A 111,393-nucleotide genomic window follows, 5' to 3' on the forward strand; every position below is an offset into this window, starting at 1 on the left:
GTCGTAGGTGTAGGTGGTGGCGCGGCCCTTGGTGTCGGTGGCCTTGGTGACCCTGCCGTCGGCGTCGTAGTCGACGGTCTCGTACTGCCCGGTGGGGTCGGTGGCCCTGATGGGCCGGCCGAGGGCGTCGTATTCGTACCGCCAGGTGAACTGGGCCGGATCCGCCCCGGCAGCGTTGCCCCGGGGGCTGGTCACGGCCGTGACCCGGCCAGCGGCGTCGTAGGCCATCGACTGGGCAGAGCCCAGCGGCGAGGTGGCCCGGGTCAGGTCCCCCTCGGCGCTGTACGCGAAGCCGGTGACGTTGCCGAGCGGGTCCGTGGCCGAGGTGACGTTCCCGGCCGCGTCATAGGCATAGGACTGGCTGAGGGTGCCGCCGGCGGGGTTGGGGCGGGTGAGCTGGGTGAGGTTGTCCGCCGCGTCGTAGCCGCGGGTGCTGGTGTAGCCGCGGGCGTTGACCGTGGTGGTGGGCAGGTGCGCGGTGTTGTACTCGCTGCGCACGGTCCCGGTGCTGCCCTGGAAGGTCTTCAGGTCCCCGGCCGGGCTGTAGGCCAGGGCGGTACGGGTGCCGTCGGCGGCGTAGGTGGCGGACAGGCGCAGCTGCGGGTCGTACTCGTAGCCCGTCGAGGCCCCGGTGGGGTCGACCCGGCGCAGCAGGACGTTGCCGACGTAGACGTCCTTCCACACCCCGCCCCTCGGGTCGGTCATCGTCGCCGTCGAGGTGGCCGGGTCCCAGCCGAAGACGGAGCGGTTGCCCAGACCGTCCCACTGCTCGCTCACCCGACCGGTGGCCGGGTCGTACGCCGTGCGCACCACCGTCCGCCCCGAAGGGGACGTGACCTCCGACAGCCTCCCACCGCCGTCGTAGGCGTAGACAGTCGTGCCCCCCGCGGCGTTCGTGGCCCCCGTCAGGAGACCCGCGGTGTAGGAGTAGGTGGTGGCCTGCCCGGCGGAGGTCTGCGCCCGGGTGATCCTCCCCGCGGCGGTGTCCCAGGTGAACGTGATCGACCTGCCCCCGTCGGTGACCGTGGTCAGCCGGCCCCCGGCGTCGTAGGCATAGGCGGGGCCGCGGCCCGAGGAGTCCGTGAGGGCGGTGAGCTTCCCGGAGGAGTCGAACACGTGGGTCAGGCCGGAGCGGGTCACGGCGGTGAAGGTCCCGTCCTGGTTCCGCACCAGCGATGCCGTGCCGCCGGGCGGGCCGGTGTAGCTGCCGTCGGCGTTCTCGGTGAAGAGCACGCGCTGGCCGGTGCCGGCCTTGAGCACGGCATCGTCCTCGCCCACGGTGAGGCGGATGTCGTACCCGAGGCTCCAGCCGCGCCCGAACGGCCCCTCGGCCGTGTCGGCCGAGGTGTAGAACCGGTTCACGGACAGGTTCCCGGTCACCGAGGCCATGCCCAGGTCCGTCTCGGTGTGGGTCAGGGCGCCGGTGGCGGTGTTGACCGGGTCGGCCATCGACCCGCTCGGCGCCACCGCGAACTCGGACCCTCCGTCGGGCCCATACAGCTGCCCCTCCGGTACCAGGCCGGCGTAGGTCCCGGTCCCGTTGATCCCGGCGGAGGGCATGGGCGGCGCCTCCGTCAGCGCCGGCAGGACCTTCGTGAAGTACCCCGTGATGCTCTGGTCATACTCGGCGTAGCACGCGCTGCCTGGGATCGAGGCGTGGGTCACATCGGGGATATACGTCGCGGTGTAGTCCCAGCAGCCCGAGGGCTCCGGGTCCACCACATGGCCCCACCAGTTCTCGGCCAGATCCTTTGGGTCCTGGGTTGTCCCCGAGTAGTTATAGACCCCCTGGTTCAGGGTGTTGCCTCTCAGGTCGAGCTGCTCCCGGGTTGCCCCTCCTGTGGCGTAGACGGGCTTTTCGACGTAGTTGTCGTAGAACTTCACCGATTTGGGCTGCATGAACTTGGCCGAGAAGGACGAGAGCGACGACTCGAAAACGTTCTCGGTGAAGGTCCCCGCGTCACCATTGAGTGCGCACTTGCTCTCGGAGAACCTGTTGTTGGCGACGCGGACCGTCCCGGTCCCCGGGGCAGTGCTCAGGCTCGAGTTCATCGCGTGCTTGAGGTCGCTGTTGGTCAGGGACAGCGACGCCGGACCTGTGACATTGACTGCCGCGGAGGCGTGGCAGACGCCCGAGACTCCTCCTCCGCCATACTGGACGATCGCCCGGTCGATGACCGACTGGGTCGTTGCTTTGTCGCTGAAGTAGATCTGGTACCAGTCACCGCGGGCCGGGGTCGTCGCCCCGCCGTCGCCGTTGGTGTCCCCGGCGATCGAGTCGTCCCGGTGGGAGGTGAAGACGACCGGCGCAGCAGGGGTCCCCAGGGCAGCCAACTGCCCATCCACGGTGATGCTCCCGTAGGAGTTGGAGGGGTTGCCGATCTTCACCACCACGCCGGGCTCGATCGTCAGCCTGACCCCGGCACCGACCTTGAGCGTGTCCTGGACCCAGTACGGCGATCCTGCCGTGGTCCAGGTGGTGTTCGCCGTGAGCGTCTGGCTCGTGATCACCGTCCCGGACGTTGCCTGCGCCACCGGGAGCGGACCCGCCAGGCCGATCAGGGCCACAGGCCCCACGCACGCTGCGACAACCGCCGTCAGAGCAACTCTGGCGGCCTTCCACACACGACGAAGACTCGGCTTCACGGTTCCCCCCAATGAACAGGCCAAGAAAGTTGGACGGAGCCTACGGTCGAAGTCCACGGGAAACCAGAGGTGGATTGAGCGGATGACTACTTGAATTTGGAAATCATGTACTCGATTTCAGACGTCACAGTTCATGAACATCGCGCCCAGATCCATTGATGCCACACTCTTTCGAGCCAAACCACGAACCCGGTCTCCGGCCCGACCATCGGGACCCGGCGGCAAGTGGGGTGATTGCGTGGCGGACGAGGCACACCTTGACCCACCAGCGACATGAGATGTCTGACCAGCCACCCGAACTCGGGTTCGTCGGATGGCGCTTTGCCGATGGCCGGGCCCACTCGGTTCTTCGATGGAGGCCACCTTGGAGGCGCCTGACCGTTCCGGACTAGATGAACCCCATGGGGTTCACCGTCTGGCCCCCGAGGAGTACCTCGAAGTGCAGGTGGCAGCCGGTGGAGGCCCCGGTGCTGCCCACCCCGGCGACCCGCTGCCCTATGGCCACGGCCTGACCGATGCTGACGCCGATGCTGGCCAGGTGGTTGTAGGTGGTCTTCAGGCCGTTCCCGTGGTCGATGACGATCCGGTTGCCCCCGCCGTAGGGATGCCAGCCGGCCTCGCTGACGGTCCCGGCGCCTGCGGCTAGGACCGGTGTGGAGCATCCGGCGCCGAAGTCGGCTCCGGTGTGCATCTCCGCCGCTCCCCCGAACGGGCTGGCCCGCGGGCCGAAGGGGGACGTCAGGCGCAGCTGGGCCAGCGGGGCGGCGAGGGCCTTTGCCGGCGGCGCGGGGGCTGAGGCCTTTCCGGCGGGCTCCACCGGTGCCGGCGCTGCGGCCGGGGCGGCCTCGCTGCCCACGCCGGAGCGCGGGAAGGTCAGCTCCTCCGAGCCTGCGACCACTGGGGCGGTCTGTGCGGCAGGGGCGGCGGCGGCCAGCTGGCCCTCATGAGGTTCGGCGGCCTGGCCGGCGCCGACCGCCGAGCCGAGGGCGACGACTCCCGCCGCGAGGGCCAACGACCCGGCGCGGGTGGGCATCTGGAACAGGCGGGAGAGTGGACGTGGGGCATCAGCGCGGCGACGGCCGCGCGGGCGTGCAGAAAGCATGAGTGGGCCTCTCGCGCCTGCGGAGTTAGCTGACGGGTTCGGCAGAGAGCTTGCCGGCGGCCATCCCTCGGTAGGGACGGGTCGCTTAACCCCTGCGCTCCGGCAGTCGAAGCGCGCTGGTTCCCCCGCCCCTGCCAGGACAACGCGATGAGCGGACCCGGCGGCAGGGCTCGGCGGACGGGACGCTGTGCGCCCCGGACTGGGCGACCCTTCCAGCGTAGGGGCCCCGATCCTTCGTTACAAATTCGTTACAGTCGTGCCCGGTGCCGACGGGCCCGGGCGGAATGTCCAGGATGTCCCGGCCGTTGGTGCTCTGGGGAGAGAGGGGCTCGACCTCCTCCGGCTCCGGAGCCCTGCCGAGCGCCCCATCTGAAGTGCACGGCCTCCACCACCACCGCCACGCCAAGGCCGTGGCGGTGGTCTCCCAAGGGGCTGCCGAGGCCTGCGACAACCTGCCAGACTGCCCCAGCACCAGGCCGGCGCCTCCTGCATCCCCGGGGCGCCTGCCCCGGCCGCCGGACCGGCGGCACTGCCCTACTCCACCCCGCCCGGTGCTGCGGCCGGAGCCATCCCGGAGGCCGCGCTGTACCGGGGCCCTCCGGCCGCCGCTCCTTCTCTGCACCAGCTCTCGATCAGCCGCACGTAGGCACGGGACCGCCCCCGGGCGGCCTCCCACGCCATGCGAAGAATCCGCGCGCGGCACTGCCGCGCGCTGAAAGAGAGCCCACACCACCATGAACCGCAAGCACGCACTCGCAGCCCTGGCCCTCTCCGCGGGGCTCGCCCTCGCTGGCTGCTCCTCCCCGGGCAGCATGCAGGGGATGGACCACGGCACCGCCTCAGGCACCCCCGCCACCGCCGCCGCTTCGGACTCGGCGTTCAACGACGCCGACGTGATGTTCGCGCAGATGATGATCCCGCACCATGAGCAGGCCGTGGAGATGTCCGACGCTCCTGGGCAAGACCGGCGTGGACGAACGCGTCACCGCGCTGGCGCAGAAGATCAAGGACGCCCAGCAGCCGGAGATCGAAACGCTCCGGTCCTGGCTGAGCGCCTGGGGCCAGCCGGCCGCCGCCCCCGCCGGGCACAGCATGGAGGGGATGATGAGCCAGGACGACATGGACAAGCTGCACTCCCTCGACGGCTCGGCAGCAGCCCAGCTGTTCCTGACCCAGATGATCGCCCACCACGAGGGTGCCATCTCGATGGCAGAGACCGAGGCCGGGCAGGGGAAGAACCCCGAGGCCGTCGCACTGGCCAAGAGCATCGCAGACTCCCAGTCGGCCGAGATCACCGAGATGAAGTCCCTCCTGTCCGCACTCTGACCAGCCCGGGAGCGGCCCTACACCCTGGGCCGCTCCCGGCATCCAAGCGGCAGGATGCGTGGCACCCTGTACACAAGAGCTCGGATCGTCGGGCGACGTGCAGTCAGGAGACACGATGGACAGCAGCCCCACTGGGCCTGGACCCACAGCGGCTGAAGGGCCCAACGCCGGCCCGGGACCGTACCGGCGACCGCCCGTGCCCCGATGGGTGAAGGTCTTCGCCGCGGTGTTCATCGCCGTCGTCGTGCTGCTGGTGGCCGTGGCCATCCTCAGCGGCGGCCAGCACGGCCCGGGGAGGCACATGTCGGCACCGGCATCCCCCAGCGTCTCAGCGGCGTTGGAGGCATGACTTGGTGCTGCCCCCTCTCTGGCGCAAGGCGACGCTGACGGTGCACGTGGCCTCCTCCGTCGGCTGGATCGGCGCGGTCGGTGCGTTCCTGGCCGTTGCCCTCGCCGCCGGCCCGAGCGGCGGGACGTTCGCGGCGCTGGAGGCCATCGGCCGGTTCGCCCTGGTACCGCTGAGCGTCGCAGCCCTGCTGACGGGCATCGTCCAGGCCCTGGGCACGGTCTGGGGCCTCGTGCGCCACTACTGGGTGCTGGCCAAGCTCGCGATCACCCTTCTGGCGGCCGCGGTGCTCATGATCTACATGCCCACCCTCACCGAACTGCGCCGGATGGCCGAGTCTCCGGCCGCCCAAGACGTGTCCGCGGCCTCCCCCATCCTGCACGCCTCGGCCGCCCTGGCTGTTCTCCTTATCGCCCTGGGGCTCTCCGTCTTCAAACCCAAGGGGCCGACAGGCCTCGGAGCCAGACGCCCCTAGCCACCGTCCGTGAACCGGCTCGGCCTCCGACCGCCCGGTTCTCTTCGAAGATCTGGAGCAAGATTGCCACGCATCCCTGCCTTCGCCCGCGCTGCCGCCGCCCCGGTGCTCGTCCTCGCGCTCGCCGGCTGCGGCGCCCCCTCCGGCGGCACAGTCGGCACTCAGAGCGCGGCGGCCCCGCTGACGGCCCATGCCCACGGCGTCTACGCCGCGCCCGACGGCAGCACCGTGCTCGTGGCCACCCACAACGGGCTCTACGACTACACCCGGGACGCCCCGACCCTGATCGGCGAGGCCAACGACTACATGGGCTTCACCGGTGACGCCTCGGCCCTCTATGCCTCCGGCCACCCCGGCCCCGGCTCATCCCTGCCCAACCCCCTCGGCCTGATGCGCTCCACCGATGGGGGAAGGACCTGGGAACGGCTCTCCAACCAAGGACTCTCGGACTTCCACGCCCTAGCAGTCACCCAGACAGGAGTGGTCGGATACGACGGGCAGCTCAAGGCCAGCACCGACCTGAAGGCCTGGACCCCCATCGGCGACGGGCTGGAACCCGCCGTCCTCACAGGCCGGGCCGACACCCCCACCGTCCTGGCCACCACGGTAGAGGGCATCCAGCGCTCCGATGATGCCGGAAGGACCTGGGCGCTCGTCTCCGGATCCCCCGTGATCCAGTTCGCGGCCCTCGCGTCACCCACAATGGCGGCAGGCATCGCCCCGGATGGAACCGTGTACACCAGTGCCGACGCCGGGACCACGTGGAAACGGGCGGGGAAGGTCGACGGCCGCGTCCAGGCCATGACCGCCACCGCCGACGCCTCGGGCGGGATCACGGTCTGGGCCGCCACCGCCCAGGGACTGCTCGTCTCCTCTGACGGAGGGAAATCCTTCGAGCCCTACGCGCCCCGGGGCTGACTCGGGCACGCCGACCGGCGATGGCCTCCCCGGCGGCGCCGGCGCGGCGATAGGGTGAGCGCATGTCAACGACGACGAACAGCACCCACGACCTCGACGTCCTCATCGTGGGGGGCGGCATCGCGGGCCTCTCGCTCGCGGCCGAGCTCGCCGGGCGGTGCCGCGTAGCGCTCGTCGAGGCCGAGCCCACGCTCGCGTATCACACGTCCTCGCGCTCGGCCCAGCAGCTCATCCCCAGCTTCGGTCCGGCGCCGGTGCAGGAGCTCACGCGGCGCACCCTGGCGCGGCTCGTCGCGGAGGGGGGCTACGTGGCGGACGCCGGGGGCCCGAGGCTCGCGTGGCCCAGCCGATTCATGCTCGTGGGCACCCCCGAGGACGTCGACTGCGAGTCGCACGGCGGCATGCAGGCCCTGAGCCCGGGCCAAGCGCGCGCCCTCGTGCCGCAGCTGCGGCCGGGCGCGTTCGAGGCGGCCGCCCTCGACACCGAGTCCGTCCGGACCGACGCGCCCGCCCTCCTGGCCCACCACGAGTCCCGGGCCCGGGCCGCCGGCGCCATGATCTCCCTCGGCAGCCCCGTGCACACGGCCCAGCGAGTGGGCGGCGGCTGGCTCGTCGGGGCCGGCGCGGAGGGCTTCCACGCGACGAATGTCGTCAACGCGGCGGGGGCGTGGGCGGACGACGTCGCGGTGCTCTTCGGCGTCGAGCGCCTCGGCCTGCAGCCCTACCGGCGCACGGCCGCGCTCGTGAGCCTCGCCGAGCCGCTCGACCCCGACACCCCGATGGTCGCCGCCGCGGACGGCACGTGGTACTTCCGCCCCGACGAGGCCGGCGCCCTCGTGTCCCCGTCCGAGGCCGAGCCCAGCCGCGCCGAGGACGCGTCGCCGAGGCCTGGGGACGTCGAGCGCACGCTCGAGCGCATCGCGCGGGTCGTGGACCTGCCCGTGACGGGGATCGTGCGCGCGTGGACCGGACTGCGGACCTCCTGCGCGGACGGCCTCCCGGTGGTCGGCTTCGACCCCGAGGCGCCCGGCTTCTTCTGGCTCGCGGGGCAGGGCGGCTACGGCTTCCAGACCTCCTCCGCCCTTGCCGAGGACGCCGCAGGGCAGCTCCTCGCGGGGCCCGAGGCCCTCCGCAGCGGCAGCTATCCGGTATCCAAGACAGATCGGGCCCTCGACCCGCACCGGCTCTCCGTGCGGAGCCAGAGGATCGGAGGGTGAGCACCTCAACCCTCCTCATCGACAACATCTCGGAGCTGTCCACCCAGCACCTCACGGGCGAGGCGAGCCCCGCTGGCCCTGCCCCCGGCGGGGATCTCGCGGGCGTGCTGCGGGAGGCCGCCGTCGTCCTCGAGGGCGAGAGGATCGCGTGGGTGGGCCCGTCGGCCTCCGCCCCCGCCGCCGACGACCGGTTCGACGCCGCCGGCCGCGCCGCGCTGCCCGGCTGGGTCGACTCGCACTCCCACCTCGTCTTCGCGGGCGACCGCACGGCCGAGTTCGAGGCCCGCATGGCCGGCCAGGCGTATGCCGCTGGCGGGATCGGGGTCACGACGGCGGCGACGCGGTCCGCGTCCGACGGCGAGCTCCGGCGCCTGCTCGCCGCGCGCGTCGCGGAGGCGGCCACCGGGGGGACGACGTACCTCGAGACGAAGACGGGGTACGGGCTCGACGTCGAGCACGAGCGGCGCAGTGCCGCCCTCGCCGCCGAGTTCGCCGACGAGGCCACGTACCTCGGCGCGCACCTCGTCCCGGCCGGCGTGGACGCCGAGGAGTACACGGACCTCGTGTGCGGGCCGATGCTCGAGGCAGTGCTTCCGCACGTGCGCTGGGCCGACGTGTTCTGCGAGACCGGCGCCTTCACCGAGGAGCAATCCCGCCGGGTCCTGCTTGCGTGCCGGGAGGCCGGGCTGGGTCTGCGCGTGCACGGCAACCAGCTCGGGCCCGGCCCGGGGGTGCGGCTCGCCGTCGAGGTCGGGGCCGCTAGCGTGGACCACGTGAACTTCCTCGACGACGGCGACGTCGAAGCGCTCGCGGACAGCTGGGCTGGGTGGGGCGGCCCGTCGTCGTCCGAGGGCGCGGGCACCGTGGCGACCGTCCTGCCCGCGTGCGACCTCTCGACGCGCGCCCCGCTCGCCCCCGCCCGGCGCCTGCTCGACGCGGGCGTGCAGATCGCGATCGCCTCGAACTGCAACCCCGGCACGAGCTACACGAGCTCGGTCGCGTTCTGCGTCACGACCGCCGTCCTGCAGATGGGCCTCTCCGTCCAGGAGGCCGTGCGGGCCGCGACGTTCGGCGGGGCGCTCGCCCTGCGCCGGCACGTCGGCGAGGACTCGGACGGGCGGCGCGCGGTGGGCTCGATCGCCGTCGGCCACCGCGCCGACCTCCAGCTCCTCGACGCGCCCTCGGCCACGCACCTGGCCTACCGGCCGGGCATGCCGCTCACGCACGCCGTGTGGAGGGCGGGGCAGCGGGTCCGCTAGCCCCTTCACGACCCGGGGTCACGTCCCTGCGATGCGGGGTCATGTCCCTGCGATGCGGGGTCAGTGTCGCGGCGCCGCCGTGAGCACCGTGTCCTCCGGGGTGCGCTCGAGCCATTGGGTGAACGGCGGGTCCAGCACATAGTGCCCGTCGGGCTCGCGCACGAGCGTGTGGACGCCCGCGTTGTGGGGGTTGTTGAGCGACTCGAAGTACTCCACGGTCCAGTGGAACCAGCGCATGCACAGCAGGCGCATCGTCAGGCCATGGGTCAGTAGGATGGTGTTGGGCGCGTAGTCGGGCTTCTCCCAGTGCCGATACAGGGTCTCCATGAAGCTCGAGACCCGGTCGTAGACGTCCGAACCCGACTCGCCCTCGCGGAAGCGGTAGAAGAAGTGCCCGTACGAGTCCCTGAGCCTGCGCTGCTCCTCGATCTCCTCGGGCGCCTGGAAGTTCGCCCAGTCCTGCTCGCGCAGCCGCGGCTCCTCGATGATGCGCTCCGCCAGGTCTCCGATGCCGAGGGCCTCGAGGGTCTGGTGCGCCCGGAGGTAGGGGGAGACGTAGACGCACGCCCGCTCGCCCGCGAGCTGCTCGCGGACGTGCCTCCCGGCCTCGCGCGCCTGGGCTCTGCCGAGCTCGGTCAGCGGGATCCGGTAGTCGGGCACGCGCTCGTAGATGCTCGTGTCAACATTCGCGGCCGACTGGCCGTGCCGCACCATGATGATCTGCCGGGGCGCGCTCATGGAACCCCAGCGTAGGGCAGGCTCCCAGCGCGGGAGGGGAGAATGGGCGCATGCCCGAAGCACCCGCCGTCGTCCGCTCCACCGCCCGCACGCGCTGGCGCGCCCAGCTCCTGATCGTCCTGGGCCTCTCGCTCGGCCAGTCCGCCGTGTACTCCATGGTCCAGCTGCTCGACAAGGCCACGCGCGCGCCGCTCGCGCAGGGCACGTCCACGCTCAACCGGTCGCTCAACGAGCGCGAGTACTTCGACCTCACCTACCAGCTGCTCGACATCGCCTTCGCGCTCGTGCCGGTCGCCCTCGTGCTGTACCTCGTGTGGGACGAGGCGTCGCGCCGGGCGGCCGCCCCGCTGCGCTGGACAGCGCCGTTCGGCCGGCTCGGGCTCGACGGCGCGCAGCCGGGCCGCGATTGGATGTGGGGAGCGGGGCTCTTCCTCGCGATCGGGCTCCCATCGCTCGGGCTCTACTGGGCCGGGCGGGCCCTCGGGATCACGACGGCGATCATCCCGAGCGGCCTCGACGCGCACTGGTGGACCGTGCCGGTGCTGATCCTCTCGGCGCTGCGGCATGCGGTGCTGGAGGAGGTCGTCGTCGTGGCGTTCCTGCTCGGCTGGCTGCGGCGGCTCGGCTGGAGCACGACGGCGGCGATCGCCGCGAGCGCGCTGCTGCGCGGCAGCTACCACCTCTACCAGGGCATCGGCCCGTTCGTGGGCAACGCCCTCATGGGGCTCGTGTTCTGCTGGGCCTACCGGCGGTACGGGCGGGTCATGCCGCTCGTGATCGCCCACGCGCTCCTCGACATCGTGGCGTTCGTGGGCTTCAGCGTCGCAGGCCAGGCCATGGGCCTGGGGTGAGATCTGGCCGCTCAACGAGAGTGACGTGACCCCTCAACGGGAAGGCCCCGTTGAGGGGTCATGTCCCCTCGCTTGAGTGGTCAGATCGTGACCGGGCCGTCCGCCGTCTCGAAGGTGACGCTCATGATGCCGGGCGTGCCCTTCGGGGCGACCCACTCGACGTCGACGTCCTCGAGCGGCTTCTCGACCGGCTCGCCGAGCCACTCCGTCACGCGCTCGGCCGAGCCGGCGATCGTGAGCTTGCTGACCTTGACGGTGGCCGGGTAGGCGTTCGACGGGTGGAGCGTCGGGTCGCCCTCCCACTTGAGCATGTACGGGACCTGAGGGTCGGCGATGAGCCCCAGGATGCCGATCTGCTTCCACACGAGCTCGCGCCCGTCCGGGAACTTGCGGTTCCCGGGGACGGCCTCGCGTCCGAGGCGCTCCTCGAACGGCGCGAGGTCCTGGACCTCGACGCACCATCCCATCCAGCCGCCGCCGGCTGCCGAGCGGGCGCGGACAGCCTGGCCGAACGGCGCCTTGTCCGACGCCGGGTGGTCCAGGACCTCGACGACCTCGAGGTAGTGGTGGTCCGTGAGGGGGATGATCATGTTGCGGGTACCGAAACGCGGGTGGACCCCGCCCTTGACGGCCTCGACTCCGAGGGCGTTGGCGATCCGCTCCGTGGTGGCCAGCAGACCGTCCGCTTCGCAGGCATAAGAAACATGGTCCATACGCATATCGTCATGGTGCCACTTTGTGACCAGTGCCTCAGCTTAGGGTGGGCTAACTTCTGCGGCGGGGCAGAGCGCCTCCCACCGGCACCGGCACGAACGTGCCGCTGACGGGAGCGGACAGTGGCTTGACTCACGTCGTCCCCGCCCTCAGGCTGGAAACCGGAATGAACGTGCCGATCCCCCCAAAGCCCGCGCCGGCTCCGGGCGGCGACCCAGACGCCGGGCGCGCCCTCGCCGCCGAGGTGCGCGAGCGGCGTCGTGCGCTCGGGCTGAGCCAGCGCGACCTCGCCGAGCTCGCGGGGGTGAGCGAGCGGTTCGTGCGCTTCGTCGAGCAGGCCAAGCCGACCATCCAGCTCGACACGCTCCTCGCGGTGCTCGACGCGCTGGGCCTCGGGCTCGCCGTCCGGCGCAGGGAGCCCCGGTGACCCGCCGCCGCATCGCCGACGTCTACAAGGCCGGCGTCCTCGCCGCCCGGCTCGAGCGGCACGAGGGCGGCACGCGCTTCACCTACCTGCCCGCCTACCTCGCCGCGGGCGGCCCGCCCGTCGCGACGACCCTCCCGCTCAGCCCCGGCCCGGTCGACACGGGCGCGGGCGCCGTCCCCGCGTTCTTCACCGGCCTCCTGCCCGAGGGCCGCCGCCTCGCCTCCTTGCGGCGCGCCGTCAAGACGAGCGCCGACGACGAGCTCGGCCTCCTCATGGCCGCCGGCTCGGACCCGGTCGGCGACGTGCAGATCGTCCCGCACGGCGAGCCTCTCAGGGCCGACGGCGCCGCGACCGGCCCCGAGCACGCCGTCGAGCTCGACCCGCGCCGTCCCCCCGATTTCGCCGCCCTCATCGACGACCCCACCCTCGTGGACCCCAAGGCCCTCGCCGGGATCCAGGACAAGGTCAGCGCGGGCATGATCTCGCTGCCCGCGGCCCAGGCGGGGCGCCGCTACATCCTCAAGCTCAACGCGCCCGAGTTCCCGCATGTCGTCGAGAACGAGCACCTCATGTACCGCTTCGCCGCCCGCCTGCGCGTGCCGGTGAGCCCGGTCCTGCTCGTCCACGACGTCGCGGGCCGGGCGGGCCTGCTCGTCGAGCGCTTCGACAGGCCCCCGCTGCAGGGCGCCGCGGGCACCGTGCGGCTCGCGGTCGAGGACGGCTCCCAGCTGCTGGGGCTGTACCCGGCGGACAAGTACAACGTCTCCTACGAGGAGCTGTGCCGCGCCGTCGCCGACCGATGCGGGGCGCCCCTGCCGGCCCTGCGCAACCTCGCCCTCCAGGGCGCGTTCGCGTGGCTCACGGGCAACGGCGACCTGCATGCGAAGAACGTCTCGCTCGTGCGCGCCGCGCCAGAGGCCCTCGGCGAGCCGCCGGGGGAGTGGCGCGTCGCCCCCGTCTACGACATTCCCTCGACGGTCCCCTACGGCGACAAGTCGCTCGCCCTCCCGCTCGGCGGCAAGCGCACGGGCATCTCGCGGCGGCACTTCCTCGCGTGGGCCGTCGGGCTCGGCCTCCCGGCGCGGGCGGCCGACGGCGTGCTCGCCGCGGCGCTGCGGGCTGCGGGGCCGCTCGTGGCGGCCCTGGAGGCGGCCGACGGCGGGCCCTCGCCGTTCGCGGCGGCGCAGACGCGCGCGTGGGTCAAGGAGCTGCGCCACCGGCGCCGGCTCATGGAGGGGTAGGGAGCGCAGTGGGGCCCCAGGGTTCACAGACTGTCACACAGTTGCCCGGCCGCTCGAGCCCGCCCGTACACTCGCCAGTAGGTCATGAGTGCCAGCACGAAGCCCCGGCTTGCTGGCCGGCAACCCTCCTGATGCGGTGGGGTGCCCCGGGTGAGGACCTGGGCCGGCGAGAGCCGCCGGCCAAGCGCAGCACGAAGGAGACTGCTTTGTCAGCCACCCCCGTACGGTCCTCCGGAACCCGCCAGATCCACGCGGAGCCTGCAGAGGGGCTCGCCGCATGACGATCGTCGACCGCCAGCAGATCCAGGATGACAGCATTCGCGAGGGCCTGCTCGAGGGTGTGCTCCGGACCGTGGCCGTGGGCGCCCTCCAGCTCGAGGCCGGCGGTGCCCTGCCCGAGGTCGAGCTCGCGTACGAGACGTGGGGCACGCTCAATGCGGACGCCTCCAACGCCGTCCTCATCCAGCACGCCCTCACCGGCGACACGCACGTGGCCCGGGGGCAGGGCGACGAGCCGGGCTGGTGGGACGCCCTCGTGGGACCCGGCAAGCCCGTCGACACGGACAAGTACTTCGTGGTCTCGGCCAACATGCTGGGAGGCTGCTACGGCTCGACGGGGCCGGCGAGCCCCGACCCGCAGGGGACCCCGTGGGGCTCCCGCTTCCCGTTCGTCACGATCCGCGACTCCGTGCGGGCCGAGGCACGCCTCGCGGACAGGCTCGGCATCCGCCGCTGGCACGCCGTGGTCGGGGGCTCGATGGGCGGCGCCCGCGCGCTCGAATGGGCCGCGACGTACCCCGACCGCGTGGCGCACTGCGTCGTCGTCGCGATCGGCGCCTACTCGACGGCGGAGCAGATCGCCCTCGCCCAGGCCCAGCTCCTCGCCATCCGGCAGGACCCGGCCTACCGCGATGGCGACTACTACGGCGGCCCGGCGCCCGAGGCCGGTCTCGGCCTCGCGCGGCGCATCGCCCACATCTCGTACCGCTCGGAGGCCGAGCTCAACTTCCGCTTCGGCCGCCGTGGCCAGGGCGCCGAGAACCCGCTCGAGGCCCCGCGCGGCGCGGCCGCACGCGGCCGCTACCAGGTCGAGAGCTACCTCGACCACCAGGCCGCAAAGCTCGTGCGCCGCTTCGACGCGAACAGCTACGTGGCCCTGACCGAGGCGCTCATGAGCCACGACGTAGGCCGGGGCCGCGGCGGGGTGGCCCGGGCCCTCGCGGCGTCCAAGGCCGAATTCTTCCTCGCGTCCGTGAACTCGGACAGGCTCTACTTCCCCGCGCAGAGCGACGAGCTCGCCCGCGCCCTGCCGGGCGAGGTGCCCGTGCACGCGATCGACGCGCAGATCGGCCACGACGGCTTCCTGACCGAGATCGGCCAGCTCGGCGGCGAGCTGCGCCGGCGGGTCTTCACGCTCTAGGCCGCCGGGGCCGCGTCTTCGCCGGGTACGGTCTCGTCGACGGTCGCGCCCGTGCCGAGCGGGGCACCCGCGCCGAAGACCGGCTCCGCCGTCGGGCGCTTCGCGGAGATCCCGTCCCCGCTCGACTGGTGCCGCAGCCGCCGGATGACCCAGGGGACGAAGTACTCGCGCGCCCACACGAGGTCCTCGGTGCGCGCCTCCCGCCAGCTGCGCGTGGGCACCGGCTTGGGCTCCATGGGCTGGAGGCTGTGCTTCACGTTGAGGGCGTCGAGCGCCATGATCGCGATCGTGTGGTGGCCGAGGGGCGAGAAGTGCAGCCTGTCGCTGTCCCACATGCGCGGGTCCGAGAGCTGTCGCAGCGCCCACATGTCGGCGACGATCGCATCGTGCCGGGCCGCCACGACCCGCAGGTTCTCGTTGTAGATCGCGACCTTGCCGCGGAGCGCGGCGAGCACGGGCGTCGAGCCGATGTCCGGCCCGTTGAACAGCAGGACGGTCGCCCCGGCGTCGGCGATGCGGCCGACGGCGTCGTCGAGCCTGAGCGCGAGGGCGTCAGGATCGCTGCCCGGCCGGAGCAGGTCGTTGCCCCCGGCCGAGACGGAGACGAGGTCGGGGCGCAGCTCCAGGGCGGGCTCGAGTTGCTCGTCGATGATCCGGGCGAGCAGCCGCCCCCGGACGGCGAGGTTCGCGTAGGCGAAGTCGTCCACGCCGTGGGCGAGCTCCTCGGCCAGGCGGTCCGCCCAGCCCCGGTGCTGGCCGGGGTGCTCGGGATCGGGGTCCCCGATGCCCTCCGTGAACGAGTCGCCGAGCGCGACGTAGCGGTGCCACGGATGGCGGAGCCCGTCCGTGGAGGCGTCGAACCCGGGGCTGCCCGCGTCAGAAATGCTACTCACGGGTTCATTGTGCGACGGCGGGGGGTCCTCGGCAATCGGGCTGGATCGGCCATGGTTGAAGCTTCAAGTGCGTGCAAGAATGGAACGCATGACTGACGCCACCGCCGCCGACGCCCGTCCCCAGTCCCTCCCCTCGGAGTCCTCGCCCTCCCCTGTCCCGGTGCACCACGCCGTGTGGAGCCGTCCGGAGGAGGAGCGCGCGGGCACGCCGCTCCTCGTGCTCCTGCACGGCTACGGCGCCAACGAGGCGGACCTCATGGGCCTCGCGGGCTACCTCCCGGACGAGTTCGCGGTGGCCTCGCTCCGCGCCCCGCAGGTCCTCGCCCCCGGCGCCTACCAGTGGTTCCCGCTCATGGCCGCCAACGACTTCTCGCTCGGCGCCGTCGAGGCCGCAACCGACTACGTCCTCGATTGGCTCGACAAGGTCAAGGCCCAGCACACCTCCGTGACGCTCCTGGGGTTCTCGATGGGCATGGCCATGGCAACATCCCTCGTCCGCCGCCGCCCGGGCGAGTTCGCCGCCGTCGTGGGCCTCTCGGGCTTCGCCATCGACCCTGCATCCGCCGGGGCCGGGAGCGACTACGGCTACTTCCGCGACGGCGAGCTCGACGGCTCGCTGCCGATGTTCTGGGGCCGCGATCAGGCCGACCCGATCATCACGGCCGACAAGATCGAGTACACGATGGGCTGGGTGCGGGGGCACGTGAACCTGACCAAGGTCACCTACCCGGGAATCGCGCACAGCATCAGCGGCCCCGAGATCGCCCACGTGAAGGAGTTCCTCGAGATGACCGTGCTCGCGGGCCGGGCGCGCTGACCCACCTCCAACGCCGCATCGCAACACGCTGCTCTCCGTCCCGGATAGCAGCGTGTTGCGATGCGGCGTTGTGTGGGGGGAGGGCTGGCAGGTCCGGACGGGGCTTCAGCCGCGGGGGACGAGCCGCACGCTGCGCCCGCCCACCTCGACGACGTCTCCGACGGCGAGCTGGCGCCCGCGGCGCTCCTCGATCTGACCGTTGACCTTGACGAGCCCGTGGCGGATCAGGTCCGCCGCCTCAACGCCGTCCTCGACGAGCGAGGCGAGCTTGAGCACCTGGCCGAGGCGGATGGTGCCCTCGCGGATCTCGACCTCGTCGATCCCATCGCCCCCGCCGCCCGGCCCGGGGACGTCGGAGGGGCTGCTGGGTCGGGATTCGCGAGGGGCCATGGTGCAACTCTAGGCTAGGCGGGTGACCCCGACGCGCCGCCTCCCCGCACCCGCGGGACTCGTGGCCGCCGTCGTCGCCGGCGTCGCGATCCCGGCCCAGGGCCGCATCAACGGTGCCCTCGGCCTCCGCCTCGACGACGGCATCGCCGCCGCCCTGACGAGCTTCGCGACCGGCCTCGTCGTCCTCCTCGTGCTCGCGGCCCTCCTGCCCTCCGGCCGGGCGGGCGCGCGGAGGATCGCCCCCGCCGTGCGCGAGGGCGGCATCCCCTGGTGGTACCTCGGGGCCGGCCTGTGCGGCGCCCTGTTCGTCATCGGCCAGTCCGTCACCGTCGGCGTGCTCGGGATCGCCGTCTTCACGATCGCGGCCGTGACCGGCCAGACCGTGAGCGGGCTCCTCGTGGACCGGGCCGGGTTCGCCCAGGGCCGGCAGCGCCCCCTCACGGGCATGCGGCTCGCGGCGACCCTCCTGACCCTCGCCTCCGTCGCGTACGCCGTGACGCCCAAGCTCAGCGCGATCGACGTCGGCGCCCTCCTCGCGCTCGTGCTCCTGCCCTTCGCCGGCGGCTTCTCGCAGAGCTTCCAGTCGGCCATGAACGGCGCCAGCGCCATGGCCTACAGGAGTCCGCTCACGGCCACGCTCATGAACTTCGCCTCGGGCACGGCGGGCCTGGCCCTCGCATGGGGTGTCAAGGCGCTCGCCGCCGGAACGGGCCGCCCCCTGCCCGCCGAGTCCGCCGACTGGTGGTACTATCTGGGCGGCCCGCTCGGGATCGTCTTCATCGCCGCGGCCGCCGTGCTCGTGCGCCACATCGGCGTCCTGCTCACCGGCCTGGGCATGATCGCGGGCCAGCTGCTCGGCTCCCTCGCGCTCGACGTCGTCGTCCCGGCGCCGGGTTCCGTCGTCGCCCCTGCCACGGTGATCGGCACCGTGGCGACGCTCGCGGCGATGGTCTTGGCCACACTCCCCTGGAACCGGCGGTGGCTCCGGCCCAGCTGAGTCCCGGGCGCCGGTACTCTTAACACGCACACGAGGCGGACCGCATCCAGCGGCCCCGAAAAGTACGGAGGACACCCCTTGGCACCCAAGACCCCACTGGACTCGATCGTCTCCCTGGCCAAGCGCCGCGGATTCGTCTTCCAGGCTGGTGAGATCTACGGAGGCTCCCGCTCCGCCTGGGACTACGGCCCCCTCGGCGTCGAGCTCAAGGAGAACATCAAGGAGCAGTGGTGGCAGACCTTCGTCCGCGGCCGCGAGGACATGGTGGGCCTCGACTCCTCGGTGATCCTTCCCAAGCAGGTGTGGGAGGCCTCGGGCCACGTCGCGACGTTCACCGACCCGCTCGTCGAGTGCCTGTCCTGCCACAAGCGCCAGCGCCAGGACCACTTGATCGGGGCCTACGTGCACAAGAAGGGCCGCCAGCCCGAGAAGGGCATGGAGTCCCTCCCGTGCCCGGACTGCGGGACGGTGGGCCAGTGGACCGAGCCGCAGATGTTCTCCGGCCTGCTCAAGACCTTCCTCGGCCCCGTGGACAACGCCGAGGGCCTGCACTACATGCGCCCCGAGACGGCGCAGGGCATCTTCGTGAACTTCAACAACGTCGTGACAACGTCGCGCAAGAAGCCGCCGTTCGGCATCGGCCAGATCGGCAAGGCGTTCCGCAACGAGATCACGCCGGGCAACTTCATCTTCCGCACGCGCGAGTTCGAGCAGATGGAGATCGAGTACTTCACCGCCCCGTCCGACGCCGACGAGTGGTTCACGCACTGGGTCGAGGAGTGCTGGAACTGGTTCGTCGACCTGGGCATCGACCCGGACAACATGCGCCGCTTCGACGTCCCCAAGGACGAGCGCGCGCACTACTCTGCCGGCACGATCGACATCGAATACCGCTTCGGCTTCCAGGGCTCCGAGTGGGGCGAGCTCATGGGCATCGCCAACCGCACCGACTTCGACCTCGGGAGCCACTCGAAGGCCTCGGGCCACGAGCTCAACTACTTCAACCAGGCCACGAACGAGCGCTACATCCCATACGTGATCGAGCCGTCCTTCGGCCTCACGCGCTCGATGATGGCCTTCCTCGTCGACGCCTACACCGAGGACGAGGCGCCCAACACCAAGGGCGGCGTCGACAAGCGCACCGTGCTGCGCCTCGACCCGCGCCTCGCCCCCGTCAAGGCCGCGGTGCTGCCGCTGAGCCGCAACGAGGATCTCTCGCCGAAGGCCCGCGACCTCGCCGCGGAGCTGCGCCGCCAGTGGAACATCGAGTTCGACGACGCGGGCGCGATCGGCCGCCGCTACCGCCGCCAGGACGAGATCGGGACGCCGTTCTGCATCACGGTGGACTTCGACACGCTCGAGGACCAGGCCGTGACCATCCGCGAGCGGGACACCATGTCCCAGGAGCGCGTCTCCCTGGACAAGGTCGCCGGCTACCTCGCCACGCGCCTCATCGGGGCCTGAGGCGGCCCATGGCGGAGCTGAGCTACCGGCCCTGGCGCCAGGGCGACGACCAACTGCTCATCCAGCTCTGGGGTGACCCCGAGGGCCCGGCCGCGGCGCAGTTCCGCGGCGCGCTCGCCCCGGACGCTGACCCCGTCGCGCACGACGGCGGCCGGCACGACGGCGGCCGGCCCGACGGCGGTCGGCCCGACGGCGTCGGCGGGCACGCCCCGGCCAGCGGGGTCTGGCGCCGCTGCGTTGTGGCCGAGGACGAGGGGATTCCCGTCGCCGCGGGCGTCGTGTTCTCCTCGGCCCTGCACCCCGAGCGGCTCTGGGCCTACGTCGAGGTCGCGCGGGACCACCGCCGGCGGGGCGTGGGCACCGAGATCCTGCGGCGTCTGCGGGAGGCGGCGGCAGCAGCGCCGTCGTCCGGCACGGCTGGCGACGGGACTGCTAGCAACGGCACTGCCGGCAACGGCACTGCCGGCGGCGCCCGGCTGCGCTCGAAGGTGCCGGCCGGCAGCGCGGGCGAGGCGTTCGCCGCGGCGCGCGGCTTCGGCGTGCTCCAGCGCTCCCGCCAGGTCGTCGTCTCCCCGGGCGCGCTGCGCCTGCCGGTGCTCGGCGACGGGACCGACGCGGGGGACACCAAGCCCCTCGTCGAGGACCTCGCGACCGGCTCGGTCGAGCTTTCCGACGCCGTCGGGCGGTACTACACCGCCGTTCACGCGTGGGACCCGCCGGCCCCGCTGAGCGTCGGCCGGGCCCAGCAGCTCTTCCTCTCCGATGCCGCTGGCGCCCACGGGGCGGTCGTTCTGCGCGAGCCCGCTGCGAGCGCCTTCGGCACCGGCGTGTTCCCCTCGAAGAAGGGGCGTCTGCGGGCCTTCGCCGTGAGCTACGCCGGGCCGTCCGCCGCGGCGGGCGAGGAGCCCTCCGAGGTCATGCTCGGCCACGAGGTGCGGCTCGGCGGAGGCGAGGCCGAGGACGCCGTGCGCGGCCTGCTCGCGCTCATCGCCTACCAGCACCCCGTGCGGCTCGAGGTGGACGACTCCATGGCGGCGCTCGCCGCCGTCGTCGCCCCTCTGCTAGCCGACGGCCGCGCCTGGCAGGCCGGTCCCGAGACCCTCGTCGTCGGGGACTGACGTGGGCGCAGGCCACAGCCACGGGGACGTCGACATCCTCAACCACGGGCATGGGCACAGCCACGGGGGCGGGCCCGCTGCGACCCCCGCCGCGGCGGCCGCGCGCCGTCGGGCCACCTGGATCCTCGCCGCGGTCCTCGTGCCGCTCGGCCTCGCGACGCTCGTGGCCATGATCGCCCTGTGGCCCTCGGGAGACCGATCGGGCCTGCAACTGTCCAATCCCTACGCCGTCGCGCAGGGCGTCTCGATGGACACCGGGACGGTGCGCGCGGTGAGCGCCGGGTCCTGCTCGGGCGCGCCGTCGTCCTCGCCGTCCGGCACGCCCGCCCCGTCGGGTTCCCAGTGCAGCTTCGCCTCGACCCAGCCGGATGCCGGCGGGCCCGAGGTGAGCGTCGCGCTCAACCCGGACGTCGTGGCATCCCGCGGGGTCAACCCAGGGGACCGAATCCGGTACCTCAACCTCACCGGCATCCAGAGCCAGCAGGGCGCGGGGCAGAACGGGTCGCCGGCGTACGTCTTCACGGACTTCGTCCGCACCGTCCCGATCCTGCTCCTCGCCGGGCTGTACGCCGTCGTCGTCGTCGCCGTGGCGCGCTGGCGCGGCCTGCGCGCCCTCCTGGGCCTCGGCGGGGCCTACGCCGTGCTCGTCGGCTTCGTCCTGCCCGGGCTGGTCGAGGGCAAGCCGCCCCTGGCGCTGGCGCTCGTCGGCTCGACCGTGATCATGATGGGCGTCCTGTACTTCGCCCACGGGCTCTCCGCCCGGACGTCCACGGCGCTCCTCGGCACGATCTTCGGGCTCGTCGTCACGGCCCTGCTCTCGGCGTGGGCAACCGATGCCGCGGCCCTGACCGGGACCGGAGGGCACGACGCGGCGAGCCTCGTGAACATGGGCGGGAACATCTCGATCTCGGGGATCATCCTCGCGGGGCTCATCATCTCGGGCCTCGGCGCGCTCAACGACGTCACGATCACCCAGTCCTCCGCCGTGTGGGAGCTCTACGAGCTCGCCCCGCACACGCCGGCCCGCAAGCTCTTCTCGTCGGCGCTGCGGATCGGGCGCGACCATATCGCCTCGACCGTGTACACCATCGCGTTCGCCTACGCCGGCGCTGCCCTGCCGCTGCTGATCATCGTCATGCTCTACGACCGCCCGTTCCTCGAGGCCATCACGAGCACAGAGCTGGCCGAGGAGGTCGTGCGCACGCTCGTGGGCTCGGTCGGGCTCGTGCTCGCCATCCCGATGACGACGGCGGTCGCGGTCGCCGTCGTCAAGGCCACCGGGGCGGCGCGCATCGCCGGCCTCCCCGGCGGGGCGCCCTCGGAGGCCGCGCGGCTCGCCGCCGTGGAGCGGGCTGGAGCCGACGACGATCGGTGGACAGACGGCACGTCCGAGGGCAGGACCTCCGGTGCCGCCGTCCCCGCGGAGGCGCATGCCGGTGCCGGAGAGCCGCTGCCGACGCGCCGGGGCCGCCGGCGCGCCGACGGCTGAGCCAAGGCGTCAGAGCGCGGAGTCCGCGAGTCGCGGAGTCCGAGAGTGGGGTCAGAGCGTCCCGCCGGCGGCGGAGGGGGCGCCGGAGTCGCGCCGCCCGCCGTCGCCCACGCGCTCGCGGGCCACGTAGTTCTCAAGGTCGAACAGGTTGTCCCCGGCCCGCTCGGCCACGTTGAGGAGCGTGGTCATGGCGGCGACCTCCTCGACCTGTTCCTTGAGGAACCAGAGGATGAACTGCTCGCCGAGGGCGTCGCCCTCCTCGCGGGCCGCCCGGAACAGGGCCTCGATCTGATCGGTGACCTCCTTCTCCTGCGCCAGGGCCAGGGCAAGGGGCTCCGTGGCGGCGGAGAAGTCGTTCCGGACGTGATCGACGCCGGGGATCGTGATCGGCTGGTTCCGGTCGATGAGGTACTGGACCATCATCATGGCGTGGTTGCGCTCCTCGAGCGACTGCCGGTAGAAGTGTCGGGCCAGCTGGGGGAGGTCCTGGGACGCGAACCACACGGCCACGGCGATGTACTGCTGGGACGCGGCGAATTCGTGCTTGATCTGGGAGGACAGGAGGTCCGTGAAGGTGCTCATGCCCCAAGGCTAGGCCCGGCTGCTCCCCGCAGGCGATACCTCGTCACGCCCTGGTGACGGCCCACTCTCCCTCCACAGGCCGACCCCCGTCCCGCGGATCTGCGCGGTTCCGGCGGAGGTCTGTCCACAGACGACGGCGGGCGCCTTCCGGCCGTCGGCGGCCCTGCGTAGCGTCAACGCCACGGGCCGGCACGGGGCCGGCCCGTCGTTCACGAGGGGGAGCACGATGGGCAAGGCAGCACGGCTCAGGGCGGTCCGGCCGGACGGCGCGGGGAGCGTCCCGCGAGGCGCGGGGCGGGGGAGCGTTCGTGACCCGCGGGAGCTCTCGGAGGCAGACCTGGCGGCCCTGAGGGAGCATTGCGCCGACGCGGTCCGGGCGCTCGGCTTCCGGTCGGCCGACCGAGGGGACCACCTCCAGGTCACGGGCGGTCCCTTCCGCGGCTCGGGCGCACAGCTGGGGACGGCCTCGCTCGAGCGCCTCGCTGCCCTTGCGCCCGAGGACGAGTGGGCCCAGCTCGCGAAGGACTACGTCGGGGAGCTCATCGGCGCCGCCCTGAGCGCGGGGGAGCAGGGAGCCAGCCTGGGCTACGCGGGCCAGGCGCTGCGGGACCGGCTGTTCCCCCGCTTCACCGCGCGCATCACCGAGGACCGCCTCGCCGAGGACTACACCTATGCGCGCCGCATCGGCGGCCTCCCGCTCGTGCTCGCCCTTCGGCATGGCCAGACGTCCAAGCTCGTGGCGGACATCCACCTGGCCAAGGCCGGGGGTCCCGAGGCCGCGTGGGCGGCTGCCGAGAAGAACCTGTTCGCCGCCGGTATCGGCAGGCCCACGGCCTATGCGAAGGACGGCGCCGCCGTCGTCCTGCTGGAGTCGGAGCATCCCCGCCAGGCCTCGTGGCTGGCCTACCCCGACCGGCTCATGGAGGCCATCGGGATCGAGCCCGGACCGCTCGGCATCCTCTTCGGCGTGCCCGCCCTGCGGCAGATCACGTTCCAGACGGTGACCGAGGAGACGACCATGGCGCACCTCGGCTCCATGATAGAGCTCCACGGGATCCTCGCCCTGGACGAGGCCGCGCCGCTCAGCACGCACCTCTACCACTGGCGCCCCGGGGAGCCGGTGTCCGCCGCGACGTCCACCGGGGAGGAGGGGCCGGTCCTCACGCTCCCCCAGAGCGTCATGGAGGCGATCGCGGGGCCGGGCAGCGAGGCGTGGGAAGTCCAACGGCCCGTCGCGTGAGCGGATTTGACCGCGGTTGACACAATGGACGGGTGACTGCTGTGCCAACGTCCCCCATCGACGCCGCCCCGGCCGCGGCCGTGCCCGGGCCGGACGCCCCTGCCCGGCTCGAGCTGCCGCCGCTCACGCTCGGACGGCACACGATCGAGACCCCGGTCGTCCTCGCGCCCATGGCCGGCATCACGAACACGGCCTTCCGGCGCCTGTGCCGCGAGTTCGGCGGCGGTCTCTACGTCGCCGAGATGGTGACCTCGCGCGCGCTCGTCGAGCGGCATCCCGAGTCCCTGCGCATCATCGGGCACGACGACGACGAGAGGATCCGCTCCGTCCAGCTGTACGGCGTCGACCCCGTCACGGTCGGCAGGGCGGTGCGCATGCTCGTCGAGGAGGACCGGGCCGACCACATCGACCTCAACTTCGGCTGCCCCGTGCCCAAGGTCACCAAGCGCGGGGGCGGGTCGGCGCTCCCGTGGAAGACGGACCTCTTCACCCAGATCGTCACGACGGCCGTGCGCGAGGCGGACCGCGGCGGGCTCCCGCTCACCGTCAAGATGCGCAAGGGCATCGACGACGACCACCTCACATACCTCGACGCCGGCCGGATCGCCCGCGACGCGGGCGTCGCCGCCGTCGCGCTCCACGGCCGCACGTGCGCGCAGTTCTACTCGGGCACAGCGGACTGGGACTCGATCGCACGCCTGCGCGAGGCGCTCCCGGACATCCCCGTGCTCGGCAACGGGGACATCTGGAGCGCCGAGGATGCCGTCCGCATGGTCCGGCACACGGGGGTCGACGGCGTCGTCATCGGGCGCGGCTGCCAGGGCCGCCCGTGGCTCTTCGGCGACCTCCAGGCGGCATTCGAGGGCCGCCCCGAGCGGATCCGCCCCGCTCTCGGCGAGGTCGGCGAGGCGTTCTACCGCCATGCCCAGCTGCTCGTCGAGTACTACGAGGAGGAGGGCAAAGCGCTGCGGGACATCCGCAAGCACGTCGCGTGGTACTTCAAGGGCTACGCCGTCGGCGGCGAGCTCCGCGCGCGGCTGGCACAGGTGAACACCCTCGAGGAGCTGCGAGCCCTCCTGGACACGCTCGAGGCCGACGCCCCCTACCCGGGCGAGGACGCCGAGGGCCCGCGCGGCCGTGCCGGTTCGCCCAAGCGCCCAGCACTCCCGCACCGGTGGCTCGAGAGCCGCTCGATGGATGCGGCGCAGACCCGGGACATCGCCGCAGCGGAACTGGACGTCTCCGGTGGCTGAGGCACTCGCGGAGGGCACGCGCGGGTACTCGGCCCAGGACACCCTCCGCTGGGTCGAGGAGCCGCCCAAGAAGGGCTACCGCAGCGATTTCGAGCGCGACCGCGCCCGCGTGCTGCACTCCTCGGCGCTGCGCCGGCTCGGCGCCAAGACCCAGGTCGTCGCGCCGGACACGGACGACTTCGTCCGCACGCGCCTCACACACTCGCTCGAGGTCGCCCAGGTGGGCCGGGAGCTCGGCCGCGTCCTCGGCTGCGACCCCGACGTGGTCGACACGGCCTGCCTGAGCCACGACCTCGGCCACCCGCCGTTCGGCCACAACGGCGAGTCCGCGCTCAACGACATCGCCCACGCGATCGGCGGCTTCGAGGGCAACGCCCAGACGCTGCGCCTTCTGACCCGGCTGGAGCCCAAGGTCATAGGCCCGGACGGGGCCCCCGCCGGGCTCAACCTGACCCGGGCGAGCCTTGACGCGGCCTGCAAGTATCCCTGGGCCGCGGTCGACGCGCCCCTCGTCCACGGCCACCGCACGAGCAAGTTCGGCGCCTACGAGGACGACCTGCCGATCTTCGGGTGGATCCGCGAGGGCGCCCCCGCGGGGCGCAGCTGCATCGAGGCCCAGGTGATGGACCTCTCGGACGACATCGCCTATTCGGTGCATGACGTCGAGGACGCCATCGTCGCGGGCAAGTTCCAGCTGCGCTGGATGGAGAACCCGGACCACCGCGCCCGGGTGATCGGCTACACCCAGCAGTGGTACCTCCCGCACAGCGATCCCGCCGAGATCGACGCCGCCCTCGCGCGGCTCGAGGAGACCCCCGTGTGGGTCCGCGAGGCCGACGGCTCCCGCCGGGCCATGGCGGCCCTCAAGAACATGACGAGTCAGCTCATCGGCCGGTTCTGCGACTCCGCCCTGTCCCTCACGCGCGCCGCGTACGGGGACGCGCCGCTCACGCGGTACGGGGGCCAGGTCATGGTGCCCCAGGAGACGGTCATGGAGATCGCCGTCATGAAGGGCCTCGCCACGACCTTCGTCATGACCACCGACCACCGGCAGCCCATCTATGAGCGCCAGCGCGAGGTCCTGCACGCCCTCGTCACCGCGCTCAGCTCGACGGGCGAGAGGCACCTCGAGCCGAGCTTCGCCGCGGACTGGCGCGCCGCGGACGACGACGACGCCCGGCTTCGCGTCATCGTCGACCAGGTGGCCTCGCTCACCGACGCCTCCGCCCTGGCTTGGTACGAGCGGCTCGTGGGCAGCCTGCCGAGCCTCTGGTGAGGCGCCAGTGACGACTAAGGAGGATCCGTGGCTGGCCTGATCAAACCCGACGACATCGCCGAGGTCCGCGCGCGGACCGACATCCGCGAGGTCGTCGAGGGGTACGTCACGCTCAGGGGCGCGGGCATCGGCTCGTGGAAGGGCCTGTGCCCGTTCCATGACGAGCGCACCCCGTCCTTCCACGTGCGCCCCCAGGTCGGGACCTACCACTGCTTCGGCTGCGGCGAGAGCGGCGACGTGATCAGCTTCGTCATGAAGATGGACCACACCGGCTTCGCCGAGACCGTCGAGAAGCTCGCGGCCCGGATCGGCTACGAGCTGCACTACGAGGAGGGCGCAGGCCCCCGCCGCGAGGAGGTCGGGCGCCGGCAGCGGCTCCTCGACGCGCACAAGGTCGCGGCCGAGTTCTTCCAGTCCCAGCTGCTCACCCCCGGCGCGGCAGCCGCCCGGCAGTTCCTCTTCGAGCGCGGCTTCGAGCGCAGCGTCGCCGAGACCTTCGGCGTGGGCTTCGCCCCGCAGGGCTGGGATGGGCTCCTGAACCACCTGCGCGGGAAGGGCTTCAACGCCGAGGAGCTCAGGCTCACGGGCATGTTCTCCGAGGGGAACCGGGGCCTGTACGACCGCTTCCGCGGGCGCCTCGTCTGGCCCATCAAGGACATCGCGGGGGACGTGATCGGCTTCGGCGCCCGCCGCCTGTTCGACGACGACCAGGGCCCCAAGTACCTCAACACCCCCGAGACCGCGATCTACAAGAAGTCGCAGGTGCTCTACGGCATCGACATGGCCAAGCGGCACATCGCCAAGAAGCGCCAGCTCGTGGTCGTCGAGGGCTACACCGACGTCATGGCCTGCCACCTCGCGGGCGTCGACACCGCCGTGGCTTCCTGCGGCACGGCGTTCGGGGCCGAGCACATCAAGATCGCCCGGCGGCTCCTCTCTGACGACGGCACCGGCGGGGAGGTCGTCTTCACGTTCGACGGCGACGCAGCAGGCCAGAAGGCGGCGCTCAAGGCCTTCGAGGAGGACCAGCGCTTCGTCGCCCAGACCTACGTCGCCGTCGAGAAGAGCGGGATGGACCCGTGCGAGCTGCGCCAGAACCGGGGGGACGCCGCCGTGCAGCAGCTCATCGAGACGCGCCGTCCCCTGTTCGAGTTCGCGATCCAGGCGAGCCTGCGCAAGCACAACCTCGACTCGGTCGAGGGCCGGATCTCCGCCCTGCGCGAGGCGGCGCCCGTCGTCGCGCAGATCCGCGACTCTGCGATCCGCCCGGCCTACACGCGCGAGCTCGCCAAGTGGCTCGGGATGCCCCTCGAGGACGTCTCCCGCGCCGTGGGCTCGGCGTCCCGCCGGCCCGCGCCCCAGGGCGGCGCGGCCGGTCAGGGCCCAGGGCGGGCACCCCAGCAGGCGGCGGGCGGCGCGACCGCGGAGGAGACGCCGTCGCCCGTCGCGTGGCGGCCGGACCCGCGCGATCCCGCCGCGACAATGGAGCGGCAGGCCCTGGAGGTCGTCCTGCAGCAGCCGCGCATGCTCGACGACGCCGCGTGGGCCGAGTTCTCCGCCGCCCGGTTCGTCGCGCCCGCGCATCTCGCCGTCCACACGGCCATCGGCGCCGCGGGCCGCCCCGGGGCGTCGGAGCCGCCCGCGGCCTGGATCGAGCGCGTGCGGCACGAGCTGCCCGAGGGGCTGCGCCCGCTGCTCGCCGAGCTCGCCGTCACCCCGCTCCCGGCAACCACCGAGGCCTCGCTCGAACGCTACTGCCGCGATATCCTCGCCGGCCTCGCGGAGCTGCAGATCACGGCGCAGAAGGCCGACCGGATGGGCCAGCTCCAGCGCCTCGACCCCGCCGCCTCGCCCGAGGAGTACCAGCGGCTCAACCGCGAGCTCATGGAGCTCGAGCTACGCCGCCGCGCCCTGCGCGCCCGTGACTGAACCGAGGTGGGCCTGCGGCCCCAGGTGGACCTGCGGCCGATTTCTCGTCGGGCCGCCTGCCCTGCTAGGGTAGATCCCGCTGCAATCCCCCGTAGCTCAATTGGCAGAGCATTCGACTGTTAATCGAAGGGTTACTGGTTCGAGTCCAGTCGGGGGAGCCATGGCAGGATTCGGCGCCGCGTGCCCGCTTCTGCTAAGGTCAGTGTGCCGCATTCCCCCGTAGCTCAATTGGCAGAGCATTCGACTGTTAATCGAAGGGTTACTGGTTCGAGTCCAGTCGGGGGAGCTTCCTTCCGCTCGGTCTTCCGGGCGGACTGCAGGGCCCCGATCCGTCGGGGCCCTTGCGCGTTCCCGGGGAGCGGTGACGGGGCCTAGGGTGCCGCGGGAGGCCGGAATATCATGAGTCCATGGCCGATGCCTCATGGCCCCTCCCTCCTGGCTGGACCCGTTACGAGGGCCCGCTGCTGACGCTCTGGCGGGTGCGGTACGAGGCTGCCCACGGCGAGGGATCGGCGAACACTTTCGCCGACGGCATGCTCGTGCGCGACCACCGGCGCCCCATCGCGCAGTGGGTCAACTTCAGCCTGCGCTCGGCGGTCCTCGTGGCACCCGAGACGCCCGGCGGCTGGCCCGTCCAGCGTTTCGCCATCTACTATGCGCCCCCGCGCGAGGGCTTCGAGACCGTCGTCACCGCCCGGCACGAATGGCAGCCGCGGGGTCCGCGCGGATCGACGACCGACGCCGACGCCTTCACCGCCGCGGTCGAGGCAGCCGAGCAGTTCCTCGCCGCCGAGTCCGCCTTCGGCGCGCTGGGCCAGCCCTGATCCCTCAAGCCCTGATCCCATCGGCCTTGGAGCCCTCCCCGCGGCCCGCCCACGGAGCCGCCCGCCCCAACCCCCACAGAGCCCCCCGCTCCAACCCCCACGGCGCGCGGCACGCCTCGGATCGCCACGCAGTGTCGATGGTAGTTTGGTCACGGATTGCGCCTCAGGCGCGCCGGACTGATCGGAAGGGGCCCAACGCAGATGAGTGGACGCCACAGCATGCCCGCCGAGCGACGGCCCAGGCTGGCCGCGCTCCCGGACCTCGTGGGGCTCGCGCTGCGCCTTGCGCCGCGACAGGTCAATGACGAGATCGCACTCGCGAGGATCGAGCTCAAGACCAGAGGCGTCCACGCGGGCATCGGCGCGGCGCTCTTCGGCGTCGCGCTCGTCTTCCTCGGGCTCCTCGTGATCGCGCTCGTCGTCGCGGCGATCCTCGGCCTCGCCACCGTGATGCCGGGCTGGCTTGCGGCCCTCCTCGTGGGCGCGGCCTCCCTCCTCATCCTCCTCATCGCCGCCCTCCTGGGACTCGGCCGGGTCAAGAAGGCCATGCCGCTCCTGCCCGAGGACGCGATCCGCGGCCTCCGGCACGATCTCGGCGTCGTCACGGAGGGCCGCCTCTTCGATCCCCGGCTGCTGGACAAGAGCACGATCCAGTACAAGCGCGCGCAGGCCACGAAGGAGGCCGAGGCGGCCCGGGCCAGGGCCGAGAAGGAGGCCCAGGACAGGGTCCACGGCAAGGTCAACCTCCCGCCGCCGAGCGAGAAGGAGCTGCGCGAGCGGCTCGACCGCCGCCGCGACCACCTGCTGGACGTCCGCGAGGATCTCCTCAAGGAGTTCGACGTCAAGCGCCAGGCCGGGAACCTCGCCGACGACATGCGCGACAGGTTCGCCGCGGCGGCGTCGTCCGGATGGACGACGCCGAAGGGGAGCCTGGGTGCGCGCGGAATCCCTACGAAGGGCACGGCGTCGGAGGCCGGCCGCGGCGAGGCCATCAGGGGGCGCTGGGCACCGCTGACCGTCTTCGCGGTCTCGGCCACGGCCTTTGTCGTCCTGCTGCGGAAGCTGGTGAAGAGCTGAGCGCCCCGGCGCCCCCAGATGCTCACAGACGGACACGAGTGCCGCGGCCCGCAGGGAAGGCGCACGTGGGGCGATGAGGTTCTCCAGATCGGGCCGCCAAGCCGGGAGCGAGCACGTTGACCGCGACAGGGTCCTGACGGTTCCCAACGCCCTCACGGTGCTGCGGTTCCTCGGCGTGCCGCTGTTCATGTGGCTCGTCCTCGCCGAGGGGGAATACGGCTGGGCAGTCTTCGTCCTCGCGGTCATGGGCGGCACCGACTGGGTGGACGGCTACGTCGCCCGGCGCTTCAACCAGACCTCGAGGCTGGGTCGGATCATGGACCCCGCGGCCGACAGGCTCGCACTCCTCGCCGTCGCCCTGACCCTCGTGCTCGCGGGCGTCGTGCAGTGGTGGTACCTCGCCGCGCTCCTCGTCCCAGACCTCGTCCTCGGGACGGCCTCGGTCTTCTACTTCCGCAGCCACCCAGACCTCCCCGTGTCGAGAATCGGCAAGCTGCGCACGGCGTTCCTCCTCGCGGGCACGCCGCTGCTCGTGCTGTCACTGCTGCCCATCCCCGGCGCCGGGCTGTACGCCGGCGCCGCGTGGGTTCTGCTCGGGCTGGGCCTCGTCGGGCACTGGCTCGCGGCCGCCGGCTACCTGCGTGCGATCGTGCGCAAGGGCCGGCCGGTCCGCGAGGGCCGGCTCGACGACCGGCGGGGCAGTGCCGAGGGCGGGGAGGGGCGCTGATGGTCTGGGTCGCCGTCGTCCTCGCCGTGCTCGGAGCGTTCTTCCTGGCACTCGGCGCCCAGCGGCAGGGCAGCGCGGTCAAGGCAGACACGGGCGGGCTCGCGCTGAGCTCCAACGGCCTGCTCCGGCTCGTGCGGAACCCGCGGTGGGTGTTCGGACTGCTCCTGCTCGGTGCGGGCATGATGTGCAACATGGTCGCCCTCGTCTCGGCGCCCCTGACGGTCGTGCAGCCCATCGGGGCGATCGCGCTCGTCATCACGACCATCGTGAACTCGAAGGACCAAGGAATCACGATCAACCGGCCCACCGTCGTCGCCATCACGGCCTGCGTCACGGGCTCGGCCCTGTTCGTCCTCCTCGCCGTCAACGCGACCCTCGAGAACCACGACGTCGCGGTGGACCAGGAGCTCGCGATCGTCCTCCTGCTGGCCCTCGCAGTGGGCGTGTTCGGCTCCCTCGCGGCGCTGTTCCGGCACCGGATGAGCGCCTTCGTGTACATCCTCGGCGCCGGCGTGCTCTTCGGCTTCGTCGCGGTCCTGACCCGCATCATCGGCCGTGACCTCGTCGACCCCAACGGCCTCTTCCTGCTCAACGTGCAGTGGTACTCGCTCGTCGCCATCGCGGCTGCCGGCGGACTCGGCTCGTGGTTCGTCCAGAGCGCCTACTCGGCGGGCCCGCCCGACCTGGTCATCGCCGGCCTGACCGTCGTCGACCCCATCGTGGGCATCGGCATCGGAATCACGATCCTCGGGGAGCTGCGCCCCGACGTCCCCGCAGTGCTGGCCGTCGCCATGGTCGTGGCCGCCGTGATTGCTATCGTGGGGGTCATCGCCCTGTCCAGGCACCACCCCGAAGTCGCGAAGCGGCGCAAGGAGGCCGCGCGCGAAGTGCGCGGCGGGCCCGGGCCGGGCGGAGCACCGCACACCGGCCGCTGACCGCCATAGCGCGAGGCCGCCGGAACAGCGGGCCGGATCCGCCTGCCCGCCCGACGAGGAGACCATCGTGACGATGCCTGCCCCCGAGCCGGAGACGACCCAGCGGCCGCTGACGATCCTCGTCGGCGCCGATACCTACCCGCCCCACGTGAACGGTGCCGCGCAGTTCGGCTACCGCCTCGCGAGGGGCATGACCGCCCGGGGCCACAGCGTCCACATCGTGGCGGGCCGCTCCGAGAAGGGCAGGAGCTACACCGAGACCCGGCCCGAGGCGGTCGTGCACCGGCTCCGGTCCCACTCGGTGCCGACACACGAGTACTTCCGGATCGTCTTCCCCTGGGAGGTCAAGAAGGAGATCGCCCTCCTGTTCGACCACGTGCAGCCTGATGTGGTGCACATCCAGAGCCACTACATGATCGGCGAGCACGTCCTCTACGAGGCCGTCCGGCGGGGCATCCGCGTCGTGGCCACGAACCACTTCATGCCGGAGAACCTCAACCCGTTCCTGCCGTTCCCGCAGTGGTTCAAGGACATCATCGGGCGGATCTCGTGGAAGGACATGGGCAAGGTCATGGGCCAGGCCGATGTCGTCACGACGCCGACCCCGCTCGCCGCCAAGGCCATGCACGAGCACGCGTTCCTGCGCGAGGTCATCCCGCTCTCGAACGGGATCGACGTCGCAGCGTACGAGCAGCGACCCGGCGAGGAGATCCGGCGCAACCCGTACCCGACCGTGCTGTTCGCCGGCCGGCTCGCCGAGGAGAAGCACGTCGACGTGCTCATCGAGGCCATCGCGAAGACCCCCGTCGAGCTCGACGTGCACCTCGAGATCGTCGGCGGGGGAGAGGTCCGCCCCGCCCTCGAGACGCTCGTCGACCGCCTCGGCCTGCGGCAGAGGGTCCGCTTCCTCGGCCTCGCACCGGACGAGGAGCTGCGCTCCGCCTACCTGCGGGCCGACCTGTTCTGCATGCCCGGCACCGCCGAACTGCAGTCCCTCGTCACGCTCGAGGCCATGAGCGCCTCGACGCCCGTCGTGCTCGCCGATGCGATGGCCCTGCCGCACCTCGTCCGCGAGGGCGAGAACGGCTACCTCTTCCGCCCCAACGACGCCGCCGACCTCGCCGAGAAGATCACCGCCGTCCTGGGGCAGCCCGCCGACGAGCGCCGGCGCATGGGAGCCGAGAGCCACCGCATGGTGCAGAAGCACGGCATCAAGGCCACCCTCGACACGTTCGAGTCGCTCTACCGCGGCGTCGAGCCTGCGCCGGAGGCACTCTGAGGCCACTAGGATGGGTGGAGCCCCGCGGATGCGGGGCGGGGGGCGTTAGCTCAGCCGGTTAGAGCAGGGGACTCATAATCCCTTGGTCGTGGGTTCAAGTCCCACACGCCCTACACCCGAGAGGCTCGGGATCCGCGAGGATCCCGGGCTTCTTTCGTATCCGGCGCCGCGAAGGCGTTGTGCGACGGCGAACGTGGCGGTAAGTTACCAAGGAGTAACTTCTACCGCCCGACCGCGCACCGGTGCCGAGGGCGCCCGATCCAGGAGGCTTCCATGCGCCCGTCCGTCCCCGCGTCCGCCGACCTCCCCAGCGCCGAGAGCGACCTGCTCGCCTTCGAGGAGCTCCTCGGCGAGAAGGAGCGCAGCCGCCTCGAGGAGGTCCGCGAGTGGCTCGCCCGCGAGGTGCTGCCGATCGCCGTCGGCTGCTGGGACCGCGCGGAGTTCCCGCACGAGCTCATCCCGCGGCTCGCGGAGCTCGACGTCGTCAGCCCGGTCCGCCGCCAGGGGCACTCCCACCTCCTCGCGGGACTCATCCACGCCGAGTTCACCCGCGCTGACGCGTCGATCGGCACCTTCCTGGGCGTCCACGACGGGCTCTTCACCGGCTCGATCGAGCTCCTCGCCTCGGACGAGCAGAAGGCCGCGTGGCTGCCCGGCGCCTACTCGCTCGAGGCCATCGGCGCCTTCGGCCTCACCGAGCCGCTCGGTGGCTCCGACGTCGCCGGCGGCCTTCGCACGACAGCCCGCCGGGAGGGCGGTTCGTGGGTGCTCGACGGCGCCAAGCGCTGGATCGGCAACGCGACGTTCTCAGACTGGGTCCTCGTCTTCGCGCGCGATGAGGCTGACGGCGGCGTCAAGGGCTTCCTCGTCGACTCCACGCTGCCAGGCTTCCGCACGGCGAAGATCGAGAACAAGATCGCCCTGCGCGCCGTCCAGAACGCCGACATCACTCTCGAGGGCGTCCGTGTCCCCGACGAGTTCCGGCTCGCGCACGCGAACAGCTTCAAGGACGTCAACCGGGTGCTCAGGAGCACCCGCATCGGCGTGGCCTGGCAGGCCGTGGGCCAACAGCTCGCGGCCTTCGACGTCGCCCGGTGCTACGTGCTCGCGCGGGAGCAGTTCGGCCGGCCGCTCGCATCCTTCCAGCTCGTCCAGGACCAGCTCGTCACGATGCTCGGCAACGCCGTGAGCTCGATGGGCATGATGGTCCGGCTCGCGCAGCTCGAGGACGCCGGGCAGGACCGGGATGAGCAGTCCGCGCTCGCCAAGGCCTTCACGGCCGCCCGGATGCGTGAGACCGTCGCGATCGGCCGCGGGCTCCTTGGCGGCAATGGGATCGTGACCGACTATCGCATGGCCAAGATCTTCGCGGACGCCGAGGCCATCTACACCTACGAGGGCACGCACGAGGTCAACACCCTCATCGCCGGCCGGGCCATCACGGGCGTCTCCGCGATCGTCTGACGCGGGCGCCGGACCGGACCCAACCGGCCCCGTTCAGCCGCTCGGTCCAGGGTCCCAGGGGAGCAGGACCGAGGGCCTGCGGTCCTCGACGAACTGCAGCGGGTCGACGTAGTCGTCCCCTCGCCGCACGCCCCAGTGAAGGCACTCGGCGGGCGAGCAGTGGCCCGCGCCGGGAGCCTCGAGCGTGCCAACGGGTTGGCCGCGGACCACTGCCGTCCCGACGGCCAGGGCCGTCGCCACGGGCTCGAAGCTGCTGCGCAGCCCGCTGCCGTGGTCGATCGTGAGGACGGGCCGGTCCACGACCCAGCCCGCGAACACGACCGTCCCGTCCGCCGGGGCGAGGACGGGCGAACCGCGGCCGGCGCCGAGGTCCACGCCGCGGTGGCCGCTGAGCCAGGGCTTCTCGGGCGGGTCGAAGGCGCGCACGACGGCGGGCCTCGGCTCGAGCGGCCACACCCACCCGGGCGGCGGCGCTGGTGTCGCCGGGACAGGGGCCGCCGCCGCAGCGCCCGCCAGGAGCAGCGCGGCGACGCCCACCCCGGCCAGGAGGCGGACGAGGAGCAACACGGGGAGCGGGATGAACGGGCGTGACAGAGGGGCCATGCCCCGATCCTGCGCCGCCTTCGAGGACGCCCGGGAGGGCACTGGGCGGCCATGTGGACAACACGCCGGGCAGTGCCCTGTGGAGGATGAACGGGCGGCTGGGCTGGCCGGGGGCGGCGGGGGCGCTGTAGTACACTGGGTACCGCGGCTCTCCGGCCCGCTTTTGCTGTGCCAGAATCCTCTGGGCATCAGGCGGAACGGCGAGCCGACTCCGCGCATCCAGCGCCCAACCCGCGAACCGGCCCCGGGCCGGTCTGCGCGGCTTGGGCACTGCGCGCCCGGCGGTCCGCCTCGGCGGTACGGGGGCGCAGGGGATGCCAGGGGCGAGCGGCCACCCGGCCGTCGTCGTCAGTAACCGTCAACTATGGCAGGGGCAAGGGCCGCCACAGGCGCCCTCGATCCATGACCTGCCGGAAGGAGCGTCGGCATGCCCGTCGTTACCATGCGCCAGCTGCTCGACAGCGGCGTCCACTTCGGTCACCAGACCCGCCGTTGGAACCCGAAGATGAAGCGCTTCATCTTCACCGAGCGCAACGGCATCTACATCATCGACCTCCAGCAGTCGCTGTCCTACATCGACCGCGCCTTCGAGTTCGTCAAGGCCACGGTCGCCCACGGCGGCACCGTGCTCTTCGTCGGCACGAAGAAGCAGGCCCAGGAGGCCATCGCCGAGCAGGCCACGCGCGTCGGCCAGCCGTACGTCAACCAGCGCTGGCTGGGCGGCATGCTCACCAACTTCTCCACGGTCGCCAAGCGCATCCAGCGGCTCAAGGAGCTCGAGGAGATCGACTTCGAGGACGTTGCCGGCTCGGGCCGCACCAAGAAGGAGCTCCTCATCCTCCAGCGCGAGAAGGACAAGCTCGAGAAGACCCTCGGCGGCATCCGCAACCTCTCGCGCACCCCGTCCCTCCTCTGGGTCGTGGACACGAAGAAGGAGCACCTCGCGGTCGACGAGGCCAAGAAGCTCGGCATCCCGGTCGTGGCGATCCTCGACACGAACTGCGACCCGGACGAGGTCGACTTCCCGATCCCGGGCAACGACGACGCCATCCGCTCCGTGAACCTGCTCACCCGCGTCGTCGCCGACGCCGTGGCTGAGGGCCTCATCGCGCGCACCAGCCGCGCCACCGGCTCCGAGGGCGCCACCTCGGCCGAGCCGCTCGCCGAGTGGGAGCGCGAGCTCCTCGAGGGCCAGACCGCCGAGGCCCCCGCCGCCGAGGCCCCCGCCGCCGAGGCCCCGGCCGACGAGGCCGAGGCTGGCGAGGCCGGCTCTGCCGACTCGGCGTCAGCCGAGGGTTCGAAGTAACTCGACCCAAAGACCCTCTCCGGGACCCACCAGGACCCGGAGACCACCGGCGCGATGGCGGCCCCGACTGACGGGGCCGCCGTCGCGCCGGCCGGAAGAACTGCAGAACACACGACAGAGGGGTTCACATGGCGAACTACACCGCTGCTGACATCAAGGCCCTGCGCGAGCGCACCGGCGCCGGCATGATGGACGTCAAGAAGGCTCTCGACGAGGCCAACGGCGACGCCGAGAAGGCCATCGAGATCATCCGCATCAAGGGCCTCAAGGGCGCCACGAAGCGCGAGGGCCGCTCGACGGCCGAGGGCCTCGTCGCCGCCAAGGTCGACGGCGGCGTCGGCGTCATGGTCGAGGTCAACTGCGAGACCGACTTCGTCGCCAAGTCCGCCAAGTTCATCGAGCTGGCCGACAAGGTCCTCGCGACGGCCGTCGCCTCGGGCGCCGCCGACCTCGAGGCCCTCTTGGCCGCCGACGTCGACGGCAAGTCCCTGAGCGACTTCGTCGTCGAGGAGGGCGCGGTCCTGGGCGAGAAGGTCGTCGTCCGCCGCCTGGCCCGCATCGAGGGCGCGACCGTCGATGCCTACCTCCACAAGACGTCCAAGGACCTCCCGGCCCAGGTCGGCGTCCTCTTCGCCGTCGAGGGCGAGGGCGAGGCCGCCCAGGCCGCCGCGCACGACGTCGCAGTGCACGTGGCCGCGATGGCCCCGAACTACCTCCGCCGCGAGGATGTCCCGGCCGACCTCGTCGAGTCGGAGCGCCGCATCGCCGAGGAGACCGCCAAGGCCGAGGGCAAGCCCGAGGCTGCCCTGCCGAAGATCGTCGAGGGCCGCGTGACCGGCTTCTACAAGGGCGAGGTCCTCCTCGACCAGGCGTTCGCCAAGGACGCCAAGAAGTCCGTCGGCCAGGTCCTCTCCGAGGCCGGCGTCGAGGCGACCGCGGTCGCCCGCTTCCGCGTCGGCGCGTAGCACGCACTGCAGGGGCGGCCACTTCGGTGGCCGCCCCTTTGCTGTGCCGTGCGGCCGAGGGCCGATAATCTAGACCAAGCCGCCCAAACCCGAGGGGACACACTCATGGATACCGTTCAGACCGCCGACCCCGCAGAAGCCCCCTCCCACCTCCCCGCGGCCGCGTCCGAGCAGGGCGCAGCCCAGCGTCGCCGCCGCGTCCTGCTCAAGCTCTCCGGCGAGGTGTTCGGCGGAGGCAAGCTCGGCGTCGACCCGGACACGGTCCGCGCCGTCGCCGACCAGATCGCCGCCGCGGTCGACGACGTCGAGATCGCCATCGTCGTCGGCGGCGGGAACTTCTTCCGCGGCGCTGAGCTCTCCCTGTCCGGGATGGACCGCTCCCGCGCCGACTACATGGGCATGCTGGGCACCGTGATGAACTGCCTCGCGCTCCAGGACTTCCTCGAGCAGGCCGGCGTCGAGACCCGCGTCCAGAGCGCGATCACGATGGGCCAGGTCGCCGAGGCGTACATCCCGCGCCGGGCGATCCGGCACATGGAGAAGGGGCGCGTCGTGATCTTCGGCGCCGGCGCGGGCCTGCCGTACTTCTCGACCGACACCGTGGCCGCGCAGCGTGCGCTCGAGGTGCACGCCGACGTCGTCCTCATGGCCAAGAGCGGGGTCGACGGCGTCTACACCGCTGACCCGAAGAAGGACCCGACCGCCGAGAAGCTCGAGCACCTCACCTACGACGAGGCGCTGCGCCGCGACATCCGGGTCATGGACCAGACCGCGATGACCATGTGCAAGGACAACAGGCTCGACATGGTCGTGTTCGGCATGGAGGGCGAGGGCAACGTCACGAAGGCGATCCGCGGCGACCGGCTCGGCACGCTCGTGACGGTCTAGCCCATCCGCATGAGGCTAGGATGTTGCTAGCCCCTGCGGCCCGCCAGTGGCGGGGCGCGCGCCGTGAGCTGCCGTAAACCCCTCTGAGGAGACAGACGTGATCGAAGAGACCCTGCTCGAAGCCGCCGACAAGATGGAGAAGGCCGTCGAGGTGGCCAAGGAGGACTTCGCGTCGATCCGTACGGGCCGCGCCAACCCGGGCCTGTACGCCAAGGTCATGGTGGACTACTACGGCACGCCGACCCCGCTCCAGCAGCTCGCCTCCTTCCAGGTCTCGGACGCCCGCACGATCCTCATCACGCCCTACGACAAGAGCGCGCTGCGCGATGTCGAGAAGGCCCTCTCCGACTCCGAGGTCGGTGCCAACCCGTCCAACGACGGCAACGTGATCCGCGTCGTCCTGCCCGAGCTGACGCAGGAGCGCCGCAAGGAGTACGTCAAGATCGTCAAGGGCAAGGGCGAGGACGCCAAGGTGTCGATCCGCAGCATCCGCCGCAAGGCCAAGGAGTCCCTCGACAAGCTCGTCAAGGACGGCGAGGTCGGCGAGGACGAGGGCGTGCGCGGCGAGAAGGAGCTCGACCTCCTGACCAAGAAGCACGTCGACTCGGTCGACGACCTGGTCAAGCGCAAGGAAGCCGAGCTGCTCGAGGTCTGATGAGCGAGCCCCAGCCCGGGCCGCCGCCCCGAAACGCCGCCCCGGGGGCGCCAGCCCTCGGTGAGCGGCGTTCCCGGAAGCTGGCACGGACCTCCCGGGCGGGGCGCGACCTGCCTGCCGCCATCGTCGTCGGGCTCGCCCTCCTCGCGGCCCTGCTCGGCGGCCTGTTCCTGTGGCCGCTGGGCTTCGTGCTCATCGCCGTGTCCGCCGCGCTGCTGGGCGCGTGGGAGGTGTCCCGGGCCCTCGAGGCGCACGGGACGCGCATCCCTGTCGTCCCCGTCATGGCGGCGACGGCGGCCATCCCCGTGAGCGCGTACTTCGGCGGCGCGGAGGCGCAGCTCTTCGCGCTCGTCGCCGGCTGCGCCGCGGTGCTGCTGTGGCAGAGCCTCGAGCACACCGCCGGCGCGGCGAGGAGCGTCTTCGCCGGGGTCTTCGTGCTCCTCTGGGTCCCGTTCCTCGTGGGATTCGCGGTGCTTCCCCTGCACGATTCGCCCCTCCCGGCAGGCCTCGGGCTCTGGCCGGGCGGCACCGTTCCGCCGGCTACGCTCGAGCTCGTCCTGACGCTCCTGCTCATCGTCGCGAACGACACCTTCGGCTATATCGTGGGGGCGAGCCTCGGCAGGCACCCGATGGCGCCGAAGATCAGCCCCAAGAAGTCGTGGGAGGGATTCGCGGGCTCCGTGGCGGGCGCCGCCGCGATCGGCGTCCTCGGCGCCGTGTTCCTGCTCGGCCGGCCGTGGTGGGTCGGCGCCGTGCTCGCCGTGGTCATGGTCGCCGCGGCCACGGCGGGGGACCTCGTGGAGTCCATGGTCAAGCGGGAGCTGAGGATCAAGGACATGAGCAGCATCCTCCCCGGGCACGGCGGGATGATGGACCGGCTCGACTCGATCCTGTTCGGGGCGCCGGCGGCCTACCTCGTCTTCAGCCTCCTCCCGGGTGCGTAGGACCTGCGGAGGCCTCACGATGAACCTACGAGCGCACGAGAGGATGAGAGCACGTGGCGCACACTGACAGCCCCGCGTCGGCGGGCTTCGACCGCGTCGGCCGCGGCGACCTGGGCTACAGCCCCAAGCAGGTCGAGAAGTTCATGGAGCAGGCGAGGGCATACCTCGAGGACCCCTCCGCCCCGCCCGTGACGAGCCATCAGGTCAGGACGGTCTCGTTCGACGCCGTCCGCGGCGGCTTCGACGCGAGCGAGGTCGACGCCGCGCTGGACCGGCTCGAGGACGCCTTCGCCCGGCGCGAGCGGGACGAGCTCATCGAGACCTCCGGCGAGGAGGCCTGGCTCCGCGAGATCGGCAGGCTCGCGGGCGTCCTCCGGGGCCGCCTCCTGCGCCCCGAGGGGGAGCGCTTCCGCCGCCCCACGAGTCCGAAGGCCCCGAGCTACAGCACGCAGGACGTCGACGAGCTCTGCGTGCGCCTCCTCGACTACCTCGAGCGCGGCTCGCCCATGAGCGCGGACGAGGTGCGCACCGCCGTCTTCCGCACCGTCACGGGCAAGGACGGCTACGAGGAGACCCAGGTCGACGCGTTCCTCGACCGCGTCGTCGAGCTCATGTCGTCCATCGACTGACCCTGCCCCCGGCCTTCCTGTCAGGGACGCGGCTCGGGGGAGTGGAGCCGCACGAGGAACCGGTCCGCGCCGCGCGGGAGGGTCGTCCGGCTCGCGCGCGAGACGGCGGCCATGACCGCGAAGGCGAGCGGAACCGTCCAGAGCGCGGGCTGGGCGCACAGCTCGGCGACGACCGAGAGCGCGCCGGCTGCCTCGCCCGGCGGGCCCAGAAGCCCCGACGCGACGACGGCGCCCCCGCAGGCCAGCGCCCCCGTCGCCATCCCGGCCATCGCCCCGGTCGGAGTCAGGCCCCGCCACCAGATCCCGAGCACGAGCAGCGGGCAGATGGTCGACGCCGTGAACGCGAACACGAGCCCGACGCTGCCCGCGAGGGCCTGCGAGCCGCCCGCGACCGCGGCCGCGAGGGGGACGAGGGCCGAGAGCGGGGTCGCGATCCGGAAGCCGCGCACGCTGCCGCCGAAGAGTTCCTGGCTGATGACCCCCGCGACGGACACGAGCAGGCCCGAGCTCGTGGACAGGAACGCTGCCATGGCCCCGGCGAGCACGAGGGCGGACAAGGCCGTTCCGAGCGGCCCTGCGACGAGCGCCTCGGGCAGCAGGATCGCGATGGCGTCGCCCTCGCTCGCGAGGCCTGGCGCCGCGAGCCGCCCGAGCACACCGAGCGTCGTCGGGAAGACGTAGAACACCGAGAGCAGGCACAGCACGATCACGGTCGTGCGCCGCGCCGACCGCCCGTCGGGGTTCGTGTAGAAGCGCACGAGGACGTGCGGGAGCCCGAGCGTGCCGAACAGCAGGGCGACCATGATCGACAGCGTCCGGTACCCGCCCACCGGACCCGAGCCGCCGTCGTCCGCGCCGGCCCCGCCGCCGTCGTCCGCGGCCCCGCCCCCCGCCGCGGCTGCAGCCGCGGCGTCGGCGAGCGACGGCGCGCCCTGCCCGACGACGTGCAGCGCGAGGAACACGGCAGGGATGCCGATCGCGGCGAGCTTGAGCCAGAACTGGAACGCCTGGACGAAGGTGATCGAGCGCATCCCGCCGAGCATGACGGCGAAGACGACGACGGCGACGACCGCCGCGGAGCCGGCCCACCCGGGCAGGCCGGTCGTGATCCGCACCGCGAGGGCCGCGCCCTGGAGCTGCGGGACGATGTAGAGCCAGCCGATGAGCACGACGAGGACGCTTGTCGTGCGCCGCGCGGCGAGCGAGCCGAGCCGCGCCCCGGCGAAGTCGGGGATTGTGTAGGCGCCCGAGCGGCGCAGCGGCGCGGCGACGAACAGCAGGAGCATGAGGAACCCGGCCGTGTACCCCACGGGATACCACAGCGCCGAGGAGCCGCTGACCATGATGAGCCCCGCCACGCCCAGGAAGCTCGCCGCGGAGAGGTACTCGCCGCCGATCGCGGACGCGTTCCACCACGGCCGCACGGTCCGCGAGGCGACGTAGAAGTCGCCGGTCGTGCGCGAGATCCGCAGCCCGTAGAAGCCCACGAGGACGGTCGCGACGGCCACGGCCGCGAGCGCCGCCACGCCGATCGCAGGGGTCACCGCCGGTCCTCGAGGAGCTCGGAGTAGCGCTGCTCGGTGCGCGTCGCGGCCCGGTAGTAGGCGACCCCGCACAGCACGGCGGCCGGGTACGGCAGCGCCCCCACGAGCAGCCACACGAGCGGGAGCCCGGGCAGCCACGGCAGCTGCGCGGCGAGCGAGGACAGTGCCCACACCGTCAGCACGGCGGCGAGGAACGCGCCGGCGACGGCGGCCGCGAGGCGCAGCTGCGAGCGCATGAGCGAGCGGAGCACGACGCCGCCGAGCTCGGACTGCTCCTCGACCTCACGGGAGAGCGACGGCGTCTGGGGCGCCCGCGCGGCGGAGGAGAGGGGCGCCGTCACGCGCACGCGGCGGGAGCGGTCGACGCTCCGCCCAGTGCTGCCGTTCCCGCCACGGCCGCTCCCGCCGTCGCCGTCCCCGCCGCTGCCGTTCCCGCCGCTGCCGTTCCCGCCGTCGCCGTCCGCATTCACGGCAGCGGCCTGATCCGGGTCGCGGCGAGCCGCTCGCGCAGCCCGGGCAGGAGCCGACGGCTCACGGGCAGCTCGGCGCCGCCGCCGACGACGACGGTGGGCTGCGCGGCGGAGAGCCGCAGCTGCCGCACCGCGTCCATGGCCACGAGGTACGAGCGGTGGATCCGCACGAACCCCGCGGGCCCCCACTGCCGCTCGAGGTCGCTGAGCGGCACGCGCACGAGGTAGCTCGCGCCGTCGGTGTGCAGGCGCGCGTAGTCGCCCTGGGCCTGGACGAACGTGACGTCGTCGCGGCGGATCATGCGCGTGACCCCGCCCTGCTCGACGGTGATGACGGCGGGCTCGGCCCCGGCCGGTGCGCCGGTGGCCTCGCGCAGCTCTGCGACGCGGGCCACGCAGCGCTCGAGGCGCTCGGGGCGGACGGGCTTGAGCAGATAGTCGACGGCGGCGAGGTCGAACGCCTCGAGCGCATGGTCCTCGTCCGCGGTGACGAACACGACGGCGGGCGGGGCGGCGAAGCGGGCGATCACGCGGGCGAGGTCGAGGCCGGTCAGGCCGGGCATGTGGATGTCGAGGAAGATCGCGTCGACCTCCTCGCGCTCGAGCACGCGCAGCGCCTCGGTCCCCGAGGTGGCGGTGTGCACCGGCCCCACGCGGCTGTCGCGGCCGAGGAGGTAGGACAGCTCCTGCACGGCGGGCAGCTCGTCGTCGACGACGAGGACGGAGATCATGCGGCTCAGTCTAGTGGCGGCCGCACCTCGTGCTGCGGCTGGGACTTGGGGATGCGCAGCTCGATGAGGGTACCCTCGCCGGGCGCGGTCTCGACGACGAGCCCGTGGTCGTCGCCGTACACCTGGCGCAGCCGGGCGTCGACGTTGCGCAGCCCGACGTGGTCCCCTCCGGCGCGGCCCGCGAGGACCTCGCGCACGCGCTCCGGGTCCATGCCCGCGCCGTCGTCCTCGATCCGCACGATCGCCTCGTTGGGCGTGTCCTCGGCCGTGATCTCGATGTGGCCGACGCCCTCGCGCGCCTCGAGCCCGTGGCGGACCGCGTTCTCGACCAGCGGCTGGAGGCTCAGGAAGGGGATGACGGTGCCGAGGACCTCAGGGGCGATGCGCAGGCTCACCTGGAGCCGCTCGCCGAAGCGGGCCCGCTCGAGCAGGAGGTACCGGTCGATGCTCCGCAGCTCCTCGGCGAGGGTCGTGAAGTCGCCGTGCCGGCGGAACGAGTACCGCGTGAAGTCGGCGAACTCGACGACGAGCTCGCGGGCCCGGGCCGGGTCGGTGAGGATGTAGGACGCGATCGCGTTGAGCGAGTTGTAGATGAAGTGCGGGCTGATCTGCGCGCGCAGCGCCCGGACCTCGGCCTCCATGAGCAGCGTGCGCGACCGGTCGAGCTCGGCCAGCTCGGCCTGTGTCGCGACCCAGTCCGCGAGCTCGCCCGTGGCCCGGACGAGGCCCGCCCCCGCGGCGGGGGACAGTGCGATGACCGTGCCGATGACGCGCGAGCCGGCGCGGACGGGGGCGACGACGGCGCTGCGCACCGGGCACTCGCGCTCGCGGCAGCCGGCGGCGGCGCAGTCCAGCTCGTCCCCCGAGGCCACGCGGGTGCGCCCGTGCCCGAGCGTCGCCGCCGCGAGGGCCATGGCCGTGGCGGCGTGGGCGGGGCCAGCGCCGTCCCACGCGAGCAGCCGGGACTCGTCCGTGAGCGCGAGCGCGGGCGCGCCGATCATCGAGCGCAGATGCCTCGCCGCCCTCGCCGCCCCGTCCGGGTCGAGCCCGCCGCGCAGAGACCGCCCGGCCTGGGACGCGGCGTGCAGGATCGTGTAGCTCGCCCGCTCGGCCTCGCTGCCGAAGTCGCGGCGCGAGCGCCACACGCGCCAGGCCACGACGGCGGCCGCGACGCCCACGGCGAGCGCGGTGGCGATGACCGCGAGGGAGAGCGAGTCCGGGGACATGCAGCCAAGGCTAGCCGCCCGCCGCCGGTGCGCCTGCGGGACGACGGCGACGGCCCGCCGTCGTCCATGACGCGCCGCCGCTCGCCGTCGCCGGGATGCCGCTCGGCGCACGCCGGCCCCCGCTGGCCGATCCACCCGTCGGACCCTCTGGAAGGCCGGCGCCGGCGGGACGAGAGTGATGTGCATCACTCAACTGCCGGGCCGCAGGCTCGGCCTTCCGAGGAGGATCCATGGGCAACGACGCCTCCCGGGACGCCGCCGAGAACACGGCGCACCCCGACTTCCGGCTGGTCCAGGCCAGCGACGACTTCCAGCGGCTGCGCGGGAGCCACCGCAGCTTCGTCTTCCCCCTCGCCGGAGCGTTCCTGCTCTGGTACTTCCTGTACGTCTTGCTCGCCGACTACGCGCACGGGCTCCTGTCGATCCCGGTCGTGGGCAACATCAACGTGGGCCTCGTGCTGGGCCTGCTCCAGTTCGTGAGCACCTTCGGCATCACGGCCTGGTACGTCCGCCGCGCCAACTCCACGCTCGACCCACAGGCCGAGGCCATCCGGGCCGAGATCGAGGGCCACGATTTCGATGCCGAACAGTCCGTCGGCGCCGGCCGCGAGGGGGGCGCACGATGAGCCTCACGGAGAGCCTGCTCAGCAGCACATGGCTCAACATGGCCATCTTCGCGGTCTTCGTGGGCGTGACGATCGTCATCGTGATCCGGGCCAGCCGCAACAACAAGACCGCCGCAGACTACTACGCGGGAGGCCGCTCCTTCACCGGCGGTCAGAACGGCACCGCGATTGCGGGCGACTACCTCTCCGCGGCCTCGTTCCTGGGCATCACGGGGGCCATCGCGGTCAACGGCTACGACGGCTTCCTCTACTCGATCGGCTTCCTCGTCGCGTGGCTCGTCGCGCTCCTGCTCGTCGCCGAGCTCCTGCGCAACACGGGCAAGTTCACCATGGCGGACGTCCTCGCGTTCAGGCTCCGCGAGCGCCCGGTGCGCATCGCCGCGGCCATCTCGACCCTGGCCGTATGCTTCTTCTACCTCCTGGCCCAGATGGCCGGCGCGGGCGCCCTCATCGCGCTCCTGCTGGGCATCTCGAGCTGGGAGGGCCAGGCGGTCGTCATCACGGTCGTCGGCGCGCTCATGATCATGTACGTGCTGCTGGGCGGCATGAAGGGCACCACGTGGGTGCAGATCATCAAGGCCGTCCTGCTCATCGCGGGCGCGTTCGCGATGACGGTGTGGGTCCTCGCCCTGCACGGGTTCAACCTCTCCGCCCTGCTCGGCAGCGCCGTCGAGACCGCCGGCGCCGGCGGCGAGAAGCTGCTCAACCCGGGCCTCGCGTACGGCAAGAGCGAGACGAGCAAGCTCGACTTCATCTCCCTGGGTCTGGCCCTCGTGCTCGGCACCGCGGCCCTGCCGCACGTGCTCATGCGCTTCTACACGGTGCCCACGTCCAAGGAGGCCCGCAAGTCGGTCGTGTGGGCGATCTGGCTCATCGGCGGCTTCTACCTGTTCACGCTCGTGCTCGGCTACGGCGCCGCGGCCCTCATCGGCGCGGACACGATCAAAGCCGCCCCCGGCGGCGTGAACTCCGCGGCCCCGCTGCTGGCGTTCGTGCTCGGCGGCCCGCTCCTGCTCGGGTTCATCTCCGCCGTCGCGTTCGCGACGATCCTCGCCGTCGTCGCCGGCCTGACGATCACCGCGGCGGCCTCGTTCGCCCACGACATCTACGCCAACGTCCTCGCCAAGGGCAAGACCACGCCCGCCTCGGAGGTCAAGGTCGCGCGGTGCACCGTCGTCGTGATCGGCATCGCGGCCATCGCGGGCGGCATCTTCGCCAACGGGCAGAACGTCGCGTTCCTCGTGGCGCTCGCGTTCGCGGTCGCGGCCTCGGCCAACCTGCCCACGATCCTCTACTCGCTCTTCTGGAGGCGGTTCACCACGAAGGGCGCCCTGTGGAGCATCTACGGCGGCCTGGGCTCGGCGATCCTGCTCATCGCCTTCTCGCCGGTCGTCTCCGGCACGAAGACCTCGATGATCCCGTCGGCGGACTTCGACTGGTTCCCGCTGAATAACCCCGGCCTCGTCTCCATCCCACTCGCCTTCGCCCTCGGCTGGCTCGGCACGGTCCTCGACAAGGGCCAGGAGTCGCCGGAGAAGCAGGCCGAGATGGAGGTCCGCTCGCTCACCGGGGTGGGCGCCGAGAAGGCCGTTTCACACTAGCTCGCACTAGCAGCGCACGACGTCGGGCGACGGCTCCCAGCGGAAGCCGCCGCCCGCCGTCGTCCGCCCGTCCCGCCGCGGCTCGCCGTCGTCGTCCGCCGGCTCGCCGCGCCGAGGCGCTCAGCGGGGCTGGATCTTCAGGGCGTCCAGGAGCAGCGGATCGCCCTCCCAGCGGTACGAGACGTCGAAGGCGCGCGAGCCGCACACGAGGTGCCCCTCGGCCTCGCCGCGCGGGCGCTGGCCCTCCTTCGCGACCGAGGCCGCGCGCGTGAACTCGGCCCGGCAGGAGCCGTCCACCTTGAGCTCCGTGAGCGCGCTCATGAGCTCGGCCTCTCCCAGGCCCTGCTTGAGCGCCGGTGTGAACTGCGCGTACGCGGCCGCCGTGCTGCCCGAGGCCAGGTCGGCGCTCATCTGCTCCGACGCCCGGCGCACGGCGGCGTCTGGGCTGAACACGACGGTCGCGAGGACGACGGCGGCCGCCACGACGAGCCCGACGGCGACCGCTCCGGCGCCGAGGCCGATCCACAGCCACCGCCGGCTCGGCCGCTCGGTGGGCTGGGGCCCGAGCCAGAGCTCCTGCTGCGTGGGCTCGCGGGGGCGCTCGATGCGCGTCTGGCTCTGGTTCGGCAGCTGGGGGAACGTCATGGCCTCGTGGTCCTCGCCTCTCGTGTCTGGCTGCTCGGCCGCCTCGTGGAGCGTCAGGCGGGCATGTGCGGCCCCCGCTCGAGCAGGGGGTCCATCCTGAATGGTATGAGGTCACCCATGGCGAGGGCGGTGTCGGTGCGCTCGACGCCGTCGCACGCCAGGATCTTGCCGTGGATCCGGAACAGGTCCTCGGCGTCGACGGCCACGACGCGCAGCAGGAGATCGGCCGTGCCGGTGAGCCCATGCCCCTCGAGGACCTCGGGGATCCTCGCGATCTCCTCGGTGATCGCGGCGAGGCGGCGCTGCTGGACATGGACCGTGATGAAGGCCAGGAGCGGGTAGCCGAGCGACGCCGGGTTGATGCGCCGGTCGAAGCCGAGGAAAGCGTGCGAGGCCTCGAGCCGCGCGAGCCGGGCCTGGACGGTGTTGCGGGAGAGGCCCAGCCTCTGGGCCAGTGCCACGACCGTGCGGCGCGGATCCTCGGCGAGGGCCCGCAGGATCCGGGCGTCGGTGGCGTCGACGGCATGCATGCTGCGCAAGGCTAGCACGGCGCAGGGCCCCAGCCTTGGGCAGGATGCGCAGCCCCGGCGCGTTCGGTTGTACCCCCTGTGCCTTATGAGTATCGTCACAGCATCCGGAAGCTGCGGCCCCCGGGCCGCCGACGACGATTGGGGCAGCGAGGCGCCGTGTCCACGTACCAGATGACCACCGGACCGGGCGGCGAGCCGGTCCAGCTGCTCACGCCCCGGGGGGAACGCCTCGCCGACGCCCGCTACGACGGCTACCTCGCCGATGTCGACGGGGACGCGGGGGCCGAGGTCCTGGAGGGCCTCTACGAGGACCTCGTGGTCGTGCGGCGCATCGACGCCGAGGCCACGGCCCTCCAGCGACAGGGCGAGCTCGCGCTCTGGCCGCCGTTCCTCGGCCAGGAGGCCGCGCAGATCGGCTCGGGCCGGGCCCTGCGCGAGGACGACTTCGTGTTCTCGAGCTACCGCGAGAACGCCGTGGCCTACTGCCGCGGCGTCGACGTCGGGGACATGATGCGCGTGTGGCGCGGCTGCGCGAACGCCGGATGGGACCCCTTCTCGGTGAACATGGCCCCGACCCAGGTCATCATCGGAGCGCAGACCCTGCACGCGACGGGCTACGCCATGGGCATCCAGTTCGACGGCGCCGACTCCGCGGCGATCACGTACTTCGGCGACGGCGCGACGAGCCAGGGCGACCTCAACGAGTCGATGGTCTTCGCAGCGAGCTTCCAGGCCCCCGTCGTGTTCTTCTGCCAGAACAACCAGTGGGCCATCTCCGAGCCCGTGGGCCTCCAGGCGCACGTTCCGGTCGCCCACCGCGCCCCCGGCTTCGGCATCCCGAGCGTGCGCGTGGACGGCAACGACGTCCTCGCGTGCCTCGCCGTCACCCGGGAGGCCCTCGAGCGGGCGCGCAGCGGCAATGGCCCCTCGTTCATCGAGGCCGTGACCTACCGCATGGGCCCGCACACGACGGCGGACGACCCGACGCGGTACCGCGACGCCAACGAGCTCGAGGACTGGCGCGAGCGCGATCCGATCTCCCGGCTCGAGGCCCACCTCGACTCGCGCGGCCTCCTCGACGAGGGGCTGCGCGGGCGAGTGCGGGCGAAGGCCGACGACGTCGCCGCCCGCCTGCGCGAGGAGACCGTGCACATGCCCGACCCGCCGGCGTCGGCTGTGTTCGAGCACGTGTACACGGGGCCGAACAGCGAGCTCGACAGGCAGAGGGACCACTACGGGCTCTACCTCGCCGGCCTCGAAGCCGGCCACGGGCACGGACATGCCGCAGCCGAGCGGGAAGGAGCCCAGTGATGGCCGAGATGACGTTCGGGAAGGCAATCAACGCCGGCCTGCGCCGGGCGCTGGAGCGCGACCCCAAGGTCGTGCTCATGGGCGAGGACATCGGCCGGCTCGGCGGCGTCTTCCGCATCACGGACGGGCTGCAGAAGGACTTCGGCCCGCACCGCGTCATTGACACCCCGCTCGCGGAGTCCGGGATCATGGGCACGGCGATCGGCATGGCCTACCGCGGCTACCGGCCGGTCGTCGAGATCCAGTTCGACGGCTTCGTCTACCCTGCCTTCGATCAGATCGTGTCCCAGGTCGCCAAGCTGCACTACCGCACGCGCGGCCACGTCAGGGTGCCCCTGACCATCCGCGTCCCCTTCGGCGGCGGGATCGGCTCCCCGGAGCACCACTCCGAGTCGCCCGAGGCGTACTTCGCGCACACGCCCGGCCTGCGCGTCGTCGCCGTCTCGAACCCGCAGGACGCCTACAGCATGATCCAGCAGGCCATCGCGTCCGACGACCCGGTCGTGTTCTTCGAGCCCAAGCGGCGCTACCACGACCGGGGTGAGGTCGACGAGGGCATCGGCCTCGAGGGCCCCGGCGGGCTGTCCATGGGCGCGGCCCGCGTCGCCGTGCCGGGGGAGGACGTGACGCTCGTCTCCTACGGACCGCTCCTCAAGACGTGCCTCGACGCCGCCGTCGCGGCCTCCGACGAGGGCGTGTCCGTCGAGGTCATCGACCTGCGCTCGCTCTCGCCCGTCGACTACCCCGTCGTCGAGGAGTCGGTGCGGCGCACCGGCCGGCTCGTGATCGCGCACGAGGCCGCCCGGTCCGGAGGCCTCGGCGCGGAGGTCGCCGCGAGCATCACCGAGCGCTGCTTCTACCACCTCGAGCACGCGCCTGTGCGCGTGACGGGTTTCGACATCCCGTACCCGTACTCGAAGATCGAGCACCACCACCTGCCGGACCTCGACCGGATCCTCGACGGCGTGGATCGCGCCCTCGGTAGGCCGAACTCCCTGAGCGGGCTCGAGGAGGGCGAATGAGCGAGACGGTGCACGCTGGAACTCCCGGCGCCCCCGCGACGGTGATTCGCGAGTTCCGCCTCCCGGACCTCGGCGAGGGCCTGACGGAGTCGGAGATCGTGGCCTGGCACGTTGCCGCGGGGGACCGAGTGACCCTCAACCAGGTCATCGCCGAGGTCGAGACCGCCAAGGCCGTCGTCGAGGTCCCGAGCCCCTACACAGGGACGGTCGTCGAGCTGCTCGCCGAGCCGGGGACGACCGTCGCCGTCGGCACGCCGATCGTCTCGTTCGAGGTCCCGGCCGACGCCGTGCGGCCGCCCTCGCGGGCGGGCTCGGCCGGCGGCGGTGCACCCGCCCCGCGGCGTGAGCCCAACCTCGTCGGCTACGGCGCCGTCGTGGAGGGCACGGGCCGCCCGGCGCGCAGGAGTCGAGCCTGGGCCGCGCCGGCCCCGGAGGCTGAGAGGGGCGAGGGGGAACCGACAACGGAACCCGCGGCAGTCGAGCCGGCCGTCGAGCCGAGCGAAGCGGCTCCCGTGGTCGAACGGGGCGAGGCGGAGTCGAGACCCCGCCCCGAGCGCCCCCGGTCGACTCCGCCGGTGCGCAAGCTCGCCAAGGACCTCGGCGTCGACCTTGTCGGCCTCACGGGCACGGGACCCGGCGGGCTCATCACGCGCGACGACGTCCTCGCCGCGCTCGGCGCCGGCGCCGGCAGAACCGAGGCGGAAGGCGAGCGGGCCGCCGAGGCGGGCCCCGCCGTCGTCCGCGCCGCCGGCGAGCGCGAGACCCGGACCCCCATCAAGGGCGTGCGCAAGCACACAGCGGCGGCGATGGTCGCGAGCGCGTTCACGGCGCCGCAGGCGTCCGAGTTCCTCACGGTCGACGTGACTCCGTCGATGGATCTGCTCGCGCGGCTGCGGGAGAGCCGGGCGTTCGCGCACCTCAAGCTCACGCCGCTCACGCTCGTGGCCAAAGCCGTGCTCATCGGGCTTGCGCGCAACCCGACGCTCAACTCGCACTGGGACGAGGGCGCGCAGGAGATCGTCCAGTACCACTACGTGAACCTCGGGATTGCTGCCGCGACGCCCCGCGGGCTCGTCGTGCCGAACGTCAAGGACGCGGACGCCATGACGCTCGCTGAGCTTGCGGAGGCGATCGCGGACCTCGCCGCCACTGCGAGGGACGGGCATACGCGCCCCGCGGACCTCTCGGGCGGGACGATCTCGATCACGAACATCGGCGTCTTCGGCATCGACGCGGGCACCCCGATCCTCCATCCGGGGGAGGCCGCGATTATCGCGGTGGGCCAGGTGCGGCGCCTGCCGTGGGAATTCGAGGGGCAGGTCGCGCTGCGGCAGGTCATGACGATCTCGCTGACCTTCGACCACCGCCTCGTCGACGGCGAACAGGCCTCGCGCTTCCTCGCGGATGTCGGCGCCATCCTTGCAGACCCTGGCATGGTCCTGACCATGGTCTGACCCCCCTCACGGGGGGGCCGTGAGGGCGGCCAGGGCCATGGACTCGAGGAGCCGCCGAGCCGTCGCCGCCGCGACGCGGCCGCCGTGCCGCCGCACCGAGTGCGGCGTCGAGTTGATGAGCCCGAACACAGCCTGGGCCCGCAGCCGCAGCGCCGGGGCACCCTCGTCCGGGTGCAGCGGCGCGAGCGCGGCCCGCCACACATCGACGTACTCGAGCTGCAGCGCCCGCACGCGCTCGCGGTCGGCGTCCGCGAGGGCGCCGAAGTCCCGGTCCTGGATCCGGATGACGTCCGGCCGGGCGAGCGCGAAGTCCACCTGGAAGGCGACGAGCGCGCCGAGCCTGGCCTCGTCGTCGTGCGCCGCCGCCGCGACCCGCCGCCCGCCCTCGAGCAGCGCCTCGCTCGCTTCGAGCAGGAGGGCGCCAAGCACGGCCTGCTTGCCCGGGAAGTGCCGGTAGATGGCCGGACCGCGCACGCCCGCCTCCGCCCCCACGTCCTCGAGGGACGCCCCCGCGAACCCCTGGGCCGCGAAGAGGCCGGCGGCCGCGTCGAGGATCGCCTGGCGGCGCGAGGCCTTCGCCTCGCTGCGCGGGCTGGATGGCTCGCTCATGTCCCTCCCGTGCTGGACATCACAGTTAATCCAGATTAACTTGGATTCCAGTTAGCTGTCATTAACTCGTCCCTGCGGGGAAGCGGGCCCGGGAGGACGCCGATGGAGACCCTGCTCAGCCGGATCGACCCCGCCGGAACGACGTTCGCCGAGAACGAGGCCGCCCAGCGCGCCCTCGCCGCCGAGCTGCGCGGGCGCCTGGCCGCCGCGGCCCTGGGCGGTCCCGAGCGCTCCCGCGAGCGGCACGTGGCCCGCGGCAAGCTCCTGCCGCGCGAGCGCATCGACGTCCTCCTCGACGAGGGCTCGCCCTTCCTCGAGATCGCGCCGCTCGCTGCCGAGGGGATGTACGACGGCGAGTGCCCGGCGGCGGGGGTCATCGCCGGGATCGGGCTCATCCACGGCCGGCACGTCCTCGTCGTCTCGAACGACGCGACGGTCAAGGGCGGCACCTACTATCCGATGACGGTCAAGAAGCACTTGCGGGCCCAGGAGATCGCGCTCGAGAACCGGCTCCCGTGCGTCTACCTCGTCGACTCCGGCGGGGCCTTCCTGCCCAAGCAGGACGAGGTGTTCCCCGACCGCGAGCACTTCGGCCGGATCTTCTACAACCAGGCCAGGCTCTCCGCGGCGAAGATCCCGCAGATCGCCGCCGTGCTCGGCTCGTGCACGGCCGGCGGCGCCTACGTGCCCGCGATGAGCGACGAGACCGTGATCGTGCGGAACCAGGGCACGATCTTCCTCGGCGGGCCCCCGCTCGTGAAGGCCGCGATCGGCGAGATCGTCACTGCGGAGGAGCTCGGCGGCGGCGACGTGCACGCCCGGATCTCCGGCGTCGCGGACCACTCGGCCGACAACGACGAGCACGCGCTCGAGGTCGTCCGCAGCATCGTCGCGACCCTCCCGCCGCCGGCCGCCCCGCCCTGGGACGTGCTGCCCGCCGTCGAGCCCAAGGCCTCCGTCCAGGAGCTCTACGGCGCCGTGCCCACGGACGTCAACGCCCCGTACGACGTCCGCGAGGTCATCGCCCGGATCGTCGACGGCAGCGCGTTCCACGAGTTCAAGCGCGAGTACGGGGCGACCCTCGTGACCGGCTTCGCCCGCATCCACGGGCACCCCGTCGGGATCGTGGCCAACAACGGCGTCCTCTTCGCCGAGTCCGCCCTCAAGGGCGCGCACTTCATCGAGCTGTGCGACCAGCGCGGCGTCCCGCTCGTGTTCCTGCAGAACATCTCCGGCTTCATGGTGGGCCGGGACTACGAGCACGGCGGCATCGCCAAGCACGGGGCCAAGATGGTCACCGCCGTCGCGACGACCCGCGTGCCCAAGCTCACGGTCGTGATCGGCGGCTCGTTCGGCGCCGGGAACTACTCGATGTGCGGCCGCGCGTACTCCCCGAGGTTCCTCTGGATGTGGCCCGCGAGCCGCATCTCGGTCATGGGCGGCAACCAGGCCGCGAGCGTCCTCGCGACCGTCCGCCGGGACGGGCTCGAGGCCGCCGGGCGGGAGTGGTCGGTCGAGGACGAGGAGGCCTTCAAGGCCCCCATCCGCGCCCAGTACGAGGAGCAGGGCAGCCCCTACTACTCGACCGCCCGGCTCTGGGACGACGGTGTGATCGACCCGGCCGACACGCGCCGCGTGCTCGGCATGGCCCTCGCCGTCGTCGCGGGCGCGCCGCTGCCCGAGACCGGTTTCGGCGTCTTCAGGATGTGATGGGCGTGAACCACCAGAGCCAGAAGGCACCGTTCGCCAAGGTCCTCGTGGCCAACCGCGGCGAGATCGCGTGCCGCGTGATCCGCACGCTGCGCCGGCTCGGCGTCGCGTCCGTCGCCGTCTACAGCGACGCCGACGCCGGCGCCAGGCACGTGCGCGAGGCCGACGAGGCCGTCCGCCTCGGCCCGGCCCCCGCCGCCCAGAGCTACCTGAGCATCCCCGCGATCGTCGCCGCCTGCCGCGCGACCGGCGCCGAGGCCGTCCACCCCGGCTACGGCTTCCTGAGTGAGAATGCCGGGCTCGCCCGGGCCCTCGCCGACGCCGGCATCGTGTTCGTGGGCCCGGGCGCCGAGGCGCTCGCTGTCATGGGGGACAAGATCCGGGCCAAGAACCACGTGGCCGGCTACGGCGTCCCGGTGGTCCCCGGCGTCGCTGAGCCGGGCCTGACCGATGCGGAGCTCGTGGCGGCGGCCGACGGCGTGGGGTACCCGCTGCTCATCAAGCCCTCCGCCGGGGGCGGCGGCAAGGGGATGCAGGTTGTCGAGTCGGCGGAGGGGCTCCCGCGGGCGCTCGCGACGGCCCGCCGCGTCGCCTCGGCGGCGTTCGGCGACGACACCCTCCTGCTCGAGCGGCTCATCCGCGCCCCGCGGCACATCGAGGTCCAGGTCCTCGCGGACGCACAGGGCGACACGGTCCACCTCGGCGAGCGCGAATGCTCGCTCCAGCGCCGCCACCAGAAAGTCATCGAGGAGGCCCCCTCGCCGCTGCTCGACGCCACGACGCGGGAGCGGATCGGCGCCGCGGCCTGCGACGCCGCACGCAGCGTCGGCTACCTGGGCGCCGGGACCGTGGAGTTCCTCGTCTCCGACGAGCACCCGGACCAGTTCTTCTTCATGGAGATGAACACGCGCCTGCAGGTCGAGCACCCGGTCACCGAGATGGTGACCGGCATCGACCTCGTCGAGCAGCAGCTCCGGGTCGCCGCCGGGGAGCCCCTCGCCCTGCGCCAGGACGCGATCCGTCTCGACGGGCACGCGATCGAGGCCCGCATCTACGCCGAGGTCCCCGCGCGCGGCTTCGTCCCCGCGACGGGCCGCGTCGAGCTCCTGCGCGAGCCGGGCTCGGCCGGGCTGCGCGGCGCGCCGCTCGCCGCGGGGAGCGGGAGGGCGGACGACGGCGGGAACGGCGGCGGTGCGGTCCACGCCGCCCCGCGCGTCCGCGTCGACAGCTCCCTCGCCGAGGGGGTCGAGATCGGCTCCGACTACGACCCCCTGCTCGCCAAGACCGTCGCCTGGGGCCGCGACCGGGCGGAGGCCCTCACCGCCCTCGACGCGGCCCTGGGCGGCACCACCGTGCTCGGTGTCGCGACCAACATCGAGTACGTGCGCCTCCTCCTCGCCGACCCTGACGTGCGCGCCGGGCGCCTCGACACGACGCTCATCGAGCGCCGGCTCGAGCATCTGGACCTCAGGGTCCCCGGCGAGGCCGAGTATGCGGCGGCCGCCCTGCTCGAGGCGCTGCCCGCCGGGGAGAGGGCGTGGGACCCTGCCGGGGGGCGGGCCGAGGGCCCCGCCTCCGGAAGCGGCCCGTGGCGGTCCGACGCGTGGCGCCTCGGGGCGCCCGCCCCGCGGCGGGTCTCGCTCGGGACGCCGGAGGGCGGCGTTGCCACGGTGACTGCCGCCATGGACCCCCCAGCCGAGGCGGGTCCCGCCGCGGCGCAGCCCGGCACTCCGGCGGCGGGCGCAGCGGCGGCGCGGACCGCCGTCGTGCGCGTCGACGCGGGCGCCGGCCCCGGCCCGGAGCGCAAGGCGAGCCTCACCGCCGCCGGGCCACACGACGTCGTGCTGGAGCTCGACGGCGAGGAGCACGCCTTCGCGTGGGCGGAGCGCACCGATCCAGCGACGGGGGAGCGGACGCTCTTCCTCGGCGAGGCCGGCTGGGCCGCGGCGCTGCCCGTGCTGGGCAGGGCGGAGCGGCTCGAGCGCGTCCGGGCCGCCGTGCACCGGCACGAGGGCGAGGCTGACCCGGACGTCCGCACCCCGATGCCGGGCACGGTCGTCTCGATCGCCGTCGAGCCCGGCCAGGCCGTCGAGGCGGGGCAGCCCCTCGTGAGCGTCGAGGCCATGAAGATGGAGCACCAGCTCGTCGCGGCGCTCGCGGGCACCGTCCAGCTGCACGTCGCCGTCGGCGGGCTCGTCAAGGCGGACCAGGTCGTCGCGACCGTCGTCCCCGCCATCAACACCCCCTGAATCACCGCACAAGACCACGAGAACGAGGAGCACCATGGTCGACTTCCAGCTCGCCGACGAGTACCGGGAGCTCAGCGACACCGTGCGCGAGTTCGCCGATGAGGTCGTCGCGCCCGTGTCCGCCAAGCACGACGAGGAGCACAGCTTCCCGTACGAGGTCATCGCGCAGATGGGGGAGATGGGCCTGTTCGGCCTGCCCTTCCCCGAGGAGCACGGCGGCATGGGCGGGGACTTCTTCGCCCTCGCCCTCGCCCTCGAGCAGCTCGGGCGCGTGGACCAGTCGGTCGCGATCACGCTCGAGGCCGCCGTCTCCCTCGGCGCCATGCCCATCTACCGCTTCGGCACCGACGAGCAGAAGGAGCGCTGGCTCCCCGTGCTCGCGGCCGGGAAGGCGCTCGCGGGCTTCGGGCTCACCGAGCCCGAGGCGGGCTCGGACGCCGGGGGGACCAAGACCACGGCGCGGCTCGACAGCGGGCACTGGGTCGTCAACGGCTCCAAGGAGTTCATCACCAACTCGGGCACGGACATCACCGCGTTCGTCACCATCACCGCCGTGACAGGGACCGAGAAGCGGCCCGACGGGACCGAGCGCAAGGAGATCTCCACGATCATCGTCCCCCGCGGGACGCCCGGCTTCCGGGCCGAGAAGGCGTACAGCAAGGTCGGCTGGAACGCCTCGGACACGCACCCGCTCTCGTTCAAGGATGCCCGCGTGCCCGAGGAGAACCTCCTCGGAACCCGCGGGCGGGGCTACGCGAACTTCCTCTCGGTCCTCGACGAGGGCCGCATCGCGATCGCGGCCCTCGGCACGGGCGCGGCGCAGGGGTGCGTGGACCTGTCGGTGAAGTACGCGAAGGAGCGGCGCGCGTTCGGCTCGGCCATCGGCACGTACCAGGGGATCCAGTTCAAGATCGCCCGCATGCAGGCACGCGCCCACACCGCCCGGCTCGCCTACTACGACGCCGCAGCGCGGATGCTCGCCGGGAAGCCGTTCAAGACGCAGGCGGCGATCGCGAAGCTCGTCGCCGGCGAGGCCGCGATGGACAACGCCCGGGACGCGACCCAGGTGTTCGGCGGCTACGGGTTCATCAACGAGTCCACGGTCGCGCGGCATTACCGCGACTCGAAGATCCTCGAGATCGGCGAGGGCACCACGGAGGTCCAGCTCATGCTCATCGCGCGTGAGCTGGGGCTCTGAAGCAAGCTCTAGCCAAACCGGCGGCGCGTGTATTGGATGGGGTGAGCGGGATCCCGGCCGAGGGCGGCGGGGACGTCAACGAGGTCAAGGAGGGGCTGTGATCGACAAAGTGGTGGCCAGCGCCGAGCAGGCGGTGGCGGACATCGGCGACGGCGCGTCGCTCGCGGTCGGCGGCTTCGGGCTGTGCGGGATCCCGGTGGCGCTCATCGACGCCCTGCACCGCCAGGGCACGCGGGACCTGACGACGATCAGCAACAACTGCGGCGTCGACGACTGGGGCCTGGGCATTCTGCTCGCCGACGGGCGGATCCGCCGCACCATCAGCTCCTACGTGGGGGAGAACAAGGAGTTCGCCCGGCAGTTCCTCGCCGGCGAGCTCGAGGTGGTCCTGACCCCGCAGGGCACCCTCGCCGAGAAGCTGCGCGCCGGCGGCGCGGGCATCCCCGCCTTCTTCACCGCGGCGGGCGTGGGCACGCTCGTCGCCGAGGGCGGGCTGCCGCAGAAGTACGACGCCGAGGGCAACGTCGTGCTCGCCTCCTCGCCGAAGGAGGTGCGCACCTTCAAGGGCGCCGACTACGTCCTCGAGGAGTCCCTCACGCCGGACTTCGCGCTCGTGCATGCCCAGAAGGGCGACATGCACGGCAACCTCGTCTTCCACGCGACCGCGATGAACTTCAACCCGCTGTGCGCGATGGCCGGGCGGGTCACGATCGCCGAGGTCGAGGAACTCGTCGAGCCGGGCGGGCTCGACCCCGAGCACGTGCACCTGCCGGGGATCTTCGTCCAGCGCGTCGTGCACGTCCCGCCGGGCAGCCCGCACTCGGAGAAGCGCATCGAGAAGAGGACTGTGGCAGCTACCGAGGAGGCTTCCTGATGCCGTGGACCCGCCACGAGCTCGCCGCGCGCGTCGCCCGCGAGCTCAGGAACGGAGAGTACGTCAACCTCGGGATCGGCATGCCGACCCTCATCCCCAACTACATCCCCGCCGGCGTCGAGGTCGTCCTGCACTCGGAGAACGGGATCCTCGGGACGGGGCGGTACCCGCGCGAGGAGGAGGTGGACCCGGACCTCATCAACGCGGGCAAGGAGACCGTGACCGTGAACAAGGGGGCGGCGTTCTTCGACTCGTCGACGTCCTTCGGGATGGTCCGGGGCGGGCACGTGGACGTCGCCGTGCTCGGGGCGATGGAGGTCTCGGCCAACGGGGACCTCGCGAACTGGATGATCCCGGGCAAGATGGTCAAGGGCATGGGCGGCGCCATGGACCTCGTCTTCGGGGCCAAGCGGCTCATCGTCATGATGGAGCACACCGACCGGAACGGGAACCCGAAGATCCTGCCCGAGTGCACGCTCCCGCTCACGGGGCGCGGGTGCGTGGACCGGATCGTGACCGACCTGGGCGTCATCGACGTCGTGCGCGAGGGCGTGGGGGCGGGCATGGAGCCGGCCGGGGGGCCGGTGCTCGTGCTGCGCGAGCTCGCCCCCGGGGTGACCGAGGCCGACGTCGTGGCCGCGACCGCCGCCGAGCTCGAGGTGGAGATCCGTGACCACGAACCGTGAGCCGGCGGCCCGCCCGGAGGCGCCGGGGCCGGTGCCCGACGGCGGCGAGGAGCCGCGCGTCGTCGTCCAGCGCGGGCTCTACTTCGACGAGCTCGAGGAGGGCGTGGTCTACGCCCACCGGCCCGGCCGGACGCTGACGGAGGCGGACAACGTCCTGTTCACGACCCTGACCATGAACACCCAGGCGCTCCACCTCGACGCGGCATGGAGCGCGGGGCAGCCGTTCGGGCAGCGGCTCGTGAACTCGATGCTCACGCTGTCCACGATGGTTGGCCAGTCCGTCGCCCAGCTCACGCAGGGCACGATCGTCGCGCAGCTCGGGCTCACCGACGTCTCCTTCCCGCACCCGCTCTTCCACGGGGACACGCTCTACACCGAGACAGCCGTGACGGAGAAGCGCCTCTCGTCCTCGCGCCCCGGGCAGGGGATCGTGACCATGGAGCACACGGGCCGCAACCAGGACGGGACCGTCGTCGCCCGGGCCAGGCGCAGCTGCCTCATGTGGACCCGCGAGGCCCATAGGGTGGGGGCATGAACACCCACCCCCTCGCGGACGGCTTCAGCCTCGGCCCCGCCCTCCTGTTCTGCCCCGCCGACCGCCCCGAGCGCTTCGCCAAGGCGGCCGAGCGCGCGGACGCCGTCATCCTCGACCTCGAGGACGCCGTCGCCCCGGACGCGAAGGCCGCCGCCCGCCGGAACCTCGCGGAGGTGCCCCTCGACCCCGAGCGGACGATCGTGCGCGTCAACGCCGCGGGCCCGGGCTCCTCGGGGGTGCACTTCGAGGCGGACCTCGAGGCCCTCGAGGCCACGCCATACCGGACGGTCATGCTCGCCAAGGCCGAGTCGCCGGAGCAGCTCGCGCTCCTGCGCGCCTACGGCGTCATCGCGCTGTGCGAGACGGCGGCCGGGATCCTGGCCGCGCCGGCGATCGCCGCCGAGCCGAACACGGTCGCGCTCATGTGGGGCGCCGAGGACCTCGTCGCGTCCCTGGGCGGGACGTCGAGCCGGGCGGACGACGGCGCCTACCGGGCCGTCGCGCTGCACGCCCGCTCGAGCGTGCTGCTGGCCGCGGGGGCCTACGGCAAGGCCGCTGTGGACGCGGTGTACACGGACATCCCCGACCTCGAGGGGCTGGCCGCCGAGTCCGCGGACGCCGTGGCGTCCGGCTTCGCCGCCAAGGCGTGCATCCACCCGAGCCAGGTCTCCGCCGTGCGGGACGCGTACCGCCCCTCGGAGCGCGCCGTCGCCGACGCACGCGAGCTCCTCGCCGCCGCCGAGGCGGCCGGAACGGGCGTGTTCCAGCACCGCGGCAAGATGATCGACGGCCCCATCCTGCGCCACGCCGAGGCGGTCCTGCGCCGCGCGGGCGCCTAGGCGACCCCCGCAACGCAGGGAGGTGACCCCGCAACGCAGGGAGGTGACCCCGCAACGCAGGGAGGTGACCCCGCGTCGGGTGCTGAAGGATGCGGGGTCAGGTCCCTAGGATGCGGGGTCACCCGAAGAGACCGGCTTAGGATGCTCGGGTGTTCGCCGTCGTCCTGATCGCCGTCGTCGTCGGGGCCATGGCGCAGCGCGTCGCCGGGCTGGGCTTCGGCCTCATGGTCTCGCCCGTGCTCGTTGTCCTCCTCGGCCCGCTCGACGGCGTGATGGTCGTCAACGCGTGCGGCGCCGCGTCCTCGGCCCTCATCCTCTCGCGCGTGTGGCGGCACGTGGACTGGCCCCGCTACGTCGGGCTCATCGTCCCCGGGCTGGCCGGCATCGCCCTCGGCGCGCTCATCGCGAGCCGCGTGCCCGCCGCCCCGCTCGAGATCGGGATCGGGCTGACCCTCGTCGCCGGGCTCGCGCTGTCCCAGCTCGCCGCGCGCTCCAGCCGGCGCTTCGAGGGGCTCGGGGTCATGGCCGCGAGCGGCTTTGCGTCCGGCCTCATGAACGCCGCCGCGGCGGTCGGCGGACCCGCCGTGACCGCCTACGCCGTGCTCAGCAGCTGGGACCAGCGCCGCTTCAGCGCCACCCTCCAGCCGTTCTTCATCACCACGGGCACGACGTCTCTGCTCGCCAAGGTCATCGCGACTGGCGGGCACACGCCGGCCCTCGAGCCGTGGCAGTGGGCAGCGGTGCTCGCGTGCATGCTCGCGGGGATCGCGGCGGGCGAGCTCCTGGCGCGCCGGCTCGCGGGCACGACCGTGCGCCTCGCCGTCGTCGTGATCGCCTACGCCGGCGCGGTGCTCGCGATTGCCAACGGCATCGCGAGGCTGTGAGCCCCCGGGGGCCTGCGACCGCCGTTGCCAGCTTTCCACAGGCTTTCTGCGGTTTACTGGGGGCATGCAGACTCCCGGCGCCGAGCAGCGCCTCGATTCCCCGCGCTCTGTCATCCTCCTGGGCTCCACCGGCAGCATTGGCACCCAGGCGATCGACGTCGTCGACCGCGCCCCGCACCGCTTCCGCGTCACGGCGCTCGCGGCCGGCGGGGGCAACATCGCCGCGATCGCGCGCCAGGCCGTGCACACGCGCGCCGAGGCCGTGGGCATCGCGGCCGGGAGCGTCGACGAGCTGCGCACCGAGATCGAGGATGCCGCCGAGCGGCAGGGCGTCGGCGGCTACGAGCCCGAGCTGTTCTCCGGCCCCGACGCCGCCACGCGCATTGCCGCGTGGGACGGCGGGAGCGGCCCGGCCGACGTTGTGCTCAATGGCATCACGGGCAGCATCGGCCTCGCCCCGACCCTCGCCGCCCTGCGCTCCGGGGCGACGCTCGCGCTGGCCAACAAGGAGAGCCTCATCGTCGGCGGCGCGCTGGTGACCGGCGCGGCGGCGCCGGGGCAGATCGTCCCCGTCGACTCCGAGCACTCCGCGATCGCCCAATGCCTGCGCTCGGGCCGGGCCGGCGAGGTCGAGAAGCTCATCCTCACCGCCTCCGGCGGGCCCTTCCGCGGCCGCACGCGCGGGGAGCTGGCCCACGTGACCCCCGCCGAGGCGCTCAACCACCCCACGTGGGACATGGGCAAGGTCGTCACGACCAATTCCGCGACGCTCGTGAACAAGGGCCTCGAGCTCATCGAGGCCCACTTGCTGTTCGGCGTGCCGCTCGAGGCGATCGACGTCGTCGTCCACCCGCAGTCTGTCGTGCACTCGATGGTGCAGTTCACGGACGGCTCGATCATCGCCCAGGCCTCCCCGCCGGACATGCGCCTTCCCATCGCGCTCGGCCTCGGCTGGCCGGACCGCGTCCCGCACGCCGCGGCCCCCTGCGACTTCACCCAGGCGGCGTCCTGGGCCTTCGAGCCGCTCGACGGCGAGGCGTTCCCCGCCGTCGCACTCGCGCGCGACGCCGCGAGGCGGGGCGGCACCTTCCCCGCCGTGTTCAACGCCGCCAACGAGGAGGCCGTCGAGGCCTTCCACGCCGGCGCGATCGGCTTCCTCGACATCGTCGACACGGTCGAGGCGGTGCTCTCCGAGCACGACGGCTCCCCGGAACTCACGGTGGAATCCGTCCTCGAGGCCGAGGAGTGGGCACGGAAGCGGGCCCACGACCGTTTGGACTCTGGGAGGTAGGAGCACTCGTGAACCCCGTCGTCCTGTTCATCCTCGGCGTCGTGTTCGTCGCGATCGGCATCGCGGCATCCATCGCGCTGCATGAGATCGGCCACCTGCTGCCGGCCAAGCTGTTCAAGGTCCGCGTGACCCGGTACATGATCGGCTTCGGCCCCACACTGTGGTCGAGGACGCGCGGCGAGACCGAGTACGGCGTCAAGGCCCTGCCCCTCGGCGGCTACGTCGCCATGGTCGGCATGTTCCCGCCGAACGTCCGGGACGGCTCCGTGCGCGCCTCCAGCACCGGGATGTTCCAGGGGCTCGCCGAGGCGGCGCGGGACCAGGCGCACGAGGAGGTCCGGCCCGAGGACCACGGGCGGCTCTTCTACCAGCTGCCCGTCTGGAAGAAGGTCGTCGTCATGCTCGGCGGCCCGGCCATGAACATCGTGCTCGGCGTGCTCCTGATGGCCGTCACGCTCATGGGCTTCGGCACGCCGCAGCCCACTCTCCAGCTCGCGAACGTCTCCGCGTGCATGGTCGTCGAGGGCAGCGAGGAGACCCCCGACCCGGCCACGTGCACGCCGACGCCGGCCGCGGCGGCCGGGTTCAAGCCGGGGGACACCGTCGTCGCGTTCGACGGCCGCGAGGTCACGGGCTGGGACCAGCTCACGTCCTGGATCCGTGCGTCGGCGGGCCGCGAGGTGCCGGTGACGCTGCTGCGCGACGGCGCCGAGGTCCACACCTCGGTGGCGCCGGTGCTCAGCGCCCGGCCCGTCGTCGGCCCCGACGGCCGGCCGGTGACGAAGCCGGACGGCACCTATGAGACCACCGAGGTCGGCTTCCTCGGCATCGGCCCCCGGCAGGCCCTCGCGCCCGAGCCCGCCTCCGCCGTGCTGCCCCAGGTGGGGGAGAACATCGTCCAGGTCACCGGCGTCGTGCTCAACCTGCCCGCCCGCCTCGTCGCGGTCGGCGAGGCCGCCTTCAGCACGGCCGAGCGGGACCCGAACGGCCCGCTCAGCGTCGTCGGCGTCGGGCGCGTGGCCGGCGAGGTCGCGGCGCTCGAGGAGGTGCCGCTCGAGGCCCGTGTCGGGACCCTCTTCGGCATCCTCGCCGGAGTGAATCTCGCCCTGGCCGTGTTCAACCTCATCCCGCTCCTGCCGCTCGATGGCGGGCACGTCGCGGGCGCGCTCTACGAGGGCGCACGACGGCGGGTGGCGGCGTGGCTGAAGCGGCCGGATCCGGGGCCCTTCGACATCGCGCGGCTCCTGCCGCTCACGTACGCGGTCGCGAGCGTCCTGATCCTCATGAGCGTGCTGCTCATCTACGCGGACATCGTCAAACCGGTGAAGCTGTTCGGGTGAGCGGGGGATAGGCTGGACCCATGACTGTCTTCGCCGTCGAATACCGCTACGCGACCGGGGTTCCTGACCGCCTCGACGAGGTCCGCCCCGCGCACCGTGCCTGGCTCCGGGAGCGCGCCGAGGAGGGCCTCCTGCTCGCGAGCGGCCCCTACGAGGGCGGCGCCAGCGCACTCCTGATCTTCCGGGCCGAGGACCGCGCCGCGCTCGATGCCCTCCTGGCCAAGGACCCGTTCGCGCAGGCCGGCCTCATCGCCGAGACGGGCGCGACCGTGTGGAACCCCATCATCGGCCTCCTCGCCGAGGCCGCCGCCGCCTGAGGCCATCCGCCTCACCCCCGCCCCCGCCAGCCGTACCCCTAGGAGCCATCACGTGACCTCGGTCAGCCTCGGAATGCCAGCCGCCCCGCCGCCCGTCCTCGCGCCCCGGCGGGCGACCCGGCAGATCCGGGTCGGCTCACTCGGCGTCGGCTCCGAGTCGCCGATCAGCGTCCAGTCCATGACGACGACGCCGACCACCGACATCAACGCGACCCTCCAGCAGATCGCCGAGCTCACGGCGGCCGGCTGCGACATCGTGCGCGTCGCGTGCCCGAGCGCGGACGACGCCGAGGCCCTGCCGATCATCGCGAAGAAGTCCCAGATCCCCGTCATCGCGGACATCCACTTCCAGCCGAAGTACGTTTTCGCGGCGATCGAGGCCGGCTGCGCCGCGGTGCGCGTGAACCCGGGCAACATCCGCAAGTTCGACGACCAGGTCAAGGAGATCGCGGCCGCCGCGAAGGACCACGGCACGTCGATCCGCATCGGCGTCAACGCGGGCTCGCTCGACCCGCGGCTGCTGCAGAAGTACGGCAAGGCCACCCCCGAGGCCCTCGTCGAGAGCGCCGTCTGGGAGGCGAGCCTCTTCGAGGAGCATGACTTCCACGACTTCAAGATCTCGGTCAAGCACAACGACCCGGTCGTCATGGTCCGCGCGTACGAGCTGCTCGCCGAGCGCGGCGACTGGCCGCTGCACCTCGGCGTGACCGAGGCCGGCCCCGCGTTCCAGGGCACGATCAAGTCGGCGACCGCGTTCGGGGCGCTCCTGTCCCAGGGCATCGGGGACACCATCCGCGTCTCCCTCTCGGCCCCGCCGGTCGAGGAGGTCAAGGTCGGGATCCAGATCCTGCAGTCCCTGAACCTGCGCCCGCGCAAGCTCGAGATCGTCTCGTGCCCCTCGTGCGGGCGCGCGCAGGTCGACGTGTACACGCTCGCCGAGCAGGTCACGGCGGGCCTCGAGGGCATGGAGGTCCCGCTGCGCGTCGCCGTCATGGGCTGCGTCGTGAACGGCCCAGGCGAGGCGCGCGAGGCGGACCTCGGCGTCGCGTCCGGCAACGGCAAGGGCCAGATCTTCGTCAAGGGCCAGGTCATCAAGACTGTGGCCGAGGCGGACATCGTGGAGACTCTGATCGAGGAGGCGATGAAGATCGCCGAGGAGATGGGGGAGGCTGGTGGCGAAGATGCTGTCCAGGGCGGCCCCGTGGTCACCGTCTCGTAGCCGCGGCGCCGCCGCCGCGGTGCGCAGGCTCGGGGACGCGGACACCCGTGCCCTGAGCGAGCTCGCGGCGGCGGACCCGGTGGCGAACGTCTTCATCGCAGCCCACCTTGCGGCGCACGGCACGGCCGCGCCGACGGCGGCCGGGGCGGAGGTGCTCGGCGCGTTCGACGGCGACGGGCAGCTCGCGAGCGCGTGCTGGCTCGGCGCCAACATCGTCCCCATCGAGGTCCCGGCCGAGCACGCGCCCCTGTACGCCGCATCGATCCGGTCCTCGCGACGCCGCTTCGCCTCGATCTTCGGCCCCGCCAAGGCCACCCTCGCGATCTTCGCCGAGCTCCACGGCCCGGCGGCGCGGGATGTCCGCCCGGACCAGCCGCTGCTCGTCCTCGACGGGCCGCCGGCCGTCCCCGCCGACCCGCTCGTGCGCGTGACGACCCTTGACGACTTCGCCGCGCTCGCCCCGGCATGCGTGTCCATGTTCGAGGAGGAAGTCGGCTATTCGCCCGTGGCCGGGGGCAGCGAGAACTACTACCGACGGGTCCGCCAGCTCATCACGGCCGGTCACTCCTTCGCCCGCTTCGGCGCGCGCGGTGAGGTCATGTTCAAGGCCGAGCTCGGGTCCGTCACCGCGGCCGCGACCCAGGTCCAGGGCGTCTGGGTGGACCCCCTCCACCGCGGCACCGGGCTCAGCCACGGCGGGATGGCGGCCGTCGTCGACCACGCGCGGCGGATCGCGCCCGTCGTGAGCCTCTACGTGAACGACTACAACCACCGCGCGCGGGCCGCCTACCGGACCGTGGGATTCGAGCAGGTGGGCACGTTCGCGACGGTGCTCTTCTGAGTCACGGCGGCGTCGCCTAAGCTGAGCGGGCACCTATTGTGATCATCCAGGGGGACACTCATGCCTTCAGGCACCGCACGCCAATCTTCTGACCGTCTCCGGCTCGCCCTCGGTCTGGCGGCGCTCACTCTGGGCGCGTCCGGCCTCGCGGGCTGCGGCGCCCCGGCGACCTCGGGTCAGGATGGCGGTGCTGCACAGTCGTCCTCGCCCAGCCCGACGCCCACGCCGACCCCGACGCCCACGCCCTACGACGATGCCCAGATCTCGGCGGCGCTGACGTCGGTCAACACCTCCGAGGCGCTCGGCGGCCAGCTCCTCTCCGCCGAGCAGCTCGCGGCGGCGGCGCCCGGGTTCGCCGAGATGCTCGAGTCCCTTCAGATCCAGCCCGCCGACTGCGGCGTGATCCTGGCGCTGGGTGCCTCGTCGCCGACCCCCAAGGGCACCACCGTGGGCACGCTCCTCGCCGCATCGGCCGACCCGGCGTCCGCCGTCTCGATCAGCGTGGCCACGAGCGCCCATCCCCAGCCCGGCACCGACATCGCCGCATCCAGGACGGCGCTGGCCCCATGCACGACGTTCACCGCCACCACGCCCCAGGCCCCGGGACTAACGATCACGGGGAGCATGACGGAGGTCCCAGCGACGGTCCCGTCCGCAGAGACCTTCGGACTGGTCATGTCGATGGAGGCGGCCGGCCAGACGTTCCAGACCGCGACGCTCGCCGCGAAGAAGGACCTGACGCTCGTCACCGTCACGCCGGGGGTGGGCCCCGCCGGCCCGGAGGCCGCGGTCAGCCGCGCCGAGTCGCTCGCCACCGCGGTCTACACGGCGCTCGAGGCCCAGTAGGGGATGACCATCCAGCAGGCTCCCCGTGCCGGGGCCCGGCCCACGCGGACGCTGGCGGCGGCCGCGGCTCTCGCCGCCCTCGCCGTGCTCTCCGGCTGCCGGGCGGGGCCGGCGCTCCCGCCGTCGTCGGGCGACGGGGCCCCGGGCCTCAACGCCTCGGGGCAGCAGCGCAGCTTCTCCCCCGAGGAGCTCGTCGAGACCGCCGCCCAGACGCGGACGGCCCTCAAGCTCGGCGGGACCGTGCTCGACCACGCGCAGCTGGCGGCCCAGGGCGAAGCTGCCGTCCCGGCGCTGTTCGCCCAGCCCGGGCCGGCCGAGTGCGCGGCCGTCACGGCGCCGTCGACCGCCACGGGGCTCGACGCGGCCGCGGCCGCCCTCATCCTGGCGCCCTCGGACAGCCGGGCCAGGAACACGGCCGTCGGGCTCAAAAGCCACGCGGACCCGGGCGCGGCGGCCGCGGAGGCCAAGGCCCTCGCCGAAGGCGCAGCGGCGTGCGCGCGCTACGACGCGGCCCTCGGCGGCCAGCGCGTGCCCGTCGTCGCCGCCGCGGCGGACCCTGGGACGTCCGCCGACGGCGTCATGGTCACCGCGACGGCGAGCGTCCCCGACCCCTCCGGCGGGAGCACGCCGCAGCAGCGCGGCGTCGTGCACGCCGTCGCGGTGAAGGGCACCGTCACGGTCGAGGTGCTCCTCGTGGACGCGCGCCCGGACGACGCCGCGGCCGCCGTCCGCGCCTACGTCGACATGGCGTTCGCGAGGCTGCCGCTCTAGCCGGCGAGCGGCCCCGACCGTGAGCCGGTCCCGGCGCCGGGCGCTGGGCCCGTGAGGTGACGCTGGACGGCGGGGGCGACGAGCCGGATGGCCTCGTCGAGGGGCATCGACGCGAGCGGCTCGAGCTGGACGAGGTACCGGAGCAGGACGAACCCGGCGATCTGGGTCGCGGCGAGGGACCCGCGGAGCTCGCGCTCGGCGTCGTCCCCGGGCAGGCCCTCGGCGACGCGTGGGAGGATCCGGCGGCGGAACACCTCGCGCATGGCCGCCGTCCGAAGCCGCGAGCCGAGCGAGCCCCGCACGAACGCGGCCATCGCATGCCGCCGAGGGCCCTCCCACAGGCCGGCCACGGCCCGCAGGAGCTCCTCCGCGCGCTCCTCGGCGGGCAGTGCGCGCAGCCCCGCGAGGACCGCGTCCGGGTCCGCGGGAAGCTCGACCGAGGCGGCGTAGACCTGGTCCTTGCCCGAGAAGTAGTGGTGGACGAGCGCCGGGTCCACGCCTGCCTCCCGGGCGATCTGCCGCAGGCTCACCGCGTCGAAGCCGTGCTCGGCGAAGAGCCGCGTCGCGGCGGCGACGATGAGCCCCCTGCGGTCGCCGGCGCCCGCGCCGCCGGGACGGCCCCGGCGCAGGCCGGTCACGAGCTCTTCCGGGGCAGCGTGAACGAGGCGAGCACGAGCAGCCCAAGGACGATCGCGCCCATCGTCGCGAAGTCCTGCCACATCGCGCCCGTCGGCTCGCTGTTCGCGGCGATCTCCTGGAGCGCCTCGACCGAGTAGGTGAGCGGCATCCAGTCCGAGACAGCCTGGAAGACGTCGTTCATCCTGTCCCGGGCCACGAACAGCCCGCACAGGAGGATCTGCGGGACCACGACAACCGGCATGAACTGCACAGCCTGGAACTCCGTGCGCGCGAATGCGCTGCAGAAGAGGCCCAGCGCGACCCCGAGGACGGCATTGAGGACGGCGACGGCGACGACGAGCCCGGCGTTGCCGTCGATGTCGAGGTCGAAGACCCAGTAGGCGACCCCCGTCGCGACGCCGGACTGCAGCGCCGCCATGAGCGAGAAGGCGATGCCGTAGCCGAAGAGCAGGTCCGCCTGGTGGATCGGCGTCGTCATGAGCCGCTCGAGCGTGCCGGACGTGCGCTCGCGCAGCATCGTGATCGAGGTGATGAGGAACATCACGACGAAGGGGAAGATCGCGAGCATGATGAGCCCGACGCGGTCGAAGGTGCGCGGCGCCCCGGGCGGCAGCGTCTCGTTCTCGAAGAGCCAGTACACGACCGACAGGAGACCGGCCGGGACGACGAGGATCATGGCGATGCTGCGGTGGTCGCGGCGCAGCTGGGTCAGGACGCGGGCCGCGGTCGCGGCGAGGATGCGCGGGTTCATGCCGCATGCTCCTTGGTCGGGGCAGGGAGCCCGGCCTCCTGCCGGGCGAGGTCGGCTCGGATGATGCCGAGGAAGGCGGCCTCGAGGTCGTCGCTGCCGCCGCGTTCGCGCAGCTGGGCGGGCGTGAGCTGGGCCAGCAGCCGCCCCTCGCGCAGGAGCAGGAGCGAGTCGCACCGGCCCGCCTCCTCCATGACGTGGCTCGAGACGAGCAGCGTCGTGCCCTGCGCCGCCAGATCGTGGAACTGGCCCCACAGGTCCGCGCGCAGCACGGGGTCGAGGCCGACCGTCGGCTCGTCGAGCACGAGGAGCTCGGGCTCCCCGACGAGCGCGCACGCGAGGGAGACGCGGCTGAACTGCCCGCCCGAGAGCGAGCCGGCACGGCGCCTCGCGACGTCGGAGAGGCCCACGGCCTCGACGGCGGCGCGCGAATCCGCCGCAGACCGGCCGTGGAGGGCGCCGAAGTAGCGGACGTTGTCCATGACGGTGAGGTCACGGTAGACGCTTGGGTCCTGGGTCATGTAGCCGATCCGGCCGCGCAGAGCGCTGGCCCCGGCGGGCCGGCCCAGGACGGTCAGGGAGCCGCGCCTGATGCGCTGGACCCCGACGATCGCGCGCATGAGCGTGCTCTTCCCGCTGCCCGAGGGGCCCAGCAGGCCGGTGATGCGGCCCTCGGGCACGGTGAACCCGAGTCCGTCGAGGACGGGCGTGCGGCGGATGCGCACCGAGAGGGCGTCGGCCTCGATCGAGGGCGGCGTCGGGGCGGCGTGGGCTGGCATGTGCGGCATGGCGCGCTCCTCGCTGCGGACCCAGCCGGCCCTCGCGGAGGACCCGCCGGATCCGCAATTCATCACATGATGAATTGAGGGTAGGGCCGCACCACGGCACCGTCAACGGGTGCCTCCAGGGCCCGGCCGTGGTCCGTCACGGCAGCCCCCGCGCCGCGCCGCGTCCCCCGGCTGGGCTACATTGGTAGCTGACCTTTTACCTCGGCTCTCCCTGCCCTGCACGAGAATGGATGCCCCGCGTGGTCCTGCGACTCTCCACCCTGTTCCTGCGAACCCTGCGCGAGGACCCGGCCGACGCCGAGGTGGCCAGCCACAAGCTCCTCGTGCGGGCCGGCTACATCCGCCGCGCCGCGCCCGGCATCTACACATGGCTCCCGCTCGGCCTCGCGGTCCTGCGCCGCGTCGAGGGGATCATCCGCGAGGAGATGGCCGCGATGGGCGCCCAGGAGGTGCACTTCCCGGCGCTCCTGCCCAAGGAGCCCTACGAGGCCACGAACCGCTGGACCGAGTACGGCGAGGGGATCTTCCGGCTCAAGGACCGCAAGCAGGCCGACTACCTCCTCGCGCCGACCCACGAGGAGGTCTTCACGCTCCTCGTCAAGGACCTGTACTCCTCGTACAAGGACCTGCCGCTGAGCATCTACCAGATCCAGAACAAGTACCGCGACGAGGCCCGGCCCCGGGCGGGCCTCCTGCGCGGCCGCGAGTTCATCATGAAGGACTCCTATTCGTTCGACGCCGACGACGCCGGCCTCGAGGCGAGCTACCAGGCCCACCGCCGCGCCTACCTGAAGATCTTCGCCCGGCTCGGCCTCGACGTCGTGCCCGTCAAGGCGACCGCGGGCGCGATGGGCGGCTCCAAGAGCGAGGAGTTCCTGCACCCGACCGAGGTCGGCGAGGACACCTTCGTCCGCTCGGCCGGCGGCTACGCGGCCAACGTCGAGGCCGTCACCACCGTGGCCCCGGCGGAGATCGACTACACGGGCGCGCCGCCCGCCGTCGTCCTCGACACCCCGGACACGCCCACGATCGAGACGCTCGTCGCCGCGTCCCAGACGATCTTCCCGAACCCCGAGCGACCCTGGACGGCCGCGGACACGCTCAAGAACGTCGTCCTCTCGGTCAAGCTGCCCACCGGCGAGAAGCAGCTCGTCGTGCTCGGCGTGCCCGGCGACCGGAACGTGGACCTCAAGCGCGTCGAGGCGAACATCGGTGCCTTCCTGCCCGTCGCGGGCGAGATCGGCCTCGACGCCGCGAGCGACGAGGAGCTCAAAGAGGCCCCGCTCATCGTCAAGGGCTACCTCGGCCCCGGCCTCGACCGCGAGGACGCCCTCCTCGGCCTCGAGGGCAAGGCCAAGCTCCTCTACCTCGTGGACCCCCGGGTCGTCTCCGGCACCACGTGGATCACCGGGGCCAACGAGCACGGCAAGCACGTCTACGGCCTCGTGGCCGGCCGCGACTTCGGCTGGGACGGTGTCATCGAGTGCACGGAGGTGCGCGCGGGCGACCCGGCGCCGGACGGCTCCGGCCCGCTCGAGACCGCGCGCGGCATCGAGATGGGGCACATCTTCCAGCTCGGCCGCAAGTACGCGGAGGCCCTCGAGCTCAAGGTCCTGGACCAGAACGGCAAGCAGGTCGTCGTCACCATGGGCTCCTACGGCATCGGCGTGACCCGCGCGGTCGCAGCCCTCGCCGAGTCGAACCACGACGAGAAGGGCCTCGTCTGGCCGCGCGCCGTCGCCCCCGCGGACGTCCACGTCGTCGCCGTCGGCCGCGGCGAGGAGATCTTCGCCGAGGCCGAGCGCGTCGCCGCCGAGCTCGAGGCCCGCGGCCTGACCGTCATGCTCGACGACCGCCCCAAGGTCTCCCCGGGCGTCAAGTTCGGCGACGCCGAGCTCCTCGGCGTGCCCACGATCGTCGCCGTCGGCAAGGGCCTCGCCTCGGGCACGCTCGAGGTCAAGGACCGCCGCAGCGGCACGGCCGAGGACGTCCCGGTCGCGGAGGTCGTGGACAAGGTCGTCGCCGCCGTGCGCGCCGGCGTCTAGCCCGTCACGTGCGGGGGGACCAGACCGAGCAGTCGAGCGCGTGCTGACGGGGTTCGAGGGCCTCGAACCCCTCACGCTCGCGCTCATCGTCGCGGCCGGCTTCGCCGCGGGCTGGGTCGACGCCGTCGTGGGCGGGGGAGGGCTCATCCAGCTGCCCGCCCTGCTCGCCGTCCCGGGCATCACCCCCGTCCAGGCGCTCGCGACGAACAAGCTCGGCTCGGTCTTCGGCACGACGACGAGCGCGCTCACCTATGCGCGCCGGGTCCGCCCCGACCTGCGCACGGCCATCCCGATGGCGCTCGTGGCCCTCGCCGGCTCCCTCGGCGGGGCCGCGCTCGCCACCGTCCTGCCCTCGCGCGTGTTCAAGCCGATCATCCTCGTGGCGATCGTCGCCGTCGCCCTCTTCACCGTCCTGCGGCCGCGCCTGGGGGAGTACACGGAGCTGCGGCTCAAGGGCCGCCGGCACCTCGCCGCCGCGTGCGGGCTCGGGACGGCGATCGGGTTCTACGACGGCCTCATCGGCCCCGGGACGGGCTCGTTCCTCGTCATCGCCCTCGTCTCCGGCATGGGGTACGCCTTCCTCGAGGCGAGCGCGAAGGCCAAGATCGTCAACATGGCCACGAATCTCGGCGCCCTGATCCTCTTCGTTCCGCACGGGGCCGTCCTGTGGGCACTGGGCATCGCCCTCGGCGCCGCCAACATGTGCGGCGGGTACCTCGGCGCGCGGATGGCCGTCGCGCGCGGCAGCCGGTTCATCCGCTGGGTGTTCCTCGCGGTCGTCGCCGCCCTGGCCGTGAAGCTCGGCGCCGACGTCTGGGCCGAGAACGCCGGCTGAGGGGCCGGCCCGGTCCGCCCCGTTCCCCCCGGACGCCGCCGGGCGTAGCATGCGGCCCATGCTGAGGCCCGAGGACTTCGATGCACCCCTCGCCCGCGCCGCCGAGCACGCCCGGCGCTGGCTCGGCAGCGTGCCGGAGCGGCCCGTCGCGCCGCGCACGACGGCGGACGCGCTCGCCGAGGCGTTCGACGGCGGCCTGCCGGAGGCCGGCGTGGACCCGGCCGGCGTGATCGACCTGCTGGCCCGGACCGCCGAGCCGGGCCTGACCGCCATGGCCTCGGGGCGGTTCTACGGCTTCGTGATCGGCGGGACGCTGCCCGCGGCCCTGGCCGCCGACTGGCTCGTGAGCGCATGGGACCAGAACACGGGCCTGCGCTTCGCGACGCCCGCCGTCGCCGCGGCCGAGGAGGCCGCCGGCCACTGGACCGTGGACCTGCTCGGCCTCCCTCCCGGATCCGACGTGGGCTTCGTGACCGGGGCGAGCATGGCCAACTTCGCGGGGCTCGCCGCCGCCCGGTGGCGCGTGCTCGAGCGGGCCGGGTGGGACGTCAACGCCCGCGGGCTCGCCGGCGCGCCCCGGGTCCGCGTGGTCGTGGGCGCCGAGCGGCACGACACCGTCGACATGGCCCTGCGGTACCTCGGCCTCGGCGCGCCCGAGGCCGTGGCGGTCGACGGCGAGGGCCGGCTGCGGCCGGACGCGCTCGCCGCGGCGCTCGCGCGCGGGGAGGGCCCCGCCGTCGTGTGCCTGCAGGCGGGCAACATCCATTCGGGCGCCTTCGACCCCTTCCCGGCCGCCATCGCCGCGGCCCGCCGGCACAGCGCGTGGGTGCACATCGACGGGGCCTTCGGCCTGTGGGCGGCGGCGTCCCCCGCAACGCGGCACCTCATGGAGGGCGCCGCCGACGCCGACTCGTGGGCCACGGACGCACACAAGAACCTCAACGTCCCCTACGACTGCGGGATCGTGGCGTGCCGAGACGTCGCCGCCCTGCGGGCGGCGCTGGGCATGCACGGCGACTACCTCGTCCACGACGCCCACGGGGACCACGGCCCCGGGGACCCGTTCGAGAAGGTCCCCGAGCTCTCGCGGCGGGCACGCGGCGTCACGGTCTGGGCCGCGCTGCGCTCCCTGGGCCGGGACGGCGTCGCCGGGCTCGTGGCCGGGCTCGCGGCCAACGCGCGCCAGCTGGCCCGCCGGATCGGCGGGCTGCCCGGCGCGGAGGTGCTCAACGACGTCGTCTTCAGCCAGGTCTCGGTCGCCTTCGGCAGCGACGCGCGCACGCGCGCCGTGGCGGACTGGCTCGTCGCGGACGGCCGTGTGTGGATGACCGGCTCCCGGTGGCACGGGCGCGCCGTCCTGCGGATCTCGGTCACGAACTGGTCCACCGACGCAGCCGACGTCGACGTGTCCGTGGACGCCGTGCGGGACGCCCTCGCCGCGACCGAGGGGCTCTGACCCCGGGGTTCCCTTCCGCCCGGCGCCGTCAGCCGGCGCCGTCAGCCGAGCGGCGCAAGGTCTCGGGCCCCGGGGAGGCCGGGGAGCAGCCGGCCGGTCAGCGCGCTCGCGACCCACAGGGACCGCTCGAGATCCTCGCGGTGTCCCGGGCCCTCCGCATAGCCGAGGGCGTTCTCGACCTCGCGCAGGACTGCCCACTCGCGCGCGGCCTCGGCGTCGAGCCCCGCCTCCGCCGCGAGGAGCCGGCACCGCTCGGCGAGGGCCTCCGGCGCGCCGTGCTCGGGGAGCTCGCCCAGCCGGTTCCACAGCATGGGCGCGACGGCGTACTCGGCCTCGCCGACCGCCACCTGGGGGTCGATCGCGCGGAAGCCGGCGTCCGGCCCTCCGGGCACGGCACGGTCGGCGCCGCCGAGGACGCCGAGGATGTTCATGCCGTGGAGGTCCGTGTGCACGAGGACGTCGCGGCCCCCGCGCCGGCCCACGACGCCCCGGGTCGCGCACACGTCGAGGGCGGCCTCGAGGAGCCAGCGCGGGAACGGCCGGCCGAGCCGCTCCCACCGCTCGGGCAGTTCGTCGCTCCAGTGCTCGGCCCGCGCGTCGATCCGCTCGAGCCGGGCCCACTCCGCGCGCGCGTCCTCGGGGATCGAGAGCCGCCGCACGAGGGCGCCCCACACCGCGGCGGCCTCGGGGAAGGGCACGTCCTCGAGCCGACGGCCCGGGTCGAGGCGCTCGAGCAGGAGCGCGCCGGAGGCCGGGTCAGCGTCGACGAGCCGCACGGCCCCGGCCCCGTCCCAGAGCCGCAGGGCCACGGGTTCGAGGGCCGCCTCGGGATGCGGCCGCACGAGCTTGAGCGCGAGCCGCTCGGACCGTCGGCGGACCGGGACGACGACGGCCCACATGCCCGCGAACCCGGGCCGCCCCGGCGGCAGCTCCGGCGTCAGCCCCCAGTCGGCGCAGCGCTCGGCGAACACCGTGGGGACGGACTCGAGCCAGGCCCGGCCGCCGGGGGAGCGCAGGGAGCGCTCGCGCAGCGGCGCAGGGACGATGGCCCCGCCCCCCGTCATACGAGGCCCGAGGTGCCGAGCAAGCTGCCCAGCGCGAACGTCGTGGCGAGCGCGAGCGCCCCGCCGAGCACGACCCTCACGGCCGCCCGCGCGCGCGAGCCGCCGCCGATCCATGCCCCCAGGGCGCCCGTGATGGCCAGCGCGGCGAGCACCGCCGCGAACGTGGCCGGGACGCGGGTGTCCGGGGGCAAGAGCAGGATCGTCGCCAACGGCAGGACGGCGCCGAGGATGAAGGAGACGGCCGAGGCGAACGCGGCGTGCCACGGGCTGACGATCTCGTCGGGGTCTATTCCGAGCTCGATGTCGAGGTGGGCGCGGAGCGGGTCCCGCTCGCTGAGCTCCTTGGCCACGAGGGCGGCCGTGGCGTCCGAGAGGCCCTTGTCTCGGTAGAGCTCGACGAGCTCGTCGAACTCCTCGTGCGGCTTCTCCTCGAGCTCCTGGCTCTCCTTCGCGATGAGGTGCCTCTGGCTGTCGCTCTGGCTGCTCACCGAGACGTACTCGCCGAGCGCCATCGAGATGGCCCCGCCCGCGAGGGCCGCGGCCCCGGCCGCGAGGATCGGCCCCGTGGCCGTCGTGACGCCCGCGACGCCGACCACGACGGCGGCGACCGAGACGATGCCGTCGTTGGCGCCGAGGATGCCGGCGCGGAGCCAGTTCAGCTTCGCGGCGAGGTCGGTGCCCTGCGGCTCTGGGTGGAGGGGATGGAGGCCCGTGGCGAATTCACTCGGCATGGTTCCACTCTCGCAGTGCTCGCGGCCTGCTGCCAGCCGCGCGAGCACTGCCCTCACGAGCACTGCCCTCACGAGCACTGCCCTCAGTCGGCGGCCGGTCCGCGGGCGGCGAGGGACGTCGCCTCCTCCTGCGCCGCGCGGTGGCCGGGGAACGCGGCGGCCGCCGGGTCGAGCGGGCCCGCGGCGGCGCGCCGGGCCGCCGCCTGAGCCAGGCCCTCCGCGGCCGCGGGCCGCGCGCCGGGCGCGGCGGAGCCCACGAGGTCCGCCCAGGCCTGGGCCGCGGACTCCTCGACGGCCGCGAGCGACGCCGCGCTCCCCGCATCCGCCGGGAGCGCGGCCCCGGGCGGGCGCGGGGGCAGGGCCACGCAGGACTCCCCGGCCGCGCGCCCGAGGAGGGCAAGCTGGGCCTCGTGCGCCGAGGCCGCGTCGAGCCGCCCGGCCCGCTCCTCGCCGCCCGCGCGCGCCGCGAGCACGGTGTAGGTCCAGACCCCTGCGGCCTCGGCCGTCTGGACGGCCTCGAACGCCGCCGGGTCCGGCCCGGGGGAGGGGCACGCTGCCGGCGCAGCGCTGGTGGTGGCCGCGCTGGCGGCGTCCGCCACGAGCGGATCGAGCGAGCGGGCCGCGAGGAGCTGGCCGGCGGCGACAGACGCGAGGGCCGAGGCGGTCGGGCCGTCGACGCGCACGACGTCGGCCATGCGCCGCCCCGCGCTCTCGGCGAGCCCGCGCGCGAGGTCCCCGGGCGTCGGGGGCTGCACGGCGGCCGTGGGGGAGGGGGACGCGGAGTCCGACGGCGTGTCGGACGGCGACCGCGTGCCGGACGGCGACGGCGAGGCCCCGGCGTCGTCCTGCGGGAGCTGGGGGCGCTCGCGGAGTACGGCGGCCTGGAGGCCGAGCACGGACGCCGCGCTGTCCGCGGCCGCGCGAGCGGGCTCGGGGCCGGCCGCGGCGAGGGACCCGGCCGCGGCGGCGAGCCGGACGGCGTCGTCCTCCGCGGCGGCGAGGGCGAGCTCGCTCGCGGACGGCTGAGGAGCGCGGGGGGCGGGGGCGGCGAGCAGCGCCGCGGCGACGCCCACGGCCAGGGCCGCGAGGGCGGACGCGGCCCACGCGAGGTGCCGGGACCGGCGCAGGGGGGCGCCGTCGTCGTTCGGGCGCGCGGAAGCGTCCGGGCCCTCGGTGGTGGATGTCACGGCTCTAGATCATGCCATGGCCTCCGGCGGCTGCCGCGACCCGCCGCCGGAGCCGATAGGCTAGGGGGACAACTGAGCAAAGGAGGCGGACCGCCATGTCCGAGCCCGATCTGCCCAAGGCGGGCAGCCCGTCGAAGGCACAGCAGGCATCCCCGGCAAGCGGAGAAGAAGCCCGCCTCCACGCACTGCTCGAGCCGACCGTCCAGGCCCACCGCCTCGTCCTCGAGGACGTCGCCGTGAAGTCCGCGGGGAAGCACCGCACGGTGCACGTCGTCGTCGACCTCCCCGACGAGGAGACGGGCGGGGTGGGGCTCGACGCGATCTCGGAGCTCTCCCGCGAGCTCTCCGACGTCATGGACACCGACACCGCGGGCGACAGCCGCCCCTACGACCTCGAGGTCTCCTCGCCTGGGGTGGGCCGTCCGCTCACCGAGCCGCGGCACTGGCGCCGCGCCCGCGGCCGGCTCGTCAAGGTCAACGTCATCCAGGGGGAGAACGTCACCGGGCGCCTGCGCGAGGTCACCGACGCCGGCGTCGTCCTCGTGCCGGACCTCCCGGCCAAGAAGGGCGTCAAGCCCAAGCCCGGCGAGCCCGTCGAGCTCCCGTTCGAGCGCATCCGCAGCGGCAAGGTCGAGGTCGAGTTCGCGCACCTCGACGAGGCACACCTCGATGGGCCCGACGGTCTTGCGGACGCCAACGAGCACCCTGACACTGAGAACGCCGAGGAGGCCTAGTGGACATCGACATGAGCGCGCTGCGCCTGCTGGAGCGTGAGCGGGACATCCCCGTCGACAAGCTCATCCCCACCATCGAGCAGGCCCTCCTGCTCGCGTACCACAAGTCGCCCGGCGCGATCGACAAGGCCCGCGCCGAAGTCGACCGCAAGAGCGGGCATGTGACCATCTGGGCGACCGAGGTCGACGAGGAGGGCAACCCGATCGGGGAGTTCGACGACACCCCCGAGGGCTTCGGCCGTATCGCCGCGATGACGGCCCGGCAGGTGATCCTGCAGCGCCTGCGCGATGTCGAGGACGACAACGTCCTCGGCGAGTTCAAGGGCCGTGAGGGCGAGCTCATCGCGGGCACGATCCAGCAGGGCCACAACCCAAGCATGGTGCAGGTGAACCTCGGCGCGGTCGAGGCCCTCCTACCCCCGCCCGAGCAGGTCCCGGGCGAGGACTACCGCCACGGCACGCGCATCCGCGCCTACGTCGTGGACGTGCACCGCGGGATGAAGGGCCCCTCCATCACGCTGTCCCGCTCGCACCCGGGCCTCGTCAAGCGGCTCTTCGAGCTCGAGGTCCCCGAGATCGCGGACAAGGCCGTGGAGATCGTGGCGATCGCGCGCGAGGCCGGGCACCGGACCAAGATCGCCGTGCGCGCCAACGTCCCGGGCATCAACGCCAAGGGCGCGTGCATCGGCGAACTGGGGTCGCGCGTGCGCGCGGTCATGACGGAGCTCAACGACGAGAAGATCGACATCGTGGACTACAGCGAGGATCCGGCGACCTTCATCGCCAACGCGCTCTCGCCGTCGAAGGTCACGAACGTGACGATCGTCGACGAGGCCACGCGCTCGGCGCGGGTGCTCGTGCCGGACTACCAGCTCTCGCTCGCGATCGGCAAGGAGGGCCAGAACGCCCGCCTCGCGGCGAAGCTCACGGGCTGGCGGATCGACATCGGATCCGACGCCCAGGCCTGAGCCCTCGCCCGCAGGGCCGGCGGCGCCGTGGCGCATGCAAGGTTCTGCGGGGTGAGGGTCTAGAATGGATAAGTCCGGGTTTGCGCCCGGCGGCACATGATGATCGTGCGATGATCGAGCCACGGCCCGCGGCCGCGGCAAGACAGAGAGCAGTGGGATGACGCGCAGCACCGCCGAACCCCTGCGGACGTGCATCGGCTGCCGCCGAACCGCGGCCCGGTCGGAACTGCTCCGGCTGGTCCGGGATCCTGAGGGCGCCCAGCGCGTCATCGTGGACCCGCGCCGCCGCCTGCCCGGTCGAGGTGCGTGGCTGCACCCCGACGGGGCATGCCTGAAGCAAGCCGTCAAGCGGCGGGCGTTCCAGCGTGCCTTCCGAGGCCCGGTGGACGCGACGCCGGTCGACGACTACTTCGGCGACTGACGTCCCGGCATCTGCCGGAACGCCACACCGTCCAAGCTGAAAGCGGGTCAGAAATCTGATGGACACCCGATGAGTCCCCGTCCGGTGAGTGCGTAGCCATGATCATGGTGCGCACCGCAGAGGGCTCGTCAGCGTTCGCTCTGTTCAATGAGTTCGCTGACGGGGCCAGCAGCAAGCAGTAGACGGTCCGTGCCTGGCTCGGCGCGGACCGAGACAGGAGAAATGTGGCCAAGGTCCGCGTACACGAGCTCGCCAAGGAGCTCGGGATCACCTCCAAGGACGCCGTCGCCAAGCTCGCCGAGCTCGGCGAGTTCGTGCGTTCCGCGTCCTCGACGATCGAGGCGCCCGTCGTGAAGAAGCTTCGCGACGCCTACCCGGCCGGCGGCGGCGAGAAGTCCCGCCCGGCTGCGGCCCGCCCCGCGGGCGCCGCACCGACGCCCGGGCCCTCACGCCCGGCCGCCCCGGCGCCGTCGTCCACCCGTCCCGCCCCGGCACAGCGTGCGGAGGCCCCGCGCCCCGCAGCCGAGGCCCCGCGCCCCGCAGCCGAGGCCCCGCGTCCCGCGGCCGAGGCGTCCCGCCCGGCCCCCGCAGCGCCCAGCGCCCCGCGCCAGGGTTCCGAGGCTCCGCGCCCCGGCGCCCGTCCGGCCGCGCGCCCCGAGGCCCCGCGTCCCGCGGCTCGCCCCGGCGCCACGCCCGGCCCGCGCCCCGGCGGTCCCCGCCCGGGCAACAACCCGTTCTCGTCCTCCCAGGGCATGCAGCGCCCAGGCCGCGACGCCGAGCGCGCGCCGCGCCCGGGCAACAACCCGTTCGCGTCCTCGCAGGGCATGCCCCGTCCGGGCGGCGGCCGCGACGGCGAGCGTCCCGGCGGCCCGCGTCCCGGCGGTCCCCGCCCCGCGGCCCCGCGCCCCGGCGGCACCGCTGGCATCCCGCGCCCGGGCGCTCCGCGCCCCGGTGCGCCCCGTCCGGGTGCCCCGCGCCCCGGCGGCACGGGCGGCCCGCGCCCGAACCCCGGCATGATGCCTCCCCGCACTGACCGCCCGCAGCCGGGCGCGCGTCCCGCCGGTACCGGCGGCCGCGGCCCGGGCCGCCCCGGCGGCGCCCCCGGCGGCGGTGGCGGCGGTCCCGCCGGCGGCGGCTTCGGCAAGGGCGGTCGCGGTCGCGGCGGCACGCAGGGTGCCTTCGGCAAGGGCGGCGCCGGTCGCGGCAAGCAGCGCAAGTCGAAGCGCGCGAAGCGCCAGGAACTGGAGCAGATGAGCGCTCCGTCGCTCGGCGGCGTGTCGGTGCCGCGCGGCGACGGCAGCACGATCGTGCGCCTGCGCCGCGGGGCATCCATCACGGACTTCGCGGAGAAGATCGATGCGAACCCGGCCTCGCTCGTCACGGTGCTCTTCCACCTCGGCGAGATGGCCACGGCCACGCAGTCGCTCGACGAGGAGACCTTCGCCGTCCTCGGCGAGGAGCTCGGCTACAAGATCCAGGTCGTCTCGCCGGAGGACGAGGAGCGCGAGCTGCTCGAGTCCTTCGACATCGACCTCGATGCCGAGCTCGAGGCCGAGACCGACGAGGACCTCGAGAAGCGCCCCGCCGTCGTGACCGTCATGGGCCACGTCGACCACGGCAAGACCCGCCTCCTCGACGCGATTCGCAACACGAACGTGGTCGCGGGCGAGCACGGCGGCATCACGCAGCACATCGGTGCCTACCAGATTGGGTTCGAGCACGAGGGCGAGCCGCGCCGCCTGACGTTCATCGACACCCCGGGCCACGAGGCGTTCACCGCCATGCGTGCCCGTGGTGCCCAGGTGACCGACATCGCGGTGCTCGTGGTCGCTGCCGACGACGGCGTCATGCCGCAGACGGTCGAAGCGCTCAACCATGCCCAGGCGGCCAACGTGCCGATCGTGGTCGCGGTGAACAAGATCGACAAGGAGGGCGCGAACCCGGACAAGATCCGCGGCCAGCTCACCGAGTACGGACTCGTTCCCGAGGAGTACGGCGGCGACACGATGTTCGTGGACGTCTCCGCGCGCCAGAACCTGAACATCGACGACCTGCTCTCGGCGGTCCTGCTCACGGCTGACGCCGCGCTGGACCTGCGGGCCAACCCGAACAAGGACGCCCGCGGCGTCGCGATCGAGGCCAACCTCGACAAGGGCCGCGGCGCGGTCGCGACCGTGCTCGTCCAGTCCGGCACCCTGCACGTCGGCGACACGATCGTCGCGGGCACGGCCCACGGCCGCGTCCGGGCCATGTTCGACGAGGACGGCGAGGCCGTCGAGGCCGCGACGCCGTCGCGCCCCGTCCAGGTCCTCGGCCTGTCCTCGGTGCCGCGCGCCGGCGACACGTTCCTCGTGACGGAGGACGAGCGCACGGCACGCCAGATCGCCGAGAAGCGCGAGGCCGCCGAGCGCAATGCCCAGCTGGCCAAGCGCCGCAAGCGGATCAGCCTCGAGGACTTCGACCAGGCTGTGGCCGAGGGCAAGATCGACACGCTCAACCTCATCCTCAAGGGTGACGTCTCGGGTGCCGTCGAGGCGCTCGAGGACTCGCTCCTCAAGATCGATGTGGGCGAGGACGTCCAGCTCCGGGTCATCCACCGCGGCGTCGGCGCGATCACCCAGAACGACGTCAACCTCGCGACGGTCGACAACGCGATCATCATCGGCTTCAACGTGAAGCCGGCGGAGCGCGTGGCCGAGCTTGCGGACCGCGAGGGCGTGGACATGCGCTTCTACTCGGTCATCTACGCCGCCATCGATGACATTGAGCTGGCCCTCAAGGGCATGCTCAAGCCGGAGTACGAGGAGGTCCAGCTCGGTACCGCCGAGGTGCGCGAGATCTTCCGCTCGTCCAAGTTCGGCAACATCGCCGGCTCGATCGTCCGCAGCGGCCTCATCCGCCGCAACGCGAAGGCCCGTGTGCTGCGCGACGGCGTGGTGATCGGCGACAAGCTGACCATCGAGTCGCTCAAGCGGTTCAAGGACGACGCGACCGAGGTCCGCGAGGGCTTCGAGTGCGGTATCGGCCTCGGCTCGTTCAACGACATCCAGCTCGAGGACGTCATCGAGACGTTCGAGATGCGGGAGAAGCCGCGCGTCTAGCTGTCCCCGAGGAAGGGGGTCCCGCCAGCGGGACCCCCTTTCCGTGTCCCTCCCACGCCCGGCCGCAGCGCTGCCGGGCAGACGATTCCCTCACACGATCCCTTCAGGAGTGATCCCATGGCCGATCCGGCACGCGCCGCGCGTCTCGCGCAGCGCATCAAGGTGGTGGTGGCGGAGGCGCTACGCAAGGCCGTCAAGGACGAGCGCGCCGAGGCCATCACCGTCACCGACGCACGCGTCACCAACGACCTCCAGCACGCGACCGTCTACTACACGGTCTTCGGCGACGCCGCGTCCCAGCAGGGCGCCCGCGACGTGCTCGAGGCCAAGAAGGGGGTCCTGCGCCGCGAGGTGGGGCGCAACCTCACCATCCGCCTCACGCCGACGCTCGAGTTCGTCGCCGACGAGGTCCCCGTCAACGCCTCGCACCTCGAGGACCTGCTCCGCCAGGCCAAGGAGCGCGACGCCGAGGTGGCCCGGCTCGCCGCTGGCGCCCAGCCCGCGGGCGACGCCGACCCGTACCGCAAGGAGCCGGGCGCCGAGGACGACGTCACCGACCGCGGCGAGTTCGACGACGTCGAGGACGAGACCGTGGACTGAGGTCCACCGCACGCCGACGCCGGCGGCGCCGCATCAAGGGGTGCGGCGCCGCCGGCGTCGGTGGTGCCGGGACTAGAGCGTGAGCGAGACGAGCGTGCCGCTCCCGAACACGTCCGTGGTCGCATAGAGCGTGCTGCCCCTGACCGTCACGTCCGCCGGCGAGGGCACCTCGAGGAAGATCTCCGCCGTCTGGCTTCCGGCCGGCACCCTGTAGATCGCGCCTCCGAAGAGGGCGGCGATGTAGAGGTTGCCGGATCCGTCGAAGACGATGCCGGTCGGCCCGGCGAGTCCGGTGACCCACTCCTGGACCTCGCCGGTGATGGGGTTGACGCGGAAGACAGCGCCTCTCGCGCCCGCGCTCGGATCCTCCGGTCCTCCGGGCAGCGTCGCGACGTAGAGCCATCCGTCGGGGCCGACGGCGACGTCCGTGGGGACGGGCTCGAAGCCGTAGGTCACGCCCACGCACGCGTCGAGCTCCACGAAGATGCCGAAGCCCTCGAGGGTGGCCTCGAGCGAACCGGCCAGCTCGGCTGTGATCGTCGTCGGAACCGCCGGCAGGACCGCAACAGAGCTGATCGCGCCGGTCGTGAGGTTCACCGCGAGCACGCGGTTGCCCCCGGCCTCGGCCATGTAGGCCGTGTTCCCGTGCACGGCGAGGCCGTAGGGATGCGAGTCGATCTGGCCCGTGTATGCCGGGGGGATGAAGGGGACGGGTGCGAGTGCCTCCTCGCATGCCGGAGCGGGCTCGGTCAGGCCGTAGTGGGTGACGGAGTCGGGGTTGTTGGCCACTTCGAAGGCGCCGAGTTGGTCGGTGATGATCCGCTGGTCTCCCTGGGGGTCGATGGCCACGAGCGAGCCGCGAAGGGCTGCTGGGTCGCCGCCGCCGGCCCCTTGGCTCTGCAGGATGTAGAGCGTCCCGCCCCGAGAGGCGGTTCAGGCAATGTCCCATTCCGGGGCGGCGTAGGCCACCGCCGCGGATCCGTCGGGGGCGCCCACCCAAGGCCCGCAGCTTAGACCGTGGCGCGGCGGGTGGCCACAGTTCGCCACAGCAGTGCCTACGATGGGGCCATGTCGTCCCCTGCCAGCCAGCCCGATGCCGCCCGCCACCTCGAGCGCGCCGTCGGGCTCGCCGTCGCGAACGTGGCCGACGGCGGCGGACCGTTCGGCGCCGTCGTCGTCATGCCGGACGGGCGGACGTTCGACGGCGTGAACCGCGTCACGCGGGACAACGACCCGACGGCGCACGCCGAGGTCGTCGCGATCCGGCGGGCGGCGGCGGAGACCGCCGACTTCGACCTCCACGGCGCCGTCCTCTACGCGAGCTGCGAGCCCTGCCCGCTGTGCCTGGCCGCGGCGCTGTGGGCCCGGGTCGGCGCGGTGCACTTCGCGGCGGACCGTCGCGACGCCGCGGCGGCGGGCTTCGACGACGCCGTCTTCTACGAGTACTTCGACGGCGCCGACCGCTCGCTCATGCCCGTCGCGCACGTCGACCTCGCGGGCAGCGGGCGCCCCTTCGAGGCCTGGGCGGCGTTCGCCGGGCGCATCGAGTACTGAACGCCTCCATATACTGGGAGGCGTGCTTTCTGGACTGGTGATCGTGGACAAGCCGCGCGGGTGGACGAGCCACGATGTGGTGGGGAAGGTCCGGCGCCTCGCGGGGACCCGCAAGGTGGGGCATGCGGGGACCCTGGATCCCATGGCCACGGGGGTCCTCGTGGTCGGCGTGAACAAGGCGACCCGGCTCCTGTCCTACATCGTGGGCACCGAGAAGACCTACACCGCGACCATCCGGCTCGGGCAGAGCACGGTGACGGACGACGCCGAGGGCGAGGTCCTCGAGGAGCGCATCGCCGCGGCGGTGACCGAGGACCAGATCCGCGCGGCCGCGGCCCGGCTCACGGGCCCGATCCAGCAGGTCCCGAGCAGCGTGAGCGCGATCAAGGTCGCGGGGGAGCGCTCGTACGCGCGGGTCCGTGCGGGCCACGACGTCGCCCTCGAGGCCCGGCCCGTCACGATCCACGCGTTCGACGTCCACGGCGTGCGCCGCGTCCGCGGCGGCCGGCTCCAGGACGTCGACGTGACCGTGCGCTGCTCGTCGGGCACGTACATCCGCGCCCTCGCCCGCGACATGGGCGCGGCCCTGGGCGTCGGCGGCCACCTCACGGCACTGCGCCGCACCCAGGTCGGGCCGTACGGCATCGCGCAGGCGCACACCCTCGAGCAGCTCGCCGAGGACTTCGCCCTCCTGCCCCTCGCCGACGCGGCCCGCTCGCTCCTGCCCGTGCGCGAGCTGAGCGAGGACGAGGCCGTCGAGCTCTCCTTCGGCCGCCGCATCCCCGCGAGCCGGGCGGGCGCCCACGCGGACACAGACACGATCACCGCAGCCTTTGCCCCGGACGGCTCCCTCGTCGCGCTGCTCAAGGACGCCGGCGCGCTCGCCAAGCCCGAGCTCGTCTTCGCCGCCCGCGGGGATGGCGCATGATCCCCGACCCATTCTTCCTCGTCGGCGCGGGCGTGTGCGTCCTGTCGCTCCTGATCTGCCTCGCCGCCGTGATCATGAAGCCCTACCCCGGCGACGCCGCGATCCTGTCCGTCGCCGCCGTCGAGCTCTTCCTCATCGCCTACGGCGTCGGCGCCGGGTTCCGCCAGGCCGGCGGCGAGGCCGTGCGCGGCGAGGCGTGGGAATTCTGGGGCTACCTCCTCACGGCCCTCCTCGTGCCCGTCGCGGCGTTCTGGTGGGCCGTGGCCGACAAGACCCGGTGGAGCAACGCCGTCCTCGCCGCGGTGCCGCTGACCATCTTCGTGATGCTGTTCCGCATGGAGCAGATCTGGGACGGAGCAACCCTGTGACACGCCAGTCATCCCCGAGCGCCCGCAGCGTGGGCCTCGGACGCATCATCGTGGCCGTCTACGGCATCTTCGCCGTGTCCTCGACGGCCCGGGCGGGCTACCAGATCGCGACGAAGTTCGCCGAGGCGCCCCTCGCGTACTCGCTGAGCGCGCTCGCCGCCGCCGTCTACATCGTCGCGACCGTCGCGATGGCCCGCCGGGGCGTCGCGAGCTGGTACGTGACGCTCTCCGCCGTGCTCCTCGAGCTCGTCGGCGTCGTGGCCATCGGCGCCGCGAGCGTCCTGGCCCCCGAGGCCTTCCCGCACGACACGGTGTGGAGCGGCTTCGGCCGCGGCTACGGCTACGTCCCGCTGGCCCTGCCGCTGCTCGGCCTCGTGTGGCTCTTCGTGAACCGCCCGCGCCGGGCCGTGACGCCGGGCCGCCGCCCACCCCACGGCCAGCCGGTAGGCTAGGTTTCCGATGCTCACGGCGACGAGGCGAGGACGATGGTTCTGATCTGGCACGGCCTGGACGAGGTTCCCGAGGACTTCGGGCCCGCTGCGGTCACCATCGGCAATTTCGACGGCGTGCACCGCGGCCACCAGCAGGTGCTCGGCGAGCTCAAGCGCGCCGCGGCCTCGGCCGGCAGCCGGACCGTGGCGGTCACGTTCGACCCGCACCCCGCGACCGTGCACCATCCGGACACGGCGCCGCACCTCATCATGGACCTGGAGGACCGGCTCGCGATCCTCGCGAGGTACGGCCTCGACGCGATCCTCGTGCTGCACTACACGCTCGAGTTCGCCCAGCAGACGGCGGAGGAGTTCGTCGGGAAGGTGTTCGTGGACGGGCTGCGGGCCAGCCACGTGGTCGTGGGCCACGACGTGCGCTTCGGCCGGGGCAACGCGGGGGACCTGTCCACCATGATGGAGCTCGGGCGCCGGTTCGGCTTCGAGGTCGTCGTCGTCAAGGAGTTCACCGAGCACGTGCCGCCGACCGGCTCCGCCGGCAGCCAACACGGCGGCGCGGACGACGGCGCGGAGCGGCGCGCGTCGTCGACGTGGGTCCGGGAGGCGCTCGAGGCGGGCGACGTGCACCTCGCAGCGGAGATCCTCGGCCGGCCTCACGCGATGCACGGCGAGGTCGTGCACGGCGCCTCGCGCGGGCGGGCCCTCGGCTTCCCGACGGCGAACCTCGAGCACGACGCGGCGGGGCACATCCCCGCGGACGGCATCTACGCGGGGTGGCTCGTCGACGAGGCCGGCACCCGCTGGCCCGCGGCGATCTCCGTGGGCTCGAACCCGACCTTCGCCGGCGTCGCTCGCCAAGTGGAGGCGCACGTGATCGACCGGCCCGACGAGTCGGTCGAGGACTTCGACCTGTACGGACAGAAGGTCGCCATCGAGTTCGTCGGGCGGCTGCGCGGCATGGTCGCCTACCGCGGGCCCGAGGCCCTCGTCGAGCAGATGAAGCTCGACGTCGAGCAGGCCCGCCGCGTGCTCGCCGGGACCAGCCAGCTCAGTTAGCCGCCGTTAGCCGCCGCGTTTCGACACAGCTAGGCACGAGCGGATAGAATCCTCGGTGGCCCTCGCTGCAGTCCGTGGCGGCCTGGGCCGCGCCGGCACCGGTCTCACCGGGTCTGCCGCCCTCGGGCGGCGGCATGTCGGCGTTCCCCGGGGACGCAGTGTCCAGCGGGCCGCACGGCACGACACGAGGAGCTTCCATGGCTTTGGATCCCGCCGTCAAGCAGGCAATCATCCAGGAGTACGCGACGAAGGAAGGCGACACCGGGTCCCCCGAGGTCCAGGTCGCCGTTCTGACCAAGCGCATCAAGGACCTGACTGAGCACATGAAGCAGCACAAGCACGACTTCCACACCCAGCGCGGCCTGCTCGCGCTCGTGGGTCGCCGCAAGCGCATGCTCGCGTACCTGCACGACACCGACATCGCCCGCTACCGTTCGCTCATCGAGCGTCTCGGCCTGCGCCGGTAGTCTTGGCAGCGGCCCGCGCTTTCAGTGCGCCCCGCGCACAGGGGGCACGGGCCGCTTCCCTTCCGGGACGGGCGCCCGCCCGTCCCAGCATGTACTGACCTACCCTTCGGAGGCACCGGCAGCCTGCGGTCCTCGGTAGTGGCCCCTCCGGGCGCCCGCACAGCGGATGCGCGAGAGGCCTCGATCGAAGACCGGGTTCCGGAAAGCCTCCCCTGAAACGGAAACGGAGGTGCTCTCCCATGGAGGGTCCCGAGATCCAGTTCTCTGAGGCCGTCATCGACAACGGCCGCTTCGGCCAGCGCGTGGTGCGCTTCGAGACCGGCCGCCTCGCCAAGCAGGCCGCTGGCGCCGCGATGGCCTACATCGACGACGACACCGCCCTGCTCTCCGCCACGACCGCGGGCAAGTCCCCGCGCGAGGGCTTCGACTTCTTCCCCCTCACGGTGGACGTCGAGGAGCGCATGTACGCCGCGGGCCGGATCCCCGGCTCGTTCTTCCGCCGCGAGGGCCGCCCCTCGACCGAGGCCATCCTCGCGTGCCGCCTCATGGACCGCCCGCTGCGCCCGGCCTTCGTCAAGGGCCTGCGCAACGAGGTCCAGGTCGTCGTGACCGTCCTCGCGATCAACCCTGACGAGCTCTACGACGTCGTCGCGATCAACGCTGCGTCCATGTCGACCCAGCTCGCGGGCCTGCCGTTCTCCGGCCCCATCGGCGGCGTCCGCGTGGCGCTCGTCCACGACGCCGAGGGCACCCAGTGGGTCGCGTTCCCGAAGCACTCGCAGCTCAAGGACGCGACGTTCGACATGGTCGTCGCCGGGCGCATCGCCGGGGACGACGTCGCGATCATGATGGTCGAGGCCGAGGCCACCGACAACTCCTGGAACCTCATCAAGGAGCAGGGTGCGACGGCTCCGACCGAGGAGATCGTCGCCGAGGGCCTCGAGGCCGCCAAGCCCTTCATCCGCGCCCTGTGCGAGGCCCAGCAGGACCTCGCGGACCGCGCCGCGAAGCCGACCGCCGAGTTCCCGGTCTTCCTGGACTACGAGGCCGACGCTTATGACGCCGTCGAGGCCGCCGCGGGCGCGAGGCTCGCCGAGGTCTTCCAGATCGCCGACAAGCAGGACCGCGAGGCCGCCGCCGACGAGCTCAAGGACGAGGTCCTCGCCCAGCTCGCCGGGCAGTTCGAGGGCCGCGAGAAGGAGCTCTCCGCAGCCTTCCGCTCGGTCACGAAGAAGGTCGTGCGCCAGCGCATCCTCAAGGACCAGGTCCGCATCGACGGCCGCGGCCTGACGGACATCCGCCAGCTCACCGCCGAGGTCGAGGTCCTTCCGCGCGTCCACGGCTCCGCGATCTTCGAACGCGGCGAGACCCAGATCATGGGCGTCACGACGCTCAACATGCTCAAGATGGAGCAGCAGATCGACTCGCTCTCCCCGGAGACGCACAAGCGGTACATGCACAACTACAACTTCCCGCCGTACTCGACGGGCGAGACGGGCCGCGTCGGCTCGCCGAAGCGCCGCGAGATCGGCCACGGCGCACTCGCCGAGCGCGCGCTCGTCCCGGTGCTGCCGTCCCGCGAGGAGTTCCCGTACGCGATCCGCCAGGTCTCCGAGGCCCTCGGCTCGAACGGCTCGACCTCGATGGGCTCCGTGTGCGCCTCGACCCTGTCGCTGCTCAACGCCGGTGTGCCGCTCAAGGCGCCCGTCGCGGGCATCGCGATGGGCCTCGTCTCCGATGAGGTTGACGGCCAGACCCGCTACGCGGCCCTGACCGACATCCTGGGCGCCGAGGACGCGTTCGGCGACATGGACTTCAAGGTCGCGGGCACGTCCGAGTTCGTCACGGCGATCCAGCTCGACACGAAGCTCGATGGCATCCCGGCCTCGGTCCTCGCCGCCGCGCTCAAGCAGGCCCGCGAGGCGCGCCTGCACATCCTCTCGGTCATCAACGCCGCGATCGAGGGCCCGGACGAGCTTTCCGAGTTCGCCCCGCGCATCATCGCGATCAAGATCCCCGTGGACAAGATCGGCGAGGTCATCGGGCCCAAGGGCAAGATGATCAACCAGATCCAGGAGGACACCGGCGCCGAGATCTCGATCGAGGACGACGGCACCGTGCTCATCGGCGCGACCGACGGCTCCTCGGCCGACGCCGCGCGCGCGGCGATCAACGCGATCGCCAACCCGCAGCTGCCCGAGGTGGGCGAGCGCTACCTCGGCACCGTTGTGAAGACGACGACCTTCGGCGCGTTCGTCTCCCTCACCCCGGGCAAGGACGGCCTCCTGCACATCTCCGAGCTGCGCAAGCTCGCGGGCGGCAAGCGAGTCGACAACGTCGAGGACGTGGTCTCCGTGGGCCAGAAGGTCCAGGTCGAGATCACGAAGATCGACGACCGCGGCAAGCTCTCCCTCTCTCCGGTCATCGCCGAGGCCGAGTCCGCTGACGAGGCTCCGGCGCAGGCCGAGGCGGAGCAGGCCGACGCCGAGCAGGCAAACGCCGCGGCTGCCGACGCCTGAGGCATGGCAACTGTCGAATTGCCGCTGACCGCTGGCCAGCTCGTGGACGGTGCCCCCGCATCGACCACGGTCTTCGGGCAGGAGGGCGGCGCCGTCGTGCGCCGCTCCGTCCTGCCCGGGGGCGTCCGCGTCCTGACGGAGGCGATGCCCGGCCAGCGGTCGGCGGCGATCGGCTTCTGGGTCGGCGTCGGCTCGCGTGACGAGGCCGAGGGCCAGCACGGCTCGACGCACTTCCTCGAGCATCTCCTGTTCAAGGGGACCCAGCGCCGGACGGCGCTCGAGATCGCCTCGGCGTTCGACGAGGTCGGCGGCGAGTCCAACGCGGCCACGGCCAAGGAGAGCACGTGCTACTACGCGCGCGTGCTCGACACGGACCTGCCGATGGCGATCGACGTGATCGCGGACATGATCACCTCGGCAGTGCTGGATGCCGGCGAGCTCGAGCAGGAGCGCGACGTGATCCTCGAGGAGATCGCGATGGACAGCGATGATCCGACGGACGTCGCCCACGAGCACTTCGTCGCCGCCGTCCTCGGCGAGCACCCGCTCGGCCGGCCGATCGGCGGCACCCCCGAGGCGATCCGCGCCGTCCCGCGCGATTCCGTGTGGGAGCACTACCGCCGCTACTACCGCCCCTCCGAGCTCGTCGTGACCGCGGCGGGGGGACTCGAGCACGACGCCGTGTGCCGGCTCGTCCTCGAGGCGCTCCAGGGCGCGGGCTGGCACCTCGAGGATGCCGTGCCCCCCGTGGCACGGCGCTCAACCGTGGCGGCCGAGATCACTGGCCGCCCCGGGCTGACCGTCGTGCGGCGCCAGGTGGAGCAGGCCAACGTCATCATGGGCTGCCCGTCGATCACCGCGACGGACCCGCGCCGATACGTCATGAGCGTGCTCAACGCGGTCCTCGGCGGCGGCATGTCCTCGCGCCTCTTCCAGGAGATCCGCGAGAAGCGCGGCCTCGTCTATTCGACGTACTCGTTCGCCTCGGCGTACGCGGACGCCGGGTACTTCGGCATCTATGGCGGGTGTTCGCCCGCGAAGGTCCCGCAGGTGCTTTCCCTCATGGAGACCGAGCTGACGAAGCTCGCCGAGGACGGCATCACCGAGGAGGAGCTGCGCAAGGCGGTCGGGCAGCTCTCGGGCGGGATCGTGCTCGCGCTCGAGGATACCGGCTCGCGCATGTCCCGCCTGGGCCGCGCCGAGCTCGTCTCAGGGGAGTTCCAGGACATCGAGGAGACCCTGTCCCGGATCGCCTCCGTCCGGGCGGAGGAGGTCCAGGAGCTCGCGCGGGTCCTCGCCACGTCCCCGCGCACGGTCACGGTCGTGGGCCCGTTCGAGGAGTCGGAGACGTTCGGCCTCGCCCTCTGATCTGACCCCGCATCGTTGAGAGCTGACCCCGCATCGACACCGTCGATGCGGGGTCAGGTGCTTTGTGAGCCGAATCTCGAAAATAGTCGGCTAGTTGAAAGTAGATTGTTGACAATCAACTGTTTGCGGCGCACACTGGAGGAAACCGAAGGGGTGAACATCATGAAGTCTCGAACACTTTGCGCACAACGGAAGATGGCCCAGCGGCACTCGCTGGAATCCGACTACGGCTTCCACGCTCCGAGCCCCCGCCCCTCCGGGGACGGCTGGATGTCTCTCCCGACCGAGGGAGGGGTCGCCATCGAGCGCGGCGCGGACCTGAACGTGAACCTCTCCGCGCTGGGACCCGGCGACGCCCCGTTCCTCGGCTGAGCCTCCTGGACACTCATAGCCCCCACATGCTGCCCCTGAAGGTGTGGCCGCCGGCGCAATGGCGCGCCGGGGCCCGCCGGGCACCATCCGCACAACCCACGAGCGGCCACTGCCGCCAAGTACAGGACAGGAACGGTGAGACATCATGGCTTCAACGAGCGAACTCCGCGTCGGTCAGACCGTCGAGTGGTACGACACGCCCCTCGGTGGCTGCGCGACGGGCAAAGTAGAGAACGTCTCCCACCATTCCGGCTGGGTGACGGTCCGCCTGAACGCGCTGTACGTCCTGGCCCCGTGGCAGGATTCCGGCGCCTCCGGCCGGACGCACCGGACCCACACGACGATGCGGGCGCACCAGCTCACGCCGCGCGACTAGTCAGGCCAGGATGTCCTTGGTCGTGAACCGGCCGTAGGCTAGCGCGGCGAAGAACGCCGCATAGCCGGCCTGGAGCAGGGCGTTCTGCCCGAGCGAGTCCCACGCGACCGGCTCACGCAGGAAGTCCGCGAGCCCGAGCCAGTGGTGCGTGAAGAGCCACGGGTGCAGCCACTCCAGCTGGTCGAGCGCGCCGAGGATCTGGGAGACGACGGCGAGGACCGCCGTCGCTGCCATCGCCCCGACCGGGACCCCCGTGAGCGTCGAGGCGAACAGCCCGATCGCGGCGAGCCCCAGGAGCGAGACGGCAGAGTACCCCGCCATGAGCAGGAGGCGCCCGAAGGCCTCGCCCGGGCCGATCACCGCGCCGGACAGGAGCGTCGCCTGCCCGAGAGGGAACAGGACAAGGCCCGTCGCCGTGCCGCCGAGCACGACGGCGAGCGGCGCCGCGACGCAGAAGAGCGCGGTGGATGCGTACTTGACCGCGAGCAGCCGCACCCGCCCGGCGGGGGCGACGAGCAGGTAGCGCAGGGTTCCGAGGCTCGCCTCCCCGGCGATGGTGTCCCCTGAGACGACGCTCACGGTGAGCGGCAGGAACAGGGGCGTGCAGACCACGAGGGCGACGACGCCCACGAACAGGCCGTTCTCCGTGACCTGGTTCAGGAATGCCGGGCCGCGCCCGCTCGGCGGCCGGCCCGAGAACCTCACCGCGAGCCCGATCAGGACGGGGACGGCGGCGAGGGCGCCGAACATCGCCCACGTCCGCCAGCGCCGGAACAGGATGCCGAGCTCCGAGCCCAGCAGCCGCAGCGTCGCGGGGCCCGCCGGCCGGGGCTCCGCCCCCGCCTCAGCCCGCGACATCGAAGCCCTCTCCCGTGAGCTCGACGAACCGCTCCTCGAGGCTTCCCGCCCCGGCGGAGAACCCCCGGACCCGCACCCCCGCCGCGACGAGCGCCGCGACCACCGCCTCAGGCGGGGGCACGCCGTCGTGCGCGGGACGGTCCGCGCCGCCGCCATCCAGGGCATGGGCGGCCACGCCCGCCACGATTCCGGGGCCCGCGGGCTCGGGCTCGACGCCGAAGCGGCGCAGCACCTCGGCCGCCTCAGCGGCGTCCGGCGTGCGCACCTCGAACCGGAACCGCGCGCCCTCGCGCAGCGCCCCGAGCTCGGCCTGCGCGACGAGGCGACCAGCCCGCAGCACGGCCGCGTGCGAGCAGATCTGCTCGACCTCGGCGAGAAGGTGGCTCGAGACGAAGACCGTGGTCCCGTCGTCCGCGAGCGAGCGGATGAGCGCCCGCACCTCGCGCGTGCCCTGCGGGTCGAGGCCGTTTGTCGGCTCGTCGAGCACGAGCAGCTCGCGGGGCAGCAGGATCGCCGCCGCGAGCCCGAGCCGCTGTTTCATGCCGAGGGAGTAGGCGTGGACGCGCTTGCGCGCCGCGTGGCTCAGGCCGACCCGCTCAAGGGCGGCAGCGACCCGCGCGGCGCGCGTGCGCGGGGGCGCGAGCGGGTCCGCGGTGTCGAGCCGCTCGAGGTTCGCCCGGCCGCTCAGGAACGGGTAGAAGGCGGGTCCCTCGACGAGCGCGCCGACGCGGGGCAGGACGCGCCGCAGCGCGTCCGGTATGGGCTCGCCGAGCACCTCGGCGCGCCCGGCGCTCGGGGAGACGAGCCCGAGGAGCATGCGGATCGTCGTCGTCTTGCCCGAGCCGTTCGGGCCGAGGAAGCCGAACACCGCCCCGCGCGGGACCTCGAGGTCCAGGCCCGCGACGGCCGTGTGCGCGCCGAAGCGCTTGGTCAGCGCGTCCGTGCGGATGGCCGCGCCGCCCCCTGAGCCGCCCCCCGGACCGCTCACCGGGCGGCCGCCGCCTCGAGCGCCGAGGCCGGCACGGCCCCGACGAGGACGCGGCCGTCGTCGGCCAGCAAGATGTTCACGAGGGACGAGGAGAGCAGCCGCCCGCGCGCCGCGGGCACCGCAAGCTGCTGCACGAGCGGGGACGCGAGGACGTCCGGCGGCACCCTGTCCGCGGGGATGACGGCGATCGCGTCCCAGCCGGGGGCGTGGCCGACGTCCGGCGTCGGATGGTCGCCGGGCGACGTGCCGGCGTGCGGCGGGACGGCGTCCGCGGGGATCTGCTTCTCGGTCACGGTCGCTCCGGGCGGCGGCACGAGGGTGAACAGCGCCGGGTCGGGGGCGCCGAAGGACAGGGACGTGAACCCGGCGTGGAAAGCCGCCACGGCCTGGCCCTTCGCATAGACGTCGACGGCGAGCGGCATTCCGCTGGCGGCGTCCACGGCGATCTGGACCCGGTCGACCAGCGTCCCGGCGGTCCGGGGCGTCAGGACCAGCGCGTACGCGCTGCGCCCGGCCACGACGACGGGCGCGCCGAGCGTGACCTCGGTGCTCGGGTCGGCCGCGGCGAGGAGCCGGCGGGCGAGGTCGTCGGGCGAGGCCGTGGGCGCGGCCGGAGCCGTCGCGCCGGGGGAGCCGTGGGAAAGCGTCCGGTCTGGGAGCACGGCGTGCATGACGGCGTTGGCCTTGGAGTCGTAGGTCCACACGTCCCGGCCGTTGCGGACGAGGTCACGCTCGGCGAGCTGGTCGATGACCTGGACGCGCACGTGCTCCGGCCCGTCGGCGTACACGCGGGCGGTGTGCGGGACCGTGAGCAGCTCGAGGACGGCGGCCTCCGGCCCGGTGGCCGGGCCGCCCGAGCCGGGCCCGAGGGTCTGGGCGGGGATGGCCGGGAGGCCGAGGTCGGTCCGCTGCTCGAGCGTGCCGGAGAACTGCCGCGCGTCAGTCCTCGTGGCGTTGCCCGCGACGAGGGCGAGCACCTGCTCGGGCGTGGCCGGAGGGGGCGGTGCCACCACCGCGGAGGCTCCGCCCGCGAGCAGGCCCACCGCTATCGCGGCGGGCACGGCCGCCGCGGGGATCCACCGACGCCAGCCGCGCATGGCAAGCCACCTCCCGAACGCTGTGCTTCCACGCTACGCCTGTGGCGGGATCCTGTCCCCGGGAGTTTCCTGTGAGGCTAGCCGCCCGCGAAGGGCGGCAGCACGTCGAGCACGTCCCCGTCGGCGAGGGCCCGAGTGCGGTCCTTCGCGGCCACCTCGTTGACGAGGAACGAGCAGCGCCGCAGCACGTCGGCGAGCGGGGGCGCGCCCCTGTTCTCTGCCCGGTGGGCGCTGCGGTCGACGGCGAGCGCGGCCTCGAGCGCCTCGGCGAGGGTCGCGCCGTCGGCCGCCTCGAGCGGCTCCTCGGCCACGCCGGCCGCGGCCTGGGCCGCGGCGTAGTACCGCACGGTGATCTGCATGTCGCTCCCTAGCCGCCGATCGCGCTCATCGACCGGTCCGGCTGCACGAAGTCCTGGGCCCCGAGGCCCGTGTGGTCCATGCCGTGGGCCTTGGGCTTGAGCCACATCGCGTCCTGCCACAGCGACGCGACGGCCTCGTCGCCGGCGTCGGAGCGCAGGAAGGGGCGGAGGTCCACCTCGTCGTGCGAGAAGAGGCAGCTCATGACCTTGCCCTCGGCCGTGATCCGGGTGCGCTTGCAGTCCGCGCAGAACGGCTCGGTGACCGACGCGATGATGCCCACGATGCCCAGCGGCACCTCGTCGGCAGGGCCGCCGTCGGCCGGCCCGGCGAGCGGGCGCACCTCGAAGCGCTCGGCGGGCGCGCCGTCGCGCGCGCGGGGGTCCGGGGCGAGGCTGAAGCGGCGGCCGAGGATCCCGCGGACCTCGGCCGCGGTGATCATGCCGTCGCGCGTCCAGCCGTGGTCGGCGTCGAGCGGCATCTGCTCGATGAAGCGCAGCTCGTAGCCGCGCTCGAGGCACCACGCGAGCAGCTCGGGGGCGTCGGTGTCGTTGATCCCCCGCATGAGCACCGCGTTGATCTTGATCGGGCCCAGGCCCGCGGCGTCGGCGGCCTCGATGCCAGCCAGGACGCGATCGAAGAACGGCCGCCGCGTGAGCTGTGCGAAGGTCTCCGGGTGCAGGGTGTCGAGGGAGATGTTGATCCGGGTCAGTCCCGCGGCCGCCAGGGCCGCGGCCTTGGCGTCGAGGCCCACGCCGTTGGTCGTGAGCGCGATCGGCAGGTCGGGGTGGGCCGCGCGCAGCGCGGCGATGATCTCGACGAGATCGGCCCGCACGAGCGGCTCCCCGCCCGTGAGGCGCAGCTCGCGCACGCCGAGCCGGTCGACGCCGATGCCCACGAGCCGCACGATCTCCTCGGCAGTCAGCACGGCGTCCTTGGCGAGCCAGGGGAGGCCCTCTGCGGGCATGCAGTAGGAGCAGCGCAGGTTGCACTTGTCCGTCAGGGACAGGCGCATGTCCGTGGCGACGCGGCCGTAGCGGTCGGCGAGGCCGGAGAGCTGGGGGCGGTCGACGGTGGGTCCCGCAGCGGGCGCCCCGGCGGCCCGCGCGGCCCCGCCGCGCACTGCCGGGATGCCGAGCTGAACTGTCATATATCTAAGGTACGACAGAGACCCGGCCCGTGGTCTGCCCCCGTCCACATTCCGGCGGCCGGTCCGCGCGAACGGTGTCGGACGCCGAGCCTATGCTGGAGGCATGGCAGCCAGCCATCCCAGCAGTGGTCCGGGCAGTGCCCCGCGCGCCGGCCCGCACGCGGCCACGCCACGGACCCAGGGAACTCCGGCCCGCCCGGGCGCGTGGGCCGCGCTCACGGGGCTCGTCGCGGCCTTCGCGGGCGTCCTCGCGGGCGAGCTCGTCGCGGCCTTCGCGAGCCCCTCGCTGAGCCCGGTCACCGCTGTCGGGGGCGCCGTCGTCGACTTCGCCCCGCCTGCCGCGAAGGACTGGGCCGTCGCCGTCTTCGGCACGGGGGACAAGGCCTTCCTCGTCGCCTCCATCGGCATCCTCCTCGCCCTCCTGGGCGCCGCGGCTGGAGTGGCGGAGCTGCGCCGGCCGGGAGTCGGCGTCGCCCTCGCCGGGGCCATCGGAGCCGTCGGTCTCGCGGCCGTGGCGACGCGCGCCCTGGCGACCCCGGGAGCATGGGCCTGCGCCCTCGCCGCCGGCGCGGTCGCGATGGCCCTCGTGCGCTGGCTCGTCGGCAGGCTCCGCCGCGAGGCCCAGGCGGGCCCGCCGGCATCCGGCCCACCCGTCCGGGGCGCCCTTCCCCGGCGCGGCTTCCTGCGGGCGCTGACCGGCACGGCCGCCGCGGTCGCGCTGGGAGGCGCCGTGGCGGCGGTCGTCCGCGCCGCCGCCGTCCGTGCGACCGCGGCGCGCGACGCCCTCCGTCTCCCCGCCCCCGCGGGGCCGGCCGAGGCCGTCCCGGCCGGGGCGGACCTCGGCGTTCCCGGTGTCGCGCCGCTCGTGACGCCGAACCCGGACTTCTACCGGATCGACACGGCGCTCGTCGTCCCCTCGGTGGAGCCCGCCGGGTGGACCCTCACGGTCACGGGGCTCGTCGAGCGGCCGCTCACGCTCACGTGGGACGAGCTGCTCGCCCAGCCCCTCGTGGCACGCCACGTGACCCTCGCGTGCGTGTCGAACCCCGTGGGCGGTGACCTCGTGGGCAACGCCCTGTGGCTCGGCTGGCCCGTGCGCGAACTCCTCGCCCGCGCGGGGCCCCTGCCCGGCGCGGACATGGTGCTCTCGCGCAGCGTCGACGGGTTCACGGCCAGCACCCCGCTCGAGGCGCTCACCGACCCGGGCCGCGACGCGCTGCTCGCCGTGGGCATGAACGGCGAGCCGCTCCCGCCCGAGCATGGCTTCCCCGCCCGCCTCGTCGTCCCGGGCCTCTATGGCTTCGTGTCCGCGACGAAGTGGGTCTCAGAGCTCAAGGTCACGACCTTCGCCGAGGACCTCGCCTACTGGAGCACGCGCGGGTGGAGCGAGCGCGGCCCGATCAAGACCGCCTCCCGCATCGACACGCCCCGGCAGGGCGCGCGCGTCGCCGCCGGCACCGTCGCCGTCGGCGGCGTCGCGTGGGCGCAGCACCGCGGCATCACGGCCGTCGAGCTCAGGGTGGACGACGGCGCGTGGCAGCCCGCGCGGCTCGGCGCCGGGATCTCGACCGACACGTGGTACCAATGGGCCTCGGAGGTCAAGCTCGATCCGGGAACCCATCGGATCACGGTCCGGGCCGCCGACGAGACGGGGGCCTTCCAGACCGACCGGACGGCCCCGCCCGCGCCCGACGGCGCGACAGGGCATCACACGATCACGATCGAGGCCACATGAGTCCACAGCCCCACCGGGGAGAGCACCGCCGGGAGCACCGCGGCGCCCATGCGCACCGGAGCGTCCAGGAGCACCGGGCCCGGATCGCCCACCTGCTCGGGCCGCTCGCGCAGCGTGCGCCCGAGCAGTGGCCGCTGCACGAGGCCCTCGGCGCCGCGCTCGGCGAGGACCTCGCCGCGCCCGTGAGCCTGCCGCCGTTCGACAACTCCCAGATGGACGGCTTCGCCGTGCGTTCGGCGGACTTCGGGGGCGCCGCCGACGGCGAGCGTCGCTTCACGGTCGCAGCCCCGATCGCCGCGGGGGCCGTTCCGGCGCCGCTCGGCGCGGGCCTGGCCGCCCCGATCATGACCGGGGCGATGCTGCCCGAGGGGGCCGACGCCGTCGTGCCCGTCGAGCGGGCCGTGCCCTCCCGCTTCCCGGAGGAGGGCGGGACGGTCGCCCTCCCGCACGTGTCCCCGGGGGCCTTCGTGCGGCGCGCCGGGAGCGACGTGTCCGCGGGCGCGATCGTGCTCCCCGCCGGCACCCGCATGGGCCCGGCCCAGATCGGGCTCGCCGCGGGCCTCGGGCTCTCCCGGGTCCCCGTCCGCGTGCCCCTGCGCGTCGCGATCGTCAGCACGGGGGCGGAGCTCGCCCCGCCCGGCGGGCGGCTCGAACCGGGCCAGATCCACGACGCGAACGGGCCGCTGCTCTGGGCCGCCCTGGCCGAGGCGGGGATGCAGGCGAGCTCGGCCGTCGTGCGCAGCGACGACCCGGCCGAGCTCCTGGCCGAGCTCACGGACCTTGCCGAGGCGGAGGCCGGCAGGCGCCCCGATGTGGTCATCACGACCGGCGGCGTCTCTCAGGGCGCCTTCGAGGCGACCAAGCTCGCGCTCGCGGGGCACGACGTCGAGTTCTCCCACCTCGCGATGCAGCCCGGCGGGCCGCAGGGCCTCGGGACGTTCCGTGGCCTTCCGGTCATCGCCTTCCCGGGCAACCCCGTGAGCTGCTGGATCTCGTGGGAGGTGCTCGTCCGGCCGGTCCTCGCCGAGCTCTTCGGCGCGCCCCAGGCCCGGCGCCGCCTCCGGGTGCCGCTCGCCGGGCCGCTCGAGTCCCCGGCCGGGAAGCTCCAGGTGCGGCGGGCGCGGCTGCGCCCGGACGCGACGGCCGAGCTCGTCGGCGGGCCGGGCTCGCACCTGCTCGGCGCGCTCGCGGCCTCGGACGCCCTCGTCATGGTCCCCGAGGATGTCACGGAGCTGCCCGCCGGGGCCGACGTGGAAGTATGGCTGACGTGAACGACCCCGTTACCCCCGCCCCCGCGGATGCCACCCCGGCGGACAGCGCCCCCCGCCTCACCCACGTGCGCGCCGACGGCAGCGCCCACATGGTCGACGTCGCGGACAAGGCCGTGACCAGCCGCGAGGCGACCGCGCAGGCCGTCCTCGCGACGCGGCCCGACGTCGTCGCGCTCCTTTCAGAGGGCGGCCTGCCCAAGGGCGACGCGCTCGCCGTCGCCCGCGTCGCCGGGATCATGGCGGCCAAGAGGACGCCGGACCTCATCCCGCTGTGCCACCCGCTGCCGATCTCCAAGGTGACCGTCGACTTCGAACTCGCCGAGGACGCGGTGCGCGTGCTCGCCACGGTCAAGACGCGCGGCGTGACGGGGGTCGAGATGGAGGCCCTCACGGCCGCGAGCGTCGCGGCGCTCGGCGTCTACGACATGGTCAAGGCCGTCGACCGGCACGCCGTCATCACGGACATCAAGGTGCTGGCCAAGAGCGGCGGGAAGAGCGGGGACTGGAGGCTCGAAGGGCCAGGGCGCAGCGGGCAGGGGGAGGGACAGTGAACGAGCACGAGAACGCCGGCCACCAGCACGCCGGCCACCAGCACAGTGGCCACGAGCACGGTGGCCACGAGCACGCCCGGGACGCCGGGGAAGGCCGGCGCGCCGGGATCGTCATCGCCTCGACCCGGGCCGCGACCGGCGTGTACGAGGACCAGACAGGGCCGGTCATCGCCGACTGGCTCGCCGAGCACGGCTTCGAGATCATCCCCACGGCCGTCGTGCCGGACGGGCCGTCGGTCGGTGCGGCCCTCCGCGCCCTCCTGGCGATGGGCCCCGCGGTGATTATCACGAGCGGCGGGACGGGCCTGAGCCCGGACGACACGACGCCCGAGGAGACCCTGCCGCTCCTGGACCGCGAGGTCCCCGGCGTCATCGAAGCCATCCGCCGCGTGGGCAGCCACAAGGCGCGCACCTCGGTCCTGACGCGCGGCCACGCCGGCGCGGCGGGACGGACGTTCATCGTGAACCTCCCCGGCTCGCCCGCTGGCGTCATGGACGGCCTCGGGGTCCTCGACCCGATCCTCGGGCACGTCTGCGACCAACTGGAGGGAACCCATGGCCACTGAACCAAACACCAGCGGCGCAGAGGGCACTGCGCCCCTCGGGGGCACCGGGCCGGCCGAGGGCGTCGGGCCTGACGGCACCGCGCCCGACGCCGCTGTCGTCATCGTCCGCGCCGACGTGACGCTCGAGCCGCTCGACGAACGCGCCGCCCGGGCGGCCGTCGACGCGCCCGACGCCGGCGCCGTCGTCCTCTTCTCCGGCGTGGTCCGCGACCACGACGAGGGCCGCGGCGTCGACCGCCTCTCCTACACCGCGCACCCGAGCGCCGGGGCGACCCTGCGCGGCGTCGTCGACGCCGTCATCGGCGAGCACCGCGCCGCGTTCGGCGACTCCGAGCGGGCCATGCGCGTGTGGATCGCCCACCGGATCGGGGAGCTCAAGGTGGGCGACGCCGCGTTCGTCTGCGCCGTCTCCTCCGCCCATCGCGGCGAGGCCTTCCGGCTCTGCTCGGACCTGGTCGACCGGGTCAAGGCCGAGGTGCCGATCTGGAAGGAGCAGTTCTTCGACGACGGCGGCTCCGAGTGGGTGGCAGCGCTCGGCTGAGGGCCGGCCCTCGGGCCGGGTCGCGGTGCAGCCGCGATTCTGCTCGGATCCAGCGCCGCCGGTAGGCTGGGGCGCATGGCAGAACGACTTCCGGTGGCAGTGCTGGGCGCGAACGGGCGCATGGGATCCGAGGCCGTCAAGGCCGTCACAGCGGCGCCGGACATGGAGCTTGTCGCGGCGCTCGGCCGCGGCGATTCCCTCCAGACGGTGCTCGAGGCCGGGGCCCGTGCCGTCGTCGACCTCACCGTCCCCGACTCGACCGAGGCGAACGTCCGTTTCGCCGTCGAGAACGGCCTGCACGCCGTGGTCGGCACGACCGGCTGGACCGCCGAGCGGCTCGCGGCCCTCGAGGCCCTCCTCGCCGAGCGCACCGGCACGGGCGTGCTCATCGCCCCCAACTTCGCGCTCGGGGCCGTGCTCGCCTCGGCCTTCGCCGCGAAGGCGTCGCAGTACTTCGAGTCGGTCGAGATCGTGGAGCTTCACCACCCCCAGAAGGTCGACGCCCCCTCCGGCACCGCTGTGCGCACCGCCCAGCTCATCGGCGCCGCCCGCGCCGCGGCCGGCGTCGCGCCCTCGCCCGACGCGACCGAGACCCAGCTCGACGGCGCCCGCGGCGCCGTCGTCGACGGCGTGCACGTGCACGCGGTGCGGCTGCGGGGCCTCGTCGCGCACCAGGAGGTGCTGCTCGGCGGCCCCGGCGAGCAGCTGACCATCCGCCACGACTCGTTCGACCGCGCCTCCTTCATGCCCGGCATCCTCCTTGGCCTGCGCAAGGTCGCCGACCACCCCGGCCTCACGGTGGGCCTCGACGGCTATCTGGACCTGGGCCTGTGAGCCCCGTCGGCTGGCTCAAGGCCAACCGCACCAAGATCTGGGTCGGCCTCGTGGCCGCCCTGCTCGTCTTCTACCTCGTCGTCACGTTCGACCGGGCGCGGCTGCTGCTCTCTGACCCCGAGCCGGTCGCCAAGTCCATCGGCGCCGCCTACCTGCTCCTGCCAGTCGTCGGCGGGTGGGCGCTCGTGCGCGAGCTCATGTTCGGCGCGCGGCTCGAGCGGCTCGGGCGCCAGCTCGGCGAGGAGGGCGGGCTCCCAGAGGACACCCTGCCCCGGACCCCGGGCGGGCGGATCGTGCGGGAGGCCGCCGACGCCGAGTTCGGCAGGTACCGCGCCGAGGCCGAGGCCGCCCCCGACGACTGGCGCGCGTGGTACCGGCTCGGTCTGGCCTACGACGCGGCAGGGGACCGGAAGCAGGCACGCGGAGCCATGCGGCGTGCCATCGGGCTCCACCGAGGGCAGTAGTCCCGGCGGGGCCGGCGCGAATCCAACGGCCATGTCGTGGAGGAAGTCCAGAGGGCTTGCCGTCCGGGCCCGAATGTCGGGCCGCGGATGGCTCCGGCTCAGCCGGGCTGCCCCGAGGACGCCCCCGGTCGGGCCGGTCCCCGCGCCGCCGACCTCAGCGCGCCGAGCCGGACCGCGCCGTGGGCGAGCGCCTCGAGCGGGCCTCGCCAGCCGTTCGCCCGGACGAACAGCCCGATCGCGAGCGCCGCGACAAGATGCACCGTGAGCAGCATCTCGGGCGTGAGCCCGGGCGTGCCGCCGCCGTGGCTCCAGTCGAGGGCCCACACGTGCGCGGTATACAGCGTCAGGGTCATCGCCCCCGCGCCCGCAAGCGGCGCGAGCAGGCCCGTGCGGGCGATGAACCGTACGCGCGCGACGAGCAGGCACGCGCCGATCACCGCCGCGGATGTCCCCGACGAGTGGATGAGGTCCAGCGGGGTCCCCGAGTGCGGGGCCGCCGTCGCGAGCCACCACACCGTCCCGACCTGGTCGACGCCGGTGAGGTTCGCCTCGAGCATGGCCCGCAGCGGCCAGATGCGTGCCTGCTCGGTGGCCAGGAGCGCGTTGATGCCCCCGAGCGGGACGAGCAGCGCCCACGCCGCGGCCTTGGCCGCGGCGGCGGCCGCCGCGCCGCCGACGAGGAGCCAGACCTGGGTCGCCGCGCGGGCCAGCTGGGCCCGGCCGATCCACAGGCCCACGAGCAGGTAGCCGAACCACGCCAGGACCGGGTAGAACCCCGTCACGGCCAGGTCGGCGAGGAGGGTCAGGGGCGTGAGGAGGTCCTCCCACACGGGATTGTGGCCCAGCCGCAGGGGCGGCTGGGCCCCGAGCAGGGCGGGGCGCAGCAGGAACACCACGATGGGGGAGAGCAGGAGCCAGGCGACCGCGAGCAGGCCCAGGGCCTTGCGGCCGAGCCCCACCACGGCGAGGGCGCAGAGGAAGAGCGCCGCGTAGTGGACGAGGATGACGGCGACGTTGACCTCGACGAGGCCGAGGGTCAGGCCGACGGCGGCGATCACCGCGGCGCGCAGGCCCAGGCCGAGCCGGTTGCGGGCGGCGGGGACGCGCCCGAGGGTGAGCGAGACACCGGCGAGGACCGCGAACAGGGCCGCGGCGCGCCCCGAGAAGACGGTGCCGACCCACGTCGCGGACCATTCGCCCGTGCCGCTGGCGCGCTCGAGGATCGGCATGACGTGCGTGGCCATCATGGCCAGCAGGGCGGCGCCGCGGGCGAGGTCGACGCCCTCGAGCCGGCCGCCATGCCTGCCCGGCGCGCCCGCGCCAGCCCGTCTCCGTGTCCCCTGCACGCCCATGGGCCACATGCTCTCATGCCGGGCTGGGGGAGGGCTGGGCGGTTCCGACCCGCCCCTGGCGCGGGCGCCCGGCCCGAGCGCCCGGCCCGGCCGTCCCGTGTCCTAGGATGGGCCGTATGTCCGCCGAGCTGACCGTGGCCGCAGTGCAGTCCGTCCCCCGTCCCGGAGGGATCGCCGCGAACATCACGGAGCATGTGCATCTGCTCGAGGACGCCCACGGGCACGGGACCCGGCTCGCGGTCTTCCCCGAGCTCTCGCTGACCGGCTACGACCTCGGCCTCCTGGCGGACGAGTCGAACTGGCTCACGAGCCCCTCCGCCCAGCTGGCGGACCTCCAGGCGGCGTGCGAGGGGATGGGGATCATCGCCGTCGTCGGCGCCGCCGTGCGGGAGCCCGACGGGACGCCGCGCCTCGCCTCCGTCATGGTCCGCCCCGGCACGGCACCGCTCATCGCGGGGAAGATGCACCTCCACGGCCCCGAGCTCGAGCTGTTCGAGCCGGCCGAGCAGGCGACCCTGGTCGACGTCGACGGCTGGAACGTGGCCCTCGCGGTGTGCTTCGACGTCGCCCAGCCGAGCCACGCGGCCGAGGCGGCCGCCGCGGGTGCCGACCTGTACGCCGCCTCCGCGGTCTACGTGCGCGGCGAGGAGCGCCGCCTCGACCTGCACTTCGGCGCGCGGGCCATGGACAGTCGCTTCTTCGCCGTCCTCGCCAACGCCGGGGGCGAGAGCACCCTGGGCCCCTCGTGCGGCAACAGCGGCCTCTGGGGGCCGGACGGCCACCGCATCGCGCACGCGTCGGGGAGCGGCTCGGAGGTGGTTGCGGCGCTCCTGTTCCGCTCGTCGCTCGAACGCTGGCGGCGCGGGGTGTGACCTCGCCCACCCGGGCTGGCCCGGGCCCGCCCACGGGCCGGGCGGAGGCCCTGCGCCGTTGCCCAAAGCGTGCGGCGACAGGGTAACGTACTTGGCATGGCTGACTCCGATATCCGCACGCGCACTTTCGGCACTCTCCTGACCGCGATGGTCACCCCGTTCACGAAGGACGGCGAGGTCGACTATGACGCGGCGGGCAAGCTGGCGGCGAAGCTGGTGGACGAGGGATGCGACGGCCTCGTGGTCACGGGCACCACGGGCGAGACCTCCACCCTCACCGACGAGGAGAACCTCGGCATGTTCACGGCGGTCCTCGAGGCAGTCGGCGGCCGGGCCAAGGTCATCGCCGGAACCGGCACGAACGACACGCGCCACTCGATCAGCCTCTCCCGCCGCGCCGCGGAGCTCGGCGTCGACGGGCTCCTCATCGTCACCCCGTACTACAACAAGCCCAGCCAGGCCGGCGTCCAGGCCCACTTCGAGGCCGTCGCCTCGGCGACCGACCTCCCGGTCATGCTCTACGACATCCCCGGCCGCTCCGGAATCCCGATCGCGACCGAGACCATGCTCCGCCTCGCCGAGCACCCGAACATCCTCGGCCTCAAGGACGCCAAGGCGGACTTCGGCGCCGTCACGCAGGTCCTCGCCAAGACGGACCTCGCCGTGTACTCGGGCGACGACGGGCTCACGCTGCCGTGGATGGCCGCGGGCGCGCTCGGCGTCGTCTCCGTCACGGCCCACGTTGCCACGGCGCAGTTCCGCCAGCTCGTCGACGCGTGCCTCGCGGGCGACTTCGCGACGGCGCGCAAGATCCACTTCGAGCTTGATCCGGTCATCCGCGGTGTCATGACCCGCGTGCAGGGCGCCGTGGCGTCCAAGCAGATCCTCACATGGCAGGGAGTCCTGCCCAACTCCGTGGTCCGGCTGCCCCTCGTGGAGCCCGGCGAGGCGGAGCTCGCCCTCATCCGAGCCGATCTGGCTGAAGCCGGAATGGACTTCGCCTAGGAAGTAGTAGCAATGACCCAACGTGCCCTGCCCGTCCTCACCGCCCCGCCCCGGCTCCCGTCCGGAACCCTGCGGGTCGTCCCGCTCGGCGGGCTGGGTGAGGTCGGGCGGAACATGGCCGTGTTCGAGATTGGGGGCAAGCTCCTCATCGTCGACTGCGGCGTGCTGTTCCCCGAGGAGACGCAGCCCGGCGTCGACCTGATCCTGCCGGACTTCTCGTACATCGAGGACCGCATGGCGGACATCGTCGCCGTCGTCCTGACCCACGGCCACGAGGACCACATCGGTGCGGTCCCGTACCTCCTGCGCCACCGCCGGGACATCCCGCTCGTCGGCTCCCAGCTCACGCTCGCGCTCGTCGAGGCCAAGCTCGCCGAGCACCGCATCACGCCCGTCCTGCGGGTCGTGGAGGAGGGCCAGGTCCTGGACCTCGGCCCCTTCCAGACCGAGTTCGTCGCCGTCAACCACTCCATCCCGGACGCCCTCGCGGTGTTCATCCGCACGGCCGGCGGCAGCGTGCTGCACACGGGCGACTTCAAGATGGACCAGCTGCCCCTCGACGGCCGCATCACCGACCTGCGGCACTTCGCCCGGCTCGGCGAGGAGGGCGTCGACCTCTTCATGGCGGACTCGACCAACGCCGACATCCCCGGCTTCACGACGGCGGAGAAGGAGATCGGCCCGACTCTGGACCGGCTCTTCGGGCAGGCGCGCAAGCGCGTCATCGTGGCCTCGTTCTCCTCGCACGTGCACCGCGTGCAGCAGGTGCTCGACGCCGCCCACCACCACGGCCGGAAGGTCGCCTTCGTGGGCCGCTCGATGGTGCGGAACATGGCCATCGCCGCGAAGCTCGGCTACCTCGACGTCCCCCCGGGGATCCTCGTCGACATCAAGAACATCGACGACATCCCCGACCACCGCCTCGTGCTCATGTCGACGGGATCGCAGGGCGAGCCGATGGCCGCGCTCTCGCGCATGGCCAACGGCGACCACCGCGTCCAGGTCAACGCCGGGGACATGGTGATCCTCGCGTCCTCGCTCATCCCGGGCAACGAGAACGCCGTCTTCCGCGTCATCAACGGCCTGCTCAAGCTCGGCGCGAACGTCGTGCACAAGGGCACCGCGAAGGTGCACGTCTCCGGCCACGCAGCGGCCGGCGAGCTCCTGTACTGCTACAACATCATCGAGCCGCTCAACGCGATGCCCGTGCATGGCGAGACCCGCCACCTCATCGCGAACGGCAACCTCGCGCTCGAGACCGGCATGGAGCCCGAGAGCGTCATCCTCGCCGACAACGGCACGGTCGTGGACCTCGCCGGTGGCGTCGCGAAGATCGTCGGCCAGGTCGAGGTCGGGTTCGTCTACGTCGACGGCTCCAGCGTCGGGGAGATCACGGACGCGGACCTCAAGGACCGCCGCATCCTCGGCGACGAGGGCTTCATCTCCGTCATCACGGTGGTGAACCGCTCGACTGGCAAGGTGGTCTCGGGCCCCGAGATCCACGCGCGCGGCGTGGCCGAGGACGACGCGGTGTTCGACGACATCATCCCGAAGGTCAACGCGGCCCTCGAGGAGGCCATCCTCGCCAAGCCGGACCACACGGCCTACCAGCTCCAGCAGGTCGTGCGCCGGGTCATCGGCACGTGGGTCAGCCGCAAGCTGCGCCGCCGCCCGATGATCATCCCGGTCGTCCTCGAGGCCTAGCGCACGCGCGCCCGAAGGGCCGCCGCCCCCGTGTCAGTCCGCGGGAACGGCGGCCCTTCGCTGTACCGTGGCGACTATGGCGACTCGTACCCCTTCCACGCCACGCTCTTCTTCTGCAGGGTCCGGCACCACCAAGGCCGGCAGCAGGAGCGGCACCCCGAAATCCTCGCCCCGGGCCGCCTCGGGACGCGGCGGGAAGGGCAGCACGACGACCCGTTCCGGGGTCACGAGCACTGACGCGGGCCAGCCCCTGCTCGCACGGGTCCTCGGCGGCGCGTGTCTCGCGCTCGCGCACGCCGTCGGCGGCGGCGTCCGGCGGATCGGCACGGACGTGAGCGACATCGACCCGGCCGAGCGGCGCGACGGCGCCGGCCTGTTCAACCTCGCCCTCGGCGTGTTCGTCGCGACCTTCGCGTGGTGGGGCTGGCACGGCTGGTTCCCCGACACCGTCTACGCCGTCGTCAACGGCACGTTCGGCTGGATCTCGCTCGTGCTCCCGCTCATGCTCGCGGTGTGCGCCGTGCGGCTCTTCCGCTGCCCGGGGGACCACCGCGGGAACAACCGCGTCGGCATCGGCTTCCTCATCATGGCCTTCTCGGGCACGGGGATCGCGCACGTCGTCGGAGGGATGCCGACGGCGGGCGGCGGCTTCGAGGGCCTGCGCGAGGCGGGCGGCATGCTCGGCTTCCTCGCTTCCTCCCTCCTGGCCGAGATCCACCCCGCGGTCCCGCTCGTGCTCTACGGGGCCCTCGCCTTCGTCTCGGTGCTCATCGTCACGGCGACGCCGTTCGCCGCGATCCCGCGCCGGCTCAGCTCCGCGTGGGAGCACCTCATGGGCGCCGATCTCGCGCGGGAGGAGGGCGACGGCCACGATCGGAGCTACCTGTACGACAGCGAGCGACGGGCCCAGGAGGCCGCGAAGGGGCGCACGAAGAAGAGGCGCCGCCTCTTCGGCAAGGACGACGACGGGCAGCCCGCGGAGGCCCAGGACGGCTTCGCAGGCGACGAGCCCTACGAGCGCGCCGTCGTCGAGGACCCGGCCGCGACGGCGCCCCTCGACGCCCCTGAGGGCGGCCGCTCGCAGGCCGAGGCCGCGATCGAGAAGATCCGCGCCGCCCAGCAGGCCGGCCGCGCCGGAGCGGGCGCCCGGGCCCCCGAGGGCGCCACCGAGGCGATCCCGACGGTCGGGCTCCCGACGCCGAACCTTCCTGGGGCGCCCGCCGGCGCCGCCGTGCCCCGGGTGCCCTCGACGCCGCCGCCGCCCGCGGGCCCGCCCACCCCCATCCCGCAGCGCACCGAGCAGCTCGAACTCTCGGGCGACGTCGCGTACACGCTCCCCACCTCGGAGTTCCTCGTCCAGGGAAGCGCCCCGAAGGAGCGCACCGAGGCGAACGACGCCGTCGTCGCGGCCCTGACGAACACCCTCCAGCAGTTCAACGTCGACGCGGAGGTGACCGGCTTCTCGCGCGGACCCACCGTGACGCGGTACGAGATCGAGCTCTCGCCCGGAACGAAGGTCGAGAAGGTCACGGCCCTGAGCAAGAACATCGCCTACGCCGTCGCGAGCTCGGACGTGCGCATCCTGAGCCCCATCCCGGGCAAGAGCGCGATCGGCATCGAGATCCCGAACACGGACCGCGAGACCGTCTCGCTCGGCGACGTCCTGCGCAGCCAGAACGCCCGCCGCACCGACCACCCCATGGTCATGGGCGTCGGCAAGGACGTCGAGGGCGGCTTCGTGGTCGCCAACCTCGCCAAGATGCCGCACATGCTCGTCGCCGGCGCCACGGGCGCGGGCAAGTCGTCGTTCGTGAACTCGATGATCACCTCGATCCTCATGCGCGCGACACCGGATGAAGTCCGCATGGTCATGGTCGACCCGAAGCGCGTCGAGCTCACCGCGTACGAGGGCGTCCCGCACCTCATCACGCCCATCATCACGAACCCCAAGAAGGCCGCGGAGGCGCTGCAGTGGGTCGTGCGAGAGATGGATGCCCGGTACGACGACCTGGCGAACTACGGGTACAAGCACCTCGACGACTTCAACAAGGCCGTCCGAGCGGGCAAGGTCGTGCCGCCGCCGGGCTCCGAGCGGAAGGTCCGGCCCTACCCCTACCTCCTCGTGATCGTTGACGAGCTCGCCGACCTCATGATGGTCGCGCCCCGCGACGTCGAGGACTCGATCGTGCGCATCACGCAGCTCGCCCGCGCGGCCGGCATCCACCTCGTCCTCGCGACCCAGCGCCCGAGCGTCGACGTCGTCACCGGCCTGATCAAGGCCAACGTGCCCTCGCGCATGGCCTTCGCGACCTCGTCCGTGACGGACTCCCGCGTCGTGCTGGACCAGCCCGGGGCCGAGAAGCTCATCGGCCAGGGCGACGCCCTGTTCCTGCCGATGGGCGCCTCGAAGCCCATGCGCGTCCAGGGCGCGTGGGTCTCCGAGTCGGAGATCCACAAGGTCGTCGAGCACGTCAAGGGCCAGCTGCAGGTGACCTACCGCGACGACGTCGCCGCGGAGACCGAGAAGAAGCAGATCGACGAGGAGATCGGCGACGACCTCGAGGTGCTCCTGCAGGCCACCGAACTCGTCGTCACGACCCAGTTCGGCTCGACCTCGATGCTCCAGCGCAAGCTCCGCGTGGGGTTCGCGAAGGCCGGCCGGCTCATGGACCTGCTCGAGAGCCGCGGCGTCGTGGGCCCCTCGGAGGGGTCCAAGGCGCGCGACGTCCTGGTCAAGCCGGACGACCTGCCCGCCGTGCTCGCCGCGCTCCGCGGTGACGACGCGCCGTCGTCCGCCCCCGGGACCACCGCCGACCACACGGCGGCAGCACTTGCCGACAACGCGAGCGCCAACCACCGGATGGGCGAGTACCGGGCTGCCTCGCCGTACGCCGAGGACCTCGTCGCGGCCGACCTCGACGCACGCCCCCAGGCGGCGGAGTACTACGACGGCGCTGACGGCGACGACGAGGATGGCGGCGAGGACGCGTGGCAGCTCACCGGACGCTAGGCTGAACCGGTGACCCCTCCGCCGTCGACCCAGCCGAGTCAGCTCTGGAACCTGCCGAACATCCTCACGATGTTCCGGATCGCCCTCGTCCCGGTGTTCATCTGGTTCATGGCCGCGGACGCCTCGGAGCAGGGGCCGCTCCGGTGGTTCGCGGTGCTCGCGTTCGCCGTCGCGATGTACACCGACCAGCTCGACGGGCAGATCGCGCGCAAGCGCAACCTCGTGACCGACTTCGGGAAGATCGCCGACCCCATCGCCGACAAGCTCCTCACGGGGTCCGCCCTCGTGCTCCTCTCGCTCCTGGGCGAGCTCCCGTGGTGGATCACGATCGTGATCCTCGTGCGGGAATGGGGGATCACGGCGCTGCGCTTCGTCGTCATCCGCTACGGCGTCATGCCCGCCTCGCCCGGGGGCAAGCTCAAGACCGTCCTGCAGACCGTGGCGCTGGGCCTGTACCTGCTGCCCCTGCGC

Annotated in this window: 108 protein-coding genes, 3 tRNA genes, 1 pseudogene and 2 riboswitches (1 of these 114 cut by a window edge); of the genes and pseudogenes, 84 read left to right on the plus strand and 28 right to left on the minus strand. The window is 72.9% G+C overall.

Going from position 1 to position 111,393, the window contains the following annotated elements:
- Together BV907_RS18800 and BV907_RS07520 are read right to left on the minus strand one after the other, a co-directional pair.
- Positions 1–2,568: DUF6531 domain-containing protein (locus tag BV907_RS18800; RefSeq protein ID WP_245827843.1), on the minus strand; the 2,568-nt coding region annotated here is incomplete at its 3' end.
- Positions 2,569–3,034: 466 nt separating this feature from the next.
- Entirely contained in the window at positions 3,035–3,679 is a 645-nt protein-coding gene (locus BV907_RS07520) for a M23 family metallopeptidase (RefSeq protein ID WP_139346662.1), read from the minus strand.
- A gap of 72 nt (positions 3,680–3,751) precedes the next feature.
- A riboswitch (cyclic di-AMP (ydaO/yuaA leader) is annotated at positions 3,752–3,905 on the minus strand.
- A 767-nt stretch (positions 3,906–4,672) separates the two neighbouring features.
- Here BV907_RS07520 and BV907_RS07525 point away from each other — a divergent pair.
- The 6 genes from BV907_RS07525 (at position 4,673) to BV907_RS07545 (ending at position 9,289) form a co-directional block, all read left to right on the plus strand.
- Complete coding sequence (locus tag BV907_RS07525) at positions 4,673–5,074, plus strand: DUF305 domain-containing protein (RefSeq protein ID WP_342745529.1); 402 nt, start codon at positions 4,673–4,675, stop codon at positions 5,072–5,074.
- A 196-nt stretch (positions 5,075–5,270) separates the two neighbouring features.
- On the plus strand, positions 5,271–5,423 hold the full coding sequence (locus tag BV907_RS18805) for a hypothetical protein (protein ID WP_175637409.1): 153 nt from the start codon (positions 5,271–5,273) through the stop codon (positions 5,421–5,423).
- A 1-nt stretch (position 5,424) separates the two neighbouring features.
- Positions 5,425–5,895 carry a DUF2269 domain-containing protein gene (locus tag BV907_RS07530; protein WP_217697901.1) on the plus strand — a complete coding sequence of 157 codons (471 nt, stop codon included), beginning with the start codon at positions 5,425–5,427 and terminating at the stop codon, positions 5,893–5,895.
- Positions 5,896–5,958: 63 nt separating this feature from the next.
- A complete protein-coding gene (locus BV907_RS07535) occupies positions 5,959–6,813 on the plus strand; it encodes a F510_1955 family glycosylhydrolase (RefSeq protein WP_077489117.1) in 855 nt (284 codons plus the stop codon).
- 62 nt (positions 6,814–6,875) lie between these two features.
- Positions 6,876–8,030, plus strand: coding sequence for an NAD(P)/FAD-dependent oxidoreductase (locus BV907_RS07540; RefSeq protein WP_077489118.1), 1,155 nt, complete (start codon positions 6,876–6,878; stop codon positions 8,028–8,030).
- Positions 8,027–9,289 (plus strand): amidohydrolase family protein, encoded by a 1,263-nt coding sequence (locus BV907_RS07545; RefSeq protein WP_077489119.1) that lies wholly within the window; start codon positions 8,027–8,029, stop codon positions 9,287–9,289. The genes BV907_RS07540 and BV907_RS07545 overlap by 4 nt, the downstream gene beginning before the upstream one ends.
- A gap of 60 nt (positions 9,290–9,349) precedes the next feature.
- Here the strand turns inward: BV907_RS07545 and BV907_RS07550 are convergent, their stop codons facing one another.
- On the minus strand, positions 9,350–10,027 hold the full coding sequence (locus BV907_RS07550; protein WP_077489120.1) for a histidine phosphatase family protein: 678 nt from the start codon (positions 10,025–10,027) through the stop codon (positions 9,350–9,352).
- Between the two features lie 50 nt (positions 10,028–10,077).
- Here BV907_RS07550 and BV907_RS07555 point away from each other — a divergent pair, with 50 nt between their 5' ends.
- A complete protein-coding gene (locus BV907_RS07555; RefSeq protein WP_077489121.1) occupies positions 10,078–10,878 on the plus strand; it encodes a CPBP family intramembrane glutamic endopeptidase in 801 nt (266 codons plus the stop codon).
- A gap of 80 nt (positions 10,879–10,958) precedes the next feature.
- On the opposite strand, the gene BV907_RS07560 is transcribed toward BV907_RS07555, so the two are convergent.
- Positions 10,959–11,597, minus strand: a complete 639-nt coding sequence (locus tag BV907_RS07560; RefSeq protein ID WP_077489122.1) for a VOC family protein — start codon at positions 11,595–11,597, stop codon at positions 10,959–10,961.
- A 167-nt stretch (positions 11,598–11,764) separates the two neighbouring features.
- Here BV907_RS07560 and BV907_RS07565 point away from each other — a divergent pair, with 167 nt between their 5' ends.
- The 3 genes from BV907_RS07565 (at position 11,765) to metX (ending at position 14,680) form a co-directional block, all read left to right on the plus strand.
- Positions 11,765–12,019 carry a helix-turn-helix transcriptional regulator gene (locus BV907_RS07565; protein WP_245827844.1) on the plus strand — a complete coding sequence of 85 codons (255 nt, stop codon included), beginning with the start codon at positions 11,765–11,767 and terminating at the stop codon, positions 12,017–12,019.
- Positions 12,016–13,260, plus strand: coding sequence for a type II toxin-antitoxin system HipA family toxin (locus tag BV907_RS07570; RefSeq protein WP_077489124.1), 1,245 nt, complete (start codon positions 12,016–12,018; stop codon positions 13,258–13,260). Before BV907_RS07565 ends, BV907_RS07570 begins: the two co-directional genes overlap by 4 nt.
- Before the next feature lie 80 nt (positions 13,261–13,340).
- A riboswitch (SAM riboswitch) is annotated at positions 13,341–13,453 on the plus strand.
- Between the two features lie 84 nt (positions 13,454–13,537).
- Positions 13,538–14,680 carry a homoserine O-acetyltransferase MetX gene (metX, locus tag BV907_RS07575; protein ID WP_077489125.1) on the plus strand — a complete coding sequence of 381 codons (1,143 nt, stop codon included), beginning with the start codon at positions 13,538–13,540 and terminating at the stop codon, positions 14,678–14,680.
- Here metX and BV907_RS07580 read toward each other — a convergent pair.
- Positions 14,677–15,564: an SGNH/GDSL hydrolase family protein gene (locus tag BV907_RS07580; RefSeq protein WP_077489258.1), complete on the minus strand. Its 888-nt coding sequence runs from the start codon at positions 15,562–15,564 to the stop codon at positions 14,677–14,679. The two genes, metX and BV907_RS07580, sit on opposite strands and share 4 nt — an antisense overlap.
- A gap of 97 nt (positions 15,565–15,661) precedes the next feature.
- Between BV907_RS07580 and BV907_RS07585 the strand changes: the two genes are divergently transcribed.
- On the plus strand, positions 15,662–16,390 hold the full coding sequence (locus BV907_RS07585) for an alpha/beta hydrolase (RefSeq protein ID WP_077489126.1): 729 nt from the start codon (positions 15,662–15,664) through the stop codon (positions 16,388–16,390).
- A gap of 105 nt (positions 16,391–16,495) precedes the next feature.
- Here BV907_RS07585 and BV907_RS07590 read toward each other — a convergent pair whose 3' ends face one another.
- Complete coding sequence (locus tag BV907_RS07590; protein WP_077489127.1) at positions 16,496–16,780, minus strand: RNA-binding S4 domain-containing protein; 285 nt, start codon at positions 16,778–16,780, stop codon at positions 16,496–16,498.
- A gap of 22 nt (positions 16,781–16,802) precedes the next feature.
- Between BV907_RS07590 and BV907_RS07595 the strand changes: the two genes are divergently transcribed.
- The 4 genes from BV907_RS07595 (at position 16,803) to BV907_RS07610 (ending at position 21,848) form a co-directional block, all read left to right on the plus strand.
- The gene (locus BV907_RS07595) at positions 16,803–17,777 is read left to right on the plus strand and encodes a DMT family transporter (RefSeq protein ID WP_077489128.1); all 975 of its coding nucleotides are present in this window, start codon (positions 16,803–16,805) and stop codon (positions 17,775–17,777) included.
- A gap of 78 nt (positions 17,778–17,855) precedes the next feature.
- Positions 17,856–19,241, plus strand: coding sequence for a glycine--tRNA ligase (locus tag BV907_RS07600; protein WP_077489129.1), 1,386 nt, complete (start codon positions 17,856–17,858; stop codon positions 19,239–19,241).
- A gap of 8 nt (positions 19,242–19,249) precedes the next feature.
- Positions 19,250–20,359 carry a GNAT family N-acetyltransferase gene (locus tag BV907_RS07605; protein WP_077489130.1) on the plus strand — a complete coding sequence of 370 codons (1,110 nt, stop codon included), beginning with the start codon at positions 19,250–19,252 and terminating at the stop codon, positions 20,357–20,359.
- A 1-nt stretch (position 20,360) separates the two neighbouring features.
- Positions 20,361–21,848 (plus strand): YibE/F family protein, encoded by a 1,488-nt coding sequence (locus BV907_RS07610; protein WP_342745531.1) that lies wholly within the window; start codon positions 20,361–20,363, stop codon positions 21,846–21,848.
- Between the two features lie 51 nt (positions 21,849–21,899).
- Here the strand turns inward: BV907_RS07610 and BV907_RS07615 are convergent, their stop codons facing one another.
- Positions 21,900–22,430 (minus strand): ferritin, encoded by a 531-nt coding sequence (locus tag BV907_RS07615; RefSeq protein WP_077489131.1) that lies wholly within the window; start codon positions 22,428–22,430, stop codon positions 21,900–21,902.
- Between the two features lie 226 nt (positions 22,431–22,656).
- Between BV907_RS07615 and BV907_RS07620 the strand changes: the two genes are divergently transcribed.
- The 13 genes from BV907_RS07620 to BV907_RS07680 all read left to right on the plus strand — a co-directional run bounded on the left by BV907_RS07620 (position 22,657) and on the right by BV907_RS07680 (position 34,434).
- Positions 22,657–23,670: a hypothetical protein gene (locus tag BV907_RS07620; RefSeq protein WP_077489132.1), complete on the plus strand. Its 1,014-nt coding sequence runs from the start codon at positions 22,657–22,659 to the stop codon at positions 23,668–23,670.
- A 41-nt stretch (positions 23,671–23,711) separates the two neighbouring features.
- Positions 23,712–24,923, plus strand: coding sequence for a tRNA dihydrouridine synthase DusB (dusB, locus tag BV907_RS07625; protein ID WP_425441615.1), 1,212 nt, complete (start codon positions 23,712–23,714; stop codon positions 24,921–24,923).
- Positions 24,916–26,199, plus strand: coding sequence for a deoxyguanosinetriphosphate triphosphohydrolase (locus BV907_RS07630; protein WP_245827846.1), 1,284 nt, complete (start codon positions 24,916–24,918; stop codon positions 26,197–26,199). The genes dusB and BV907_RS07630 overlap by 8 nt, the downstream gene beginning before the upstream one ends.
- A gap of 27 nt (positions 26,200–26,226) precedes the next feature.
- Entirely contained in the window at positions 26,227–28,128 is a 1,902-nt protein-coding gene (gene dnaG / locus BV907_RS07635; RefSeq protein ID WP_077489134.1) for a DNA primase, read from the plus strand.
- Positions 28,129–28,213: 85 nt separating this feature from the next.
- A tRNA-Asn gene (locus BV907_RS07640) sits at positions 28,214–28,289 on the plus strand.
- 52 nt (positions 28,290–28,341) lie between these two features.
- Positions 28,342–28,414 (plus strand) — tRNA-Asn (locus BV907_RS07645).
- A gap of 121 nt (positions 28,415–28,535) precedes the next feature.
- The gene (locus tag BV907_RS07650) at positions 28,536–28,952 is read left to right on the plus strand and encodes a hypothetical protein (protein ID WP_077489135.1); all 417 of its coding nucleotides are present in this window, start codon (positions 28,536–28,538) and stop codon (positions 28,950–28,952) included.
- A gap of 201 nt (positions 28,953–29,153) precedes the next feature.
- Positions 29,154–30,029: a phage holin family protein gene (locus tag BV907_RS07655; RefSeq protein WP_077489136.1), complete on the plus strand. Its 876-nt coding sequence runs from the start codon at positions 29,154–29,156 to the stop codon at positions 30,027–30,029.
- Between the two features lie 73 nt (positions 30,030–30,102).
- Positions 30,103–30,756: a CDP-alcohol phosphatidyltransferase family protein gene (locus BV907_RS07660; RefSeq protein ID WP_077489137.1), complete on the plus strand. Its 654-nt coding sequence runs from the start codon at positions 30,103–30,105 to the stop codon at positions 30,754–30,756.
- On the plus strand, positions 30,756–31,691 hold the full coding sequence (locus BV907_RS07665) for a DMT family transporter (RefSeq protein WP_077489138.1): 936 nt from the start codon (positions 30,756–30,758) through the stop codon (positions 31,689–31,691). The genes BV907_RS07660 and BV907_RS07665 overlap by 1 nt, the downstream gene beginning before the upstream one ends.
- Positions 31,692–31,764: 73 nt before the next feature.
- Positions 31,765–32,970 (plus strand): glycosyltransferase, encoded by a 1,206-nt coding sequence (locus BV907_RS07670; protein WP_077489261.1) that lies wholly within the window; start codon positions 31,765–31,767, stop codon positions 32,968–32,970.
- 39 nt (positions 32,971–33,009) lie between these two features.
- Positions 33,010–33,083 (plus strand) — tRNA-Ile (locus tag BV907_RS07675).
- A 160-nt stretch (positions 33,084–33,243) separates the two neighbouring features.
- The gene (locus BV907_RS07680) at positions 33,244–34,434 is read left to right on the plus strand and encodes an acyl-CoA dehydrogenase family protein (RefSeq protein WP_077489139.1); all 1,191 of its coding nucleotides are present in this window, start codon (positions 33,244–33,246) and stop codon (positions 34,432–34,434) included.
- 33 nt (positions 34,435–34,467) lie between these two features.
- On the opposite strand, the gene BV907_RS07685 is transcribed toward BV907_RS07680, so the two are convergent.
- Positions 34,468–35,037 (minus strand): M23 family metallopeptidase, encoded by a 570-nt coding sequence (locus BV907_RS07685; protein WP_077489140.1) that lies wholly within the window; start codon positions 35,035–35,037, stop codon positions 34,468–34,470.
- A 427-nt stretch (positions 35,038–35,464) separates the two neighbouring features.
- Between BV907_RS07685 and rpsB the strand changes: the two genes are divergently transcribed.
- From rpsB to BV907_RS07715, 6 genes are all read left to right on the plus strand, one after another.
- Positions 35,465–36,343 (plus strand): 30S ribosomal protein S2, encoded by an 879-nt coding sequence (rpsB, locus tag BV907_RS07690; protein WP_077489141.1) that lies wholly within the window; start codon positions 35,465–35,467, stop codon positions 36,341–36,343.
- A 128-nt stretch (positions 36,344–36,471) separates the two neighbouring features.
- Positions 36,472–37,308 (plus strand): translation elongation factor Ts, encoded by an 837-nt coding sequence (gene tsf, locus BV907_RS07695; protein WP_077489142.1) that lies wholly within the window; start codon positions 36,472–36,474, stop codon positions 37,306–37,308.
- A 105-nt stretch (positions 37,309–37,413) separates the two neighbouring features.
- Entirely contained in the window at positions 37,414–38,196 is a 783-nt protein-coding gene (gene pyrH / locus BV907_RS07700) for a UMP kinase (protein ID WP_077489143.1), read from the plus strand.
- Between the two features lie 97 nt (positions 38,197–38,293).
- Complete coding sequence (gene frr / locus BV907_RS07705) at positions 38,294–38,851, plus strand: ribosome recycling factor (protein WP_077489144.1); 558 nt, start codon at positions 38,294–38,296, stop codon at positions 38,849–38,851.
- Positions 38,851–39,795, plus strand: coding sequence for a phosphatidate cytidylyltransferase (locus tag BV907_RS07710; protein WP_077489145.1), 945 nt, complete (start codon positions 38,851–38,853; stop codon positions 39,793–39,795). Before frr ends, BV907_RS07710 begins: the two co-directional genes overlap by 1 nt.
- Positions 39,796–39,848: 53 nt before the next feature.
- Positions 39,849–40,424, plus strand: a complete 576-nt coding sequence (locus BV907_RS07715) for a DivIVA domain-containing protein (RefSeq protein ID WP_077489146.1) — start codon at positions 39,849–39,851, stop codon at positions 40,422–40,424.
- A 20-nt stretch (positions 40,425–40,444) separates the two neighbouring features.
- Here the strand turns inward: BV907_RS07715 and BV907_RS07720 are convergent, their stop codons facing one another.
- The 4 genes from BV907_RS07720 to BV907_RS07735 are packed head-to-tail and all read right to left on the minus strand — an operon-like array spanning position 40,445 to position 44,395.
- Positions 40,445–41,968, minus strand: a complete 1,524-nt coding sequence (locus BV907_RS07720) for a sodium/solute symporter (protein ID WP_077489147.1) — start codon at positions 41,966–41,968, stop codon at positions 40,445–40,447.
- On the minus strand, positions 41,965–42,438 hold the full coding sequence (locus BV907_RS07725) for a hypothetical protein (RefSeq protein ID WP_077489148.1): 474 nt from the start codon (positions 42,436–42,438) through the stop codon (positions 41,965–41,967). The genes BV907_RS07720 and BV907_RS07725 overlap by 4 nt, the downstream gene beginning before the upstream one ends.
- On the minus strand, positions 42,435–43,169 hold the full coding sequence (locus BV907_RS07730; protein WP_077489149.1) for a LytR/AlgR family response regulator transcription factor: 735 nt from the start codon (positions 43,167–43,169) through the stop codon (positions 42,435–42,437). The genes BV907_RS07725 and BV907_RS07730 overlap by 4 nt, the downstream gene beginning before the upstream one ends.
- A 5-nt stretch (positions 43,170–43,174) precedes the next feature.
- Positions 43,175–44,395: a sensor histidine kinase gene (locus BV907_RS07735; protein ID WP_077489150.1), complete on the minus strand. Its 1,221-nt coding sequence runs from the start codon at positions 44,393–44,395 to the stop codon at positions 43,175–43,177.
- Positions 44,396–44,625: 230 nt separating this feature from the next.
- On the opposite strand from BV907_RS07735, the gene BV907_RS07740 reads away from it, so the two are divergent.
- Entirely contained in the window at positions 44,626–45,021 is a 396-nt protein-coding gene (locus BV907_RS07740) for a DUF485 domain-containing protein (protein WP_077489151.1), read from the plus strand.
- Positions 45,018–46,622 (plus strand): solute symporter family protein, encoded by a 1,605-nt coding sequence (locus tag BV907_RS07745; RefSeq protein ID WP_077489152.1) that lies wholly within the window; start codon positions 45,018–45,020, stop codon positions 46,620–46,622. The genes BV907_RS07740 and BV907_RS07745 overlap by 4 nt, the downstream gene beginning before the upstream one ends.
- 120 nt (positions 46,623–46,742) lie before the next feature.
- On the opposite strand, the gene BV907_RS07750 is transcribed toward BV907_RS07745, so the two are convergent.
- Together BV907_RS07750 and BV907_RS07755 are read right to left on the minus strand one after the other, a co-directional pair.
- Positions 46,743–47,267, minus strand: coding sequence for a hypothetical protein (locus BV907_RS07750; RefSeq protein WP_077489153.1), 525 nt, complete (start codon positions 47,265–47,267; stop codon positions 46,743–46,745).
- 53 nt (positions 47,268–47,320) lie between these two features.
- Entirely contained in the window at positions 47,321–47,797 is a 477-nt protein-coding gene (locus tag BV907_RS07755) for an Lrp/AsnC family transcriptional regulator (protein ID WP_077489154.1), read from the minus strand.
- A 171-nt stretch (positions 47,798–47,968) separates the two neighbouring features.
- Here BV907_RS07755 and pdhA point away from each other — a divergent pair, with 171 nt between their 5' ends.
- The 3 genes from pdhA to BV907_RS07770 are packed head-to-tail and all read left to right on the plus strand — an operon-like array spanning position 47,969 to position 51,584.
- A complete protein-coding gene (pdhA, locus tag BV907_RS07760) occupies positions 47,969–49,108 on the plus strand; it encodes a pyruvate dehydrogenase (acetyl-transferring) E1 component subunit alpha (RefSeq protein ID WP_077489262.1) in 1,140 nt (379 codons plus the stop codon).
- Entirely contained in the window at positions 49,108–50,130 is a 1,023-nt protein-coding gene (locus tag BV907_RS07765) for an alpha-ketoacid dehydrogenase subunit beta (RefSeq protein WP_077489155.1), read from the plus strand. The genes pdhA and BV907_RS07765 overlap by 1 nt, the downstream gene beginning before the upstream one ends.
- On the plus strand, positions 50,127–51,584 hold the full coding sequence (locus BV907_RS07770; RefSeq protein WP_245827847.1) for a dihydrolipoamide acetyltransferase family protein: 1,458 nt from the start codon (positions 50,127–50,129) through the stop codon (positions 51,582–51,584). Before BV907_RS07765 ends, BV907_RS07770 begins: the two co-directional genes overlap by 4 nt.
- Before the next feature lie 6 nt (positions 51,585–51,590).
- On the opposite strand, the gene BV907_RS07775 is transcribed toward BV907_RS07770, so the two are convergent.
- Positions 51,591–52,193, minus strand: coding sequence for a TetR/AcrR family transcriptional regulator (locus BV907_RS07775; RefSeq protein WP_077489156.1), 603 nt, complete (start codon positions 52,191–52,193; stop codon positions 51,591–51,593).
- A 102-nt stretch (positions 52,194–52,295) separates the two neighbouring features.
- Between BV907_RS07775 and BV907_RS07780 the strand changes: the two genes are divergently transcribed.
- The 15 genes from BV907_RS07780 (at position 52,296) to BV907_RS07850 (ending at position 67,793) form a co-directional block, all read left to right on the plus strand.
- Complete coding sequence (locus BV907_RS07780; RefSeq protein ID WP_077489157.1) at positions 52,296–53,903, plus strand: carboxyl transferase domain-containing protein; 1,608 nt, start codon at positions 52,296–52,298, stop codon at positions 53,901–53,903.
- On the plus strand, positions 53,903–56,152 hold the full coding sequence (locus tag BV907_RS07785; protein ID WP_077489158.1) for an acetyl/propionyl/methylcrotonyl-CoA carboxylase subunit alpha: 2,250 nt from the start codon (positions 53,903–53,905) through the stop codon (positions 56,150–56,152). Before BV907_RS07780 ends, BV907_RS07785 begins: the two co-directional genes overlap by 1 nt.
- Before the next feature lie 34 nt (positions 56,153–56,186).
- Positions 56,187–57,350 carry an acyl-CoA dehydrogenase family protein gene (locus BV907_RS07790; RefSeq protein WP_077489159.1) on the plus strand — a complete coding sequence of 388 codons (1,164 nt, stop codon included), beginning with the start codon at positions 56,187–56,189 and terminating at the stop codon, positions 57,348–57,350.
- A 97-nt stretch (positions 57,351–57,447) separates the two neighbouring features.
- On the plus strand, positions 57,448–58,224 hold the full coding sequence (locus BV907_RS07795) for a CoA transferase subunit A (protein ID WP_077489160.1): 777 nt from the start codon (positions 57,448–57,450) through the stop codon (positions 58,222–58,224).
- Positions 58,224–58,910 (plus strand): 3-oxoacid CoA-transferase subunit B, encoded by a 687-nt coding sequence (locus BV907_RS07800; RefSeq protein WP_077489161.1) that lies wholly within the window; start codon positions 58,224–58,226, stop codon positions 58,908–58,910. The genes BV907_RS07795 and BV907_RS07800 overlap by 1 nt, the downstream gene beginning before the upstream one ends.
- Positions 58,911–58,941: 31 nt before the next feature.
- The gene (locus BV907_RS07805; protein ID WP_077489264.1) at positions 58,942–59,445 is read left to right on the plus strand and encodes a MaoC family dehydratase; all 504 of its coding nucleotides are present in this window, start codon (positions 58,942–58,944) and stop codon (positions 59,443–59,445) included.
- Entirely contained in the window at positions 59,442–60,284 is an 843-nt protein-coding gene (locus tag BV907_RS07810) for an HpcH/HpaI aldolase/citrate lyase family protein (RefSeq protein ID WP_077489162.1), read from the plus strand. Before BV907_RS07805 ends, BV907_RS07810 begins: the two co-directional genes overlap by 4 nt.
- Positions 60,285–60,433: 149 nt before the next feature.
- Positions 60,434–61,168, plus strand: coding sequence for a sulfite exporter TauE/SafE family protein (locus tag BV907_RS07815; protein WP_077489163.1), 735 nt, complete (start codon positions 60,434–60,436; stop codon positions 61,166–61,168).
- Positions 61,169–61,232: 64 nt separating this feature from the next.
- A complete protein-coding gene (gene dxr / locus BV907_RS07820) occupies positions 61,233–62,459 on the plus strand; it encodes a 1-deoxy-D-xylulose-5-phosphate reductoisomerase (RefSeq protein WP_077489164.1) in 1,227 nt (408 codons plus the stop codon).
- A gap of 8 nt (positions 62,460–62,467) precedes the next feature.
- On the plus strand, positions 62,468–63,799 hold the full coding sequence (locus BV907_RS07825; protein WP_077489165.1) for a M50 family metallopeptidase: 1,332 nt from the start codon (positions 62,468–62,470) through the stop codon (positions 63,797–63,799).
- A gap of 20 nt (positions 63,800–63,819) precedes the next feature.
- Entirely contained in the window at positions 63,820–64,116 is a 297-nt protein-coding gene (locus tag BV907_RS07830; RefSeq protein WP_077489166.1) for a YciI family protein, read from the plus strand.
- Between the two features lie 52 nt (positions 64,117–64,168).
- Complete coding sequence (ispG, locus tag BV907_RS07835) at positions 64,169–65,335, plus strand: flavodoxin-dependent (E)-4-hydroxy-3-methylbut-2-enyl-diphosphate synthase (protein ID WP_077489167.1); 1,167 nt, start codon at positions 64,169–64,171, stop codon at positions 65,333–65,335.
- Positions 65,298–66,176: a GNAT family N-acetyltransferase gene (locus BV907_RS07840; RefSeq protein WP_077489265.1), complete on the plus strand. Its 879-nt coding sequence runs from the start codon at positions 65,298–65,300 to the stop codon at positions 66,174–66,176. Before ispG ends, BV907_RS07840 begins: the two co-directional genes overlap by 38 nt.
- Positions 66,177–66,236: 60 nt before the next feature.
- On the plus strand, positions 66,237–67,022 hold the full coding sequence (locus BV907_RS18295; protein WP_139346664.1) for a hypothetical protein: 786 nt from the start codon (positions 66,237–66,239) through the stop codon (positions 67,020–67,022).
- Positions 67,023–67,025: 3 nt separating this feature from the next.
- A complete protein-coding gene (locus BV907_RS07850; protein WP_077489169.1) occupies positions 67,026–67,793 on the plus strand; it encodes a hypothetical protein in 768 nt (255 codons plus the stop codon).
- On the opposite strand, the gene BV907_RS07855 is transcribed toward BV907_RS07850, so the two are convergent.
- The 3 genes from BV907_RS07855 to BV907_RS07865 are packed head-to-tail and all read right to left on the minus strand — an operon-like array spanning position 67,790 to position 69,968.
- Complete coding sequence (locus BV907_RS07855; protein WP_245827849.1) at positions 67,790–68,431, minus strand: TetR/AcrR family transcriptional regulator; 642 nt, start codon at positions 68,429–68,431, stop codon at positions 67,790–67,792. The genes BV907_RS07850 and BV907_RS07855 overlap by 4 nt on opposite strands.
- Positions 68,428–69,183 (minus strand): ABC transporter permease, encoded by a 756-nt coding sequence (locus BV907_RS07860; RefSeq protein ID WP_077489170.1) that lies wholly within the window; start codon positions 69,181–69,183, stop codon positions 68,428–68,430. The genes BV907_RS07855 and BV907_RS07860 overlap by 4 nt, the downstream gene beginning before the upstream one ends.
- On the minus strand, positions 69,180–69,968 hold the full coding sequence (locus BV907_RS07865; protein ID WP_245827850.1) for an ABC transporter ATP-binding protein: 789 nt from the start codon (positions 69,966–69,968) through the stop codon (positions 69,180–69,182). Before BV907_RS07865 ends, BV907_RS07860 begins: the two co-directional genes overlap by 4 nt.
- Before the next feature lie 239 nt (positions 69,969–70,207).
- On the opposite strand from BV907_RS07865, the gene BV907_RS07870 reads away from it, so the two are divergent.
- Genes BV907_RS07870 through BV907_RS07880 form a run of 3 tightly spaced genes read left to right on the plus strand, consistent with a single transcriptional unit; the run spans position 70,208 to position 74,304 of the window.
- Positions 70,208–72,013, plus strand: coding sequence for a proline--tRNA ligase (locus tag BV907_RS07870; RefSeq protein WP_077489171.1), 1,806 nt, complete (start codon positions 70,208–70,210; stop codon positions 72,011–72,013).
- A 40-nt stretch (positions 72,014–72,053) separates the two neighbouring features.
- A complete protein-coding gene (locus BV907_RS07875; protein ID WP_077489172.1) occupies positions 72,054–72,848 on the plus strand; it encodes a TSUP family transporter in 795 nt (264 codons plus the stop codon).
- Between the two features lie 58 nt (positions 72,849–72,906).
- Positions 72,907–74,304: a pyridoxal phosphate-dependent decarboxylase family protein gene (locus BV907_RS07880; RefSeq protein WP_425441614.1), complete on the plus strand. Its 1,398-nt coding sequence runs from the start codon at positions 72,907–72,909 to the stop codon at positions 74,302–74,304.
- 41 nt (positions 74,305–74,345) lie between these two features.
- Here BV907_RS07880 and BV907_RS07885 read toward each other — a convergent pair whose 3' ends face one another.
- The 3 genes from BV907_RS07885 to BV907_RS07895 form a co-directional block, all read right to left on the minus strand.
- On the minus strand, positions 74,346–75,368 hold the full coding sequence (locus BV907_RS07885; protein ID WP_077489174.1) for an aminoglycoside phosphotransferase family protein: 1,023 nt from the start codon (positions 75,366–75,368) through the stop codon (positions 74,346–74,348).
- Positions 75,365–76,099, minus strand: coding sequence for a VIT1/CCC1 transporter family protein (locus BV907_RS07890; RefSeq protein ID WP_077489175.1), 735 nt, complete (start codon positions 76,097–76,099; stop codon positions 75,365–75,367). The genes BV907_RS07885 and BV907_RS07890 overlap by 4 nt, the downstream gene beginning before the upstream one ends.
- 83 nt (positions 76,100–76,182) lie before the next feature.
- Positions 76,183–77,286, minus strand: a complete 1,104-nt coding sequence (locus BV907_RS07895; RefSeq protein ID WP_077489176.1) for a DUF4439 domain-containing protein — start codon at positions 77,284–77,286, stop codon at positions 76,183–76,185.
- 95 nt (positions 77,287–77,381) lie between these two features.
- On the opposite strand from BV907_RS07895, the gene rimP reads away from it, so the two are divergent.
- The 5 genes from rimP to rbfA all read left to right on the plus strand — a co-directional run bounded on the left by rimP (position 77,382) and on the right by rbfA (position 83,110).
- A complete protein-coding gene (rimP, locus tag BV907_RS07900; RefSeq protein ID WP_077489177.1) occupies positions 77,382–78,020 on the plus strand; it encodes a ribosome maturation factor RimP in 639 nt (212 codons plus the stop codon).
- Positions 78,020–78,988, plus strand: a complete 969-nt coding sequence (gene nusA, locus BV907_RS07905) for a transcription termination factor NusA (protein ID WP_077489178.1) — start codon at positions 78,020–78,022, stop codon at positions 78,986–78,988. The genes rimP and nusA overlap by 1 nt, the downstream gene beginning before the upstream one ends.
- 157 nt (positions 78,989–79,145) lie before the next feature.
- Entirely contained in the window at positions 79,146–79,409 is a 264-nt protein-coding gene (locus tag BV907_RS07910; protein WP_077489179.1) for a YlxR family protein, read from the plus strand.
- Positions 79,410–79,633: 224 nt separating this feature from the next.
- Positions 79,634–82,510, plus strand: coding sequence for a translation initiation factor IF-2 (gene infB / locus BV907_RS07915; RefSeq protein ID WP_077489180.1), 2,877 nt, complete (start codon positions 79,634–79,636; stop codon positions 82,508–82,510).
- A 117-nt stretch (positions 82,511–82,627) separates the two neighbouring features.
- Positions 82,628–83,110 carry a 30S ribosome-binding factor RbfA gene (rbfA, locus tag BV907_RS07920; protein ID WP_077489181.1) on the plus strand — a complete coding sequence of 161 codons (483 nt, stop codon included), beginning with the start codon at positions 82,628–82,630 and terminating at the stop codon, positions 83,108–83,110.
- Between the two features lie 72 nt (positions 83,111–83,182).
- Here the strand turns inward: rbfA and BV907_RS07925 are convergent.
- A pseudogene (locus tag BV907_RS07925) lies at positions 83,183–84,025 on the minus strand (ScyD/ScyE family protein); the annotation flags it as partial.
- A 153-nt stretch (positions 84,026–84,178) separates the two neighbouring features.
- On the opposite strand from BV907_RS07925, the gene BV907_RS07930 reads away from it, so the two are divergent.
- The 10 genes from BV907_RS07930 (at position 84,179) to BV907_RS07970 (ending at position 92,567) form a co-directional block, all read left to right on the plus strand.
- Entirely contained in the window at positions 84,179–84,664 is a 486-nt protein-coding gene (locus BV907_RS07930) for a nucleoside deaminase (RefSeq protein ID WP_077489183.1), read from the plus strand.
- Positions 84,665–84,686: 22 nt separating this feature from the next.
- Positions 84,687–85,592 (plus strand): tRNA pseudouridine(55) synthase TruB, encoded by a 906-nt coding sequence (truB, locus tag BV907_RS07935; RefSeq protein ID WP_077489184.1) that lies wholly within the window; start codon positions 84,687–84,689, stop codon positions 85,590–85,592.
- Complete coding sequence (locus BV907_RS07940) at positions 85,589–85,960, plus strand: hypothetical protein (RefSeq protein ID WP_077489185.1); 372 nt, start codon at positions 85,589–85,591, stop codon at positions 85,958–85,960. Before truB ends, BV907_RS07940 begins: the two co-directional genes overlap by 4 nt.
- Positions 85,957–86,412 (plus strand): hypothetical protein, encoded by a 456-nt coding sequence (locus tag BV907_RS07945; protein WP_245827851.1) that lies wholly within the window; start codon positions 85,957–85,959, stop codon positions 86,410–86,412. Before BV907_RS07940 ends, BV907_RS07945 begins: the two co-directional genes overlap by 4 nt.
- Before the next feature lie 33 nt (positions 86,413–86,445).
- The gene (locus BV907_RS07950) at positions 86,446–87,465 is read left to right on the plus strand and encodes a bifunctional riboflavin kinase/FAD synthetase (RefSeq protein WP_077489186.1); all 1,020 of its coding nucleotides are present in this window, start codon (positions 86,446–86,448) and stop codon (positions 87,463–87,465) included.
- 197 nt (positions 87,466–87,662) lie between these two features.
- A complete protein-coding gene (rpsO, locus tag BV907_RS07955) occupies positions 87,663–87,932 on the plus strand; it encodes a 30S ribosomal protein S15 (protein WP_077489187.1) in 270 nt (89 codons plus the stop codon).
- Positions 87,933–88,171: 239 nt separating this feature from the next.
- Positions 88,172–90,451 carry a polyribonucleotide nucleotidyltransferase gene (locus BV907_RS07960; RefSeq protein ID WP_077489188.1) on the plus strand — a complete coding sequence of 760 codons (2,280 nt, stop codon included), beginning with the start codon at positions 88,172–88,174 and terminating at the stop codon, positions 90,449–90,451.
- 3 nt (positions 90,452–90,454) lie between these two features.
- Positions 90,455–91,819: a M16 family metallopeptidase gene (locus tag BV907_RS07965; RefSeq protein ID WP_077489189.1), complete on the plus strand. Its 1,365-nt coding sequence runs from the start codon at positions 90,455–90,457 to the stop codon at positions 91,817–91,819.
- A 162-nt stretch (positions 91,820–91,981) separates the two neighbouring features.
- The gene (locus BV907_RS18810) at positions 91,982–92,191 is read left to right on the plus strand and encodes a hypothetical protein (protein WP_175637410.1); all 210 of its coding nucleotides are present in this window, start codon (positions 91,982–91,984) and stop codon (positions 92,189–92,191) included.
- Positions 92,192–92,336: 145 nt separating this feature from the next.
- Positions 92,337–92,567 (plus strand): hypothetical protein, encoded by a 231-nt coding sequence (locus BV907_RS07970; RefSeq protein ID WP_077489190.1) that lies wholly within the window; start codon positions 92,337–92,339, stop codon positions 92,565–92,567.
- Here BV907_RS07970 and BV907_RS07975 read toward each other — a convergent pair whose 3' ends face one another.
- From BV907_RS07975 to moaA, 5 genes are all read right to left on the minus strand, one after another.
- Positions 92,568–93,425, minus strand: coding sequence for an ABC transporter permease (locus BV907_RS07975; RefSeq protein ID WP_077489191.1), 858 nt, complete (start codon positions 93,423–93,425; stop codon positions 92,568–92,570).
- Positions 93,412–94,413, minus strand: a complete 1,002-nt coding sequence (locus BV907_RS07980) for an ABC transporter ATP-binding protein (protein ID WP_077489192.1) — start codon at positions 94,411–94,413, stop codon at positions 93,412–93,414. The genes BV907_RS07975 and BV907_RS07980 overlap by 14 nt, the downstream gene beginning before the upstream one ends.
- The gene (locus BV907_RS07985) at positions 94,410–95,510 is read right to left on the minus strand and encodes a LolA family protein (RefSeq protein ID WP_077489193.1); all 1,101 of its coding nucleotides are present in this window, start codon (positions 95,508–95,510) and stop codon (positions 94,410–94,412) included. The genes BV907_RS07980 and BV907_RS07985 overlap by 4 nt, the downstream gene beginning before the upstream one ends.
- A gap of 77 nt (positions 95,511–95,587) precedes the next feature.
- A complete protein-coding gene (locus tag BV907_RS07990; protein WP_077489269.1) occupies positions 95,588–95,863 on the minus strand; it encodes a MoaD/ThiS family protein in 276 nt (91 codons plus the stop codon).
- A gap of 14 nt (positions 95,864–95,877) precedes the next feature.
- Positions 95,878–97,017 (minus strand): GTP 3',8-cyclase MoaA, encoded by a 1,140-nt coding sequence (gene moaA / locus BV907_RS07995; RefSeq protein WP_077489194.1) that lies wholly within the window; start codon positions 97,015–97,017, stop codon positions 95,878–95,880.
- Between the two features lie 103 nt (positions 97,018–97,120).
- Here moaA and BV907_RS08000 point away from each other — a divergent pair, with 103 nt between their 5' ends.
- The 7 genes from BV907_RS08000 to BV907_RS08030 all read left to right on the plus strand — a co-directional run bounded on the left by BV907_RS08000 (position 97,121) and on the right by BV907_RS08030 (position 102,979).
- A complete protein-coding gene (locus tag BV907_RS08000; RefSeq protein ID WP_077489195.1) occupies positions 97,121–98,752 on the plus strand; it encodes a molybdopterin-dependent oxidoreductase in 1,632 nt (543 codons plus the stop codon).
- Positions 98,749–100,023 (plus strand): molybdopterin molybdotransferase MoeA, encoded by a 1,275-nt coding sequence (locus BV907_RS08005; protein WP_077489196.1) that lies wholly within the window; start codon positions 98,749–98,751, stop codon positions 100,021–100,023. The genes BV907_RS08000 and BV907_RS08005 overlap by 4 nt, the downstream gene beginning before the upstream one ends.
- Positions 100,011–100,574, plus strand: a complete 564-nt coding sequence (gene moaC / locus BV907_RS08010) for a cyclic pyranopterin monophosphate synthase MoaC (protein ID WP_077489197.1) — start codon at positions 100,011–100,013, stop codon at positions 100,572–100,574. The genes BV907_RS08005 and moaC overlap by 13 nt, the downstream gene beginning before the upstream one ends.
- Before the next feature lie 107 nt (positions 100,575–100,681).
- Positions 100,682–101,140 carry a MogA/MoaB family molybdenum cofactor biosynthesis protein gene (locus BV907_RS08015; RefSeq protein WP_175637414.1) on the plus strand — a complete coding sequence of 153 codons (459 nt, stop codon included), beginning with the start codon at positions 100,682–100,684 and terminating at the stop codon, positions 101,138–101,140.
- Positions 101,130–101,681 carry a molybdenum cofactor biosynthesis protein MoaE gene (locus tag BV907_RS08020; RefSeq protein ID WP_077489199.1) on the plus strand — a complete coding sequence of 184 codons (552 nt, stop codon included), beginning with the start codon at positions 101,130–101,132 and terminating at the stop codon, positions 101,679–101,681. The genes BV907_RS08015 and BV907_RS08020 overlap by 11 nt, the downstream gene beginning before the upstream one ends.
- Positions 101,682–101,756: 75 nt before the next feature.
- Positions 101,757–102,515: a 4-hydroxy-tetrahydrodipicolinate reductase gene (dapB, locus tag BV907_RS08025; RefSeq protein ID WP_077489200.1), complete on the plus strand. Its 759-nt coding sequence runs from the start codon at positions 101,757–101,759 to the stop codon at positions 102,513–102,515.
- Entirely contained in the window at positions 102,512–102,979 is a 468-nt protein-coding gene (locus BV907_RS08030) for a hypothetical protein (RefSeq protein ID WP_077489201.1), read from the plus strand. The genes dapB and BV907_RS08030 overlap by 4 nt, the downstream gene beginning before the upstream one ends.
- A 98-nt stretch (positions 102,980–103,077) precedes the next feature.
- On the opposite strand, the gene BV907_RS08035 is transcribed toward BV907_RS08030, so the two are convergent.
- Positions 103,078–104,331, minus strand: a complete 1,254-nt coding sequence (locus BV907_RS08035) for a heparan-alpha-glucosaminide N-acetyltransferase domain-containing protein (protein WP_077489202.1) — start codon at positions 104,329–104,331, stop codon at positions 103,078–103,080.
- Positions 104,332–104,447: 116 nt separating this feature from the next.
- On the opposite strand from BV907_RS08035, the gene BV907_RS08040 reads away from it, so the two are divergent.
- From BV907_RS08040 to pgsA, 5 genes are all read left to right on the plus strand, one after another.
- Entirely contained in the window at positions 104,448–105,203 is a 756-nt protein-coding gene (locus BV907_RS08040) for a carbon-nitrogen hydrolase family protein (RefSeq protein ID WP_077489203.1), read from the plus strand.
- A gap of 96 nt (positions 105,204–105,299) precedes the next feature.
- Complete coding sequence (dapA, locus tag BV907_RS08045) at positions 105,300–106,208, plus strand: 4-hydroxy-tetrahydrodipicolinate synthase (protein ID WP_077489204.1); 909 nt, start codon at positions 105,300–105,302, stop codon at positions 106,206–106,208.
- A 12-nt stretch (positions 106,209–106,220) separates the two neighbouring features.
- Complete coding sequence (locus BV907_RS08050) at positions 106,221–107,912, plus strand: ribonuclease J (protein WP_077489205.1); 1,692 nt, start codon at positions 106,221–106,223, stop codon at positions 107,910–107,912.
- Between the two features lie 76 nt (positions 107,913–107,988).
- A complete protein-coding gene (locus BV907_RS08055) occupies positions 107,989–110,922 on the plus strand; it encodes an FtsK/SpoIIIE family DNA translocase (protein WP_077489206.1) in 2,934 nt (977 codons plus the stop codon).
- A 9-nt stretch (positions 110,923–110,931) separates the two neighbouring features.
- Positions 110,932–111,393 carry the 5' portion of a CDP-diacylglycerol--glycerol-3-phosphate 3-phosphatidyltransferase gene (gene pgsA / locus BV907_RS08060; protein WP_077489207.1) on the plus strand. It continues 132 nt past the right edge of the window, so the window shows 462 of its 594 coding nt (coding positions 1–462); the start codon lies at positions 110,932–110,934; its stop codon lies beyond the right edge, outside the window.

Source organism: Sinomonas mesophila (genome assembly GCF_001999765.1).
Lineage (GTDB): Bacteria > Actinomycetota > Actinomycetes > Actinomycetales > Micrococcaceae > Sinomonas > Sinomonas mesophila.

What these genes read in the sequence shown, in the direction of transcription:
- BV907_RS07520 (WP_139346662.1), bottom strand. Translation starts at nt 3,679, where the DNA reads ATGCCCACCCGCGCCGGGTCGTTGGCCCTCGCGGCGGGAGTCGTCGCC.
- BV907_RS07525 (WP_342745529.1), top strand. Translation starts at nt 4,673, where the DNA reads ATGAGCAGGCCGTGGAGATGTCCGACGCTCCTGGGCAAGACCGGCGTG.
- BV907_RS07540 (WP_077489118.1), top strand. Translation starts at nt 6,876, where the DNA reads ATGTCAACGACGACGAACAGCACCCACGACCTCGACGTCCTCATCGTG.
- BV907_RS07550 (WP_077489120.1), bottom strand. Translation starts at nt 10,027, where the DNA reads ATGAGCGCGCCCCGGCAGATCATCATGGTGCGGCACGGCCAGTCGGCC.
- BV907_RS07555 (WP_077489121.1), top strand. Translation starts at nt 10,078, where the DNA reads ATGCCCGAAGCACCCGCCGTCGTCCGCTCCACCGCCCGCACGCGCTGG.
- BV907_RS07560 (WP_077489122.1), bottom strand. Translation starts at nt 11,597, where the DNA reads ATGCGTATGGACCATGTTTCTTATGCCTGCGAAGCGGACGGTCTGCTG.
- metX (WP_077489125.1), top strand. Translation starts at nt 13,538, where the DNA reads ATGACGATCGTCGACCGCCAGCAGATCCAGGATGACAGCATTCGCGAG.
- BV907_RS07585 (WP_077489126.1), top strand. Translation starts at nt 15,662, where the DNA reads ATGACTGACGCCACCGCCGCCGACGCCCGTCCCCAGTCCCTCCCCTCG.
- BV907_RS07590 (WP_077489127.1), bottom strand. Translation starts at nt 16,780, where the DNA reads ATGGCCCCTCGCGAATCCCGACCCAGCAGCCCCTCCGACGTCCCCGGG.
- BV907_RS07605 (WP_077489130.1), top strand. Translation starts at nt 19,250, where the DNA reads ATGGCGGAGCTGAGCTACCGGCCCTGGCGCCAGGGCGACGACCAACTG.
- BV907_RS07615 (WP_077489131.1), bottom strand. Translation starts at nt 22,430, where the DNA reads ATGAGCACCTTCACGGACCTCCTGTCCTCCCAGATCAAGCACGAATTC.
- BV907_RS07620 (WP_077489132.1), top strand. Translation starts at nt 22,657, where the DNA reads ATGGGCAAGGCAGCACGGCTCAGGGCGGTCCGGCCGGACGGCGCGGGG.
- BV907_RS07650 (WP_077489135.1), top strand. Translation starts at nt 28,536, where the DNA reads ATGGCCGATGCCTCATGGCCCCTCCCTCCTGGCTGGACCCGTTACGAG.
- BV907_RS07655 (WP_077489136.1), top strand. Translation starts at nt 29,154, where the DNA reads ATGAGTGGACGCCACAGCATGCCCGCCGAGCGACGGCCCAGGCTGGCC.
- BV907_RS07660 (WP_077489137.1), top strand. Translation starts at nt 30,103, where the DNA reads ATGAGGTTCTCCAGATCGGGCCGCCAAGCCGGGAGCGAGCACGTTGAC.
- BV907_RS07665 (WP_077489138.1), top strand. Translation starts at nt 30,756, where the DNA reads ATGGTCTGGGTCGCCGTCGTCCTCGCCGTGCTCGGAGCGTTCTTCCTG.
- BV907_RS07670 (WP_077489261.1), top strand. Translation starts at nt 31,765, where the DNA reads ATGCCTGCCCCCGAGCCGGAGACGACCCAGCGGCCGCTGACGATCCTC.
- BV907_RS07680 (WP_077489139.1), top strand. Translation starts at nt 33,244, where the DNA reads ATGCGCCCGTCCGTCCCCGCGTCCGCCGACCTCCCCAGCGCCGAGAGC.
- BV907_RS07685 (WP_077489140.1), bottom strand. Translation starts at nt 35,037, where the DNA reads ATGGCCCCTCTGTCACGCCCGTTCATCCCGCTCCCCGTGTTGCTCCTC.
- rpsB (WP_077489141.1), top strand. Translation starts at nt 35,465, where the DNA reads ATGCCCGTCGTTACCATGCGCCAGCTGCTCGACAGCGGCGTCCACTTC.
- tsf (WP_077489142.1), top strand. Translation starts at nt 36,472, where the DNA reads ATGGCGAACTACACCGCTGCTGACATCAAGGCCCTGCGCGAGCGCACC.
- pyrH (WP_077489143.1), top strand. Translation starts at nt 37,414, where the DNA reads ATGGATACCGTTCAGACCGCCGACCCCGCAGAAGCCCCCTCCCACCTC.
- BV907_RS07710 (WP_077489145.1), top strand. Translation starts at nt 38,851, where the DNA reads ATGAGCGAGCCCCAGCCCGGGCCGCCGCCCCGAAACGCCGCCCCGGGG.
- BV907_RS07730 (WP_077489149.1), bottom strand. Translation starts at nt 43,169, where the DNA reads ATGATCTCCGTCCTCGTCGTCGACGACGAGCTGCCCGCCGTGCAGGAG.
- BV907_RS07735 (WP_077489150.1), bottom strand. Translation starts at nt 44,395, where the DNA reads ATGTCCCCGGACTCGCTCTCCCTCGCGGTCATCGCCACCGCGCTCGCC.
- BV907_RS07740 (WP_077489151.1), top strand. Translation starts at nt 44,626, where the DNA reads ATGGGCAACGACGCCTCCCGGGACGCCGCCGAGAACACGGCGCACCCC.
- BV907_RS07745 (WP_077489152.1), top strand. Translation starts at nt 45,018, where the DNA reads ATGAGCCTCACGGAGAGCCTGCTCAGCAGCACATGGCTCAACATGGCC.
- BV907_RS07750 (WP_077489153.1), bottom strand. Translation starts at nt 47,267, where the DNA reads ATGACGTTCCCCCAGCTGCCGAACCAGAGCCAGACGCGCATCGAGCGC.
- BV907_RS07755 (WP_077489154.1), bottom strand. Translation starts at nt 47,797, where the DNA reads ATGCATGCCGTCGACGCCACCGACGCCCGGATCCTGCGGGCCCTCGCC.
- pdhA (WP_077489262.1), top strand. Translation starts at nt 47,969, where the DNA reads ATGACCACCGGACCGGGCGGCGAGCCGGTCCAGCTGCTCACGCCCCGG.
- BV907_RS07765 (WP_077489155.1), top strand. Translation starts at nt 49,108, where the DNA reads ATGGCCGAGATGACGTTCGGGAAGGCAATCAACGCCGGCCTGCGCCGG.
- BV907_RS07770 (WP_245827847.1), top strand. Translation starts at nt 50,127, where the DNA reads ATGAGCGAGACGGTGCACGCTGGAACTCCCGGCGCCCCCGCGACGGTG.
- BV907_RS07775 (WP_077489156.1), bottom strand. Translation starts at nt 52,193, where the DNA reads ATGAGCGAGCCATCCAGCCCGCGCAGCGAGGCGAAGGCCTCGCGCCGC.
- BV907_RS07780 (WP_077489157.1), top strand. Translation starts at nt 52,296, where the DNA reads ATGGAGACCCTGCTCAGCCGGATCGACCCCGCCGGAACGACGTTCGCC.
- BV907_RS07785 (WP_077489158.1), top strand. Translation starts at nt 53,903, where the DNA reads ATGGGCGTGAACCACCAGAGCCAGAAGGCACCGTTCGCCAAGGTCCTC.
- BV907_RS07790 (WP_077489159.1), top strand. Translation starts at nt 56,187, where the DNA reads ATGGTCGACTTCCAGCTCGCCGACGAGTACCGGGAGCTCAGCGACACC.
- BV907_RS07800 (WP_077489161.1), top strand. Translation starts at nt 58,224, where the DNA reads ATGCCGTGGACCCGCCACGAGCTCGCCGCGCGCGTCGCCCGCGAGCTC.
- BV907_RS07810 (WP_077489162.1), top strand. Translation starts at nt 59,442, where the DNA reads ATGAACACCCACCCCCTCGCGGACGGCTTCAGCCTCGGCCCCGCCCTC.
- dxr (WP_077489164.1), top strand. Translation starts at nt 61,233, where the DNA reads ATGCAGACTCCCGGCGCCGAGCAGCGCCTCGATTCCCCGCGCTCTGTC.
- BV907_RS07830 (WP_077489166.1), top strand. Translation starts at nt 63,820, where the DNA reads ATGACTGTCTTCGCCGTCGAATACCGCTACGCGACCGGGGTTCCTGAC.
- BV907_RS07840 (WP_077489265.1), top strand. Translation starts at nt 65,298, where the DNA reads ATGCTGTCCAGGGCGGCCCCGTGGTCACCGTCTCGTAGCCGCGGCGCC.
- BV907_RS18295 (WP_139346664.1), top strand. Translation starts at nt 66,237, where the DNA reads ATGCCTTCAGGCACCGCACGCCAATCTTCTGACCGTCTCCGGCTCGCC.
- BV907_RS07850 (WP_077489169.1), top strand. Translation starts at nt 67,026, where the DNA reads ATGACCATCCAGCAGGCTCCCCGTGCCGGGGCCCGGCCCACGCGGACG.
- BV907_RS07860 (WP_077489170.1), bottom strand. Translation starts at nt 69,183, where the DNA reads ATGAACCCGCGCATCCTCGCCGCGACCGCGGCCCGCGTCCTGACCCAG.
- BV907_RS07865 (WP_245827850.1), bottom strand. Translation starts at nt 69,968, where the DNA reads ATGCCGCACATGCCAGCCCACGCCGCCCCGACGCCGCCCTCGATCGAG.
- BV907_RS07880 (WP_425441614.1), top strand. Translation starts at nt 72,907, where the DNA reads ATGCTGAGGCCCGAGGACTTCGATGCACCCCTCGCCCGCGCCGCCGAG.
- BV907_RS07885 (WP_077489174.1), bottom strand. Translation starts at nt 75,368, where the DNA reads ATGACGGGGGGCGGGGCCATCGTCCCTGCGCCGCTGCGCGAGCGCTCC.
- BV907_RS07890 (WP_077489175.1), bottom strand. Translation starts at nt 76,099, where the DNA reads ATGCCGAGTGAATTCGCCACGGGCCTCCATCCCCTCCACCCAGAGCCG.
- rimP (WP_077489177.1), top strand. Translation starts at nt 77,382, where the DNA reads ATGTCCGAGCCCGATCTGCCCAAGGCGGGCAGCCCGTCGAAGGCACAG.
- BV907_RS07910 (WP_077489179.1), top strand. Translation starts at nt 79,146, where the DNA reads ATGACGCGCAGCACCGCCGAACCCCTGCGGACGTGCATCGGCTGCCGC.
- rbfA (WP_077489181.1), top strand. Translation starts at nt 82,628, where the DNA reads ATGGCCGATCCGGCACGCGCCGCGCGTCTCGCGCAGCGCATCAAGGTG.
- BV907_RS07930 (WP_077489183.1), top strand. Translation starts at nt 84,179, where the DNA reads ATGTCGTCCCCTGCCAGCCAGCCCGATGCCGCCCGCCACCTCGAGCGC.
- BV907_RS07940 (WP_077489185.1), top strand. Translation starts at nt 85,589, where the DNA reads ATGATCCCCGACCCATTCTTCCTCGTCGGCGCGGGCGTGTGCGTCCTG.
- BV907_RS07950 (WP_077489186.1), top strand. Translation starts at nt 86,446, where the DNA reads ATGGTTCTGATCTGGCACGGCCTGGACGAGGTTCCCGAGGACTTCGGG.
- rpsO (WP_077489187.1), top strand. Translation starts at nt 87,663, where the DNA reads ATGGCTTTGGATCCCGCCGTCAAGCAGGCAATCATCCAGGAGTACGCG.
- BV907_RS07960 (WP_077489188.1), top strand. Translation starts at nt 88,172, where the DNA reads ATGGAGGGTCCCGAGATCCAGTTCTCTGAGGCCGTCATCGACAACGGC.
- BV907_RS07965 (WP_077489189.1), top strand. Translation starts at nt 90,455, where the DNA reads ATGGCAACTGTCGAATTGCCGCTGACCGCTGGCCAGCTCGTGGACGGT.
- BV907_RS18810 (WP_175637410.1), top strand. Translation starts at nt 91,982, where the DNA reads ATGAAGTCTCGAACACTTTGCGCACAACGGAAGATGGCCCAGCGGCAC.
- BV907_RS07970 (WP_077489190.1), top strand. Translation starts at nt 92,337, where the DNA reads ATGGCTTCAACGAGCGAACTCCGCGTCGGTCAGACCGTCGAGTGGTAC.
- BV907_RS07975 (WP_077489191.1), bottom strand. Translation starts at nt 93,425, where the DNA reads ATGTCGCGGGCTGAGGCGGGGGCGGAGCCCCGGCCGGCGGGCCCCGCG.
- BV907_RS07985 (WP_077489193.1), bottom strand. Translation starts at nt 95,510, where the DNA reads ATGCGCGGCTGGCGTCGGTGGATCCCCGCGGCGGCCGTGCCCGCCGCG.
- moaA (WP_077489194.1), bottom strand. Translation starts at nt 97,017, where the DNA reads ATGACAGTTCAGCTCGGCATCCCGGCAGTGCGCGGCGGGGCCGCGCGG.
- BV907_RS08000 (WP_077489195.1), top strand. Translation starts at nt 97,121, where the DNA reads ATGGCAGCCAGCCATCCCAGCAGTGGTCCGGGCAGTGCCCCGCGCGCC.
- BV907_RS08005 (WP_077489196.1), top strand. Translation starts at nt 98,749, where the DNA reads ATGAGTCCACAGCCCCACCGGGGAGAGCACCGCCGGGAGCACCGCGGC.
- moaC (WP_077489197.1), top strand. Translation starts at nt 100,011, where the DNA reads ATGGCTGACGTGAACGACCCCGTTACCCCCGCCCCCGCGGATGCCACC.
- BV907_RS08020 (WP_077489199.1), top strand. Translation starts at nt 101,130, where the DNA reads ATGGCCACTGAACCAAACACCAGCGGCGCAGAGGGCACTGCGCCCCTC.
- dapB (WP_077489200.1), top strand. Translation starts at nt 101,757, where the DNA reads ATGGCAGAACGACTTCCGGTGGCAGTGCTGGGCGCGAACGGGCGCATG.
- BV907_RS08035 (WP_077489202.1), bottom strand. Translation starts at nt 104,331, where the DNA reads ATGGGCGTGCAGGGGACACGGAGACGGGCTGGCGCGGGCGCGCCGGGC.
- BV907_RS08040 (WP_077489203.1), top strand. Translation starts at nt 104,448, where the DNA reads ATGTCCGCCGAGCTGACCGTGGCCGCAGTGCAGTCCGTCCCCCGTCCC.
- dapA (WP_077489204.1), top strand. Translation starts at nt 105,300, where the DNA reads ATGGCTGACTCCGATATCCGCACGCGCACTTTCGGCACTCTCCTGACC.
- BV907_RS08050 (WP_077489205.1), top strand. Translation starts at nt 106,221, where the DNA reads ATGACCCAACGTGCCCTGCCCGTCCTCACCGCCCCGCCCCGGCTCCCG.
- BV907_RS08055 (WP_077489206.1), top strand. Translation starts at nt 107,989, where the DNA reads ATGGCGACTCGTACCCCTTCCACGCCACGCTCTTCTTCTGCAGGGTCC.